The organism is Rugamonas aquatica (assembly GCF_009380215.1).
GTDB lineage: Bacteria > Pseudomonadota > Gammaproteobacteria > Burkholderiales > Burkholderiaceae_D > Rugamonas > Rugamonas aquatica_B.
Genome location: NZ_WHUG01000011.1, coordinates 55,668 through 166,476 on the forward strand (window position 1 = coordinate 55,668; position 110,809 = coordinate 166,476).

Here is a 110,809-nt window from a genome sequence, read left to right on the forward strand (position 1 = left end):
CAGCTGGCGCGGCGAAGTCCACGGCTTGGGCAGGAAGGCGCTGCCGGCCAGATGCTGCTCGGGATGGCGCGCCGAGTACAGCAGCACGCGCGCCTCGCCCTGGCGCTGGCGCACCAGCGACAGCAGGCTGCCGCCGTCGCCGTCCGGCAGGTCGGGGTCGATCACCACCAGCGCGAACTGCTGCAGATGCAGCAAGGCTTCGGCATCGGCCAGCGTGGCCACGTGCGTGACCTGGGTTTCCGGCACGAGCAGCGTGGACAGCACCAGCGCCGCGTCGGCGTCGCCGTCCACGTGCAGCACGCGCGGCGCCTCCGCGAAGATCGAAAAGCCGATGGAGCAGCCGCCTTCCTGGTCGCTGAAGGGGCGGTAGGTTTCCTGGGAAAAGTCGTTCGTCATAAGTGTCTCCGCACACAAAACAAATGGGGATGCGGTGCCGGCGGCAAAGGGTGAGAGCCAGGGCAACGCGGGGGTCGGCGGAGTTGGGCCGAGAAGTAATGACGGTCGCAGGGGAAAGGCGGCCGGAGACGCGGCAGGCGCAGGTTGGAGGCCCCCCGCCGCACATCGAAGCGGACGGGTGGAACCCGTCCGCTGACAAACACAGTCTACATCAAGAGTGCCACAAAGCAAGAGAATGCTGGCTGAAAGGCAGCCGGCGTTTACTTTTTCAGACGTTGGCTGAACGCTACGTGCAAACTGTTCAATGTTTCTTCCGCCGCCAGCAGCTGGTCGGCCACTTCGTTGACCTTGCGGCGGTTGGAGCGGGCGTGGTCGCGCAGCACCTCGAAGGCGGTGTTGCGGTCGGTCTGGAACTTGCACATCAGCAGGCCGACGGCCAGGCTGGTTTCGCGGCCGGCGGCCAGCGCGGCGTTCAGGTTCAGCTCGGTGCGGCGCAACTGGCGGATTTCGTCGGCGCGCGCCAGGCCGGCGGCAAACGCCGGCATCAGGTGCTTCTCGTCGACCGGCTTGACCAGGAAGCCGACCGCGCCGTAGGAGGCGGCCTGCTTGCCGGCGTCGGCGTCGCCGCGGCCGGACAGGAACATGAACGGCACCGAACTGGTGGCGTGCAGCTGCTTGGCCAGTTCCAGGCCGTTCATGCCGGGCATGTGGATGTCGAGCAGAGCCAGGTCCGGCTCGCGCTGGGCGATCAGCTGCAAGGCCTGTTCGGCCGACGGCGCCTTGAGGATATCGTAGCCGGCGTGGCCCAGGACCTCGCCGAGGAAATCAAGCAGCAGTTGATCGTCGTCGACGATGAGTATCAGACGCTTCGGGCTGGTAGGGACATTCATATGGCGGCAACCTTGGGCTTAAGCTAACGCCCCAATTATAAAGCGGAAATCCGCGCCCGCCTCAAGCGATTTGTACACCCGCCTTTTCCGCCGCATACAAGCGGGTAAAAGCCGCCACCGCAGCGGCCACATCGTCGGCCTGGTAGACGCTGCTGATGGCCGCAACCATGGAAGCGCCACGCTCAGCCAGCGGTGCGGCGTTTTCCGGCGTCATGCCGCCGATCACCACGGTCGGCACGCGGATGGCCTCGCGCGCCTGGTCGAGGATGTCCATCTTGGTAGTCACTGCGTATTTTTTCACCCGCGACGGGTAGAAACCGCCGAAGGCCACATAGCTGGCGCCGGCCGCCTGCGCCTCCAGCGCGCGCGGCAGATCGCCGTAGCAGGAGGCGCCGACGATCTTGTCCGGGCCCAGCCGGGCGCGCACCTGCGCCACGTCGGCATCGGTGCCGCCGACGTGGACGCCGTCGGCGCCGATCTGCTCGCACAGCTCGACATAGTCGTTGACGATGAAGGGCACGCCGTAGCGCCGGCACAACGCCAGCAGCGCGTTCGCCTGCTCCAGCCGCAGCGCCGGACCGGCTTCCTTGTGGCGGTATTGCAGCAGCGCGATGCCGGGGCGCGCGCGCTGGCCGGCGGCCAGCGCCTGTTCGCTCAGGTCCAGCAGGAGGCCGGTGTCGTCCCAGTTGGGCGTGACCAGATAAAGTCCTTGCATGATGTCCTCTCAGATGTGGGGTAGGCGCTGCGGAATGCGCTGGCCGGAGGCGACGGTGTAGGCGCCGCGCAGCGAACGGTAGCAATACTGCTGCGCCAGTTCCAGCGAGCGCTCCATCGGCATGCCCAGCGCCAGCTGGCCGGCGATGGCCGAGGCCAGCGTGCAGCCGCTGCCGTGGAAGGCGCCGCTCAAACGCGGCCAGTTCCAGTTGCGCGAATCTTCCTGCGGGCCGGGATCGGACAGCCGCTGCATCGGCGCCGCGCCCGGGCCGAACCAGCGGTTGATTACTTCATCGCCGCGGTCGATGCCAACATCGTGGCCGCCGGTGATCAGCACATGGCGGCAGCCGCGCGCGCGCAAGGCCTGCGCCTGCGCGGACGGGTCGGCGGCGCCGGTCAGCGCCAGCGCCTCCGGGCCGTTGGGCGTGAGCACCGTCACCAATGGCAGCAGCGGCGCCAGCGCCTGCACGGCGTCGTCGCGCGACAGCAGGTCGCCGTGGCCGCTGGCCAGCACCGGGTCCAGCACCACCGGCAGCTCCGGCTGGCGGACACGCAGGCGGGTGATGATGTCGGCGATCGCCAGCGCGTTGGCGGCGCTGCCGGGAATGCCGATCTTCACCGCCCGCACCGTCACCTTGTCGACCAGCGCCTGGGCCTGACGCAGCACCATGTCGCCGTCGACCGGCTGCACGCCGTAGACGCGGTCGTTGTCCTGCACCGTCAGCGCGGTGGCCACGGTGAGCGCGTGCGCGCCCTGCCCGGCCACCGATTGCAGGTCGGCCGCGATGCCGGCGCCGCCCGACGGATCGAGTCCGGCGAACACCAGCACGCACGGCCGCGCCACCAGTTGCGCCATCAGCTGCGCGGCCAGTTCGGCGGACAAGGGCACGCTCATGCCAGCCGGCCCGCCATCGGCGACGACGGCGAGGCTGCGAACTTGCGGGCGATGCGGCCGGCCAGGTAAGCCTCGCGGCCGGCCTGCACGCCCAGCTTCATGGCGCGCGCCATGCGTACCGGATCCTGCGCGCCGGCGATGGCGGTGTTCATCAGCACGCCGTCGCAGCCCAGCTCCATGGCGATGGCCGCGTCCGAGGCCGTGCCGACGCCGGCGTCGACCAGCACCGGCACCTTGGCCTGCTCGATAATCAGCGACAGGTTCCACGGATTGAGGATGCCCATGCCGGAGCCGATCAGCGAAGCCAGCGGCATCACCGCCACGCAGCCGATCTCCTCCAGGATCCTGGCCTGGATCGGATCGTCGCTGCAATACACCATGACGTCGAAGCCGTCCTTGACCAGCGCCTCGGCGGCCACCAGCGTTTCCGGCATGTGCGGGAACAGCGTCTTTTCGTCGCCCAGCACTTCCAGCTTGACCAGCTTGTGGCCGTTCAGCAGTTCACGCGCCATCTGCAGCGTGTAGACGGCGTCCTTGGCGGTGTAGCAGCCGGCCGTGTTGGGCAGGATGGTGTACTGCGACGGCGGCAGCACGTCCAGCAGGCTGGGCGCCTTCGGATCCTGGCCGATGTTGACGCGGCGGATGGCCACGGTGATGATTTCCGCTTCGGCGGCGTCGGTCGCCTCGCGGGTCTGTTGCAAGTCCTTGTACTTGCCGCTGCCGACCAGCAGCCGCGATGTGTAGCTCTTGCCTGCGATGGTGAGCAAGTCTTGATGGTTCATGATGATTCCTTGATGTGTTTAACCGCCGCCGATGGCGCGCACGATGTCGACCTTGTCCTGCGGCTGCAGCTCGCGCTGCGGCCACTGCTGGCGCGGCACCACCGCGCGGTTGACCGCCAGCGCCAGCGCCTGCCCGGTCAACGACAAAGCGTCGACCAGTTCATTGAGCGTCTGGCGTGGCGGCACCTGGTGCGGGGCGCCGTTCAATTCGATGTCGATCATGCCGGCCTCACAGCTTGCGATACAGTTCGGCGCCGTTCTTGATGAACTCCACCGCCTTGACCTGCATGCCCTGCTGCAGCGCCGCGCCGTCGCTCATGCCGTTGGCGGCGGCGAACTCGCGCACTTCCTGCGTGATCTTCATCGAGCAGAAATGCGGGCCGCACATCGAGCAGAAGTGCGCCACCTTGGCCGAATCCTTGGGCAGGGTTTCGTCATGGAACTCGCGCGCCTTGTCGGGGTCGAGGCCGATGTTGAACTGGTCGTCCCAGCGGAACTCGAAGCGCGCCTTGGATAGCGCGTTGTCGCGGATCTGCGCGCCCGGATGGCCCTTGGCCAGGTCGGCCGCGTGGGCGGCGATCTTGTAGGTGATGATGCCGTCCTTGACGTCGTTCTTGTCGGGCAGGCCCAGGTGCTCCTTCGGCGTGACATAGCACAGCATGGCCGTGCCGTACCAGCCGATCTGCGCGGCGCCGATGCCGGAGGTGATGTGGTCATAGCCGGGCGCGATATCGGTGGTCAACGGGCCGAGCGTGTAGAACGGCGCTTCGTGGCACTGTTCCAGTTGCAGGTCCATGTTTTCTTTGATGAGCTGCATCGGCACGTGGCCCGGGCCTTCGATCATCACCTGCACGTCGTGCTTCCAGGCGATCTGGGTCAGTTCGCCCAGGGTCTTCAGCTCGCCCAGCTGGGCTTCATCGTTGGCGTCGTAGATCGAGCCCGGGCGCAGGCCGTCGCCCAGCGAGAACGACACGTCGTAAGCCTTCATGATCTGGCAGATCTCTTCGAAGTGCGTGTACAGGAAGGATTCCTTGTGATGCGCCAGGCACCACTTGGCCATGATGGAGCCGCCGCGCGAGACGATGCCGGTCAGGCGCTTGGCCGTCATCGGCACGTAGCGCAGCAGCACGCCGGCGTGGATGGTGAAGTAGTCGACGCCCTGCTCGGCCTGCTCGATCAGCGTGTCGCGGAAGATTTCCCAGGTCAGGTCTTCGGCCTTGCCGTTGACTTTTTCCAGCGCCTGGTAGATCGGCACGGTGCCGATGGGGACCGGGCTGTTGCGGATGATCCACTCGCGCGTTTCGTGGATGTGCTTGCCGGTGGACAGGTCCATGACGTTGTCGCCGCCCCAGCGGATGGCCCAGGTCATTTTCTCGACTTCCTCGCCGATCGACGAGGTGACGGCGGAATTGCCGATGTTGGCGTTGATCTTCACGAGGAAATTGCGGCCGATAATCATCGGTTCGATTTCCGGGTGGTTGATGTTGGCCGGGATGATGGCGCGGCCGCGGGCGATTTCCTCGCGCACGAATTCCGGCGTGATGGTGGCCGGGATGCTGGCGCCGAAGGACTGGCCCGGATGCTGGCGGCCCATCAGGTCGGCCAGGCGCTGGCCCATCGGGCCGGAGTTCTTCAGGTTTTCCAGGTATTCCTGGCGGCGCAGGTTTTCGCGGATGGCGACGAACTCCATCTCCGGCGTGATGATGCCCTGGCGCGCGTAGTGCATCTGCGTGACGTTCTTGCCTTCACGGGCGCGGCGCGGCTTGCGGTGCAGGTTGAAGCGCAGCTCGGCCAGGGCCGGATCGGCGAGGCGGGCCTGGCCGTATTCGGAGGTCGGGCCGTCCAGTTCTTCGGTGTCATCGCGCTCCAGTATCCACGGCAGGCGCGGGGTCGCGGCCAGGCCGGAGCGGATGTCGATGGTGGCGTCCGGGTCGGTGTACGGGCCGGAGGTATCGTAGACGTAGATCGGCGGATTGGCTTCGAAACCGAACGAGGCCGGGGTGTCGGCCTGGGTGATTTCGCGCATCGGCACGCGGATGTCGGGACGGCTGCCTTCGACGTAGACTTTGCGGGAATTCGGTAAGGGCTTGATGGCTGCCTCGTCCACCGTGGCGGTGGCGGAGAGGAATTTAGGATTGGCGTTCATTTGGCTCCTTCGTTAGCTACAGGAGCCAGCAAAGGAGGTTGGACGGTGCCTCTCCACAGGGTGTGGCGGCGATGTCCTAAGCTTCCCTTCGCTGGCATTATCCAGATCAGGTTCGGAGGGTATTTCTCACCCGCGCATCGCAATGATGCGCAGGACCCCTAGCGTGTGCCGCCTTGCGGCAGCGGGACGATTATACCCCCGCCTTTCAACGTTGCGCAAAAAATACTGGTTAGCTTGCTATTTGTATGACTCGTCGCTAGCCTAGGTGTATGAAAAATAAAACAGAGACGGGCCAGCCGCGCAAACGGCTGAGGCTGGCAACGCTGGTGACGCTGGGCGTCTGCGCCACGGTGGCGCTGAGTACGGCGCTGCAACTGGCGCTGGTCGACCACTTCGCCACCAACTACGCCGGCAAGGAAGCCGAGCTGCGGCTGCAGCAGCTGTCCTGGCAGATGCGCGACTCGCTCAACCGCGTGGTCAGCAAGGCGGCCGGCGACGTCCAGCTGGTGACGGCGCTGGCCCAGGTGCGCGAAGCGCGCGACCCGGCCGCCGCGCGCGCCGTGCTCGACAGCCTGCAGGACAGCTTCCCCGACTACGCCTGGATCGGCATCGCCGGCCAGGACGGCAAGGTGTTCGCCTCCGCCCACGGCTTGCTGGAAAACGCCGACGTCAGCGCGCGCCCGTGGTTCAAGGCCGGCCAGGGCGGCTTGCGCACCATCGACTATCATCCCGCACTGCTGCTCGGCAAACTGCTGCCGCAGGCGGCCGACCCGTGGCGCTTCATCGACGTGGCGGCGCCGGTGCGGCGCGCCGACGGCCAGCCGTGGGGCGTGCTGGGCGTGCACATGAGCTGGAACTGGGCGCGCCGCCTGGCGCGCAATCTGCTCACACCGGCGCTGCGCGAATACGGCGCTGAAATCCTGGTGGTGCGCAACGACGCCACCGTCCTGCTGGGGCCGGTGGGCATGGAGGAAAAGAAACTCAACACCAACAGCCTGCAACTGGCGCAGGCCGGCCAGACCGGCGCCATCCGCGAGACCTGGCCGGACGGCAAGGTCTACCTGACCGGCTACAGCCAGACCGGGCAGAGCGGCGACACCGCCACCCTGCAATGGTCGGTGCTGGTGCGGCAGCCGGAGCAGGTGGCGATGGCCGCCTCGCGCCAGCTGGAGCAGTTGATATTGTGGCTGAGCGTGGCTGCGGGCGCGGCGATGGCGCTGGTCGCCGCCTTCCTGGCGCGCCGGCTGACGCGGCCGATGGACAGGCTGAGCCGCACCATCGAACAGCGCGCCAAGGCCGTCGAAGAGGGCCAGCCGCTGCCGGAAGTGCCGGCGATCGACGGCTTCCGCGAAGCGCAGGTATTGTCGCGGGCGATGCGGGACATGGTGCACAGCGAAGCGCGCCACGTGGACCTGCTGCAAACCATGAACGAACAACTGGAAAGCACGGTGGCCCGGCGCACCGCCGAGCTGGAGCAGCTGGTCATGCGCGACGTGCTGACCGGGCTGCCGAACCGGCGCGCGCTGATGCAGGCGCTGCCCGCGGCGATGGCGCGCGTGACCCGCATGCGCCAGCCGTGCGCGGTGCTGTTCCTCGACCTGGATGGATTCAAGAACGTCAACGACACCCACGGGCATGAGGAAGGCGACGAGCTGCTGCGCCAGTTCGGCCAGCGCATCGTCGGCGCCGTGCGGCGCACCGACACCGTGGCGCGGCTGGCCGGCGATGAGTTCGTCGCGATCCTGGAAAACCTCAGCGACGCGGCCGCGGCGGAAGAGATGGGCCGCAAGATAATGCCGCTACTGCGCGAGCCGTTCGTGCTGAAGACCGCCACCGTCAACCTGAGCGCCAGCATCGGCATCGCCATCCACCAGCCGGGCGACGCCGAAGACCTGGACGCGCTGCTGGCCCGCGCCGACCGCGCCATGTACGAAGCCAAGCGCGGCGGCAAGAACAATGTCGTCATGGCGGCTGCCGCCGCGCCGGTTTAGTCCTTGAACGTCGGCGGCCGCTTGCTCATGCCGGACATCATCGCTTCCTGCAGGTCGGCCGACATCAGCATGGCGGCGTTCCAGGTGGCGTTGTAGTTGAGGCCGTCTGCTACCGTGTGATCGCGGGCGTAGGTGATCATTTCCTTCACGCCGCGGATCGCCAGCGGCGCCTTGGCGGCGATCTCGGCGGCGATCGCGTGCACGCCCTCGCGCAGCGCTTCCGGCGTGTCGAACACGCGATTGACCAGGCGGATCTCTTTGGCCTCGGCAGCATCGACCTTGCGCGCCGTGTAGGCCAGTTCGCGCGCCATGCCGTCGCCGATCAGTTTGGGCAGGCGTTGCAAGGTGCCCACGTCGGCCGTCATGCCGATATCGATTTCCTTGATGGTGAACCAGGCGTCGGCCGAGCAGTAGCGCATGTCGGCACAGGTGATCAGGTCGATGCCGCCGCCGACACAGGCGCCGTGCACGGCCGCCAGCACCGGCTTGCGGCAGCGCTCCAGGCTGGTCAGGGTGTCCTGCAGGTCGAGGATCACGCGGCGCAGCTTCTCGCGCGTGCGGCCGTCGCAATCGTCGTGGATCTGCGCGCCCAGGCCCATCATCATTTGCAGGTCGATGCCGGATGTGAAGGCCTTGCCCTCCCCTTCCAGCACCGCCACGCGGATCTCCGGCGTGGCGTCGATGTACTGGAACACGCTGCGGATATCGTTCCACATCGCCAGGTTCATCGCGTTCAGTTTCTCCGGGCGGTTCAGACGCACGGTGGCGATATGGTTTTCAACGCTGAGGGTGACGGTTTCAAAGCTGGGCATCGGGGTCTCCTGTTATGGTTCGCTCAAGAATACCCCAGGTGGGGCGGCCGCAACAACAGGCCGGCCGCCCCGACGTGCGTTACTGCGGCGGATACGTCACGGTCAGCGTGTAGCTGGACGCGGTGTAGCCGTTCAGCAGTACATAGGCATTGCCGGCGGCCGTGTACGACACGCTGCAATTCTCGGTGCTGGTCGGGCCGTCGGACTTGCAGTCGTAGCTGGTGGTGGTCGGCGTGCCGGCCTTGCGCACGTACAGGTCGGTGTCGCCGCTGCCGCTGAGCGCGGCCTTGAAGCTGCCGTTGGCCGCCACCTTGTACGGACCGTAGGCACGGGTCTGGCCCTTGGTCAGCGTGCCGGTGAAGGTCTCGGTGTGGTCGCCCGGCGGCGTCACGCCGGCGCCGTCGCTGCCCAGCTCGACAGCGTAAGCCAGTGCCATGCGCGCGAACTTCAGCGCGTGGTCGGCCTGGTTGCCGGTGTTGGCGTAGGTGTCGTTGGCGGTGTGGATGTAGGGATCATCCTCGCCCATCGCCGCCTCGAACGGCATCGACGACCAGTAGCCGGCCGAGGTCCACGACGCATGGTCCGAGCAGGCGTAGCCGCATTTGTCGTAGCCGATTTTCAAGGTCGGCAGATAGGTCGTGATCAGATTGCCGACGAAGGTGTTCTGCGCATTATCGGTGTAGTCGGTGTACAGGTAGATGTCGTTGACCGAGCCCTTGTAGTTGGTCATGTCGAGCTGCATCACGCCGACCACGTTGACGTTGTTGGCCTTGTGGTTCTGGGCGATGTCCTGCGAGCCGCGCAGGCCCACTTCCTCGGCGGCGTAGCCGATCAGCTTGATGGTGCGGCGCGGCTTGTAGCCGCTGGCCACCATCACCCGCAACACCTCGGTCAGGCTGGCGATGCCGGAAGCGTCGTCGTCGGCGCCGGGCGCCTTGGTGGTCTCGCTGGTGCCGGACTGGTTGATCGAGTCGAGGTGGCCGCCCAGCACCACCACTTCGTTCGGATTGTCGGTGCCGGTGATGGTCAGGATCACCGATTTCTGCGGCCACGATGCGTGCGTGTATTGGGTCACGGCGATGTCGCTGCGGCCGGCGGCCATCGTGGTCCAGCGCTGCTTGAGCCAGTTGGACGCGTTGACGCCGTTGTTGGTGGTGTAGTAGCGGTTGGCGTAGGACGACATGTCGACGATGGTCTGGCCGATGTTACTGGCCTGCATCTGGCTCAGCATGGGATTGACCACGCTTTGCTGGTCGATCACGTACGACGGCCGGATGGCGGCCAGTTGCGCGCTGCGGGCCTGGTCCTTGGCCGGCGACAGCGCGGCCAGGCCGGCCGCCTCGCTGGCATGGAACATGAAGCCACCGCAGCGGCGCAGCTTCTGGTGCACGGCGGCCGACAGCGACAGCATCTGCTGCTCGTCGACCTCGACCAGGTGCAGCTTTTCCTGCCCCGCCGAAGCGGCAAACGTGGCGCGGCTCTCGCGCGCCTGCACCTGCGGCGCCACCTTTTGCAACTGGGCATAGGCGGCGTCGCCGACGCTGATCCAGATCTTGTTGGACTGGGCCAGCGCGGAAGCCGATGCACCGGCGAATAAACCAGCGATCAGCACAGCAATGATGCGTGTTGTCATTTCCGTCTCCTTGTCATTAAAACCATTATCGGGGCCGACAACGGTATGCCTTTGACGGAGACGAGTCAAAAAAATTCCAGAATTCGACATCCTGGCCGCAAATGTCCAGAGTTTAACAAGCCACCAAGCAGCCTCGAATCTGCGCATGGCTTGCCGCGTCATCTATAATGGCTGTTTTCCCAAATTTAATCAGCCAAATCATGGAATTAGCCAAGTCTTTCGAGCCTGCCGACATTGAACAATTCTGGCGTACCGAGTGGGAACAGCGCGGTTACTACACCGCCACCCTCGACGCCGGCAAACCTTCTTTCAGCATCCAGCTGCCGCCGCCGAACGTGACCGGCACCCTGCACATGGGCCATGCCTTCAACCAGACCATCATGGACGGCCTGACCCGCTACCATCGCATGCTGGGCCATAACACCGCCTGGATCCCGGGCACCGACCACGCCGGCATCGCCACCCAGATCGTGGTGGAGCGCCAGCTGGACGCACAGAAAATCTCGCGCCACGACCTCGGCCGCGAAGAGTTCGTCAAGAAAGTCTGGGAATGGAAAGAGAAATCCGGCTCCACCATCACCGGCCAGATGCGCCGCCTGGGCGCGTCGCCGGACTGGCAGCGCGAGTACTTCACGATGGACGAGCCGCGCTCGAAAGTCGTCACCGACGTCTTCGTCCGCCTGCACGAGCAAGGCCTGATCTACCGCGGCAAGCGCCTGGTCAACTGGGATCCGGTGCTGGGCACCGCCGTCTCGGACCTGGAAGTGGTGTCGGAAGAGGAAGATGGCTCGATGTGGTACATCAAGTACCCGCTGGCCGATGGCAGCGGCACGCTGACCGTCGCCACCACCCGTCCTGAAACCATGCTGGGCGACGTCGCCGTGGCGGTGGACCCGACCGACGAGCGCTACCTGCCGCTGGTCGGCAAGATGCTGAAGCTGCCGCTGACCGACCGCGAAATCCCTATCATCGCCGACGAATACGTCGACAAGGAATTCGGCACCGGCTGCGTCAAGATCACCCCTGCGCACGACCTGAACGACTACGCCGTGGGCCAGCGCCACAAGCTGCCGCTGCTGACCATCATGACGCTGGAAGCGAAGATCAACGATGAAGCGCCGCAAGCCTATCGCGGCATGGACCGCTTCGTGGCCCGCAAGCAGATCGTCGCCGACCTGGACGCGCAAGGCTTGCTGGAACAAGTCAAGCCGCACAAGCTGATGGTGCCGCGCGGCGACCGCACCGGCGTCATCATCGAGCCGATGCTGACCGACCAGTGGTTCGTCGCCATGAGCAAGCCGGCGCCGGAAGGCACTTTCTTCCCGGGCAAATCGATCGCCGAAACCGCGCTGGACAAGGTCGCCAACGGCGAGATCAAGTTCGTGCCGGAAAACTGGAGCACCACCTACAACCAGTGGCTCAACAACATCCAGGACTGGTGCATCTCGCGCCAGCTGTGGTGGGGCCACCAGATCCCGGCCTGGTACGACGACGCCGGCAACATCTTCGTCGCCAAGACCGAAGCCGAAGCGATCGCGCAAGCGGCCGCCAAGGGCGTGACCGGCCCGCTGCGCCGCGACAACGACGTGCTCGACACGTGGTTCTCGTCCGCGCTGGTGCCGTTCTCCACGCTGGGCTGGCCGGAAGAAACGCCTGATATCAAGGCCTTCCTGCCGTCGTCGGTGCTGGTCACGGGCTTCGACATCATCTTCTTCTGGGTGGCGCGCATGGTCATGATGACCGCGCACTTCACCGGCAAGGTGCCGTTCGAGACCGTGTACGTTCACGGCCTGGTGCGCGATTCGACCGGCCAGAAGATGTCCAAGTCCAAGGGCAATACGCTGGACCCGATCGACCTGATCGACGGCATCGGCATCGATGCGCTGGTGGAAAAACGCACCACCGGCCTGATGAACCCGAAAGCGGCCGAGAAGATCGCCAAGGCCACCCGCAAGGAATTCCCGGAAGGTATCGCCGCCTACGGTACGGACGCGGTGCGCTTCACGATGGCGTCGTACGCCTCGCTGGGCCGCAACATCAACTTCGACCTGGGCCGCGCCGAAGGCTATCGCAACTTCTGCAACAAGCTGTGGAACGCCACCCGCTTCGTGCTGATGAACACCGAAGGCAAGGATTGCAGCGCCAGCGTGGCAGATCTGTCGAACGCCGACAAGTGGATCATCTCGCTGCTGCAAAAAGCCGAGCTGGACGTGGCCAAGGGCTTCGAAGACTACCGCTTCGACAACATCGCCTCGACCATCTACAAGTTCGTCTGGGACGAGTACTGCGACTGGTATCTGGAAGTGGCCAAGGTCCAGGTACAGAGCGGCACCGAAGGCCAGCAACGCGCCACCCGCCACACGCTGCTGCGCGTGCTGGAGGTGGTGCTGCGCCTGGCGCATCCGGTCATCCCGTTCGTCACCGAAGCGCTGTGGCAGGCCGTCGCGCCGCTGGCAGGCAAGACCGGCGACTCGATCATGACCCAGCCTTACCCGATCGCCAACACCGCCGCCATCGATGAATCGGCCGAGGCGTGGATGCAGCAGCTGAAGGCGCTGACCGACGCGACCCGCAACCTGCGCGGCGAAATGCAGCTGGCGCCGTCGCTGCGCGTGCCGCTGATCGTCGAACCGACCAATGCGGCCGACAAGGCGGCGATGGAAGTGTTCGCACCGTACATCCAGTCGCTGGGCAAGCTGGCCGAAGTGCAGATCGTGGATGCGCTGCCGGAATCGCCGGCCGCCGTGTCCATCGTCGGCACGACCAAGCTGATGCTGAAGGTGGAGATCGATGTGAAGGCCGAGCGTGAGCGTCTGGCCAAGGAGATCGCCCGCGTTGAAGGCGAGATCAACAAGGCCAACGGCAAGCTGTCGAACGAAAGCTTCGTCGCCCGCGCACCGGCCGAGGTGGTGGCGCAGGAGAAGGAACGCGTTGCCAACTTCTCGGCCACGCTGGACAAGATGCGCGAGCAATTCGCCAAGCTGCCGGCTGCCTGATAAAGCCAACTGCCAAGCAAAAAGCCGCACGGTGCAAACCGCGCGGCTTTTTTTTATCAGCGGTCGATACGCGTGGTCATCATGATCGATGTCGTGGTGCGCTCCACGCCATCCAGCGCGCCGATGCGGTCCACCACGCCATCCAGCTCTTCCACCGATGCCGCCTCAACGCCGGCGATGAAGTCGTAAATGCCGTTCACCGAATGCAGCGTGCGCACCTGGGCGACGCGGCGCAAGGCCCGCTCAATGGCGGGCGTCAGCTTGGGCGTGGCCGTAATCATCACCAGCGCGCGCACCAGCCCCGCCTGATAGTCGGCGCTGGTGCGCACCGTGTAGCCGATCACCACGCCTGAGCGTTCCAGCCGCTCGATTCGGCTTTGCACCGTCGTGCGCGACATCCCCAGCTTGCGCGCCAGCTCGGTCGTGGTGGCGCGCGCGTTTTCGCGTAGCAGCGCCAGCAGTTGTTGGTCGATCTCGTCCATGCTTTCCTTTTGCTGAAATATTCGTCATTTTGACAATAATTTTCGCGCAATTCGTCGCCCTGCGCAATGCAATTTGCCGAAGCCGTCCGCACAATGGAGGTTCTGAGTTCAAGGAGTGATCTGATGCGCGACGTAGTGATTATCGGCGGCGGCCACAACGGCCTGGTGTGTGCCCACTATCTGGCCAAGGCCGGCTTGAAAGTCACGGTGCTGGAGCGGCGCTCCGTGGTCGGCGGCGCGGCCGTGACGGAGGAATTCCATCCGGGCTTCCGCAACTCCGTGGCCGCGTACACCGTGTCGCTGCTCAATCCCAAGGTGATCGCCGATCTGGAGCTGGCCAGGCACGGCTTGCGCATCGTCGAGCGCCCGCTGTCGAACTTCCTGCCGCTGGAAGACGGCCGCTACCTGAAAATAGGCGCCGGCCAGACCGAGGCCGAAGTGGCGAAGTTCTCCCCACGCGACGCCGGCCGCCTGCAAGCCTACGCCGAGCACCTGGAAACGGCCGCCGCCCTGCTGCGCGACACCGTGCTGCAAACGCCGCCCAACGTGGTCCAGGGCGGCTGGCTCAGCGCCCTGCCAGAGCTGTTCAAGGCCGGCAGCCTGGGCAACCGTCTGCGCAAACTGCCCATCGCCACCCAGCGCGAATTGCTCGACCTGTTCACCAAATCGGCCGGCGACTATCTGGACGGCTGGTTCGACAGCGCGCCGATCAAGGCCGCCTACGGCTTCGACAGCATCGTCGGCAACTACGCCAGTCCGTACACGCCCGGCTCGGCCTACGTGCTGCTGCATCATGTATTCGGCGAGGTGAACGGCAAGAAAGGCGCGTGGGGCCACGCCATTGGCGGCATGGGCGCGATCACGCAGGCGATGGCGCGCTCGGCCGAGGCCAGCGGCGTCGAGATCCGCACTGACTGTGGCGTGCGGGAAGTGCTGCTGGATAAGGGCCGCGCCGTGGGCGTCGTCACCGCGCGCGGTGAGCGGCTCGATGCGCGGGTGGTGGTGTCCAATCTCAATCCGCGCTTGCTGTACACCTCGCTGGTCGACGCGGCCGCCCTGCCCGCCGACTTCCTGCGCCGCATGGAAGGCTGGCGTTGCGGCTCCGGCACCTTCCGCATGAATGTGGCGCTGTCGGAACTGCCGGATTTCAGCTGCCTGCCCGGCAAGCAGATGGCGGAACACCATGGCAGCGGCATCATCATCGCCCCCAGCCTGGACTACATGGAGCGCGCCTATCACGACGCGCGCGCGCTCGGCTGGTCGCGCAAGCCGATTGTGGAGGTGCTGATCCCGTCGACGCTGGACCCGACGCTGGCGCCGCCCGGCCAGCATGTCGCCAGCCTGTTCTGCCAGCACGTGGCGCCGCAACTGCCCGACGGCGCCAGCTGGGACGATCACCGCGATACCGTGGCCGACCTGATGATAGACACCGTCAACAGCTACGCGCCCAACTTCAAGGCCTCGGTGCTGGGCCGGCAGATCATGAGTCCGCTCGACCTGGAGCGCACCTTCGGCCTGGTCGGCGGCGATATCTTCCACGGCGCGCTGGGGCTGGACCAGCTGTTCTCGGCGCGCCCCATGCTGGGCCATGCCGACTATCGCGGCCCGATCGCCGGGCTCTACACCTGCGGCGCGGGCACGCATCCGGGCGGCGGCGTGACCGGCGCGCCGGGCCACAACGCCGCACGCGAAGTGCTGCGCGATTTCAAGCTGAAGAAGTACGCCTGATTACGGCGCCAGCAAGGCGGCGTAGCGCTCGATATCGACATTGCCGCCGCTGATGATGACGCCCACGCGCTTGCCGCGCAGCTGCTCCTTCATGGCGCGCGCGGCGGCGAAGCCCAGGCAGCCGGTCGGCTCCACCACCATCTTCATGCGGGCGGCGAAGAAACGCATTTCGGCGCGCAGCTGTTCGTCGCTGACGGTCAGGATATCGTCGACATCGCGCTGGATGATGGGGAAGGTCAGATTGCCCAGATGCTGGGTCTGCGCGCCGTCGGCGATGGTCTTGGGCGTATCGATGTGCACGATGCTGCCGCTGCGGAAGGATTGCTGGCCGTCGTTGCCCGCTTCCGGTTCCACGCCGTAGATTTTGGTCGACGGCGAGATCGCGCGCGCCGACAGCGCCGAGCCGCTCAGCAGGCCGCCGCCGCCCAGGCAGACGAACAGCGCATCGAGATGCCCCACTTCCTCGAACAATTCCTTGGCCGCCGTACCCTGCCCTGCGATCACGTCGGGATGGTCGTAGGGCGGGATCAGCGTCAGGCCGTGCTTGCTTGCCAGGTCGCGGCCGATCTGTTCGCGGTCTTCGGTGTAGCGGTCATAGAGCACCACCTCAGCGCCGTAGCCGCGCGTGGCGGCGACCTTCGAAGCCGGCGCGTCGTGCGGCATGATGATGGTGGCGGGTATACCCATCAGCCGGGCCGACAGCGCGATCGCCTGCGCGTGATTGCCGGACGAGAAGGCCACCACGCCTGCGCGGCGCTGCACATCGTCGAAGCGCGCCAGCGCGTTGTAGCCGCCACGGAATTTGAACGCGCCCATGCGCTGCAAGTTCTCGCACTTGAAGAACACCTCGGCGCCCAGTTCCTCGTTGGCGGTGCGCGAGGTGGCCACCGGCGTGCGGTGCGCGTGGCCGGCGATGCGTTCCGAGGCGGCGACCACGTCGGCGTAGGTTGGAAGTTTCAGTTCGCTCATCATAGTCCTTGTCATTACCAGGGCCAGGCGATGTTCGTGCCTGTGCCAGTTGCCAAAGCGCGCTGCTGCAGCATGCGCGCCACCGAAAGATCCTGCAGGGCGATACCCGTCATGTCGAACAGCGTGACGGTGTCCGCCGCGATGCCGTGGCGCGCGCGCCCACCTGCGGCCAGCAGCGTGCCGAATTCCTGCGCCGGCGTTTGCGGCGCCCATTGCAGCTCGCCGATGGTGAGCGCCTGCGTCAAATCGTCGGCCCAGACGCGCGCCCGCGCCGGCAAGCCTTCCGGCAGCTCGCGCTTGCCGCGCGTGTCGCTGCCGACGCAGTTCAAATGGGTGCCGGGACGCACGGCCTGCGCCGCGAACAGCGGGCCGCGTCCGGGCGTGGCGGTGATGACGATGTCGCTGTCGGCCACCGCCGCGTCGGTGCTGGCGCCGGGGGCGATGTCGCAGCGCTGCGCGAAGCGCGCTTCAAACTGCGGATCGCGGCGGCCGTCGGAGGTCAGGTAGCGCACGCTGCGCAAGGCGGGCAGCACGCGCAGCGCGTAGTCCACATGCGCCGCAGCCTGCACGCCGGTACCGAACACGCACAGCGCCGTGCTGTCGCGCCGCGCCAATGCCAGCAGGCCCAGCGCGCCCGCCGCCGCGGTGCGGGTGGTGGTGACGGCGTTGCCGTCGATCAGGCATTGCGGCCGTCCGCTAGACGGATCGAACAACATGATGGTGGCCTGATGGCCGTCGGCGCCGTGCTGGCGGTTGCCGGGCCAGAAACCGGCGGCCTTCATGCCCAGCAGCTCCTGCTGCATCACGCCGCCGGATTTGATGCCGAACACGCCGGCCGGCAGGACTTCGCGCACCAGCGGGAAGATGCGGCCTTCGCCACTAGCGTGCAGCAGGAAGGCTTCGCGCACGGCGGCCAGCACCAGTTCCGGTTGCAATAGCGCGGCGGCCTGGTCGCGGTCCAGCAACAACAGTTGGGCGTTATCTGGCATCGTTGTACACCGTGGCGCGGGAGACGTTGAGGTAATTGGCGACGATGTCCATGGCGCGGCGCACGTCGCTCAGGCCGGACTCTTTCAGCTCGCGCATCAGCGCCTTGCGCTCGTCCGCTTTGAGCGCGCGCGGCGTGGTGGCCAGACGCGCGGCAAACTGGTCGATGCGGGCGCGCAGTGCATCCGCGCCGGCCGGCTCCAGCGTCTCGCGGATGGCGGAATCGTTGTCGACCGAACTGAACTGTGTCAGCAAGGTGTTCAGGCTGCGGAACACCGTCAGGTCGACATTCATGCACAGCGCGGCCACGTACTGCCCGGTGCTATCCTTGATGCCGATCGAGGTACTCTTGGCGCGGCGGCCGTCGGCAAAGGTGTTGGGATAGTTGGCGATGACCTGGGCGATATCGGGATCGGCGGCGCGCGCCAAGCCCAGCTCCGTCGCCGGCGCGCCGATGCTGCGGCCGGACAGGTTGTTATGGATCGCTAAAATGGCGTGCTCGGGATCGGTCAAATCGTGCAGCACCACTTCGCAGAACGGCGCCAGGGTCCTGCCCAGGCCGTCGGCGACTTGCTGCATCTGTTCGAGCAGGTTTTGCTGTTCGGGCGTTTTTTTCATTTACACATATTATCTTATTTTAGACAATGCGTGTAATTCACGTAAAAATAGTACGATCGGTCATTTATTTGCTAAACTCGTTGGACAAAAAATAACCTGGAGACTCACATGCGTACTTTGAAATTCCTCGGCCTGGCCATCGCGGCCTTCATGTCCATTGCCCCAGCCTTCGCCGACGATGCTTCGCCGATCGGCCTGTGGAAAAACATCGACGACAAGACCGGCAAGCCGAAAGCGCTGATCCGCGTGACCGAAACCAACGGCGTGCTGCAAGGCCAGATCGAAAAACTGTTCCGCGAGCCGAATGAAGACCAGAATCCGAGCTGCGAGAAGTGCAAGGATGCCCGCAAGGGCAAGCCGGTGATCGGCATGGTCATCATGACCAACCTGAAGAAGGACGGCGACGAATACAACGGCGGCCAGATCCTGGACCCGGACGATGGCGAGACCTACAAGTGCAAGCTGCACCTGACCGACGGCGGCAAGAAGCTGAGCATGCGCGGCTACATCGGCGTGCCGATGCTGGGCCGTTCGCAAGTGTGGGTGCGCCAGGAATAAAGCCGCACAACCTTCCCGGCGCTGCCCTGCTTTAGGCGTCGACGTTCTTGCGGCGACGCGCCACCACACCCAGCAAACCGAGGCCGGCGAACAGCATCGCATAGGTTTCCGGCTCAGGCACGGCCGTCACCGAGATATCGAGGCGGCCGAAAGACTGCTGGCTGTTGAAGTTCAGCGCGGTCCAGTCGAAATTGGCGGGCACGTAGTTGCCGCCGTCGACAAAGTCCGCATAGGGATTGCCGGTGACGACGTGCACCACGCCATGCTCGTCTATCCCCTGATTCGGCCCGCTCTGGCCGCCGCCGATGCCGTAGGCGCCGTTGGCCAGCGAGTAGGCGAAGTTGTTCTGCTCGGTACCGGCGTCATACACATGGCCGGCGCCGCCCAGCGCCAGCGACAGCTTGCCGCCACCCGCCAGCGACGACAAATCGATCGCCTTGGCATCATCATTCCCGATAAAGAAATCGTTGCTGAGCACGACCATCGCGGCGTAGCTCAGGTAGCGGTTGGCGCCGCTCAAATCGACGTTGTGCAGCGTGAAGCTGCTGCTGTCGCCGGGGAAGCGCGGCCCGTTCGGCAGCCTGGTCTGCAAGCCGCCCGCGACCTGGCTGGCGAAGTTGGAGGTCAGCACGTTGGCATTGCCGTCCTCGGCAGCGCGCTCTATCGCCACCGAGGCGGCAGCGCCGACGTTGAAGCTGTCGAAGCCGCCATCATGCAGCCCCAGCCACAAAGGCGCGACGCCGACGCCGCCGGCCGGCCCGGTGTTGGTGAACGTGAACGTAACGTCTGCCGCTTGGGCGGCGCAGGCGGACAGGCTGATGCAAGCGGCCAGTACGGCCTTGGCGAGAGGGTAAGGTTTCATCTGATGTCTTCCTTTGGAATGTGAACGAAATGCCACGCAAGCTGCGCAGCGCATCTTGGTCACATGACATCGCATCGTCCTTACAATGATTTCATTTTTATATTTTTTGTATCCACTGTAAGGCCAGGGGCGCTAGTCCGACTAAGCCCGCCCCAGTGGTACGATGCGCTTGATGAAAATATTCCTGAACCTGATAGGCTGCCTGGCCGTAGTGCTGGGCGTCCTCGGCATCTTCCTGCCGCTGCTGCCGACCACGCCGTTCATCCTGCTGGCGTCGGCCTGCTTCGCGCGCGGCTCGACGCGCATGCACCACTGGCTGCAAACCAACCGCGTCTTCGGCAAATACCTGCGCGACTACGAGAACGGCCGAGGCATCCCCTTGCGCGGCAAGGTTTGGGTGCTGATCTTCATGTGGTCGTCGCTGGGCTATTCGATATGGCGCGTGGGTAAGCTGCCGTTGCAGATCATGCTGATGGCCATCGGTGTTGGCGTGACCATCTACCTGACCCGCTTCGTGCCTACCCTGCGCATCCAAAAATAATCAAGACGCCTGGTTGGTCGGCATCACAACGACCTGCTGCAAGTTCACATGTTTGGGCTGCGTGGCCAGGAAACCGACCACTTCGGCCACATCTTCCGGCTTCAGGAAGGTGATGGTTTGCCTGGCGCCCTCCAGCCACGCGATCGCGCCGGGGAACTGGAAGTGGCCTTGCAGTTCCGTGTCGGTGCAGCCCGGCTCGATCACCGAGACGCGCACGTTCTTCGGTCCCAACTCCGCCCGCAGGTGGCGCGTCATGTGGCTGACGTAGGCCTTGGTGGCGCTGTACACGGCGAAGTACGGATAGATGTTTTGCGCGGCAATCGACGAGGTGTTGATCAGGTCGACCGTGGCGCCCGCCTCCGCCGACTTCAGCAGTTGCGGCACGAAGGCCGAGATCACGCGGGTCGCGCCGGTGACGTTGAGGTCGATCTGCTGTTCCCAGGGCGCGGTCTCGCGCGCTTCAATCGAAGCCGGCAGCATCACGCCGGCGTTGTTGAAAACCAGATTGGCCGGCCCCCAGTTTTGTTCGATGGTCGCCGCGGCATTGTCGATCGATGCCTGGTCGGTGACGTCGACCGTCAGCGCCATCGCGGTGCCGCCGGCCGCGCGGATCTCGGCGACCAGTTGTTCCAGCATGTCGCCACGGCGCGCCAGCACGGCGACCTTGGCGCCGCGCTCGGCCAGCAGCTTGGCGGTGGCGCGGCCGATGCCGCTGGAGGCGCCGGTGATGACGGCAACACGGTTCGATAATTGAGTCATGGTAGTTCTCCTGTTGGTTAAGCGCCGGAAGCGCCGGCGACAGGTGAACTATAGGCGCGCCACCCCAACCGGAGTAGTCGGAAAACTCCGTTAGAGTAACAACTTAAAGTTTATAAAGTGTGCTTATACAGCTCGGCGGCGGACAGGTAAAACTGCCCGCTGTCGCGCAGCCGCTCCACCGCGAAGTCGATGAAACGCCGCACGCGGCCCGGCATGTCGGCGCGCTGGGCGAAGTACAGATACAAGCCCATGCGCTCGCTGACATGCTCGACCAGCAGCGGCGTCAGGCGTCCGTCGCGGATGGCGGCGGCGCCGTTGATGCTGTCGATCTGGCCGACGCCCATGCCGGCCAGCACCATATGCATTTCCGTGTCGGGGTCATTGCTCAACAGGACGGTCTGCACGTGGTGGAACACGACGCCGCCATCGACCTCGAATTCCCACGCCATCGCGCGGCCGCTGCCCGGCTGGCGGTAGCCGGTGCAGCGATGCGCCTGCAAATCGTCCAGCGTGCGCGGCACGCCGTGGCGCTGCAAATACTCGGGCGTGGCGCAGACGATCTGCTGCACCGGGAACAGGCGGCGGCTGACCACCTGCGCGTCCGGCGCATTGCCGCCCCGGAAGCCGACATCGATGCGGTCGCCCACCAGGTCGGCGAAGCCGTCTTCCTGCAGCAGGTCGAACTGGATCAGCGGATAACGTTGTTGAAACTCGGCCAGCAACGGCGCCAGCATCTTGCGCGCCATCGAGCCCGAGGTGGCGATGCGTATCATGCCCTCGTCCTCGCGCGCCGCGCTGCGGGCGCGGTTGAGCGCGCCGACCACACCGTCCAGGCTGGGCTTGACCGACTCCAGCAGGCGCTGGCCTTCCTCGGTCAGCGAGCTGTTGCGGGTGGTGCGGTGGAACAGGCGCACGCCGAGGTGCTGTTCGAACTGGCGGATGGTCTTGCTGACGGCCTGCGGCGTGGTGCCCTGCGCTTCGGCGACCTTGTTGAAGCTGCCCAGTTCGGCGGCTTTGACAAAGGTCGAGATGGCGCGCAGTTCATCCACGGCCGGCGGACTCGCGCTGGATCTTGCTGATGTGCCGGTCCAGGCTGTTGGCGAAGTTCTGCCGGTCGCCCTGGCTGAAGGCGGCGGGGCCGCCGGTATCGACGCCGCTGCCGCGCAGCTCGTCCATGAAGGCGCGCATGGTCAGCATCTGCGCGATGTTGTCGTTGGTGTAGAACTCGCCGCGCGGGTTGAGCGCGTAGCCACCCTTTTTCAGCACATCCGAGGCCAGCGGGATGTCGCCGGTGACGACCAGGTCGCCCGGCGCCAGCAGACGCACGATTTCCTGGTCGGCGACATCGGCGCCGGACGGCACTTGCACCGAGCGGATGTGGCGCGACGGCGGCACCCGCAGCAGCTGGTTGGCCACCAGCGTGACCTGCAGCGGCACGCGGTCGGCCACGCGATAGAGGATTTCCTTGATGACCGCCGGGCAGGCGTCGGCGTCGACCCAGATCTGCATCACAGATCCCACAGTTCACCGTTGGGATTGGTGCGCGGCGGCGTCACGCCGAAGTGCTTGTAGGCGGCCGGCGTGGCGACGCGGCCGCGCGGCGTGCGTTGCAGGAAGCCTTGCTGGATAAGGTAGGGTTCCAGCACGTCTTCGATGGTGTCGGCCGCTTCGCCGATGGCCGCCGCCAGATTGCCGATGCCGACCGGGCCGCCGCCGAACTTGTACAGCACCGCTTCGAGCAGCTTGCGGTCCATGACGTCGAAGCCGACGGTGTCGACGTCGAGCATGACCAGCGCGGCGTCGGCCACGGTTTTGGTGATGTCGCCGTTGCCTTTGACTTCGGCGTAGTCGCGCACGCGGCGCAGCAGGCGGTTGGCGATACGCGGCGTGCCGCGTGCGCGGCGGGCGATCTCGACCGCGCCGTCAGGGGCAATATTGGCCTTCAGCAGCGCGGCGCTGCGGGTAACGATCTTGGTCAGTTCCTCGGTGTTGTAGAACTCCAGGCGGGCGACGATGCCGAAGCGGTCGCGCAGCGGATTGGTCAGCATGCCGGCGCGGGTGGTGGCGCCGACCAGCGTGAACGGTTGCAGGTCCAGCTTGACGGAACGGGCGGCCGGGCCTTCGCCGATCATGATGTCGATCTGGTAGTCTTCCAGCGCCGGGTACAGGATCTCCTCGACCACCGGCGACAGGCGGTGGATCTCGTCGATGAACAGGACGTCGTTGGCTTCCAGGTTGGTCAGGATGGCGGCCAGGTCGCCGGGGCGTTCCAGCACCGGGCCGGAAGTCTGGCGCAGGTTGACGCCCATCTCGCGGGCGATGATGTTGGCCAGCGTGGTCTTGCCCAGGCCGGGCGGGCCGAACAGCAGCGTGTGGTCGAGCGCTTCCTTGCGGTTGCGGGCGGCGGCGATGAAGATTTCCAGCTGGTCGCGAATCTTGGACTGGCCGACGTATTCATCGAGATGCTTGGGGCGCAAAGCGCGCTCGATCGCCTCTTCATTCGGCGACGATGGCGCCGCGTCGATGATGCGCTGTTCGGTGAAGCTGTCGGTCTGGATGCTCATGCAGTTGCTGGTTGCCTATTTAATCAAGTCTCTGGGTTGGTACGATGCGTTGCTGGTAATTGTTCAGTTCCATTTTGGTCGCTCGCAATTGCTGCTGCTCTTGCTCAGACAGCATGCGTGCGGCAACGCCCGCCAATTCGGGCGGAGAATCGATTTTCACCACCAGTGATTCTACCTTGCCTTCAGCGATCAACTGCTTCCAAGCCCTCAATGATTCTTTCAGTCGAGCGAGTTCGGCTAAGATATCGGGCTTCTGACGCGGTGAGGGATTCGAATCCGAAGCCGAACCGCTGTCGCCACCAATATTCGATGTGTCCATGCTGCCTCCGTAGTTCAGATAGTTTTTCCTCTGCGAGAGCCAACTCCGCTGAATAGTCCTTGCCGGTTAAAACTGTTGCGCCGATAACGCACCCTTTTTGCGCCAGTATATGACCCCGCAAATTGGCAAGCGTTCCACCTTGGCCAATAAAATCGTCTACCAGCAGATAGTTTAGGCCAATTACAATCGATCCACCGAAAACCGCCTGCCGTTGCAACCGCTCATAACCACTGGCACCAGTGTGGCTGACTTTGTTGGTTTGGATTATCCGGGGCTCTCGCGGCCATTTGAGAAAGGCCGAAATTACCCACGTCATCGCATCAGGTATGGCATTGACACCAGACGCCTCCTCGGCGTGCGCACTGACCAATATCGGAGCTTGGTCGTTAAATCGTTTCCAGAGCCGTTCCAAAATCTTGGGAGAAATTGCAGCGCTGGCGAGCTCCATCGCAGCAAGGCCGTCGCCGGCCTTGGCGGCGGAATAGGCCGGGTGCGTCTTAACGAAACTCTCCGATGCGTGAATAAAAACCGCAGGGAAATGGTTCCAGGGAAAGCGTATCGCTTGCTCCATGATCGGCGGCTCCGCTTGGCTCGATGGTCGAGCATAGGCGGGGCTGCCTGCGATTCGATTGAGGAGTATCAGCCTTTGGACAGCGCCTTCAGTGCCTGCTTGATGCCGTCCGACACGCCGCTGCCGGCGGGAACGGTCTTCAGTGCCAGCAAGGCTTCCTTGTCGGAATAGCCCAGCGCCAGCAGCGCGTTCAGGATATCGGATTGCGAGTCCGGCACGGCGTGCGCGCCGCCGGCGCCGAGCTCCGCGCCCAGCTTGCCCTTCAGTTCCAGCAGCAAACGCTCGGCCGTCTTCTTGCCTATGCCAGGCACCTTGACCAGGCGGCCCGATTCCTGCAACGTCACCGCCTGCGCCAGGTCGGCGATCGACATGCCCGACAAAATCGACAGCGCGGTGCGCGCGCCGACGCCGGTGATCTTGATCAGCTGGCGGAACACCGCCCGCTCCTCGGCATTGCCGAAGCCGAACAACAGATGCGCGTCCTCGCGGATCGCCTGGTGCGTGAACAGCACCACTTTCTCGCCCACGCCGGGCAGGTTGTAGAAAGTGCTCATCGATACATCGACTTCGTAGCCGACGCCGCCGCAGTCAACCAGCAGTTGCGGCGGATTTTTTTCAAGCAGAATACCGGAGAGACGACCGATCATCGTGTGATTGCCTTTAAAGAGGGAGGTTTAGCCGACCAGGCGGCCGTTTTTCATGCGCAGGCCGGCCAGCGGGCCGCGCGCGGCGGTAGTCGTGCCCTGGCCGGCGCCGGCGATCAGCGTCAGCGTTTCGCGGCTGTGGGCGTGGCAGATGGCGACGCCGAGCGCATCGGCGGCATCGGTGCCGGGCAGGCCGGGCAGCGACAGCAGCCGCGCCACCATGTCCTGCACCTGCGCCTTGACCGCGCGCCCCGTGCCCACCACCGCCTGCTTGACCTGCGTGGGCGAATACTCGGCCACGCTCAGCTCGGCCGACACCAGCGCGCAGATGGCCGCGCCGCGCGCCTGGCCCAGCAGCAAAGTCGATTGTGGATTGACGTTGACGAACACCTGCTCGATGGCGGCGTAGTCGGGTTGGTAGGTGCGGGCCACCTCGGCCACGCCGTCCAGGATCACCTTCAGCCGCACCGGCAGGCTGCCCTCGCCACTCTTGATAGTGCCGGAAGCGATGTAGCGCAGCTTGGCGCCCTGCTTGTGGATGACGCCAAAGCCGGTCGTGCGCAAGCCGGGGTCGATGCCGAGAATAATCATTCCCGGATTGTAACCGGGAACATTGAATGCTGTATATAAAAACAGTGCGGCGGATCCATAGATCCGCCGCACTGTGCAAGCTACTCAGATTTTAATGGCGGAAGTGACGGGTGCCGGTGTACAGCATGACGACGCCGCGCTCATCGGCCGCGTCGATCACTTCCTGGTCGCGCATCGAGCCGCCCGGATGGATCACGCAGGTCGCGCCCGCATCGACCACCACGTCCAGGCCGTCGCGGAACGGGAAGAAGGCGTCCGACGCCACGACCGAACCGGTCAGCGACAGGCCGGCGTTCTGCGCTTTGATCGAAGCGATGCGGGCCGAGTCGATACGGCTCATCTGGCCTGCGCCCACGCCCAAGGTCATGTTGTTACCGCAGAAGACGATGGCGTTGGACTTGACGTACTTGGCCACGCGCCAGGCGAACATCATGTCCTGCAGTTGCTGCGGCGTAGGCTGCAGCTTGCTGACCACTTTCAGGTCGGCGATCAGCACGTTCTTCGAATCGGCCGACTGCACCAGCAGGCCGCCGCCGACACGCTTGAAGTCCATGGCGTTGACGCCGTTACCCAGCGGGATTTCCAGCAGGCGTACGTTCTGCTTGGCCGACAGGATCTGCTTGGCTTCAGCGGTGAAGGTCGGCGCGATCAGCACTTCGACGAACAGCTTGGCCAGTTCGGTCGCGGCAGCGGCGTCCACTTCCACGTTGAAGGCGATGATGCCGCCGAAGGCCGAGGTCGGATCGGTCTGCAGCGCGCGCTTGTAGGCGTCGGCCGCGTTGGCGCCCAGCGCCACGCCGCACGGATTGGCGTGCTTGACGATCACGCAGGCGGCGCTCTGGTCGAAGCTGCCCATGCTCTTCACGCATTCCCATGCGGCGTCCGCATCGGCGATGTTGTTGAACGACAGTTCCTTGCCTTGCAGCTGGCGGTAGTTGGCCAGCGCGCCTTCGGTCGAGGTGACGTCGCGGTAGAACGCGGCCGACTGGTGCGGGTTTTCGCCGTAGCGCATGTCCTGCACTTTTTCAAACGCCACGTTCAGCGTCTTCGGATAGGTGTTGCGGCTGGCGTGGGCGCGGGTCGCGTCCAGGCTGGTCAGGTAGTTGGCGATGGCGCCGTCGTACTGCGCGGTGTGCGCGTAGACCTTGGTGGCCAGCGTGAAGCGGGTGTCGTAGCTGACGTAGCCCGGGGCGTTGTCGGAAGCCTTCATTTCAGCCAGCACCACGCCGTAGTCGGCCGGATCGCAGATGACGACCACGTCCTTGTGGTTCTTGGCGGACGAACGCAGCATGGCCGGGCCGCCGATGTCGATGTTCTCGATCGCGTCTTCCAGCGTGCAGGTATCCTTGGCCACGGTGGCCTGGAACGGGTACAGGTTGACCACCACCATGTCGATGGTCGGGATGTCGTGCTCTGCCAGCTTGGCCATGTGCTCCGGGAAATCGCGGCGGGCCAGGATGCCGCCGTGGACTTTCGGGTGCAGCGTCTTGACGCGGCCATCGAGCATCTCCGGGAAGCCGGTGTAGTCGGCCACTTCGGTCACGGCGACGCCGTTGTCGGCCAGCAGTTTGGCGGTGCCGCCGGTCGACAGGATGTTGACGCCCATGGCGGACAGCGCGCGGGCGAAGTCCAGCACACCGGTTTTGTCGGAGACGGAGATGAGAGCTTGTTTAATCATGGCTTGAGAGGGCTAGTGGTTGAATATGAGGTAAAACGTATTCGGTATTGCGGGTGCGGCATCAGCGGCCGTCCCCAGCCACTCATGCCGGAAAAACGCGCGCTGTTACAGCAGGCCGTGTTCTTGCAGTTTTTTGCGCAAGGTATTGCGGTTGATGCCCAGCATCTGCGCGGCATGCGACTGGTTGCCGTCGGCGCGCGTCATGACCACTTCCAGGATCGGTTTTTCCACGGTCAGCACGACCATGTCGTAGATGTTCGATGCCTGCTGCTCGCCCAGGTCGTTGAAGTAATCTTCAAGGCTCTTCTGGACTACTTCCTGGATACTTTCTTTGCTCATTTTATATCGTTCGCTGTTTTAATCTGTTGACGCTGGCAAATCGCTCCAAGGGCTTGTGGCCCGGGCGCTTACCCTTCTGATCCGACTTTTTTAGGCTCTCTACGCCGTCTTACGCCGCTTCCAATTCTTCGGGGAGGCGGTATTGTAACCGCTCGCCGTAACTCCACTGGGATTCGAAGAATTGATCGACGGCAATCAGTTGTTCCTCGGTGGACTCCAGCAGGTTCATTCTCTGGCGGAATTCCTCGCCGCCTTGCAGGTCGCGCACATACCAGCCGATGTGCTTGCGCGCGGTACGCACGCCCAGATAATCGCCGTAGAAAGCATAGTGGGCGCGCAGGTGTTCATCCATCAGGGCGCGCACTTCGTCCACATACGGCGCCGGCAGATGGGTGCCGGTGCGCAGGTAATGGTCGATCTCGCGGAAAATCCACGGACGGCCCTGGGCGGCGCGGCCCACCATGACAGCGTCGGCGCCGGTGTAGTCGAGCACGAACTTCGCCTTTTCGGGCGAGGTGATGTCGCCGTTGGCCACCACAGGGATGGCAACCGAGCGCTTGACCGCTGCGATGGTGTCGTATTCGGCGTCGCCGGTGTAGCCGTCGGCGCGGGTGCGGCCGTGCAGCGTCAGCATGGCGATGCCGGCGTCCTCGGCGATGCGCGCGATGTTCAGCGCGTTTTTATGGGCGCGGTTCCAGCCGGTGCGGAACTTGAGCGTGACGGGCACGTCGACCGCCCCCACCACGGCATCGAGGATCTGCTTGACCAGCACCTCGTCCTGCAACAGGGCCGAACCGCACCACGCGTTGCAGACTTTCTTGACCGGGCAACCCATGTTGATGTCGATGATCTGGGCGCCGCGCTCGACGTTGAAGCGGGCGCAATCGGCCAGATCCTGCGGATCGGCGCCGGCGATCTGCACCGCTTTCGGTTCCATCTCGCCGGTGTGGTCGGTACGGCGCGAGCTTTTTTCGGTCGCCCACAAGCGCGGATTCGAGGCCGCCATTTCCGACACCGCATAGCCGGCTCCGAGCTGTTTGCACAGCTGGCGGAAGGGGCGATCGGTGACGCCGGCCATGGGGGCGACGAAAACGTTGTTGCGCAGTAAATGAGGGCCGATTTGCACTGGCGATACCTGAACGTGAAGAAGGAACCCTCTATTTTAACCGAAGGGGTGCTCAAATAATAAGCACTATTTTTTATGAATTCGGCAAATGTGCAGCCTTGCCGTTATGAACGAACATTTCCATGCATAAATTTTAAGCACGGTCGTCAGATAATATCGTCCATGGCTGCCAGGCTCAGGTGGTCCACTTCGCCCCAGCTGGTGAGCACCAACTTGCCGTCGGCCCAGGTGAAACGGTTGATGCTGGCGTTCTTGACCTGGAAGTCGCGCGGGCTGTCGAGCGACATGCCGACCGCTTCCCGGTAGGCGCACTCCAGCACGCCGCCGTGGGCGACGATGGCGATGGTGCGGCCGGGATGGCGCTCCGCCCAGGCGGCGATGCCTTCGGTCGAGCGCTGGTAGAACTGGCGGAAGCTTTCCGCCTCGCGCACGCCGGACGGCATCACGGCGTCGATATCGCGCGCCTGCCACAGTGCGTACTCGGCCGGATACTGCTGTTCGATCTCGGCATACAGCATGCCTTCGAACACGCCGTAGCAGCGTTCGCGCAGCTGGTCGTCGGTGTGCACGGTCAGGCCGTCGTATTGGTCGGCCACGGCCTGCGCCGTTTGCATCGCCCGCTGCAGGTCGCTAGAGACCAGCACGTCGACCTGCTCGGCGGCCAGCGCCTGCGCCAGCGCGCCGGCCTGGCGGGCGCCCTCTTCATTCAACGGGATATCAGTGTGGCCCTGCAGGCGGCGCACGGCGTTCCAGGAAGTCTCGCCGTGGCGGATCAGCAAAATAGTGGTGTTCTTCATGCAATCTTTTTTCTGGACCGGCGTGGCTTGACGGCCAGGGCCGGGTTCAGGGTGTAGGTGCCTATCAATTGGGCTTCGTCGATGATGTGGCCGTACATGGCGTCGAGCACGTCGGCGCAGCCGAAGCGCGCCTTCAGCGTCAGGCGCGGAATGTCCAGCGCGTAGATGCGGAAAATGTAATGGTGCACGCGCTCATCGTTAAACGGCGGACAGGGGCCATCATACCCGTAATAGTCGCCGGCCATCGCCGGGTCGGCCGAAAACCAGACGCTGTAGTCGTTGACGCCCTGGCGCAGCGGCACGCCGTCCAGCAGCACCTCAGGGCCCGGCTTGCCGCGCGCGGTCACGCCGTCGGCCAGCGCGCCCTCGGCGATCGCCTGCAGGCCGGGCGGGATGTCGACCAGGCTCCAGTGGAAGAAATCGCCGCGCGGCAGGCTGGCCGGCAGCATGCGGCCGACGCGGTTGACGTCGGCCTCATCCTGCGGCGCGTCGCCGTCTATGCACAGCAGCACCAGCGACTCGGTGCCGGCCGGCACGTCGCGCCAGGCCAGCTGGGGATTGCGGTTGGCGGCCAGGCCGACCTGCCGTCCGGAGGCATCCAAGGCCGCGAAAGCATTTTGCGCCGGAATCGCGCCGCCGTCGCGGAAGCTGTCGCTTGAAAGTTTCATGCCCGTCTCCCGACCACGGTTTTACCTGGCGTTCGTTTGCAGCCAGAACGTCACCGGACCGTCGTTGGTCAGCGCAACCTTCATGTCCGCGCCAAACTGGCCGGTTTGCACCACTTTATGCTTCAGCCGCGCCCGCTCGACAAAATAGTTGAACAAGCGCAGGCCGTCGGCCGGCGCTGCGGCCGGCGTGAACGATGGCCGCGTGCCGGACTTGGTGTCGGCCGCCAGCGTGAACTGCGGCACCAGCAGCAGGCCGCCCTCCACGTCGGTGACGCTGCGGTTCATCTTGCCGGCCTCGTCCGCGAAGACGCGGTAGCCCAGCAATTTGGTCAGCAGCGCATCGGCTTCCTTCTCGGTGTCGTTGCGTTCGGCGCACACCAGCACCATCAAGCCGGCGTCGATGGCGCCGATGGTGGCGCCGTCGACCACCACGCTGGCGCTGCTGACGCGTTGCAGCAGCCCGATCATGCCGTCAGCGTGACGCGCGCGAACTTGCGCTTGCCCACTTGCAGCACGAAGGTGCCGGCCTCGATCTTGACGGCCTTGTCGCTGATCACCGTGCCGTCGATGCGCACGCCGCCCTGGTCGATCATGCGGCCGGCTTCGGACACCGAGGCGCACAGGTTGGCCGACTTCAGCAGTTGCTGGATGCCGGCCGGCGCGCCCGGCAGCGTGATTTCCGCCACGTCGTCCGGGATGCCGCCCTTGGAGCGGTTGACGAAGTCGTTCAGCGCCTCTTCCGCCGCGGCCTGCGAGTGGAAACGGGCAACGATTTCCTGCGCCAGCGCCACTTTGGCGTCGCGCGGATTGGCCCCGCCGTCGACGGTGGCCTTCAGCGCGGCCAGGTCGGCCAGCGAGCGGAACGACAACAGTTCGTAATATTTCCACATCATCACGTCGGAAATACTCATGATCTTGGCGAACATGGTGTTGGACGGTTCGGTGATGCCGATGTAGTTGTTCTTCGACTTGGACATCTTGTCGACGCCGTCCAGGCCTTCCAGCAGCGGCATGGTCAGGATGCACTGCGGTTCCTGGTCGTAATCCTTCTGCAGTTCGCGGCCGACCAGCAGGTTGAACTTCTGGTCGGTGCCGCCCAGCTCAAGGTCGGCCTTCAAAGCGACCGAATCGTAGCCCTGCATCAAAGGATAAAGGAACTCATGGACCGCAATCGGAGTCCCACTCTTGAAGCGTTTGCTGAAATCGTCGCGCTCCATCATGCGGGCGACCGTGTAGTGCGAGGCCAGCTTGATCAGGCCGCGCGCGCCCAGCGGGTCGCACCATTCGGAGTTGTAGCGGATTTCGGTCTTGGCCGGGTCCAGCACCAGCGAGGCCTGCTTGAAATAGGTCATGGCGTTCTGCTCGACCTGCTCGCGCGTCAGCGGCGGACGGGTGGCGTTGCGGCCGGACGGATCGCCGATCATGGAAGTGAAGTCGCCGATCAGGAAGATCACCTGGTGGCCCAGGTCTTGCAGCTGGCGCATCTTGTTCAGCACAACGGTGTGGCCAAGGTGCAGGTCGGGTGCGGTAGGATCCAGGCCCAGCTTGATACGCAGCGGCACGCCGCTTTGTTCGGAGCGCGCCAGCTTTTGGGCGAACTCGCTTTCGATCAGCAGCTCGTCGACACCGCGTTTGGTGATCGCGAGCGCCTCCAGGACGCTGTCGGTCAACGGCAGTACTTTAGAGGGGGCTGGCGGTGTCGAAGAAGTGGTAGTCATAAATTTTTTGCGGTATTTTTCAGAAAAAGAGGGGCAGCTTCAGGAGTTTGATATAATCCTCGATCCATCAATCTTGCCGTACGAAAACGAACTTTAATAACAATTAGAAGAAATAAAACGTTCCTGAATAGTTCAAGCGGCAAATTTTAACTGATTGCATGAACCAAATACATAAATTCACGAGCTCACGCTTGTTCAGTCTGCTAGGTTCTACGCGCAAGGCGCGCATCATCAGCGCGTCTGCATTGTTTCTTGCAGTATGTGCTTTTGGTGCCGCCGGCGTAGCTCCGCTCGCCCCTGACGCGTCCGATCTGCCGGTCAAATCGGTGCAGGAATCGGTAGCACTGCCGGACCTCAGCTCCCAGATCTCCGCGCTTGAACAGCAATCCTCCACCGAACACTTCGTCCACGAAGAAAAAATCCGCGCCGGCGATACGCTGGCCGCGCTGTTGACCCGTCTCGGCGTCGACGACGACGCGGCCGAGAACTTTATCAAAAAAGACAAAGTGGCGAAAGGCGTCATGCAGCTCAAGACCGGCAAGCGCGTACAGGCGCAGACGGACGACGAGGGCAATCTGCAATGGCTGCGCGCGGTGGTGGTGGACGGCAAAGATATTCCGGTCAAGAACATCAAGATCACCCGCAAGGGCGAGGGTTTTGTCGCGGAAGAGGAAGCGGCCAAGCTGGAACGCCGCGTGGAAATGCATGCGCGCACCATCAGCTCGACGCTGTATGCGGCCACCGATTCGAGCGAAGACGGCGCCAAGCTGCCGGACACCATCGTCAAGCAGATCGTCGAGATGTTCTCGACCAGCATCGACTTCCGCGGCGACCTGAAGCGCGGCGACCATTTCAACGTGGTCTATGAAACCTTCTGGCAGGATGGCGAGTTTGTGCGAGCGGGCCGCATTCTGGCGGGCGAGTTCACCAACAAGGGCACGACGTATCAATCGGTCTGGTTCGAAGACCCGCAAAGCAAGCAGGGCGGCGGCTACTACAGCTTCGACGGCAAAGCCCTCAAGAAAGCCTTCCTCAAATCCCCGGTTGAATTCTCCCGTATCTCTTCTGGCTTCGCGATGCGCGTGCATCCGATTTCCGGCCAGTGGAAAGCCCACAAAGGCATCGACTTCCCTGCTCCGACCGGCACGCCTATCCGCGCATCGGGCGATGGCGTGATCGATTTCGCCGGCACGCAAAACGGCTACGGCAATTTCGTCATGATCAAGCACTGGGCCAACTACACCACGGCCTACGCCCACATGAGCCGCTTCGCGCCTGGCATCAAAAAAGGCAGCAAGGTCAGCCAGGGTGACGTGATCGGCTACGTCGGCACCACCGGCTGGTCGACCGGCGCGCACTTGCACTACGAATTCCGCGTTGGCGGCGAAGCCAAGGATCCAAGCACGATGAACGTGCAAGCCCAGGCGCCGCTGACCGCCGCCGAGATGTCCCGCTTCAAGGCCTACGCTTCCGACATGTCGCACCGCTTCGCGCTGCTGCAGCCGGGCGGCTCCGGCGGCACCCGCGTCGCGGCGAAATAAGCCACATCAAAACAGGTCGCCTCGGCGGCCTGTTTTTTTTATCATCATGCACCGATGGGGCCGCCTCTTCCGTGCGACAGCACACGCATACTCAGGCAAAATACGCTTTTCAGTTTCGGGGTGCGGCAATGTCTTTGTATATCGGTTTGATGTCCGGCACCAGCCTGGACGGCGTGGACGGCGCGCTGGCGCGCTTCAGCGATGACGCCATCGACACGCTGGCGGCCGCCTACGTACCCTTCCCGCCCGCGCTGCGCGCCGACCTGATGGCCTTGCAGGCCGCCGGCCACAACGAGATCGAACGCGAGGCGCTGGCCGCCAATCAGCTGGCGCGGTACTACGCCGAATGCGTGCAGGCGCTGCTGGCCGACGCCTCGCTGCAGGCGCAGGATATCCGCGCGGTGGCGGTGCACGGCCAGACCATACGCCACCGCCCCGAACTGGGCTTCACGCGCCAGACCAACAACCCCGCCCTGCTGGCCGAGCTGTGCGGCATCGACGTCATCGCCGATTTCCGCAGCCGCGACATCGCCGCCGGCGGCCAGGGCGCGCCGCTGGTGCCGGCCTTCCACCAGGCGCTGTTCGGCAAGGCCGGGCAGACGCGGGTGGTGGCCAATATCGGCGGCATCTCGAACATCAGCGTGCTGGCAGACGGTGCCGTCACCGGTTTCGATACCGGCCCCGGCAATGTACTGATGGATGCGTGGATCGCGCGCCACCAGGGCAAGGAGTTCGACGAGGACGGAGCCTGGGCGGCCAGCGGCCAGGTCATCCCCGGCCTGCTGGCGGCCATGCTGGCCGAACCGTACTTCGCGCTGCCGGCGCCCAAGAGCACGGGCCGCGACCTGTTCCACATCAACTGGCTGGACCGGCACCTGGCGGCCTTCCCCGGCGCGGCGCCGGCCGACGTGCAGCGCACGCTGACGCGGCTGACGGCGCTGACGCTGGCGCAGGCGATACAGACCCACGGCGCGGGCGCGCAGGCGGTCTACGTGTGCGGAGGCGGCGCCTGCAACGGCGTGCTGATGGATGAGCTGGGGGCGGCGCTGGGCCGGCAGGTGGCGCTGGCGTCGACGCAGGCGCTGGGCGTGGCGCCGAACCGGGTCGAGGCGATGGCCTTCGCCTGGCTGGGCTACCGCTTCACCGAGCGCACGGCGGGCAATCTGCCGTCGGTGACGGGCGCCAAGGGCGATCGCGTGCTGGGTGCGCTCTACCCGCGCTGACCCTATAACGCTATATAATGCGCAACAATGCATAAAATGAATTCATCAAGCGAAAGCAACGACTTAGCCTTCCTGGAGCACAATGCTGCCAGCATTCGAAGCGCCAAGCTCCATCTCCCCCATCTCGACCAGTCCGTCAATCTGCTCAACTATATGCGGATTGCCGACAGTGTGGCGACCCTAGTGCCGCAGCGGGCCGCGCGCATCCTGGATTGGGGTTGCGGCTACGGGCAAATGACCTGGCTGCTTCGCCGCCGCGGCTTCGACGTGACCTCATTCGACATCGGCACCGACGAGACGCGCCTGCCCGCCATCCCTTTATGCGACGGGTTGAAAGTCACCTACACGACGCACCCGACGCAGCTGCCGTTTCAGGAGCAGGTCTTCGATGCGGTGCTGAGTTGCGGGGTACTGGAGCATGTCGACGAGTGCAGCGGCGTTGTGGGCAACGAGCTCAAGTCGCTGGCCGAGATCGCCCGTGTGCTGCGCCCGGAAGGCAAACTGCTGATTTACCAACTGCCGCAACGAGCATCGTGGCAGGAGGCGCTGGTGCGTCGTTTTAAACTGGGCTACACGCATCCGCGACGCTACAGCGCCGCGGAGATCATCGGGATACTCGAAGATAAAGGCTTCCGCGTGACCAGCCTGCGCCGCGCCAATCTGATACCAAAGAACCTGACCGGCATGCCGGCGGGCTTGCGCCGCGTCTACAGCCGCTTCAGCCGCCCACTGATCGTGCTTGATCGCTATCTGTGCCGCATTCCATTACTGAACCGCGTGGCGGGGGCAATGGAAATTGTCGCCGTCAAACAACCGGCCGGCATATAAGCAAAAACGGCGGCACAACCGGAGTTGTCCGCCGCTTATCGCAGCCGGCCCAGGGCCGGCTGTGCGCAACTTATACCGAGAACGACGAGCCGCAGCCGCAGGTCGAGGTCGCGGTCGGATTCTTGATCACGAATTGCGCGCCTTCCAGGTCGTCCTTGTAGTCGATTTCCGCGCCGACCAGGTACTGGTAGCTCATCGAATCGATCAACAGCTGGACGCCGTTCTTGACCATGGTGGTGTCGTCTTCGTTGACGATTTCGTCAAACGTGAAGCCGTACTGGAAGCCGGAGCAGCCGCCACCCTGCACGAATACGCGCAGTTTCAGATCGGGATTGCCCTCTTCCTCGATCAGTTGGGCGACCTTCTCCGCCGCGCTGTCGGTGAAGATAATAGGCGACGGGATTACATCGAGCGATTCGGCGACAGCATTCATTTCAGACTCCTACGTGAAAACATTTGATCCATTATAGACCGTTGGCGTAAATTATGCTCCGGAGACCGCCAAAAACGGCTCCGCGCCGGAGCTGTCGCGATGGGTCAAGGTACCCAACACCTGCGCGCCGCCGTGCATTTCAAGAACTTTGTAGCTCACATCCCCAATAATACGGGCACTGGGCTGGATTTCAAGCAGGTCGGCACTGAAAACACAACCTTGGACCTCGCCGTTCACCACCAGGTGGTCACAGCGTATCTCGCCTTCCACACGGGCATGCTCGGCAATGACCAGATAGCTGGGATGTCCTGCCTCCCCGACAACATTGCCGATGACCTCGCCGTCGATACGCATGCCGCCCCGGAACAACACATTGCCTTGCACGCGGGTGGCGGCGCCGATCAGGCTGTCCATATCGATCATCTGCGGCTTTCTGCTGGCGAGGTGGGCGGGAATCTTCAATCTACTATCCCCGCCCTGCCGCACTTTGATTTACGGCAGCAGCGCGATCTGGGTCAGGCCGGTGGTTTCTTCCAGGCCGAACATCAAATTCATGCACTGCACCGCCTGGCCGGATGCGCCCTTGACCAGGTTGTCCTGCACCACCAGCACGATCACGGTGTTGCCGTTGTCCGGGCGATGCAGCGCCAGGCGCAGCATGTTGGAGCCGCGGGTGGAACGGGTTTCAGGATGCGAACCGAACGGCATCACGTCGACGAACGGCGAGTCCTTGTACTGCGCTTCGAACAGCGCCTGCAACTCTTCGTTGCTGACGTCCTTGGTCAGGCGGCCGTACAGCGTCGAGTGCATGCCGCGTATCATCGGCACCAGGTGCGGCGTGAACACCAGGCCGACCTTGTCGGCGGTGAACTTCTGCAGCTGCGCCGAGGTTTCCGGCGTGTGGCGGTGGCCGGCCACGCCGTAGGCCTTGAAGTTGTCGCTGGATTCGGAGAACAGCGTAGCGATCTCAGCCTTGCGGCCGGCGCCGGACACGCCCGACTTGCAGTCGGCGATCAGCGAACCGGCGTCGATCAGGCCGGCCTTCAGCAGCGGGTAGTAGCCCAGCTGCATGGTGGTCGGGTAGCAGCCCGGATTGGCGACCAGGCGCGCGCCCTTGATGGCGTCGCGGTTCAGTTCAGCCAGGCCGTAGGCGGCCTCTTCCAGCAGTTCGGGGCAGGTGTGGTCGATCTTGTACCATTTTTCAAAGACAGCCTTATCCTTGATGCGGAAGTCCGCCGCCAGGTCGATCACCTTGACGCCGGCCGCCAGCAGCGCGGGCGCCTGCGCCATCGCGACGCCGTGCGGGGTGGCGAAGAACACCACGTCGCACTTGCTCAGGTCGGCCTTGTCCGGCGACGAGAAGGCGATGTTCACGCGGCCGCGCAGCGAAGGGAACATATCGGCAACCGGCAAACCATCTTCCTTGCGCGACGTGATAGCCGTCAGCTGCACATCAGGGTGGACTGCCAACAGTCGCAGCAATTCCACTCCGGTGTATCCGGTGCCGCCGACGATGCCAACTTTGATCATGTTCTTTCCTTGAATGAGGTAATGCGTGGAGGGGACTGCCATTTTATCAGGCATATGCGACAGACGTGTTACGCTGCAAACCGCGCCTGCCAGATAGCAAAAAAGCCGCCCGACACAGGGCCGGCGGCTTTTTTGAGGATGCGCCGCAAGCAGCGCACCACAGCGTAAAAATTAACGCTTCGAGAATTGTTTTGCGCGACGTGCTTTGCGCAGACCAACTTTTTTACGTTCAACTTCACGTGCATCGCGGGTAACGAAGCCGGCGCGTGCCAGATCGCCCTTCAGAGCTGCATCGTAGTCGATCAGAGCGCGGGTGATGCCGTGACGCACAGCACCTGCCTGGCCGGACTCGCCGCCGCCGTGAACGTTGACTTTGATGTCAAAACGCTCAACGTTGCCGGTCAGTTCCAGTGGTTGACGAATAACCATCAGGCCGGTTTCGCGGGAGAAGTACTCAGCCGCTGGCTTGCCGTTAACGATGATTTGGCCAGTGCCAACTTTGATAAACACACGAGCTACTGCACTCTTGCGACGGCCGGTGCCGTAATTGTAGTTACCGATCATGTCAGTTCCTTAGATTTCGAGTGCTTTAGGTTGCTGAGCAGCGTGCGGGTGCGAACCTTCAGCGTACACTTTCAGCTTCTTGATCATTGCGTAGCCCAGTGGGCCCTTCGGCAGCATACCTTTAACGGCTTTTTCCAGAGCACGGCCTGGGAAACGCTGTTGCATTTTCAGGAAGTTGGTCTCATAGATGCCACCTGGGTAGCCCGAGTGACGGTAGTAGGTCTTCTCGGTTGCTTTGGTGCCGGTCACGCGCAGTTTGCCTGCATTGACGATGACGATGAAATCGCCGGTATCGACGTGAGGAGTAAATTCTGGCTTGTGTTTGCCGCGCAGTCGGAGTGCCACTTCGCTGGCAACACGTCCGAGGACTTTGTCCGTCGCGTCAATCACGAACCAATCACGCTGGACTTCATGGCCCTTAGCGGAAAAAGTTTTCATGTTGACTTCCTAAATAATAAAACACGCTCAAATGGTGGTTCCGCCATTGCTTCAGCGGACTCGGCCTTCTTATTTACTTTCCTGAGCGAACGGAAAGCCGACAAGTATAAGCGGGAAACGCTTGCCGCGTCAAGCCGCAATGCTGGCGGAATCAGGCTCCGCGGCCCCATAGCGGAAAACATTGACCACATTGAAAGTCGTGTCGGGCACGTAAAGGCGGCCGCGGTCGGCGTAGATGAAGTACGGCATCCAGACGCCGCCCGCATCCGGGTATTTCTTGAACACGGAAATGCCGGCCTCGTAATGCAGCGTGTGCTCGCCGATGCGGAACACTTTCAGCGCGCGGTTGACCAGGTCGTTGACGATCAGGCGCTCGCCGTCGATGCAGACGCTGGCCGGCAGCATGAACTTTTCATAGTCAACATTGACATCATCGCAATAGCCGAGATAACCGTAGCTCCACAGGCTGTTGCCGGCGCGGTCGAACACGCGCAGGCAGTTGTTGAACTGGTCGCAGACGAACAAGCGGTCCTGGGCGTCGATGGCGATGTCGCAGGGCGTGAAGTCTTCGTCCGATTGCCAGCGGAAGTTCTTGCGGAACGCCACGTAGCCGGTCGGCTGCAACTGCCACATCGAAATCCGGTTGTTGAGCGAATCGGCGATATAGATCTCGCCCTGGCCGTTGATGGCGATGCCCTGCGGCGCCTTCAGCGTGCCGTCGCCGCCTATGCCCTCGCGGCCGAACGGCATGCCGTAGTTGATCAGGTAGCCGGCCGGATTGAACTGGTACATCGTCACCGTGCACAGATTGAAGTTGGTGACGAACACGATCGGCGTGCCGGGACAGATCTGCCCCAGCGGCGGCGTGTGCGGATAATAGACGTCCATCGCCAGGTCGCCCGGCACGAAGAAGCCGCGCATCATGTCCTGCAACTGGTGGTAGGGGTCGCTCTCGGTGTTGAAGGTCTTCATGCACCAGTTGCCGGAATCGATGTTCAGCGATGCGTTCGCCATGCGCGCCAGCGGATCGATGCCCATGTGGGTGCGGAACTGGTCGTACCAGTACTTGTAGATGCTGGTCGTGGCCTGGGCCCACTGGTCGATCCAGTTGCCGCCGGCCTGGGGCTCGCGCGGCACGGTACGGCGTTCGCGATTGAAGCCGATCACCGAGGTCATGCAATTGAACTGCGAGCTGTCGCGCAGCCGGCTCTGGTCGTCGCGCCGGTGGCCGACCGACTCGATCAGCAGCGCATCCTCGTCGCCCTGCACGCGCGGGATGCGCACCTTGATCACACTGGAGGCAAAGGGCTCGCTGATGAAATACACGTCCGGCTCACCTTCCGCCGCGCAGACCTGGTAGGGGCCGACGAACACCACATCCTCCAGCGCGCCGTAGACGAAATCGGACAGGTTGTGCACCGGCTCCGGCGTGTGGTTCCACAAGGGCAGCAGGCCTTTGACCTCGCTGACCTCCTTGCCGTCCAGGTCATACACGGTGATGGCGTTCTCGACATGCCCCGGCACGAACACGCGGTCGCAGATCACGCATACCGAGCGCATCACGTTGAACTTGCCGATGCCGGTGGGCTTGCCGTGCTGGTGCAGCATCACCGTGTCATGCGGCGCCTGCACGCATTCGTTCACGATAGGCCAGTCGGTGCTGATCTTCAGCACTTCGTAGTGGCCGGTGTTGGCGAGATAGAGGTTGCCCTGCGCATCGCTGGCCAGGCCTTGCGGCCACAGTAGTTCGTGGCGGACGCCGGGGCCGCCGACGTGGCGGAACTGGCCGACGAATTCGCCCTCCAGCGTGAACTTGACGCAGCGGCTGGCCAGGTCGTCTGCGGTGTGAAAGAACTCGTCGCATACATACAGGTAGTCGACGCCGTCGCGCTCGCGCACCACGGTGATGCCGTTCGGATCGGACAGCGGCAGGTAGTGGCCGTCGCCTTCGCCGAAGGCATAGCTGAACCACACTTCGTCCTCGTCGTAGGCGAACACGACCACGCGGCCGTGGCCCATGTCGGTGCAGTACATCAGCTGGTGGGTGGGATGGGGACAGAGATGAAACGGCATCAGCAGGCGCGGCGCGTCGGGCGTGTCCTCGCCCGGGCCTTCGATCACGTGCAGCAGCGTGGACAGTTCGGCGTCGAAGATCAGCACGCGGCTGTTGCCGGTATCGCACACCCACAGCCTGCCGTAACTATCGGCATGCACGCCGACCGGGGAATTGAGCGTGAAATCGTCGGCCAGCGGACCTGGCTGCGTGCTGCCCGGCGCGGTCAAATCGCCATAGGAACAAAGGTACTTGATAGCATGAGTCATCAGAGCCTCCTTGATCTAAGTCATAAAGTATGCGATTCGTTCGGAGTAACAGCAAGCAATAAAACCTCATGCAAGCCAGTCCGGCCGGACTCCTTTACAATATGCGCAACGCTTTTTAACGGAGAGAATGATGGAATGCAAAGTCAGCTGGAATGGCCCGTCGGGCATGAGTTTCTTGGCCACGACCGGCTCCGGCCACATGGTCAACATGGATGGCGCGCCCGAGGGCGGCGGTCACAACCTGGCGCCACGGCCGATGGAGATGGTGTTGCTGGGCACCGGCGGCTGCACGGCGTATGACGTGGTGCTGATTTTGAAGAAGGGCCGCGCCGACATCCGCGGCTGCGAATGCACGCTGACGGCCGAGCGCGCGGACACCGAGCCGAAAGTGTTCACCAAGATTAACTTCCACTTCACCGTGACCGGCAAGGATCTGAAACCGGAGGCTGTCGAACGGGCGATCACGCTGTCGCACGACAAGTACTGCTCGGCGTCCATCATGCTCGGCAAGACTGCCGAGATCACCCACTCGTTTGAAATTATCGAAGCTTAAATGTAATACGCGGTGCTGGTCATGACCTTGCCCATCACCGCCATCACCGCCTGCACCGGAGCCGGCGTCTGCGAGGCGCCCAGTGCCTGCGCGGCGGCGCCGTGTTCGATTTCATCCAGGCGCATCTGCTCGACAATGGCGCGCGACTTGGCGTCCTGCGGCGGCAGCTTATCCAGATGGCTGGCCAGATGCGCCTCCACCTGCCGCTCCGTTTCCACCACAAAGCCCAGGCTGCGCGCATCGCCCAGCACCGCGGCCACCGTGCCCAGCGCATACGCGCCCGCATAGAACAAGGGATTGAGCACGCTGATGTGCGAATTCAGTTCGCCCAGCCGCTGCGCGGTCCAGGCCAGATGGTCTTCCTCTTCCCTGCCCGCCTGCTCGAACTGCGCGCGCATCTGCTCGGTCTTGGCGAAGCGGCTCTGCGAGTTGTACAGCGCCTGCGCGCAGACCTCGCCCACATGATTCACCCGCATCAAGCCGGCGCTGTGACGGGTTTCCGCTTCGCTCATCATGGCGTCGGCCGCGTGCAGTGCCGGCGTTGGGCGCGATGCGGAGGCGACGCCGGTAATCACGCGCAGCGCCTTGTCGGCGCCGGCAATCAAACGGTCCAGCGGGGTGTGGTGATGTGCGGCCATGTGCAGACTCGAATTCGGACGAAAGCAATATTATAGGCGCGGACGCCTTAATTTGCCTCGGCCGCCTCGCGCAACTGGCGCTGGCGTTCGATGTAGTCGGCCACCGGCCCGCGCACGTCCATCTTGGAAATATCCTTCGCCACGCTCAGGTTCAGGCCGAGCAGGAAGGGGATGTTCTCCACCGGCACTTCGGTGCAGTGCAGTGCGAACGCCCGCAGGAAGCGCTTGGACTCCACCACCGGCACCACTTTCTCCCCGCTCATGTATTGCAGGATGCTAGTGATGCTGTGGCCCTTGCCGATGCTGTGGTAGATGAAGCGGTTGAAGTCGCGGTCCAGCTGCTTGAAGTCCAGCGTTTCCTTGGTCATCAGGCCCGACAGGTAATACAGCCCCAAGGCCACGCGGAAGAAGCCGGTGGACTCGTTACGGTCGACGCCGCAATGTGTCACGGCCAGTATTTTTTCCTGCAATTGAGGATTCATTTTTTATTCTTCTCCCATATCCGACTATAGCAAGACATTTGTACAGCTAGTAGCTTGCGTGTGAGAATTTTTACATGCTACTCTTGAAATCTTTTTAACAAGGACACTGCAATGATCGAGGTCAGGGGTCTCGCCAAGCGTTTTCGGCTGCCTTCGCGCGGCGGCAAGTCCGCGCAGGCGGCGCGCGATCCGCGCGACCACGACGGCTGGTTCCATGCAGTGCGCGATGTCAGTTTCCGCTGCGCGCCCGGTGAAGTGCTGGGCCTGCTCGGACCCAACGGCGCCGGCAAGACCACCACGCTGCGCCTGCTGTCCACCGCCTTGAAACCCGATGCCGGCAGCATACACGCCAACGGCGTCGACCTGCTGCACGATCCGGTCGCGGCCCGCCAGCACATCGGTTTCCTGTCCGGCACCACCGGCCTGTACGGCCGCCTGACCGCGCGCGAAAACGTCGAGTACTTCGGCCGCCTGCACGGCATGAGCCCGCCCTACCTGAAGCGCCGCTGCGATGAACTATTCGAGCTGCTGCAAATGACCGAGTACGGCAACAAGCGCGCCGACCAGCTGTCCACCGGCATGAAGCAGAAATGCTCGATCGCCCGCACCGTCGTGCACGAGCCGCAGATCGTCATCCTCGACGAACCCACCACCGGCCTGGACGTGATGTCGGCCAAGATCCTGCTGGACTTCATCGCCAGCTACAAGGCGCTGCGTGTGCCGCTGATCTTTTCCACCCACCACCTGCACGAGGTGGAGAAGCTGTGCGACCGCGTCTGCATCATCAACCACGGCAAGACCGCCTTCCACGGCACGGTCGAAGAGCTGCGCCACCTGGGCGGCAGCGCCGATCTGTACGACGCTTTCGTCGGTGTCATCAACCAGGGGGGCTGAGCCATGTGGATCATCTATCTGAAGGAATTGCTGGAGCTGGCGCGCGACCGCCGCACCTTTTTCTTCACCGTCTTCATCCCCGTGTTCGCGATGCCGCTGATCTTCACCGGCTTCGGCTACGTGTCCCAGAGCCTGTTCAAGCAGGCCAGCCAGGCCGAAATGACCTACTCCATCTTCGGCAAGGACCACGCGCCGCATCTGGCCGAGCGCTTCGCGAAAGAGAAGGGCTTCCGCGAAGTGGTGCTGGCCAGCCCGGCCGACATCAAGACCGCCATCGGCGACGACCGCATCAAGTTCGCGCTGGTGATCCCCGCCGGCTTCGAACAGAGCCTGGCCCAGCAGCAGCAAGGCGTGATCGCGCTGCACTACAACAGCGCCGTCACCGTCGACCTGACGCGCAAGCGCGTGATGTCGGTGATCGGCGGCCAGAACCGCGTGCTGCGCGAACAGGCGCTGTCCGCGCTCAACCTCAACAAGGAGCAGCTGCGCTTCGCGCTCGACCCGATCACGCTGGAAGACCATTCCACCGCCGACAAGCGCGAGCAGATGGGCGCGGTGGTCGGCGGCATGCTGCCCTACATCCTGCTGATGGTATGCGTGATGGCGGCGATGTATCCGGCAATCGACACCGGCGCCGGCGAGAAGGAGCGCGGCACGCTGGAAACCCTGCTGCTGGCGCCGGTCTCGCGCACCGCGCTGGTGATGGCCAAGTTCCTGATGCTGTTCACCGTCGGCCTGACCTCGGCGCTGCTGATGATAGGCAGCATGGGCATGCTGCTGTACTTCTTCGGCCCGCTGATCGGCGGCGACCTGGTGCAGATGGTGCGCGCCATCGGCCTGCTGGACCTGGCCATGGTGGCGCTGATGCTGGTGCCGACCGCCGCCATCTTCGCCGCCATCCTGTTGTCGATCTCGGTCTACGCCAAGAGCTACAAGGAGGCGGCCGGCCTGATCTCGCCGCTGATCATCGTCACCATCCTGCCGACGCTGGTGGCGCTGCTGCCCGGCGTGGAGCTGAACTGGAAGTGGGCGATGGTGCCGCTGACCAATGTGTCGCTGGCGATGAAGGAGCTGGTCAAGGGCACCATGGACTACAGCATGTTCTCGGTGATCCTGCTGTCGACCACGCTGACCGCCGGCGCCCTGCTGGCCCTGTGCCGCTGGTGGTTCAACCGCGAGCAGGTTTTGTTTAGAAATTGAACAAGTTGTCTATTCAACTAGCCCGAAATGTCCCCGCCTCAGGCCGCCGTCTGGTCGGCCTTTTTTGCACTCTGGCGCGCGGTTTGCGCCGCCCGTCGCAATGGGGCCCCATGTATAGGGCAAACCCAATACAATGCCATCATGTGAAAAGTGTATGGCCGTGCAGAAACGCGGAGCAGACACCGGCAGAATCATTCAGGAGTTAGCATGGAATTACGCATCAGCAACTTGTCTAAAACCTACGGCAATGGCGTCGTAGCGCTGGACAATATTTCGCTCACCATCCCGACCGGGATGTTCGGTTTGCTCGGGCCTAACGGCGCCGGCAAGTCGACGCTGATGCGCACGCTGGCCACCCTGCAGGAATGCGATTCCGGTTCCGTCTTCCTGGACGACATTGACGTGCTGGATGAAAAAGACGAAGTGCGCCGCCTGCTGGGCTATCTGCCGCAGGACTTCGGCGTGTATCCGAAAGTGACCGCCTACGAACTGCTCGACCATTTTGCCGTGCTCAAGGGCCTGTCCAACCGCAACCGCCGGCGCGAGGTGGTCGACGGCCTGCTGCAACAAACCAATCTGTTCGACGTGCGCAACCAGCGCCTCGGCGGTTTTTCCGGCGGCATGCGCCAGCGCTTCGGCATCGCCCAGGCGCTGCTGGGCGATCCCAAGCTGATCATCGTCGACGAGCCGACCGCCGGCCTCGACCCGCAGGAGCGCGTGCGCTTCCACAACCTGCTGTCCGACATCGGCGAAGACAAGACCGTGATCCTGTCGACCCACATCGTCAGCGACGTCGCCGACCTGTGCGCCAACATGGCCATCATCAACAAGGGCCATCTGCTGCTGTGCGGCCCGACCCAGGAATTGATCCACGAAGTGAGCGACAAGATCTGGGCCCGCTTCATCGACAAGCGCGACCTGCCGTCGTTCCAGCTGCGCCATCCGGTGATCTCGTCGCGCCTGCTGTCGGGCCGCACCCTCATCCACGTCTACAGCGAGAACGATCCCGGCGACGGCTTCGAGGAAGCCATCGGCGACTTGGAAGATGTCTACTTCGCCACCATCGCCGGCCGCCACAGCGCTGCGGCCACCTGCGATTAAGGCGGCCCCATGTTTTCCATCGCCTATTTTGAAGCGCGCCAGCGCCTCAAACTGCTGTCCACCTGGGTGTATTTCCTCGGTTTCCTCGCGCTGTCGCTGCTGTGGATGGCCGCCGCCGGCGGCGTCTTCAAGGGCGCATCCGTCACCTTCGGCAGCCAGCTGATCGACTCACCCCGCTCGCTGATGTTCACCACCAGCCTGCTCGGCTCGCTGGGCGTGGTGGTGATGGCGGCCATGATGGGCCGCTCGGTGCAGCAGGATTTCGAATACGACATGCAGCACTTCTTCTTCAGCGCTCCGATCAGGAAGCACCAGTACATGTTCGGCCGCTTCCTCGGCGCCTACCTGACGCTGGCCATCATCTTCACCAGCATCGTGCTGGGCACCTGGCTGGGCAGCTACATCCCCGGCATCGACCCCGAGCGGCTGGGCCAGCCCGGCGTGCTGGGCTATGTGATCCCTTATCTGATCGTCATCCTGCCCAACATCTTCATCTTCGGCGCCGTATTCTTCATCCTGGCCGCGCTGACGCGGCGCATGCTGCCGGTCTACATTTCCAGCGTGGTCATGTTGATCGGCTACATCGTCGCCCCCGGCCTGGCGCGCGACCTCGACTTCAAAACGCTGGCCGCGCTGATCGATCCCTTCGGCACCACCGCCGTGATCCGCCTGACCGAATACTGGCCCATCGCCGAGCGCAACACCCGCATGTTCCTGCCGGAAGGCGTGTACCTGCTGAACCGCGTGCTGTGGAGCTCGTTCGCGCTGGCCGGCCTGCTGCTGGGCTACTGGCGCTTCCACTTCATCGCCACCATCGACAGCGGCGCCGGCAGCACCAGCCGCGGCGAAGGCGAAACGCCGCGCCAGCTGTCGGCGCAATCGACCAGCACCCAGGAAAAGCCCGACTTCGCGTCGCGCAGCCTGGCCGCGCTGCTGTTCAAGATGAGCTGGCTGAACCTGCGCGAAACCACCAAGAACATCTACTTCCTGGTGATCGTGCTGGCCGGCGTGCTGATGATGTTCGCCAGCGCGCTGGACATGGGCTCGATGTTCGGCACCACCACCTACCCGGTCACCTACCTGGTGCTGGAAGCCGTGTCGGAAACCTTCGCGCTGTTCATGTTCGTCATCACCACCTTCTACGCGGGCGAGCTGGTGTGGCGCGAACGCGAGGCGCGCATGGGACAGATGCTGGACGCGCTGCCCATCCCGAGCTGGCTGCCGATGCTGGCCAAGCTGTTCGCGCTGATCGGCCTGCAGGCGATGCTGATGGGCGTGGTGATGGTGTGCGGCATGGCGATCCAGATCGTCAAAGGCTATTTCATCCTCGAACCCGGCCTCTACCTCTACCAGTTGTTCCTGATCCAGCTGCCGGGCTATGCGCTGTCGGCGGTGCTGGCGATCGCGCTGCAGGTGCTGATTAACCAGAAATACCTGGCCTACTTCGCGATGATCGTCTACTACCTGGCCAGCCTGACGCTGGGCACGATCGGCGTCGACGACCCCATGCTCATCTACGGCAACGTGCCGAGCTTCATCTATTCCGCGATGAACGGCTACGGCCACTTCCTGCCGCGCGAACGCTGGTTCGAAGCCTACTGGGGCGGCGCCGCGCTGCTGCTGACGGTGCTGTCGCTACTGTTCTGGGCGCGCGGCACCAACGACGGCTGGCGCCAGCGCCTGCAACTGGCGCGCCACGCGCTGACCGTGCCGGTGCTGACCACGGTGGCCGCTGGCCTGCTGATCTTCATCGGCGCCGGCAGCGTGCTGTTCTATAACACCCACATCGTCCAGTGCTATAAAACGCAGTACCAGAAGGATGGCGAGCGCGCCGACTACGAGCGCAAGTACAAGAAGTTCGCCGTGGTGCCGCAGCCGCGCATCATCGACGTCAAGCTCGATGTCGCCATCGTGCCGGAGCGGCGCAGCCTGGTCGTCAAGGGCCGCTACCTGCTGGAGAACAAGACCGCGCAGCCGATCAGCGACGTGCTGATCTACCAGGACAACACCAGCACCCAGTACAAGGTGCGCTTCAGCCAGGACGCGCGGCCGGGCTTCCAGGATGAAGAGCTGGGCTTCTACAGCTACAAGCTGGCCAAGCCGCTGGCGCCGGGCGCGCAGATGACGATGGATTTCGACGTCGCCTACATCCCCACCGGCATCCTGGGCATGGGCCAGGACACGCCGGTGATCGGCAACGGCACTTTCTTCGACAACAGCGTGCTGCCGCACATCGGCTATCAGCAGATGATGGAACTGAGCGACGCGCGCGACCGCAAGAAGCACAAGCTGCCGGCGCGCGAGCGCATGCTGCCGCGCGACGATCCGGCCGGCCTGGCCAACAACTTCGCCAGCAGCGACGCCGACTGGCTGACCTTCGACGCCACCGTCAGCACCAGCGCAGACCAAATCGCCATCGCGCCTGGCACGCTGGTCAAGGAGTGGAGCAAGCAAGGGCGGCACTACTACCACTACAAGATGGACCAGCCCATCCTCAACTTCTACGCCTTCCAGTCGGCGCGCTACCTGGTCAAGCGCGACTGGTGGCAGGATGTCGGCATCGAGCTGTACTACCATCCCGGCCACGAGTACAACCTGGACCGCATGGACAAGGGCATCAAGGAATCGCTGGACTACTACACGCGCAACTTCGGCCCTTACCAGCACAAGCTGGTGCGCATCGTCGAGTTCCCGCGCTACGCCACGTTCGCGCAATCGTTCCCGACCACGATACCGTATGCGGAATCGATCGGTTTCATCGCCAAGGTCAACGACAAGAATCCGAAGGACATCGACTATCCGTTCTACATCACCGCGCATGAAGTGGCGCACCAGTGGTGGGGCCACCAGCTGGTCGGCGGCAACACGCGCGGCGGCACGGTGCTGAGCGAAACGCTGGCCGAGTACTCGGCGCTGATGGTGATGAAGAAGAATTTCGGCGCGGACAAGATGCGCCGCTTCCTGCACTACGACCTGGACCAGTATCTGGTGGGCCGCGCGCTGGAACGCAAGAAGGAATTGCCGCTGGCGGAGAATGAAAACCAGAACTACATCCAGTACCGCAAGGGCAGCCTGGCGATGTACCAGTTGCAGGATATCGTCGGCGAGGCCAAGGTCAATGGCGCGCTGAAGGAAATGCTGGCGCAGTATGGCCGCAAGAGCGGGCCCTACCCGAGCGTGACGGTGCTGGTCGACGCGCTGCGCAAGATCACGCCGCCGGAGCAGGCTTACCTGATCGACGACCTGTTCAACCACATCGTGCTGTACGAAAACCATGCGGTGTCGGCCACGGCGCGCAGGCTGGCGGACGGCAAGTATGAAGTGACCTTCGCGGTCAGCGCGGCCAAGGTGCGGGCTGACGACCAGGGGGCGGAGAAGGATACGCCGCTGAAGGATTGGATCGACATCGGCATCGACGACAAGGATGGCAACAGCCTGTACCGCGAGCGCATGCTGGTCGAGCGCAAGGACAATCTGTACACCGTGGTCATCAACGGCCGCCCGGCCCGCGCCGGCATCGACCCTGACAACAAGCTCATCGACCGCAAGCCCGACGACAACATGATTCCCGTCGAGCTGCAAGCGCAATAACACAGCGGGGGTCAAGTCTGACATTTGGACACGAACTGAACTGTAGCCCGCGCTACGGTTCAGCTCGTGTCCGAATGTCAGACTTGACCCCCGGTTTTTTTTTAAGCCGCCAGCTTGAAGACGGCGACCACTTCGGTCAGTGCATCGGCCTGGTCGTGCAGGGCGGCGGCCGCGGCGGCCGCTTCTTCCACCAGCGCGGCGTTCTGCTGCGTGACCTGATCCATCTGGCCTATCGCCTGGTTGATCTGCTCGATACCCGAGCTCTGCTCCATGCTGGCCGTGGTGATCTCGCCCATGATGTCGGTCACGCGCTGGATGCTCTCCACCACTTCGCTCATCGTGTTGCCGGCCTGCGTGACCAGCATGCTGCCGGCGTCCACTTTTTCCAGCGAATCATCGATCAGCGTCTTGATTTCCTTGGCCGCCGTCGCGCTGCGCTGCGCCAGGCTGCGCACCTCGGTCGCCACCACCGCGAAACCACGTCCCTGCTCGCCCGCGCGCGCCGCTTCCACCGCCGCGTTCAAGGCCAGGATGTTGGTCTGGAACGCAATGCCATCGATCACGCTGATGATGTCGACAATCTTGCGCGCCGAACCATTGATCGCATCCATGGTCTGCACCACGTCCGACACCACGCCGCCGCCCCGCTGCGCCACTTCCGACGCCTTCACCGCCAGCTGATTGGCCTGGCGTGCATTGTCCGCATTCTGCTTCACGGTCGAGGTCAACTCTTCCATCGACGACGCGGTTTCTTCCAGGCTAGAAGCCTGCTCTTCGGTACGCGAAGACAGGTCCAGGTTGCCGGCCGCAATCTGGCTCGACGCGCTGGAGATGCTCTCGGTACCGCTGCGTACTTCGGTGACGATGCCGATCAAGCCATCGTTCATGGTGCGCAACGCTTCCAGCAAGCGGCCGGTTTCATCCTTGCTGCTGACCACGATACGGGTGGTCAAATCCTTGTTGGCCACGGCGACGGCGATATCCACCGCCTGGCTCAGCGGCACGGTGATGCCGCGCGTCAAACGCCACGCGCAGACGATGCCCAGCGCCAGCACCGCCAGCCCGAACACGATCATGAACTGACGGCTGCGCTCGTACAGCGCTTCGATCGCCGCCGCGTTATCGTCGATGCTCTTGCGCTGCAGTTCCAGCAAACCGCGCAGCGATTCCAGATAAGCCTTGCCGTCCGGCGTGAAATGCTGGTCCAGCATGGCGGCGGCTTCGTCCAGCTTGCCTTCCTTCTTCAGCGCGACGATAGCGTCGCGCGACGCCAGGTAGCGCTTGCGGTTGGCCTTCATATCGTCGAACAGCGCTTTTTCCTTGTCGCTCTCCAGCAGCGGCTCGACCTTCTTTTGCAGGCCGTTGACTTCGGCGGTCGACGCGGCGGTCTCTTCGGAGAAGAACGGTCCCAGCGACGGATCGCTGCTCTTCGAAATCGCCGACGTCCGGCGCACGCTGGTGTGGATCAGGCGATACCAGTCGCTGATCATGCGCTCCTTGGCCAGCGGCTGCTGCATCATGTCGCGGGTGGCTTCGGCCACGGTTTGCATATGGCTGATGCCGATCGCGGTCATCAGCGTCATCAACGCCAATACCAAGCCAAAGCCCGCGGCAAGGCGCGTGCCGATTTTCAAATTTTTCATGATATGTGTGCCCGTTAAGGCAATATTGGAAATAAAGCAGCGTTGCCGCTCAGTGCTACTACTGTTGGAACTGCGAATCGGGCAGAAGGATGAAAGTTGCCCTAAAGAATCGATAGTGTACCACGGCAATTTATTTATTGCTGAAGGGTCGCTAAGCCGTGACCTGCAGCGAGCTGACCAGGCCGGCGTTGTAGGAGTCGGCGATGACGGTGCCGGCCAGGCCGGGATTGATCTTCAGCAGGTCGGCCCAGTTGGACGAAGCCTGCGCGGACAGGCCGCTGACCGTGCCGGCGCCGGTGTACACGCCGGACGCCGACGGCGCCGCTGCCAGGCTGTCCAGCAGGCCCTGGTCCTGCGCATTCTGCGCGGTGGACGAGGTGTCGGTGTTGCTGCCGTCCTTGGGCACGCTGAGTGGCTCGGCCACCGTGCCCGCCTGCTGCAGCGTATCGAGCAAGCCGGACGGAGTGTAGACCGCCGCGCCGGTCGATCCGCCCAGCGAGGCCACCACCGCCGATGCCGCCGACAGGCTCACCGCCTCCGACGACAAGGCTTCCGCCGCCGTGCTGGAAACGACGGGAACATACGGCTGGTAGGCCGGGCTTGCGCTGACGGTGTTGAGGGCGACGGTCATGATGATTTCAATATAGGTGCTCGCGCAGGCCAGCGCAAGCGCAAAAAAGCCGGGCGGTTTGGAGGCGCCCGGCTTTCTGGAAACTTCAGCGGTCAGATCTTGGCAGCGTCGTGGTCGCGCTTGACCTTGTCCGCATGACGCTCCACTTTCGCTTCGTGACGCGCCACCTGTTCCACATGCTTGTCGGCAGTACGGTGGGCGATCACTTTTTCGTCATGCTTGATGGCCTGCTTTTCCACCTTGATGTTTTGCTGCTCGGCGCGACGCGCCTGGTCCAGCTGCTGGGCGCCGGCCAGGTCGCCCTTCTTCACATCGGCGTGCTCGGCGCGGGCCAGCGCATTGCGTTCACCGCGTTCCGCTTGCAGTTGCTGCTGGCCTGCTGCCACCTGGCTCTGCTTGGCGGCGATCACCGCGTTGTCGCGCTGGATCTGGCGGGTGTCCTGGTGTACTTGTTTGACGTCCTGGCGGATCTGAGCATTGTCCTGATGGACTTGTGCCACTGGATTGGTCTGCGCGAAAGCTGCGGCGCTAATCATGGAAAGCACGCCGGCGATCATCAGGGATTTGGTTTTCATGATGGTGTGTCCTTTTCTAGTGGTTGGCAGATCGCTGTTCATCAGCGTCTTGAGCAATTAACGCGGCCCCTCCAAGGGCAGACGACCACAGTTCCGTAAGAAAAGTTACGAGTTGTATCCGGCCAGCGCGGCCGCCAGCTCGCGCTGCCAGGCGCTGGCCTTGACGTGGTTCCACACCAGCGCCACCTGTTCCACGCATTCGAACGCGCAATCGGTGACGTGGATGCGGCGCAGCTCGGGATCGGCCAGCGCGAAGTCCGGCAGATAGGCCAGCGCCTCGCCCGACTTGACCAGCGACAGCAGCAGCTGCAAGTCATCGGTCCAGTAGCGTATCTTGCGCGGCAGCTGGTCGTCGCGCCAGCCGTCGGAGCGGGCGCCGCGCTGCACGCCGCAGAACAGCGAGCGCGACGGACAGGCGAAGTCATGCGCCAGCACCTGCGCCGTGTCCGCCTCCAGCAGCGGCGCCGGCGGCAACGACCGCACCAGCGGATGCCGCTGCCCCGCCACCAGATGCAAGGTCACGCTGCCCAGCGGCGTCACCTGCCATTCGTCCGACCAATGCTCGCCCCGTCCTTCGATGACATCGCCAGTGACGATGGCGGCGTTGATATCGCCGCGCAGCAGCGCCGCCAGCGCCTCATCCTCGAACATGGCCTGCATGCGCAGGCTGGCTTCGGGATAGGCGCGCAATGCCTGCGACAGCATCTGCCCATGCCGCCACAGCAAAATCGCCGGACCGGCGATGCGGCTGTCGACGGCGGCGCGCTCGCCCATCAGATCGGCCTTGGCCTGGTCGGCCAGCGCCAGCAGGGTCTGGGCGCGCGCCAGCAGCAACTGGCCGCTTTCGTTCAGCACCAGCTGCTTGGCGCTGCGGTCGAACAGCGGCTTGCCCAGGCTGTCCTCCAGCCGCTTGAGCGACTTGGACACCGCCGACGGCGTCAAATGCAGCTCCAGCGCGGCCGCGCCCAGCGAGGGACGGCGGGCGGCGCTGACAAATACGCGCAGGTCGGAAAGGTTCATGATGTCCCAACAGGATACGAATAGTGAATTTAAGTTGCTTTACCGGATACGAAGAGCATCTTACCATCTGCCTATGACTACACTGACCCAACAACAATGGATCTACCGCCGCCAGCCGGTCGGGCAGATCACGGCCGAGCACTACGAGCTCGTCGAACAACAACTGTCGACCGCGCTCGGCGATGGCGAGGTATTGATCGAAGCGCGCTGGTTCAGCGTCGATCCCTACATGCGCATCGGCCAGTCGACCAAGCCGACCTACGACACCGATCCGCATCCGCTGAACACCGTGCAGCAAGGCGCCGTGGTGGCGCAGGTGCTGGCCTCGAACGCGCCCGGCTACGCGGTGGGCGACTGGGTGCAGAGCTACACCGGCTGGCAGACGCATGCGCGCGTCCACGCCAGCGGCCTGAAGCGCATCGACCCGGCGCTGGCGCCGGTGACGACCGCGCTCGGCGTGCTCGGCATGCCGGGCCGCACCGCCTGGTTCGGCCTGACGGAATCGGGCAAGCCGCATGCGGGCGAAGTGGTGGTGGTGTCCGGCGCGGCCGGCGCGGTGGGCTCGCTGGTGGTGCAGTTCGCCAAGCGCCACGGCGCGCGCGTGCTCGGCATCGCTGGCGGCCCGGCCAAGTGCGACTGGCTGCGCAACACGCTGGACGCCGACTGGGCCATCGACTACAAGGCTTACTCCGATGCCGACACGCTGGGCGCCGAGATCAAGCGCCTGACCGGCGGCGTCGACGTGTATTTCGATAACGTCGGCGGCATGGCGACCGACGCCATCATCCCCATCATCAACCGCCGCGCGCGCATCGTCATCTGCGGCCAGATCAGCCAGTACAGCGGCGGCCTGGAGATGCCGGAACTGGGACCGCGCCTGCTGCACCACATGCTGTACCAGCGCGCCACGATCCAGGGCATGCTGGCGCGTGACTACCTGCACCGCATGGACGAGATGATACGCATCGTCGCACCGTGGGTGAAGGCGGGCGAGATCGTGTTCGAGGAAACCGTGATCGACGGTTTCGCGCAACTGCCGGCCGCGCTGAACTCGCTGTTCACCGGCGAGCATCGCGGCAAGCTTCTGGTGAAGGCATGAAGTCCGCGCTGCTGCTGAGCCTGGCCTTGGTCGCGGGCGGCGCCAATGCGGCCGACGCCACGTATGGCGAACACGGCATGGCGCTGTTCGGCGGCCAGCAAGGGCTGTATGCATCGCACTTGCCGATGTTCCATGCGCCGCATGACTACCAGGTGATCCTGCAAGTGCACGTGGCCGATCCCGCCACCGACGCGGCGCTGCGCCGCCGTCTCGACGGCAAGACCGCGCTGTGGACCATCGCGCCGGAGAAGTTCGAGCTGTCGCGCCTGGCGCCAGCGAGCGCGGCGCCGCTGCGGCAGTTCAAGGCCGATGTGGTGCAGGGCCATTTCGAGCAAGGCGGCAAGACGCAGTTCGCCGCCGCCACCATCGTGGTCGACAAGGTGCTGATGTTCCGCCAGCTGTCGCCTACGCAGAAGACCAGCAACGACGCCAGCTACGTGCAGATCGGCAGCGGCAGCCAGCGCTATCTGGTGAAGCAGATCGACAGCCGTCCGGATTTCGATCACATCGTTTCCTACGCGGCGGCCGGTGGCGCGCCGACTGCCGCCATCACGCTGAACAAGCAGGCGCTGCAGCAGCCGCAGGCAGCGGCGCTGGCCGCAGCGCTGCATGTGCCCGCCAGTGCGATTCGTGGTACGGTCTACTTTTACACCGACGATTTGAAGTGACATGGTTCCAGCGGAATACGAAGGCTTGTGGCGCCGCAGCGGCATCTGGCGCAGCAACGGCAGCAGCGATCTGACCACGCAGGTGTGGTGGTTCCAGGCGGCGCGCTATCACATCGACCTGCGCGTCCCCGTCGACCGCATCGGCATCAACGGCTTCGCCGGCGAGACCGTCGTGGAAGGCACGCGCTGCACCTGGCATCCCGCCATCGCCTACCCCGCCCTCAGCAGCGAGCTCGACGCCGGCTGGATGCGCTTCGACGATGCCGACCACGTCCACGAAACCGGCCTTGATAACAGCTACGACGAAGACTGGTACCGCGAACCCAGCGGCCCCATGCACGGCGTGCGGCTGGCCGCAGCGCACGGCGATCAGCTCGCCTATCTGCTGATCAGCGATGAGTGGATGGCCTGGGCCTGCGGCAGCCCAAGCGGCGCTTGCGACATCACCGTCTATCGCCGCGAGCAGCAGCAATGGGTCGCCATCGCCAGCAACCTGCCTGCGCCAGCGCACGCGGTCATGCTCGGCAAGGAACAAGTGCTGCAATGGCAGGCCGGTGATCTGATCGAGGTGCCGATGACGCCAGGCATGAACTACCAGGTCGCCGGCAACACCGAGCCGCACCGCTCCTGGCCCCCGTAAGGCTCGATCCGCATCAGTTCTGGACGTGACGGCAAATCGGATGGCAGGGTGAAGTCCCAGGCCAATCCCGTGCAGCGCATCATGCACAGCACCCACCAGCCTGGATCCCACTCGCCGGCGTGCAGACCCAGGCGCGCAGAGCCGGGGAAAGCGTGATGATTGTTGTGCCAGCATTCGCCCATCGTCAGTAGCGAGGTCAAACGGATGTTGTGGCCTTGCACTGCGGCGCCCTGCACTTCGTAATGCATCTCACCGTGGTTGTGCGCGAAGTAGCCTATCAGCCAATGGCCAAACACCCCGGCGGTCACCCGGGCGCACGTACCGAAAAATACGAACGACCAGCCACCCCAGCAAAACAGCAGCACAGCGACCGGCAGTTGCTGAAGCATCCAGGTGCGCTCAAGAAATCGATAGAAGCGGTCGTCGGCAATGCGCGCTTCGATGTGGATGTTCGGCTCATCGGCCAGGTGCAGTTCGCAGTTGAGCTGCCACCAGGCATCCACCCACGCCGAGCGGCCGTGCCGCAGATACTCATGGCAATCCGGCAGACGCTGCGCGTAGTCGCGCAACTCGTGCTGGCGCAGCAGCCCCAGCGGGCCTGCCAGTCCAACTTGCACACCGAGATAGACCAGCAGGTACTCCAGCCATTTGGGACACTGGTAGCTATTGTGAATCAACTTGCGATGGCTGCCCAGCGAGTGGCCGAACAATAGAACGACCGCTGTAGAAACCAGGAACAGCGCCAGGCCGGCCAGTGAAAATGTCGCGTAGCCGCCGATCAGCGCGGCGGCAGCCATGCCTAGTAACCACAGCGACTTCAGCGGCGCGTATCGCACTTCGCCGATCACTACGCTGCTGGCCGCAGCGGCGCGGACACGATGTTGCTCTATGTTGAAAAACGAATGAGACATGGCGTAACTCCCTACGGTAGTGTACAGATCACGTGGTTTTCTTTTTCTTGCTCAGTGCGCGCGACTCGCGCTTCAACTTCCCGCCGACCGGACAGACTTCCAGCGCGTAACCGGTCAAGGTACTGGCCAGACTTTCCGCATTCAGCTTGTAGAGCACGAATTGCCCCTTACGCTCACTGGTGACGAGGCCGGCGTTTTCCAGTATCGACAGATGACGTGAGATCGCGGGCGTGCTCATTTCGAAGCGCGTTGCCAGTTCCGAGGTCGACAATTCGAGTTCAGACAGATACGCCAGGATTTGCCTGCGAGGCTTGGAGGCCAAAGCCTCGAATACGCGATCCAGTTCCATGAATTAACCTATTAACGAATAAGTTAATATTTAAATCCAATTTCGCCTTGATGTCCACTACTTTGAGCAATAAAAAACGGGACCATCAAGGTCCCGTTTTTGTTGGTGCTGCCGAAGATTACTCAGCGGTCGCGGCGGCCTTTTTAGGGGCTGCTTTTTTGGCTGGCGCTTTCTTGGCCGCAGGCTTTTTGGCTACCGCCGCCTTGGCCGGAGCCTTGGCTGCTGCGGCTTTCTTGGCCGGCGCTTTCTTGGCTGGCGCCGCGCCTTCCGCAGCTTCCGCGCCCTCGTCCGCTACGGCGGCTGCCTTGCCCTTGGCGCCCGACTTGTCAGTCGGGCCCTTGGCCTTGCGTTCCTCGAACTCGAAGCTGATCTTGCCGTCCTTGCCCTTGGTCAGGAAAGCCTTGAACGGACGACGCGTGCGCTGCGAAACAAAGCCCGGCAGCAGATCGGTCTTGCCGTCGTTGAGCAGCTTGGCCATCTGCTCAGGCAAAATCTCCTGCTGCAGAATGATGCGGCCGCTGCGGAAGTCGCAAGTCTTCGGCTTGGCGACGCTGTTTTCGCAAACATAGGCCAGGCCCATCTCGTACACGCCACCGGCACACTTGGGGCAAGGCCCCAGAGCGGTCTGGCCGGTGAAGTCGACCGGTTCCGCATCTTCCGAGTCATCGTTCTGACCGAAGTCGAACTCCAGCTTGAAGTTTTTGATCTCTTCGTCGCGCACGATGCGCAGGATGGCGGCGAACGGGCGGCCCATCTTCGAACGGAAACCTTGCAGCGGGCCGATGGTGCGATCCTTCAGCAACTGCTCGACTTCCTCGATTTCAAACTGGCGGCTGCCCGGCGTTTTGCTCATCGAGAATTCGCACTTGGTGCAGGCGAAGCGGCGATAGTTTTCCTTGACCACGCTGCCGCAGTTCGGGCACGGCGTGTGCAGCGTGTGGTAATCACCCGGGATCGTATCGTTGTCGTATTCCTTGGCGCGCTTGACGATGACCTGCGTCATCTGGGCGATCTCACGCATGAATTCGTCACGCGAGATCTTGCCCTTCTCCATTTGCGACAGCTTGTATTCCCACTCGCCGGTCAGTTCCGGCGCGGTCAGTTCGTTCACGCCCAGGCCGCGCAGCAACGTCATCAGCTGGAACGCTTTCGCGGTCGGCATCAGTTCGCGGCCTTCGCGCAGCAGGTAGCGCTCGGTCAGCAGACCCTCGATGGTGGCGGCGCGCGTCGCCGGCGTGCCCAGGCCCTTGCCAGCCATCGCATCGCGCAGCTCGTCGTCCTCGACCAGCTTGCCCGCGCCTTCCATGGCCGACAGCAGCGTCGCCTCGGTGTAGCGTGCAGGCGGCTTGGTCACCAGGCCGTTGGCGTTGACCGTGTCGGTCAGCACCTTCTCGCCCTTGGCGACCGGCACCAGGTTGCCGTTGGCGTTGCCTTCCTTGTCGTCGTCCGACGAGGCTTCCTTGCCGTAGATCGCCAGCCAGCCCGGGTTGGTCATGACCTTGCCTTCAGTCTTGAACTGATGGCCGGCCACTTCGGTGTAACGGGTCGTGACCTGGAATTCCGCAGGCGGGAAGAACACGGCCATGAAGCGGCGCGTGACCAGGTCGTACAGCTTTTGCTCAGGCTCGGACAGGTTCTTCGGCGCGATGGTGGTCGGAATGATCGCGAAGTGATCCGAGATCTTGGTGTTGTCGAAGATGCGCTTGTTCGGCTTGACCCACTTCTTGTCCAGGATCTGCTTGGCGAACTGGTGGTAGTTAGGATTTTCCTTGACCACTTCCAGCGCCTGCATCACGGTCGGAATGTAATCTTCCGGCAGGTGGCGCGAATCGGTACGCGGGTAGGTCAGCACCTTGTGCTTTTCGTACAGCGCCTGGGCCAGGCCCAGCGTGTTCTTGGCCGAGAAACCGAAGCGCGAGTTGGCTTCGCGCTGCAAGCTGGTCAGGTCGAACAGCGCGGGCGCCATCGACGTGGTCGGCTTGGCTTCCTCGGTGACGGCGCCCTGCTTGCCGCGCACGGCCAGCGCGATGGAGTCGGCCGCGGCCTTGCTCCACAGGCGCTCGGCGCGTTTTTCCGGATCGGTCTCGTCCTTCTTGAACTTGGTGTCCAGCCAGCGGCCTTCGTAGACGCCGGCGGCGCACACGAACTCGGCGCGCACTTCCCAGAAGTCGCGCGAGACGAATTTCTTGATCTTCTCTTCGCGCTCGACCACGATCGACAGGGTCGGCGTCTGCACGCGGCCCACGGTGGTCAGGTAGAAGCCGCCCTCTTTCGAGTTGAACGCGGTCATCGCGCGGGTGCCGTTGATGCCGATCAGCCAGTCGGCTTCCGAACGGCAGCGGGCGGCGTCGGCCAGCGGCATCATGTCTTCGTCGGTGCGCAGCTGGGTGAAGCCTTCGCGAATCGCGCCCGGCGTCATCGATTGCAGCCACAGGCGCTTGACCGGTTGCTTGGCCTTGGCGTTCTGCGCGATCAAACGGAAAATCAGTTCCCCTTCGCGGCCCGCGTCACATGCGTTGATGAGGGTGGTGACGTCTTTACGCTTGATCAGCTTGTTGAGCACCTTGAGGCGGGCCTCGGTCTTGGCGATCGGGTTCAGCGCGAAGTACGGCGGAATCATCGGCAGGTGGGCAAAGCTCCACTTGCCGCGTTTGACGTCGTGTTCTTCCGGTACGGCGATTTCCAGCAGGTGACCGACGGCGGAGGACAGCACGTACTCGTCGGATTCAAAGTACTCATCGTGCTTGGTAAAGCCGCCAAGCGTCTTCGCGATGTCGTTCGCGACAGAAGGCTTCTCGGCGATGATGAGGGTTTTGGTCATATTTTGTATCTCGTTTTTTAACACTTTGGATGGGTGCAGCAAGCGCATCATACATGGATCGCGCCGCAGTCTGCACTTTTGCGATGCGGATGGCAAGGCCGAGGCGTCACAGTCTTGTCAAAGCGCCAATGATAAGCGCGTTGCCGACCAGACTGCAAGCAAACAGCACAATACAGCGTATCACGCCGTCGAATGTTGCTTAAATTAATTACTCGAAGGGAAAATACAGGCCGCTGCGGCGTGTATATATTAGTGCAGCAGGCGTGGCGCCTGGTCTTCGTCCGAGCCGAACAGGTCGTCGAACATCAGCGCGTCCGGCTCCTTGCCTTGGCTCCAGAGCAACATCAGGACGATGACCTTGAGCTTGCCCAGCGATACCGGCGCTTCTTCCAGCGCCAGCGCGCGCTCGATGACGATTTCGCGCTGCAACGGCGACAGCACCTTGGCCGACTCCAGGAACTGGATGAAACCGATCGCGCCCGGCCCCAGCACGTCCTGCTCTTCTTCGACGTAGAAACGCGTGCCGGTCGAGGACGCGGTCAGCGTATGTTCCACCCCGGCCATGGCGGTCAGGTCGGTCAACCACACCAGGGCTTCGGAAATCTCGACATCGTCAAAACCGACGGCCGACAGTTTCTTGGCCAAGGCCGCCGGTTCAGGGCAGGCATCGGGACGGTAGTAAGTCTCGTAGAGGTAAACAAGGATGTCGAACATGGCTCTACTCTATCAGTTAAAACAGATCGGGCACAAGTGCCGCACAGATCGCCTGTTTTTCAGGCAATTTCATACCGATCAGGCCCGCAAACGCTGGAACATGCCACCAGGCAAACGCTCGACCAGGCCGGCCAGTTCCAGCGCCAGCAGCTGGCCTTGCAGGTCGGCTGCGGACTGCTGCAGCCGCAACGCCAGCAGGTCGGCCCCGGCCGGATCCTCGCCCAGCGCCTCCAGCACGCGGTCGACAAAGCTGTCGTCCGGCGACGGCCGGCCGCCGGGTGCGTCGGGCGACAACAGTTGCAGGTCGGTCAGGATGTCGGCGGCGGTTTCCACCAGCTTGGCGCCTTCGCGGATCAGCGTGTGGCAGCCCTTGGCCAGCGTGGCGTGGATGGAGCCGGGCACCGCGTACAACTCCCTGCCCTGCGCCGCCGCCAGCCGCGCCGTGATCAGCGAGCCTGACTTGGCGGCCGCCTCCACCACCAGCACGCCGCGCGCCAGGCCGCTGATGACGCGATTGCGGCACGGGAAGTTGTCGCGCAGCGGCGGCGTCCCCAGCGCATACTCGCTGACGATGCAGCCTTCCTCGGCGATGCGCCTGGCCAGCAGCTTGTTGCGGGCCGGGTAGATCCGGTCCGGCCCGGTGCCGATGACGGCGATGGTGCTGCCCGGCCCGTTCAAGCCGCCCGCGTGCGCCGCCGCGTCGATGCCCAGCGCCAGGCCGGACACGATGGTCAGCCCCGCCTCCGACAGCGCCTGCGCCATGCGGTCGGCGTTCAGCATGCCTTGCGCGCTGGCGTTGCGCGAGCCCACCACGGCCAGCGACGACCGCTCCAGCAGCTCGGTCCTGCCCTTGAGGTAGAGCAGCAAGGGCGCGGCGGCGATATTGCGCAGCGCTTCGGGATAGCCGGGATCGTCGTAGCTCAGCAGGAAATTGCCAGGCTGCTGCTGCCAGGCCAGCGTGGCGTCGACCAGGGCCGCCAGCGCATCCGGCGGCGGCTGCAACAGAGCATCGGCCTGGCCGGGCTTGACCTCGCGCAGCAGCGCCGCGCGGTCGGCGTCGAACACCGCCTCGGGCGTGCCTAAACGCTGCAACAACCGGTGCGCCGTCATCAGGCCGACGCCGTCGGTCATCTGCAAGCGCAGCCAGCCGGCCAGCGCGGCGGCGCTGACTGGCTGGAATGGAACGTTGGGGGTATCCGTGGCTTGCACGGCGCGGGTCACTCCGGCGACTTGGCGACGTCGCCCACTTCCACCGGCGCCGACACCTGCATGATCAAGCCGTAGGAAATATGCTTAAACACGCGGAAGATAAACAAGCTGCCCACTTCCTCGTCCGGCAGCTTGACCTGCTGTTCGCGCATGCCCAGCCAGCTCTTCGCCGCCGTGCCGTCGCTGACAGTCTTCCCCGCATGGTACAACTGGAGCACGGAGCCGATGTCGAGTCCATCAAGCTTTCCGCGATTAATGCTGACAACCTGGTTCTGCCCGGCGTGCGTGACGCCGCCGTAAATCGCCACCACCCGCGCGCCCACCTTCTGCTCGGGCGGATGCGGCACATAGTTCTGCATCGGCATCGGCGGTATCGCGCGCAGCTGATCGCCCTTGCCCATCTCTTCCTTGGCGCTGGCCACCACGAAGGTGTGGACATCGCTGCCGCTGCCGGGCTGAGCCTCGGCCTGCAATTTCAGCGTACCCAGATAAAACGCCTCGAAGCCGATGACGGCCTTGGTGACGGGATCTTTCAGCGGGCTGCCGGGACGGAACACCTGGAACGAGCTGCCTCCCTTGAGGTCGCCGCGCACATAGGCCTTGTCGTCCTTGCCGAGGAACACATGGCCATCCTGCGTGGCCACCACGCGCGGGGCGCCGGCCAGCTCATCGTTTTCGATAATCAGCGGCTGGGTCAGAAAGGGTTCAATCACGCCGGCCGGGATCGACATCACGGCGTCCTTGCCCAGGCCTTCGGTGCGCAGCTGCGGCTTCAGGCGCAGGTTGCCGGCGCTGCCTTCGCCGCTGGCCTCGATCTTGTTGCCCAGGCGCAGACGGCCTGCGGCGCGGTCGAACCAGATGATCTGGCCCGGATAAATCCAGTGTGGATTGGCGATTTCCTCGCGGTTCATGCCCCAGACGGTGGGCCAGCACCACGGGCGCTCAAGGAATTTACCGGAGATATCCCACAGCGTATCGCCCTTGACCACCAGATGCTGGTCGGGCGCATCGGCACGGAATTCACATTTCAGCGGAGCCGCGGAGGCCGCCGTCCAGCCCGAAAAAAGAGCCGCCAATACTAAGCGGGTGCCGACTGTGCTAAAATTTTTCATTAGTAGATCCAGTAATTGCGCCGTAAATTGCGCAGGCACACCATAGCAAGAGGCGCCCTATCAATGGAAAAGGCTTGCTAAATTGAATCAAATTCTGCCCATAAAACCCTGAACTAGCAAGCGAAACCGCGCAACGGAAGCCCGCGCGGTTGTTGCATTTTTGATCGGGAAAATGACGGCGGCGGCGTAGTCTGCGCGGCCGCGTTATCAAGGCATTCACTTAGTTATCAACACAGTTACAGCATATGGCCATCTTAAATATTTTGCGTTACCCCGATCCGCGTCTGCACAAAGTCGCCACGCCAGTCACCGTCTTCGACGCCAAGCTGGAAAAGCTGGTTGCCGACATGGCCGAGACCATGTACGACGCGCCGGGCATCGGCCTGGCCGCGTCGCAGGTCGACGTGCACGAGCAGCTGGTCGTGATCGACATCTCCGAAACCAAGGACGCGCTGGTCGCCTACATCAATCCGGAAATCATCTGGGCCAGCGAAGAGAAGCAGGTCTACGATGAAGGCTGCCTGTCGGTGCCTGGCATCTACGACGGCGTCGAACGCCACGCGCAGATCAAGGTGCGCGCACTGGACGTCAAGGGCCAGCCTTTCGAAGTGGAAGCCGACGGCCTGCTGGCAGTCTGCATCCAGCACGAAATGGATCACCTGCTGGGCAAGGTCTTCGTCGAATACCTGTCGCCGCTGAAGCGCAACCGCATCAAGGCCAAACTGGTCAAGGAAGAACGCGGCATGGCCCGTGAAGCCCAGCTGCGCGCCGCCGGCCGCCGCTTCTAAGCCGCACAGGGAACCCGCATGAAAGTGATCTTCGCCGGCACGCCGGAATTTGCCGCAGTGGCGCTGCAAGCCTTGCACGAGGCGGGCTTTGAGATTCCGCTGGTGCTGACCCAGCCGGACCGTCCGGCCGGACGCGGCATGCATCTGCAACCGTCGGCCGTCAAGCAGTACGCGCTGGCGCAGGGCATAGAGGTGCTGCAGCCGCTGTCGCTGCGCACCGACAGCAAAGACCCGGTGCGCGCCGAGCAGGCGAAGGAAGCGCATGCGCGTTTGCTGTCCACGCCATATGACGTGATGGTGGTGGCGGCCTATGGCCTGATCCTGCCGCGCGCCACGCTGGACATCAAGCCCTGCCTGAACATCCACGGTTCGCTGCTGCCGCGCTGGCGCGGCGCCGCGCCGATTCATCGCGCCATCGAGGCCGGCGATACTGAGACCGGCATCACTATCATGGAGATGGAAGAAGGCCTGGACACCGGCCCGATGCTGCTGATCGAACGCATCGCCATCGGCGAGCAGGATACCACCGGCATCGTGCACGACAAGCTGGCCGCGCTGGGCGGCAAGATGATCGTCGAAGCGCTGCGCAAGATGCAGCACGGCCAGCTGGAAGCCGTGGTGCAGCCGGAAGCGGGCGTCAACTACGCCGCCAAGATCAGCAAGGAGGAAGCGGCGCTGGACTTCACGCAATCGGCGGTGGAGATCGGCCGCAAGATCCGCGCCTTCAATCCCTTCCCCGGCGCGCATGCGGCGGTCAACGGCGTCAACGTCAAACTGTGGGGCGCCGAAGTGCTGGAAGCCGACAGCAAGGGACCGGCAGGCCGTGTACTGGCGGCCGATGCGCAGCATGGCATCGTGGTCGCCTGCGGCAGCGGTTCGCTGCGTTTGACGGAACTGCAAAAGCCGGGCGGCAAGCGCCTGCCGGCTGCGGAATTCATCAAGGGCTTCCCGCTCGAAGGCCAGAGCTTCGCCTGATCCTTAGCCCGCCGCCGCGCGCGCCTTGCGCCGCGTGGCACGGCGGGCATCCGGCGCACCGCCGCTGTGCGCCGCTTCTTCACATATCCAATCGCGAACGACGGCCGCATCGGCGCTAAGCGCTTCGCAGGTGAGCAGCCAGTACGCATAGTCGCTGGCCGTCGCCGGCAGCGCGCTGGCCAGCGCCAGCCGGCCCTGCTCCAGCAAGGGCCGCACCAGTTCCAGCCGGCCCAACGCCACGCCCTGCCCCGCCAGCGCCGCCTGTACCACCTGATCGTATTGATTAAAACTCAGCACGCCCTTCGGCTTTGCGCGCCCGGCACCAGCGCTGCGCAACCACGCCGGCCATTGCAGCCACGGGCGCGACACGTCGTCGAACTCCAGCAGCACCTGATGCTTGCGCTGCGCCGGATCTTCTATCGCATCCACCGCCAATGAAGGATGGGCCACCGGCACCAGCGCCTCGCCGAACAAGCGCAGCGCACCTTCGGGCGCATCCTGCGGGCGGCAGTAGCGCAGCGACAGATCCACCTGCTCGCGCTCCAGATCGACGAAGCGGTTGCTGGCCGCCACGCGCACATCGATCTTTGGTGCAGCCTGCAGGAAGGCGTTCAGGCGCGGCAGAATCCACAAGGCCGTCACGCCGATACTGGCGCTGATCGTTACCGCCTGACGCGCATGGCCGCGCTCTGGCCGCAGACTGGCGACCACTTCGCCGAGCTGCTCCAGCATCGCATCGGCATGGCGGAACAGCCGCCGCCCTTCCGGTGTGAACTCGATGGAGCGGTGCCCGCGCACCAGCACGCGATAGCCGAGCGCCGCCTCCAGCGCCTGCACCTGGCGGCTGAGGGCCGATTGCGTCACGCACATGTCCTGCGCGGCGAGCGTGATACTCATGCGCCTGCCGACTGCGACCAGGCTGCGCAGCAAGTCCAGCGGAGGAAGATCCAGAAGTCGATTAGCCATGGCGTCAATGTATCACGCATGCGGATTGGGAATGTGAAACCGCCGGAGATATCGTTTGAACGCGCCATGGCGATCGGGTTCAATGGAGCTTTCAGGGAGGATGCGATGACACACAACACCACCGCCGCACTGGAGTATCTGCGCCCGACGCAGGAGCGGCCCCACACCTATATGTACCCGCCGCCCGACGACCAGCCTTGGGAGAACGCCAGCTACCATCGCGTGCCAGTGACGATACGCGACGCCCGCGCCGACACGGCCCTGTCGCTGGACCGCGAAGGCTATCTGCTGCGCCACGCTCCCAGCACCGTGCGCGACTTCAGCGACAAGGAAGAAGTCATCCGCCGCTACTACCCCCAAGTGGCAGAACTGGCCCTGGCGCTGACCGGCGCCAGCGAAGCCTTCGTGTTCGACCACCTGCTGCGCAAGCGCATACCAGGAACACCGCAAGCCTTCGGCCGCATCGAAGGCCAGCGCCCCGGCGCAGCAGGTCGCGTGCACTGCGACTTCACGCCCGCATCGGCACGACGGCGGCTGGAGCTGGAACTTCGCGGCGACACCGAATACGTACAACGCTACAGCATCATCAACCTGTGGCGCTCGATCCGCCACCCGGTGCTCGACGCGCCGCTGGCCGTGTGCGACGCCCGCAGCGCCACGCCCGCCGATCTGGTGGCCAGCGATATTTTTTACCCGGAGCGGAACGGCGAAATCTACCAGGCAGTGCACAATAGCGAGCATGCATGGTCATACTTCCCGGCGATGACGCGCGATGAGGTACTGGTGTTCAAGCAGTTCGATTCCGCGCCGGGACCGGTGGCCCGCTACACGCCGCACGCCGCCTTTGAACATCCCGACGCACCGGCCGACGCACCGCCGAGGGAAAGCATCGAAATCCGCTGCCTGTTGATTTACAAGGGGAGATGAAAATGAAATTGGAATTCTGGTTCGACTTCGCCAGCAACTACAGCTATCTGAGCGTGATGCGCCTGCGCCAGCTGGGACAAACGGACGTTGTGTGGCGCCCCTTCCTGCTCGGCCCCATCTTCAAGGACGCCGGCTGGAACAACTCGCCGTTCGTGCTGCAGAAGGACAAAGGCGCCTACGTGTGGCAGGACATGCCGCGCCAGTGCGCCAAGTACGGCCTGCCGTGGCGGCAGCCGTCCACCTTCCCGCGCAACTCGCTGCTGGCCGCGCGCATCGGCATCCTGTGCGAAGAACAGCCGTGGATGCTGGACTTCTGCGAACGCACCATGCTGGCCAACTTCGCCGACGACCGCGACATCAGCAACGAACAATGCATGTCGGAGATCTTGTCCGCGCTGGGCCAGGATGCGGAAGCCATCCTGCGCGCCGCACTAGCGGACGACAACAAGGCCAGACTGCGCGCACGCACCGAGCAAGCCAAGGCCCATCGCATCTTCGGCGCGCCCACCTTCCTGGTCGGCGACGCCATGTTCTGGGGGAACGACCGGCTCGACGACGCGCTGGCGATGGCGCTCAGTTCACCGCAAGGTCTGCGCAAAACGGCCGGCTGACATTCTCGTCGCGCAGTATCGCGCTCAGCGCCAGCAACTCACGGTGCTGGCGCGCCAGCGCCTCCTGCTGCTCTTCGACTTCACGCAGACGGGTTTCGGTACGCTCCAATATCTCCGTTTTCAGGCACTGGCCATTTTCGCCAAACATGCCCTTGATGACATCGAGCGAAAATCCCAGCCGTTTCGACACCTGGATCACATGCAGCCGCTCCATCGCATAGTTGGAGTACTCGCGATAACCAGCAGCCGTGCGCGAAATCGGCGCCAGCAGGCCCTGCTCCTCATAAAACCGTATTGCCGATGGGGTCAACCCCGATTTCCGGGCGAGTTCACCTATTTTCATTTTCTGCCTTGACTCTCAAGTTGACTTGAAACTTATTATAGAGCGGTACCCTGGCGCTTGCTGACCGGGGGCGCATAACGATTTCTCACTGGAGCTCACCCATGACCGAAGTAATTGACAAACTCAACTGGCGCTACGCCACCAAGAAATTCGACGCCGCCAAGAAGGTGGACGACGCCAAACTGGAACACATCCTCGAAGCGATCCGCCTGGCGCCGACCTCCAGCGGCCTGCAACCGTTCGAAGTCTTCGTCGTCAACAATCCCGAGCTGCGCGCCAAGATCCAGGCCGTCGGCTGGAACCAGGCGCAGATCACGGAAAGCTCGCACCTGCTGGTGTTCGCAGCGTGGGACAACATCACCGAAGCGCGCGTCAACATGATGTTCGACCTGACCAACGAACAGCGCGGCTTCATCAACGAAGGCTGGGAAGCCTATCGCAAGCAGCTGCTGGGCATCGTGGCCGCGCGCGGCGAAAAGGCCAACTTCGACTCCGCCGCACGCCAGGCCTATATCGCGCTGGGCGTGGCGATGGTGGCCGCAGCCTTCGAGGGCGTCGACGCCACGCCGATGGAAGGCTTCGACCCGGCCGCCGTCGACGAAATCCTGTCGCTGAAAGAGCGCAATCTGCGCAGCGTGGTGATACTGCCGATCGGCTATCGCCAGCCTGAAGGCGACTGGCTGGTCAACCTGAAGAAGGTGCGCCGCTCGCGCGAGAACCTGATCACCGAAATCGCTTAATCGCGCAGCGACACCACACGGTCGCCCTCGCCCGGCTTGCAGCCAGCGGCGATGGGCGTCCAGCCGCGATGGATGACGATACGCTCATCGTCGTGGCACATCTCCACGCGTGTACTGGCCGGATAGCGCTGGTGCACAAACGCCTCCACCGTTGACGGAAGACTGATACGCAGCTGCATGGCCGAACGGTCCTCGTCAGGATGGTCGTCCAGATGCAGCAGCGGTACAAAGTGCGAGGCCAGCATCAGCCAGCGCGAGCCTACATGCACCGGTTGCGGCGTGTAGTGTGCGTCGCGCAGCCAGGCCTGGGCGCGGGCGCGCAGATCGTCGCCGTCGGGCAGATCGCCCCAGCCGGCGGCCAGCATCTCCATCACCCACTGGTTGCAATTCTGGTAGCGCACGCTGAACGCGTAAGCGCTGGCGCTGTATTGGGATGCCAGCAGATGCTGCACGCGCGGCCCGTCGAGCAGCGCAGGACGCAGCGCGGCGATCGCCTCCGCCGGCAAGCGCACCACCGAGACATACCCCAAAGCCGGATCGTCGGTGCCGAGCGCGAAACCGGCCAGGCCCTGGTCGAAGATGCGGGGCCGGCTTTCATCGCAGGCATAGTACAGCTGGCGCGCGGACCATGCCCCGGCCTCCGAACGCCAGGCCAGCGCCGCATGCGAATAGCGGATATCGAAGCGCGACAAGTCCAGGCCCGAGCGGCTGACCAGCGCCACGCCGTCGTCGACATCGGCCAGCTCCTCGCGCAGCACGGCGGCGAAGCGCAGCAGACGATCCTGTTCGGCGGCGGTCAGCGGCTGGCCGCGGTCGCAGAAGCGCGAGGCGCCGGAGGAACCAGCCACGCTGCCCGCCAGCGCCGCCCCCGAAGAGGCCAGCGCCGCGCAGGTCAGCGCGGCCAGCGCCAGCGCGCGGTGTGGCGTCAAAGGCTGACTGGGCGCGACGCCAGCTCGCCGTACCACTCGTCGGCCAGCACCAGATAGAACGGCTGATGCTTGTCGCTGCGGCCGAACTCAATGCCGTAGGCGCGGTTCTGCGCATACATCGCATCGCCGACGACGAGCTGCTGCTTGTCGAAGGTGATCTGCGGCAGATCGAGCACGATACGCTGCTGCGGATCGTTGGCCTGCATGGTGATGCGGGTGCGGTCGCTGCGATCCGGCGTGGCGGCGATCTGGATGATGCGGTACTCGCCGTCGGCGACCTTGCGCTTGTCGCCGTGCGAGCTGTTGCTCGAACCGTTCAGCGAATCGGAAATGCTGCCGCTGGATGCGGAACCGGCGCTCGACGCCGACGAGACGAAACTGTCGGCATTAGCCTGCACGGCCAGGCCCAGTGCGCCGGCGGCGGCGATGAGGCGGATTGGTAGGGAAATGGGCATCGGATGTCCTCGGTTTTTCAAACGGCCAGTATAGAGGTTTCAATTGAACGCGGCCAGCAACTCGTCCGCGCCTTTCTCTATGCCGGCTTTAGACGCGTCCATCGGCCCCAGGCTGGCCGAGATATTCATCGGGCTTGGATACTGCTTGGCGACATAAGCGCTCACCAGCAGGTTGGTGTTGGCGTCGTACAGTTCCACCGCATAGCTTACCGATCCGGTGAACGTGCCCTCCTTGCCGCGTATGCTCTGCACGATGTTGTACGGGCCGCCCACCAGGTCGAAGCGCGTCACCGTGCTGAGGAAGCGCGTGCTCGACTTGGCGCCGGTCAGTGTCAGCTTCAGGCGCAGCGTTTTCCAGCCAGCGTCCCGGCTGATCCGCAGGCGGTGGCGCAGCCTGGACTCGAACTCGTCCTGCATGTAGGCGGCCAGCATATCCTTCTGCTCATCGCTCACCTCCTCGAACTGGCTGTCCTGGCCGCGATAGACCAGCACCGGATCGATGATGATGCTTGAATAGTCGCGCAGCGTGACCGTGGTCGAATAGCTGTAGGGAACGCGCCCGGACTTGTCATCGGCATTCGGCCGCAGCTGGGCCGCCGACGCCAGGCCGCCATAGGCGACCGGCTGGGTGCTGGCACAACCGGCGATCGCGCCGCATAGGGCTAGCAGGATGGGGAACTGCAATTTGAGTGAGGAGTACATGGCATGGCCTTATTTGTGAGGGGAAGAAACACGCGCTGGAGAATTCCATAACTGAACACACCAGTACAGTATTGATTGATTAACCACCACTGTCAAGCGAGTTTGCGCATAAAATGTACGGCAGGGTTCAGATATGGAGTAGCAATGAAGGTACGTACCGAGGCGCGCCGCCAGGCCATCGTCGAAGCAGCCGATGCGCTGTTTCAGGAAACCGGCTATGAGGGCGCGTCCATGAGTGAGGTGGCGAAGCGCTGGGGGGGATCGAAAGTCACGCTGTACGGCTACTTCCCGTCCAAGGAGGCGCTGTTCAGCGCGGTGGTGCAGTCCTGCGCCACCGGCCATCTGGCCGATGCGACACGGGATTTATCGACCGCGCCGACGGACCGCGCCGGGCTGGAGTCGGCGCTGGAGCATTTTGGCGTGCGGATGCTGGGCGTGCTGGCCAACGACAAGAGCGCGCTGGCGGTCTATCGCATGGTGGTGGCCGAGTCGGGCCGCTCCGATGTCGGCCAGCTGTTTTACGATGCGGGTCCGAGCACTTCGGTGGAGACGCTGGCGGCGCTGCTGTCGGGCGCCATGGAGCGCGGCGAGATCCGCCAGGCCGATCCCAAGGTCACTGCGCAGCAGTTCCTGGCGCTGCTGACGGCTGAAGTGGACGTGCGCCTGTACCAGCGCGATCCGCCGCCGCTGTCGCCGCAAGAAATCCGGCAACTGGTAAAGCGCGCCAACGACATGTTCTTTGCCGGCGCCGCGCCTAGGCCCGCGCCGCCAGGTTGAAAACCGTCTCGTCGCAAATCCGCGACTCGCGCGGCAGCACCAGGCGGCCGTGGCGCACCTGGCGGTTCCAGTCGTGGTTGGCGCGCTCCTTGTCGGCGCAGTAGTAGCTGCGGCCGTGGTCCAGGTGCAGGCTGACCAACGTATGCCGCGCCCGCACGCCGCGCACGCCGATGTGGTTCAGCCGCAGCCCCATATTCAGATCCCCGCCACCGTAAGCCATCTGCTCATCGAAGCCGCCCACCGCCAGCACATCGTCGCGCCACGCGCAGCTGTTGGAGCCGCTGAAGGCGTTGCGCTGCGTGAGCACGTCCAGCGCGCGCGCCAGCCAGCGCTTGCGCGTGAGCCGGTTGGCGCTCTTGCAAAAGCCCGGGATCGCACTCAGGTAGCCATAGTCGAACAAACTCTGATCGCGCACCGCCTCCAGCAAATCGTGCCGCAGGTGATACGCCTCGGGGATGCTGACATGGCTGCCGCCCGACAGAAAAATCCCCCGCCGCATCAGCCGCACATAGTTGGCCACGTAGTCGTCGCGTGGAATGCAGTCGCCGTCGGTGAACAACAGCAGGTCGCCGCTGGCCGCCAGCACGGCGCGGTTGAGCGCGCGGTATTTGCCGAAGCCGCGCTGCTCCTGGTTCTGGTATAGCAGCGGGATGCTCCAGCCGCGCCGCCGCACCGCCTCCAGCGCGGCGCCGATCGCGGGATCGCGCCCGTCCTGCGCAACGATGATCTGATCGGGCTTGCGGGTCTGCATGGCGTAGCCGGTCAGCACGCATTCGAGCTCGCGGCCCTTGCGGTGCGCCGAAATGATGACGGTGATTTTCATTGTGGCGCCTGGAGAATAAAGAAAGCTTATTCTCTCGACACCATGTTGCAGGCGGATTGCGCACTGTAGCGCCTGCGTATCGCTATGTGTCGCAAAGCTGCGCGATGTAAATACAAGCAAATTTGGCAGATTGTTGCTGCGTCGCAGCAGTCTTCTGAAGCAAATTCCGTGATGCCGTATAATTTTAGACCGTCGGCAACTCCCGTCGCGCTCGTCCACGACCAAAGAAAGTAATAAATGAATAACAACGTGTCCCGCCCCGTCATGTCCAAGACCGATGCCCAACTGCGTGAGATCCTCGCACGCCGCATCATGATTCTCGACGGCGCGATGGGCACCATCATCCAGCAGTACAAACTGGATGAAACCGCATACCGCGGCGGCCCCAACGGCCGCTTCATCGACTTTGCCGCTCCCGCAGACTCCGGCGCGCGCGAACTGTTCGTCAAAGGGAACAACGAGCTGCTGACGCTGACCCAGCCGCATGTGATCCAGGAGATCCACGAGCGCTATCTGGCCGGCGGCGCCGACCTGATCGAAACCAACACCTTCGGCGCCACCACCATCGCGCAGGACGACTATCACATGGGCCACCTGGCCTACGAGATGAACGTGCAAGCGGCCAAGCTGGCGCGCGCCGCCTGCGACAAGTACAGCAGCGCCGACAAGCCGCGCTTCGTGGCCGGTGCGCTCGGGCCGACGCCCAAGACCGCGTCGATCTCGCCGGACGTGAACGACCCCGCCGCCCGCAACATCACCTTCGACCAGTTGGTCGACGCCTACCACCAGCAAACCAAGGGCCTGATCGAAGGCGGCGTCGACGTGCTGCTGGTCGAGACCATCTTCGACACGCTGAACTGCAAAGCCGCGCTGTTCGCCATCGACAAATTCTACGAAGAGAACCCGGACCAACCGCGCCTGCCGCTGATGATCTCCGGCACCGTGACCGACGCCTCCGGCCGCATCCTGTCCGGCCAGACCGTGCCGGCCTTCTGGAACTCGGTGCGCCACGCCAAGCCGCTGACCATCGGCCTCAATTGCGCGCTGGGCGCGGCGCTGATGCGCCCCTACGCCGAAGAGCTGTCGCAGATCGCCGATACCTTTGTCTGCATCTACCCCAACGCCGGCCTGCCCAACCCGATGAGCGACACCGGCTTCGACGAGCTGCCGGCCGACACCTCGGCGCTGCTGAAGGAGTTCGCCGAAGCGGGCTTCATCAACATCGCCGGCGGCTGCTGCGGCACCACACCCGACCACATCCAGGCCATCGGCGAGATCCTCGCCAAGGTCACGCCGCGCAGCGTGCCGAAAGTGCATGTGGCGCAGCGCCTGTCCGGCCTGGAGCCGTTCACCATCGACGACGATTCGCTGTTCGTCAACGTCGGCGAGCGCACCAACGTCACCGGCTCCAAGGCCTTCGCGCGCATGATCCTGAACGAGCAGTACGACGAGGCGCTCAGCGTGGCCCGCCAGCAGGTGGAAAACGGCGCCCAGGTCATCGACATCAACATGGACGAGGCGATGCTCGATTCGCTGGCGGCCATGACGCGCTTCCTGAACCTGATCGCCTCGGAACCGGACATCTCGCGCGTACCCATCATGATCGACTCGTCGAAATGGTCGGTGATCGAAGCGGGCCTGAAGTGCGTGCAGGGCAAGTCCATCGTCAACTCGATCTCGATGAAGGAAGGCGAGGAAGAATTCATCCGCCAGGCCAAGCTGTGCCGCAGCTACGGCGCCGCCGTCATCGTCATGGCCTTCGACGAAAAGGGCCAGGCCGACACCTTCGAGCGCAAGATCGAAATCTGCGAGCGCGCCTACAAGCTGCTGGTGAACACCGTCGGCTTCCCGCCGGAAGACATCATCTTCGACCCGAACATCTTCGCCATCGCCACCGGCATCGAAGAGCACAACAACTACGCGGTGGACTTCATCAACGCCACCCGCTGGATCAAGGACAACCTGCCGCACGCGAAGATTTCGGGCGGCGTGTCCAACGTATCGTTCTCCTTCCGCGGCAACGACCCGGCGCGTGAAGCGATCCACACCGTGTTCCTGTACCACGCCATCAAGGCCGGCATGACCATGGGTATCGTCAACGCCGGCATGGTCGGCGTGTACGACGACCTGCCGGCCGAGCTGCGCGAGCGCGTCGAGGACGTGGTGCTGAACCGCCGCGACGACGCCACCGAACGCATGATCGACATCGCCGGCACCTTGAAGGCCGGCGCCGGCAAGCAGGATGCGCAGAACCTGGAGTGGCGCAACGCGCCGGTCGAGAAGCGCCTGGCGCACGCGCTGGTGCACGGCATTACCCAGTTCATCACCGACGACACCGAAGAGATGCGCCAGCAGGTATTGGCCGCCAACGGCCGTCCTATCCACGTGATCGAAGGCCCGCTGATGGATGGCATGAACATCGTCGGCGACCTGTTCGGACAGGGCAAGATGTTCCTGCCGCAGGTGGTCAAATCGGCGCGCGTGATGAAGCAGGCCGTGGCCCATCTGATTCCCTACATCGAGGAAGAGAAGAAGGCCGAGGAAGCGCGCACCGGCATCGTCGCCAAACCGAAGGGCAAGATCGTCATCGCCACCGTCAAGGGCGACGTGCACGACATCGGCAAGAACATCGTCTCGGTGGTCCTGCAGTGTAATAACTTCGAAGTGGTGAACATGGGCGTGATGGTGCCCTGCTCCGAGATCCTGGCGCGCGCCAAGCTGGAAAACGCCGACATCATCGGCCTGTCCGGCCTGATCACGCCGTCGCTGGAAGAGATGGCCCACGTGGCCAAGGAAATGCAGCGCGACGAACACTTCCGCATGATGAAGATCCCGCTGCTGATCGGCGGCGCCACCACCAGCCGCGCCCACACGGCCGTCAAGATCGCCCACAACTACGAGGGTCCGGTGGTGTATGTGCCGGATGCGTCGCGTTCCGTATCGGTGGCGCAGTCGCTGCTGACGCCGGAGAGCCGCCAGCAGTACATCGACGAGATCGAGCAGGATTATGTGCGCATCCGCGAGCAGCACGCCAACAAGAAGGCGCTGCCGATGCTGTCGCTGAAGGATGCGCGCGCCAACAAGATGGTGGTGCCGTTCACCGGCGCGGCCGCGCCGGTCAAGCCGAAGTTCATCGGCCGCCGCGAATTCAAAAATGTCGACCTGGCCACCATCGCCAAGTACATCGACTGGGGCCCGTTCTTCCAGACCTGGGATCTGGCCGGTCCCTTCCCCGCCATCCTGACCGATGAAGTGGTCGGCGAAGCGGCGACCAAGGTGTACGCCGAAGGCCAGGCGCTGCTGAAGAAACTGATCGACGGCCGCTGGCTGACCGCCAACGGCGTGATCTCGCTGCTGCCGGCCAACAGCGTCAACGACGACGACATCGAGGTCTACACCGACGACACGCGCGGCACCGTCGACTTCACCTACTACGGCCTGCGTCAGCAGGGCGTGAAGCCGGTGGTGGACGGCGTGCAGCGGCCCAACCAGTGTCTGGCCGACTTCATCGCGCCGAAGGAATCGGGCATCAGGGATTACATCGGCATGTTCGCCGTGACGGCGGGCCTGGGCATCGAGAAGTACGAAAAGCGCTTCGAAGACGCGCACGACGACTACTCGTCGATCATGCTCAAGTCGCTGGCCGACCGCCTGGCAGAAGCCTTCGCCGAGTACCTGCATGAACGCGTGCGTACCGACCTGTGGGGCTATGCTCCGGGCGAGGCGCTGAGCAACGACGACATGATCGCTGAAAAGTATGTGGGCATTCGTCCGGCGCCGGGCTATCCGGCCTGCCCGGAGCACACCGTCAAGCGCGAGATGTTCAACACCATGCAGGCCGAGGACATCGGCATGGTGCTGACCGAATCGTTCGCCATGTATCCGGGTGCGGCGGTGTCGGGCTTCTACTTCGCCCACCCTGAGTCGAAGTACTTCGTGGTCGGGAAAATCGGCGAGGATCAGTTGAACGACATGGCTGCGCGCCGCCAGGTGGACAAGGCCGACATGGAGCGCTGGCTGGCGCCTAACCTGTCCTGATGTTTTACAGCGCGGTCATCGTCTCGGTGGCCGCCGCGTCCACGCCGGGCGCGGCCTGCGTCAGCAGCCTGCTGTCCGGCGGCAGGCTGGCCTGGAACAGCTTGTAGGCCTCGGCCGTCAGTGCCACAAAGGCATTCTGATGCGCCAGCAACTGGCCCGTCATCCATTCCCAGCCTTCGTCGGTTTCGTGCAGCCAGACCATGCCATCCGGGAAGGAGTTCGGGATCGCATCGATCGGCGCCTGCAGGGCGATCTGGCTTTGCGGCCCCCACAGGAAGTCCGGCGGCAGTTCGCGCCGCCAGCCGTGGCCGTTCTTTTCAGCGTAGATGTGATTGTGTCGGAAAGTCAGGTCCACCACTTCGCGCTCGGTCATCACGTCGTCGGCCGATTCGATCCAGCAGTGGTAGGCGCCGCCGATGGGGTTGGAGAAGGCATCGTTGTCCATCATCCGCATCAACTCGCCGCCACCGCAATCGACTGCGGCCAGGCCCGCCACCGGCCGGAACACCCGCCCCAGCACGATGCTGATCAGGTTGGAACCAACGATGGCGTAGACATGGCACAACGAACAGTATTGTTCGGGATAGTACTGGCGAACCACCTGGTTCACGCAGTGCGCGATCAGGGCCCGGACGGATTGAGGCATTCAAAAGCTCACGAAAACGATTTGTATCCTTATGTATCGGATTGATTTACGGAAACTTTAGGTTAAAGTTCTGCTCGGTTTGATTTGAATGAAGGGGGGTTGCAATGGAAGTAGTAATGCGGAAAGAGATAGCCCAGGAAGTGCTGTCCATGCTTGAGGCACAGTCAAAAGAACTGAATAATTCGCTCATCCGGGTGCGGGAAACCTGCAGCGAAGAGGAGTTCGACGCTTACCGGGAAGAGATAGGAAAAATCATCGGGGCGATGTATCTCGACATCATGAAGCCCATACACAGGAAGTATCCAGAGCTCGAACCCGTCGCGTTGCGCTTATCCACGTCAGAATAATCGATTCCTCAGGACTTCAGGCGCTTTAGGGTCACGGGACAGGTGGCAGGATCGATTCCTGCAGCGCCGCCTGGCGTACCGGATTGAAGGTCAGCGTTTGCTGCCGAATACCGTCGCTTAATGGTCTTGGTGCGACAGCCATTTGAATTCTGCCGCCCGCTGCAACAACCGATGCAAAACGAGGTGCTTGCGGAACGCCGTTCTCCGGGTAATTCACGAGCACGCTGGACAGCTCGACAACATGGCCGTTGAGCGACGGGGGATCAAAGGTGATGGTCACGGTCGGGATCACGGAGTCCGATCCGTAAACTTCAACAAATGATCCAAGCTGGGGGGCAAGCATGGCGTCGTCACCGTCCATCCGCAGCAATCCCGCCGTGCATACGCTCTTACCACGGGCGTCCTGTACGGTGGCGGCAAGCCAGCTCTGGCCGCCCTTTACTTCGCGCTTGACGGCGTACACATAGCGGCCGGCGTGCCAACGACAAGCAGAGCGGACGCTCACGAAATTTCCCTCATAGGAACCGGCCTCGAAATGCGTTCCCGGCGGTCCCTTGGCATAGTCCAGATCAATCACCTTACCGGTGGCCCAGCGGGAAAACAAGGTTCCGCGTCCGAGCGGAACCAAAGTACGCTCGGCGGCACTTGGCCAGCCGGCCACGCGGGTCTGAACACCGCCGTAAAAATTCGCGCCGCCAACCGTCATCAGGCCGAGTGGCGCGATGTATAGATCGACGTCGTCCGGAACGTCGTTTGAGATGTCGAACGCGATGCTCAGCGTATCGAGCCGTTGGTGTGAAGGCAAGGTCCACCAGATATCCGCCAAATGCCATGGATAGGCTGGCGGCGCGTCGGCAGCGCTGGCCCGCAGCGACAGTGAGGAGGTCGCCAGGATCAGTGCGCGCAGCGTTGTTGAGTATCGTTGTCGCGATACGCGCATCGTCAGCCCTCGCTTGTTCTTCATGCGATCTGCACCGCCTGGCAATTTCGAGGCGTCGCATTTTCATGATAGAGGTCGGCCAGATACTCGCACAGTTCATGCTCGGCGATGTCGCCTGGGACGATGAAGTCCGCAGGCCGGCGCTTGCCGTCAGCGCCAAGGTAGTAGGCGCGCCAGGCCCCGGCTGTGCCGGTGATCGCAATGAACTTTCCGAAAATATTAAACCTGAACTCCTTCATGCTTACCCCCGCTCGCGGCGGCGCGTCCATTCATCCGCCACGTCGCCCATATTCTTCGCGGCGCCGCCACGCACCCAGGCCATCAGCTCGCGGTCGAACTTGAAATCCGGCCCGCACTGGCCGGTAAGAAAACGCCGCACGTTTTGCGTGTTCCGATAGTCGGCATCGATTTCAGTTGCCCGCGAAATTTCTGCACCATGCCAGTCGAATTTCGTCATTTCTGATCCCGCAAAAATTTCCAGCCCGCGATACCGCCGAACACCACGGCAAACGCCAGCTGCACCGCGATCGGTTGCAGCACGCCATCCAGCCCCAGGCCGCGCCAGGTGACGGCGTCGAAACCATCGACCGCCCAACGCGTCGGCACCACCAGCGTGGCCTGCTGCACCCAGGCCGGGAACACGAAGGACGGCACCCAGGCCCCGCCCAGCATCACCATGATCAGCGTGGCGAAAGTGGCGATGCCGCGCGCCGCTTCCGGCGTCTTGCCGAAGGCGGCGATCAGCAGGCCGAAGGCCGCCGTCATCAGCGAGAAGCTGGCGGCCATGCCAAGGAAGCCCGGCACGCTGCTGATCTGCACCTTGAAGATCAGCATGGCGCAGACGAACATCGCGCACATCAGCCCCATGGCAATGATGGCGCCCGACACGGCGCGGCCGCTCAGCACCGTGGCCAGCGACACCGGCGCCGCCAGCAGGCGGTTCCAGACACCGGTGCGGCGCGCCAGCAAGATGCCGACGCCCATGTCGATGCCCATGAATAGGATGAACTGCACGCCCATGCCGGCAAACGAATGCGCATAGCCGTTGTACTTGGGACCGCTGCTGAGCGCCTGGTCCTGCGTGGTGTAGGGCATGGTCATGCCGACCGGCGCATCGGCAGGCGCCGGCTTGCCCTCGGCCTTGGCGGTGGCTTCCTTGCCGGCCTCGTCGGCGGCGCGCTGGTCCTGGAATTTCTTCAGGCTGGTGAGGAACTCGCTCAGCGGGGCCTTGGCGGGATCGCCTGCGGCTTCGGCGCGCAGTTCGGCCAGCTGTTTTTCCGTGGTCAGGTTGCCCTTGGGGCCCATGGCGGCGGCGCTGGTCACCTGCATCACCTGCTGCGTCAGCAAGCCCTTCACCATGGCCAGCATGGTCGATTGCGAAGGATCGTAGTAGACCGGCAGCTCGGGCTTGTTGCGGCCGCTGAACAGCGCACCGGCGGCGGCATCGCCGAAGCCGGCCGGTATCACCACCGCCACCGACAGCTTGCCATGCCGCACCCGGTCCTGGGCTTCGGTGTCGCTCAGGTCGATGATGGTCAGGGCGCTGTCGGCTTTCAGGCCGGCGGCGATTTTCTTGCCGCTGTCGGACTGGTCCAGCTGCACCAGGCCGACTTCGATCTTGCTGGTCTTGGCTTCGGAACCGCCGCCGAACAGCGAGCCGAAGAAGGCCGCCAGGATGACCGGCATCAGCAGATGCAGCATCAGCGCGCGCTTGTCGTTGATATAGAGGATCAGATCCTTGCGGACCAGGGCGATCAATGCAGTCATGGTGTTCCTATCAGTCGCGCAGGCTGCGGCCGGTCAGGTTGAGGAAGATGTTTTCCAGCGAAGTCTTGGCGGTGGCGAAGTGCAGCAGCGGCGTGCCCTGCTGCGCCAGCCAGGCCAGCACGGCCGGCGCGTGGGCGGCGTCGGCCAGGCCGATGTCGAGCGCGTTGCCCTCGCCCTGCACGCCGGTCACGCCGGGCTGGGCCTGCACGCCGGACAACAGCGCGGCCGATGGTGCGGCGGCCAGCTCGGCGCGCAGCGCGGCCTGGGCCGGCAGGCGGCGGTACAGCGCGGCCGGAGTTTCGTCGGCCAGCACTTTGCCGTGGTCGATGATGACGATGTGGTCGGCCAGGCGCTCCACTTCCTCCATGTAGTGGCTGGTGTAGATCAGCGAGCGGCCCTGCGTCTTCAGCGTTTCCAGCGTGTCGAAGATGGCGTTGCGGCTTTGCGGATCGACGCCCACGGTGGGTTCGTCGAGGATCAGCAATTGCGGGTCGTGCAGCAGCGCGGCGGCGATATTGAGGCGGCGCTTCATGCCGCCCGAGAAGGTGGCGGGCTTGTCCTGCGCGCGGTCGGTCAGGTTGACCAGCGCCAGCGCCTGATCGCAGCGCTGCTTCAACAGTGCTCCCTTCAGGCCGTAGAGCGCGCCGAACAGCTTGAGGTTTTCCAGCGACGACAGGTCTTCGTACAGCGCCAGGTCTTGCGGCACGAAGCCGATCTTGCGCTTGGCTTGGCTGGGACCCTGGCTGATGGTTACGCCATCCATGACGATGCTGCCGCTGTCGCTGCGCAGCAGGCCGCAGATCATGCTGACGGTGGTCGACTTGCCGGCGCCGTTGGGGCCGATCAGGCCGACGGTCTGGCCCTGTTGCACCTGGAAGGACACGCCGTCCACCGCCTTGCGCGCGCCGTAGGATTTGGAGACCTGATTCACGCTGAGTAATACCGAAGCCATAGCCGTCCTGTTGAGTATTCGATAAGCGGCAAGCATAGCGTCGCGATACCTAAATGGCAAGTTGCCAATCCCGGCTGTGAACTTTTACGTTGTTGCGGGGCCTAAGAATGAACGCCGCCATCCGGGCGGCCTGACTAGGGAGGCGCATATGGCAACCAATCCGTCCATCAAACGCTGGCAGGATCAGCTGATCTTGCTGCTGGGGCTGTGGTTCTTTATTTCACCGTGGGTGTTTGCGTATCCGATACCGTCGATACAGGCGTGGACCGCGTTCATTTCCGGCGCAGTCGTGGCGCTGCTGGCCGCGTTCGATCTGTACAAGACCTACTTCTGGGCCGTGGTGCTCAATCTGCTGGTGGGGATATGGGTGGCGATTTCACCGTGGGTGCTGAAAATCGCCGACAACCGCGAGCTGATGTGGAACTCGGTCGTGGTGGGCATTGCGGTGGCGGTGCTGGCGTTGTGGGAAATGCAGACCGATCCGGAGCTGCACAAGCACTGGCCGGGCGCGGGCCACGCTACATAGCCCGGCCCGCCGTGGTGCGTTACAGCGCGTAGCGCACCACGTTGTCGCTCCATTCGAAGGCGGCCATTTCCAGTTCCACCAGTTCGTCGGTGGACATGGCGAGGTCGCGCAGCGTCGGCACGATGTGGTCGTCCATTTCTTCGATGCGCTCTATGCACTCGGCCAGCTTGAGCAGGTCGCCGAAGAAGCCGCCGCGATACAGCAGCGCTTCCGACACTTCCTCGTTGACCGGGATCTGCGCCAGGATTTCGGACATCGGTATGCCGAACAGCGTGTCCATCAGCGACATGATGCCGACCGTGAACGCGATGTCGGCCGAGTTGCGCTGGCTAGGGCGCAGCTTGCCGGCCAACAGCTCCAGCAGGCGGCCGCGCGTGGTGGCCAGCATCAGCAGCGGCGTCATGCTGTGGCCGCGCTTGCTCGGCTCGGCATACAGCATGATTTGCAGCCAGCGTTGCAGCTGGCGGCGGCCCAGTATCGTCACCGCCTGGCTCAGCGAATCGATGCGCTGGCGCGCGCCGACGGCCGGCGTGTTCACCAGGCGCAGCAGGTTCAGCGCCAGCGACACGTCGCGCTTGATGGCGCGTTCGATTTCCTGGTTGTCCGCCTCGGACGTCACCAGCGTCATCAGCTCCATCACCGCCAGCTGCGACGGCGACAGCTTCTTGCCGCTCATGATGACGGGTTTGGAGAAGTAATAGCCCTGGAAGTAGTCGAAGCCCAGGTCCAGGCAATTTTTGAATTCTTCGCGGGTCTCGACCTTTTCCGCCACCAGCTTCTTCTGCTCCTGGCGGAAGCGCGGAGCCAGCTTCATCAGCGTGGACAGCGGCAGGTTGCGCATGTCCATCTTGATGTAGTCGACCAGCGGCAGCAGCGCCGCCACATTGGCCGTATCGCCGGTGACGTCGTCCAGCGCGAAGCGGAAGCCGTGGCCCACCAGTTCCGTCATGCGCGCCAGCAGCGCCGGCGTCAGCGGCAGGGTTTCGGCGATCTCCAGCACCACTTTTTCGCGTGGCAGGAAGGGGAAGATGTCGGTCATGATGACATCGGCATCAACATTGACGAAGCCCAGGGCGTCGCCTATGGTCTTTTCCATGCCCAGCTGCGAGGCATGGGCGATCACCGCCGCCGTCGCCGCCAGCTCGTTGGTGACGTTGGCCGGGCCCACCGGAGCGTTGCGGAAAAGCAACTCGTAACCGAACAGGGTCTGGTTACGGTCCAGGATGGGCTGGCGCCCCAGATAGAATTCGCGCACGCGCAGATTCCGGGGACCGGTATCGTGTAGGGAGAGATCGATCATTGCTTCTATCAGTACAAAACATGGGGCTGATATTTCGCCGTACTAATATTTTGACAGCAATATCTGGCCCTGTCTTGATAATTTGGCTCAGTCCCCGGCCTGCGGGACGCCGTCGATGAACAGTTTCAGCTCGCCGGGGGCGAAGGCCGTCCATTGCTCGTTGGTCGTCAGCGGCTGGGTGACGATGATGGCGACGCGGTCGTTGGGGGTGGTCACTTGCGAAAAATCGACGCTGACATCCTCGTCCGACAGCACCGCCTTGTCGAAGGGATGCTGGCGCACCAGGTAGAACAGATTGGTCGAGCAATGGGCGAACAGCTCGCCGCCGGACGACAGCAGCATGTTGAACGTGCCATAAGCGGCGATCTCGCGCGCCATGTCGGCCAGCGCGGCGCGCAGCTCGGCCAGCGGCGGGCGCTGCTCGCCGAAGCGGGCGCGCAAGTGCTGCAAAATGTAGCAAAACGCCCGTTCGCTGTCGGTATTGCCGACCGGGCGATAGGCGCCGTTGAGTACCGGCGCGAATTCCTTCAGGTCGCCGTTATGGGCGAACACCCAGTACTGTCCCCACAGCTCGCGCACGAAGGGATGGCAATTCTCCAGCGCCACCTGGCCCTGCGTGGCCTTGCGGATATGGGCAATGACATTGGTGGACTTGATCGGATAGCGCTTGATCAGCTCGGCGATCGGCGAGGCGATGGCCGCCTGGTGATCGACGAAGTGGCGCACGCCGGCGCCTTCGAAAAAGGCGATGCCCCAGCCGTCATGGTGGGTATCGGTCTGGCCGCCGCGCATGGCGAAGCCGGTAAAGCTGAACACAATGTCGGTCGGGACATTGCAGTTCATTCCTAGGAGTTGGCACATGGTCTGGTTCTCTGTTGTTACAGGCGAACCATACCATGCGCCGCGTGCTTTTTTTAGTGCAGCAGCACCGGATGGCTCATCAGCTCATCATAACTGCCCAAAAACTCGTCGATTTCCGCCATCGTCGGCTCGCCCGCGATCAGCTCGTTGACGTCGCGGCGGAAATTCTGCGCCAGGATGCCGTTGATGAAGATTTCGCGCTTGCCGCCTTTGTCGACGATTTCATAACCGCCGAAACGCAACGCATCCAGGGTACGGTCCGCGCCGAATTCGACAACACTGTATTGCTCGCTGTTATAGATGAGGTTCATGTTGCTTCCTTTCACAAGGGGCGTAACACTACTCGGTTGCGCCTTCAGTACCGAAATGGGGCTGAAAGCGGACGATTCAAGGCCAAAACAGGCCGATCAGCGGGCGGGGGCTAGGCCGCGATGTCGGGTTGCAACTCCAGCAACGCGCCGTAGGGCGCCTCGGACAACCAGGAACGCAGCAGTTCAAGGTGCTCGGCGGAAGCCAGACTGATGTAGAGCCGCTCCGGAGGACGGCGCAGCACGCGATTCAATGTTACTCGCAAAATGAGATTGCCGCTGCAATGGAGACAGCCTGGGGCAATACGCAACACTTGCGGTACGGGATCGAAGGGGATGGGGCCATCGGCGGGGTCGAAGGCCAGTGCCGGACAACCGTCCGACAGGCCTTCCAGGATGACGACGCTGGACACGCCTGTTTCCAGGCGTGCAGCAATGGCGGTTTCGCGCTCGCGGGCGCGGGAGCCAATGACCAGCCAGGTCGGCACCGGCGCCCGTGATGGGGCTGCGCCGGCGGACTTGGGTCCGGTCACGGGCTCAGACGCCCTTTTTTGCGAGTTTGCCCGGCTCCACGCCCAATTGCTTGAGCTTGCGGTACAAGTGGGTGCGTTCCAGGCCGGTTTTCTCGGCCACGCGCGTCATGCTGCCGCCTTCGCGGCCCAGGTGGTGTTCGAAATACATGCGCTCGAAGGCGTCGCGCGCCTCGCGCAGCGGCAGGTCGAACGACAGATTGAACATGTGGTTGTCGGCGCCGGCAATGGTGGCGCCGCCGCGCACGGCAATCGCCGCAGCCGGGTTGGGCTGGTTGAAGCCGGCGTTGGGCGCCTCCTCGGGTTGGGCCGCCGCAACCGGACGCGGCGCCAGCGCCGGCGCGCGCACCGTTTCCTGCGCGCGGGTCAGGCCTTGCTGGACCGCCTTCAGCAGTTTTTGCAGGGCGATCGGTTTTTCCAGGAAATTGAGCGCACCGATGCGGGTCGCCTCGACCGCCGTATCGATGGTCGCATGACCGGACATCATAATCACCGGCATGGTCAACAGACCGTCGCGCTGCCACTCCTTGAGCAGCGTGACGCCGTCGGTATCCGGCATCCAGATATCGAGCAGCACCAGGTCGGGCGCACCGCCGGCCCGCGCCTCACGCGCCTGCTGGGCGTTTTCCGCCAGTTGTATCGCATGTCCTTCGTCGCTCAAGATTTCCGAGAGCAACTCACGGATACCCATTTCATCGTCCACTACCAGAATGTTTGCCATCTTCCCTTGCCTTCCTCATTTCGCCAGCTCATGGCCGGCAATGATTTTTCTAATCCGTGCTACTCAGGTAATTTGCGTCGCCGGTGCTAACTTTAACAGCAAAATCACTACCGACGCGCCACTTCTATCGACATGGTTCTGGATATCGATCCTGCCCCCATGTTCATCGATAATTTTTTTCACCATCGCCAGCCCCAGGCCTGTGCCTTTGGCCTTCGAGGTGACATACGGTTCGAACGCCCGCGCCAGGATTTTCGGCGCGAATCCGGGGCCGTTGTCGGAGATCGCCAGCCGCACCGCCGTGCGTGTGCTGCCGTCCGCGCCCTGATAATGAATGGCTTCGCTGATCACGTCAATGTGCGGCTGCGGTGCGCCCGCCGGCAGCTCGGCCATCGCGTCCTGGGAATTCTGCAGCAGATTATGGATGACCTGGCGCAGCTGGGTCGCATCGCCCATCACCAGCGGCAGGCCGGAGGCCAGTTGCGGATGGATGATGTCGTCGCCCTCGCCGCGCAGGTACAGGTGCAGGATCTCCTCCACCAGCGCGTTCAGGTCCAGCGGTTCCAGCATGGCCGGCGGGGTCTTGGCGTAGTCGCGGAAATCGTCGACCATGCGCTTCATCGCCGCCACCTGGTTGACGATGGTGGCCGTGCCCTTGTTGAGCAGCTCGTTGTCGGCCGGCGCCAGCTTGCCCTCCAGCTTCATCTGCAGCCGTTCGGCCGACAGCTGGATCGGCGTCAGCGGATTCTTGATCTCGTGCGCCAGGCGGCGCGCCACCTCGCCCCAGGCGATCGAGCGCTGCGCCGAAATCACGTCGGAAATATCGTCGAACACCACCAGGTAGCCGCTGCCGCCGCCCTCGATCGGCAGGCGCGAGCCGCGCGTGAGCAGGGTCTGGTCGTTGTCGTCCAGCGCGGCGCTGCGGCGCGGCACCTCGATCTGGCGCTGCCAGTGCAGGCGCTGCAGGTTGCGCCCGGCCGCCGACTGCGCGCTCTGCGCCGCGAACGCCGCCACGATGGCGCCGCCGAATTCCTGCAAGCCTTCGATCTCGTCGAGCTTCTGGCCTATCATCGTCACGCCGGCCTGCTGCAGGATGCGCTCGACCGAGTCGTTGCAGCTGATCAGGTGGAACTCATGGTCCAGCACCATCACCCCGGCCGACATATTGGCCAGCACCGATTCCAGGTGGGTCTTGGCGTTTTGCAGCGCGGCGCGGTTGCGTTCGACCGCGCTGCGGGCGTCCGACAGCTGGCGCGTCATGGTGTTGAACGATTGCGTCAGCGTGCCCAGCTCGTCCGACGTGGCGACGATGGGGCGCGGCGACAAGTCGCCCTCGGCCACCGCGCGCGTGCCCTCGGCCAGCAGCAGCAGCGGCTGGGCCAGGTCGCTGGCGATCAGGAAGGCGCTGGCGATGGCGCCGAACACCGCCAGCAGCAGCGTCAGCGTCAGCGTCACGATGTACATCTTGCGCAGGCCGACGCGGGCCACGAAGCGTTCCTTGTAGTCCGAATAGGCGCTGCGGATGGTCTCGCCGTCGGCCGCCAGCTGCGCCGGCGCCAGCTGGATCAATTGCAGATAGCGCGGCGCCAGGTGGGTGCCGTTGGCCTGCACGAAGTCGGGAATGGCCAGCACCACCCGCAGCCGCAGCTGGCTGGCGCTGTCCTGGGCGTTGACGGGGGCGTTGATCAGGTTGCTGCGCAGCTCGCTGCCGCCCTCGGGCGCGCCGTAGCCGCCATCCTTGGCCTTGGCCATCATTTCGCGGGTCGGCAGGTCGGCGCTGAGGTTGCCGCTGCGATTGGCGCGGGCGCTGATAATCAGGCCACCGTCGGCGTCGACGATGATGGCATTCTGCATGCCGCTGTATTCCTTGACCAGGCCGGCCAGCGCGGCGCGCTCGGTGCCGTAGGGCCGTTCGGCCAGCTGCTGCGCGGTCCGGCTGGCGGTGGCGTTCAAGTCCTTGAGCGCCGTGTCCAGGCCGGCGCGGCTGAGGTTGATGCCGGACTCCAGCGCCTCCTCGACCGGCACGTTGAACCACGATTCAATCGAATGGGAAACGAACTGCACCGACACCAAAAAGATCACCAGCCCCGGCAGCACGCCGATGGCGGCGAACAGCAGCACCAGCCGCGTCATCAGCTTGGAGCCGAACTTGCCGCTCTTGTAGCGGGCGTACAGACGGAACAGGGAAATGGCCACCAGCAGCAGCAGCGCGCCGGCCACCGCCGCGTTCAGGCCCAGCAGCCAGGCGTAGTAGCGGTCGAAGAAGCCGGAATTGTCGGAGGCGGAAGCCAGCAGGAACAGCAGGATACTGATGAGAGCGCCGCCGACGACGGAAAAGTACCGCAAGGCCGTGCTCACTTACTCCGCCTTGTACTGGAAGATTTTCTTGTCGGACGCCAGGCGCCATTCGCTGCTGTTCAGGGCCGTGACCTTGAGCGGCTTGGACACATAGTTCGGGTCCAGTCCCATGCTCAGCTTGACGTTATAAGTCTTGCCGACCTCCAGCGCGCCGCGCGGCGCCACCACCCAGCGGTTCGGGCTGCGGATACGGAGCAGCGCATCGTCCAGCGACGAGAAGGTCTGGCGCACATTGCCGTCGACCGTCACGTGGTACTGGCGGGTCAGCACATTGTAGGACAGGCTGATGGTCTGGCGCTTGACGATGGCTTTTTCGTCGAACCAGTACCAGCGCGGACGGGTGAATTCGATTTCGGTGGTGAAGTACAGGGTCACGCCGTAGCCCAGCGTGTCCTCCATATCGTGCGGCAGCTCGAAGCTGTATTTGGCGTTCAGGCGGTAGCCGTCGTCGCTGGCCTCGATCAGCCAGCGCTGGATTTCCACGCCGTCGGCGGCGTTCGCGGCCTGCGGCAGCACGCAAGCCAGCACCAGCAGCAGTTGTCCGATCAGGAGGCGAAAAAATCGTGATGTCACGTGGGGGCCGGTGCTCAAAAGGTCCGTCGGTAGCAAATGGGCAGCTAAGCTGCTAACTAAGCAGGCAAAACGGTTACGCATTTTTCTGGAACAGCGCGTAGAACAAACCATCGTGATCCTGACCTGCGCCACCGGCGGGGAGCAATTGGCCTGGCGCGTCGAGCCGCACAGCCTGGTTTCGCACTGCAAACGCGGCTGCCTGCGCCTCCGATTCCTGCGGCCACAAGGAACATGTCACGAATAGCAATTTACCACCCGGTGCGAGCATCTGCCAAAGGTTGTCGAGGATTTTGGACGAAAGTGTTGCAAGTTGGAGCGTGTCGCCCTTGCGGCGCAGCCAGCGGATATCCGGGTGGCGGCGCACGATGCCCGAGGCGGTGCACGGCACGTCGGCCAGGATGCGGTCGAACGGTTTGCCGTCCCACCAGCCGGCGCTCTGGGCGTCGGCGGTGCGCAGCGTGGCCTGCTGGCCGAGCCGCTCCAGGTTCTCGCCGACCCGGGTCAGGCGCTTGGCGTCGGCGTCCAGCGCCGTCACGCTGGCGTCGGCCAGTTCGAGGATGTGGCAGGTCTTGCCGCCGGGGGCGGCGCAGGCGTCCAGCACGCGCATGCCGTCCTGCACGTCCAGCAGCGGCGCGGCCAGCTGGGCGCCGGCGTCCTGCACCGACACCAGGCCGTCGCTGAAGCCGGGAATCAGCGTCACGCCGACCGGCTTGGCCAGCCGTACCGCATACGGCCCGATCTGGGTCGCCGCCATGCCGGCACCTTCCAGAGTGGCCAGATATTCGGTCATCGAGGTCTTGCGGGCGTTGATGCGCAAAGTGAGCGGCGGCGCGCTGTTGCCAGTGGTGAGCACGCCCTGCCAGTCCTGTGGCCAGGCGGCCTTGGCGGCGTCGATCCACCATTGCGGGTAGTTCCACTTGGCCAGCGGCTGCAGCAGCGCGGTCTCCAGCAGCGCCTTGCGCTCACGCAGGAAGCGGCGCAGCACGGCGTTGACCATGCCCTTGGCGCGCGCGGTGTCCGGATGGGCGTCGGCCGCCGTCACGGTCTGGTCGACCACGGTGAATTCTTCGTACGGCGAGACTTCGTCCGGCGCCGTCATCAGCGCCAGCGCGCAGGCCAGCAGGGCCGCCACCAGCGGTTCCGGGGCTTTCGGCGCCATCAGGCCGATCAGGGTTTCGCTCTGACCCAGCTGGCGCATGCAGCGGTAGGCGATGTCCTGCATCGCGCCGCGCGCCTGCGGAGTGGCCTCGCCCCTGGCCCAGACCTGGGCCAGCGCCTGCGGCAGATTGGTGCCGGTGCGGACCTGGGCCACCGCCTGGGCGGCGCCAATCAGGCTGTAGGCCAGCGAATCGGGCTTGAGGCCGGTCTGGAAGCTGGTTTGCGGCGCCGGCTTGAACTCTCGTGCATGGCTGGCGCGCAGCTTGGGCGCAGCCGCCTTGGCGGGGGACTTTAAGGAGAGCGTCGGACGCTTGTTCATATGCTAATTCCAGGTATTGCCGGCGGGCGTGATCGCGCAGTATACAGCAGTGCATATGACAAGGCGATGAAGACGATTGTAACGCTTGTAACCTTCGCGTCCCGCTGCGATGACCCGGCAGCGGCAAACCAGTATAATTACCGCTGTTTGGCCGGTGCCAGCGCGCCGTCCGTTTTCGCTTCTGGATGTACTTACACACGCGGTTCAGCCGCCTTTTTGCTCATGCTCGCCCAACAAAAACAAGATATCACCGCCCTGTTCCAGGCCGCCCTCGCTCCCATCCTGGCCGGCACCGAAGTCGCCGCCAACGTCGTGCTGGAGCGACCGCGCGACCCGTCCCATGGCGACGTGGCCTGCAATATCGCCATGCAACTGGCCAAGCAGCTGAATATGAACCCGCGTGAACTGGCCACCAAAGTGGTCGACGCGCTGCTGGCCAACCCCGCCGGCAAAGGCCTGGTCGAGTCGGCGGACATCGCCGGCCCGGGCTTCATCAACCTGCGCGTGAGCGCCGCCGCCAAACAGGCCGTGGTCAAGGCCGTGCTGGCGCAAGGCGCCGCTTTCGGCACTGCCGAAGCCGGCAAGGGCAAGAGCGTCATCATCGAATTCGTCTCGGCCAACCCGACCGGCCCGCTGCACGTGGGCCACGGCCGCCAGGCGGCGCTGGGCGACGCGCTGTCGTCGCTGTTCGGCTCCCAAGGCTACGCCGTCACCCGCGAGTTCTACTACAACGACGCCGGCGTGCAGATCCAGACCCTGGCCAATTCGGTGCAAGCCCGCCTGCGCGGCCACAAACCGGGCGACGCCGCCTGGCCTGAATCGGCCTACAACGGCGACTACATCGCCGACATCGCCGCCGACTTCCTGCTGAAGAAAACCGTATCGGCCTCGGACGGCTCGCCGGCCACCGCCTCGGGCGACATCGAAGACATCGAATCGATCCGCCACTTCGCCGTCACCTACCTGCGCAACGAGCAGGACATCGACCTGCAAGCCTTCGGCGTCAAGTTCGACAACTACTACCTCGAATCGTCGCTGTACGCCGACGGCAAGGTGGACGCCGCCGTCGACATGCTCAACAAGTCGGGCAAGACCTACGAAGAAGAAGGCGCGCTGTGGCTGCGCACCGAAGACTACGGCGACGACAAGAACCGCGTGATGCGCAAGAAGGACGGCACCTACACCTACTTCGTGCCGGACGTGGCCTACCACATCGTCAAGTTCCAGCGCGGCTTTACCCAGGCGATCAACGTCCAGGGTTCGGACCACCACGGCACCATCGCCCGCGTGCGCGCCGGCCTGCAGGCGGTCAACGTCGGCATCCCGCAGGGCTATCCCGACTACGTGCTGCACAAGATGGTCACCGTGATGAAGGGCGGCGAAGAGGTCAAGATCTCCAAGCGCGCCGGCTCCTACGTGACCGTGCGCGACCTGATCGAATGGTCGGGCGGCGGCGACATCGAAAAAGGCCGCGACGCGGTGCGCTTCTTCCTCATCTCCCGCAAGGCCGACACCGAGTTCGTATTCGATGTCGACGTCGCGCTGAAAACCTCGGACGAGAATCCGGTGTATTACGTGCAGTACGCCCACGCGCGCATCTGCCGCATGCTGGAACAGTGGACCGGCGCCGAAGCCGACCTGGCCAGCGTCGACCTGTCGCCGCTGACCGCGCCGACCGAAGCGACGCTGCTGGCCACGCTGGCCGCCTACCCGGAAACGCTGGCGCGCGCGCAAGCGGAACTGGGCCCGCACCAGATCGCGTTCTACCTGCGCGACCTGGCCGCCAACCTGCACAGCTTCTACTTCGCCGAACGCGTGCTGGTCGACGACGAGGCATTGAAGGCGGCACGTATCGCGCTGATGGTCGCCACCCGCCAGGTGCTGCGCAACGGCCTGGCGCTGATCGGCGTCTCCGCTCCCAACAAAATGTAATTGCGAAGGACATCCCGCACAATGAATTTCCGCTCCAGCCTTACCCCACGCACCCGTCAGAACGGCAACACCATCATCGGCATCGTCATCGGCCTGGTCATCGGCCTGGCGATCGCCGTGGTCGTGGCCCTGGTAATCAACAAGGGCTCGACGCCGTTCACCGACAAGGGACGTACCAGCAAGGCCGCGGAACCGACTGCGGGACAAGCCGCCGATCCGAACAAGCCGATGTACGGCAACAAGGAAGCTGCACGCGAGGCGGCCAAGGACTTCGCCAAGGAGCCGCCTAAGGCGCCGCCTCCGGCCGATCCGCTGCAAGCGGTGGTCGACAAGATCCAGGGCGCGGCCGCACCTGCGGCTCCAGCGCCGGCGCCGGCTCCTGCCGAAAAGCCGAAAGCTGCACCGGCCACGCCGGCCGCCGCCAACGTCGCGCCGGTACCGGCCAAGGCAGCACCTGCCGCCGCTGCCGACAACGGCGACGACAAATTCATCTACTACCTGCAAGCGGGCGCCTTCCGCGAGATCGCCGACGCCGAAAGCGCGCGCGCCAAGCTGGCCCTGTTGGGCTTCGAGGCCAACGTCTCCGACCGCGCCACCGACACCGGCGTGCTGCACCGCGTGCGACTGGGTCCGTTCAACCAGGTCGAAACGATGAACAAGGTTCGTAGCAAGTTGTCCGAAAACGGCATCGATGTCGCCGTCGTCCGCAATCAAAAATAAGCCAGGAGTATCCAGATGCGATTCATGAAATTCGTTGTTGGTGTGTTGATGCTGAGCGTTGCAGCCCTGTCGCAGGCCTCCCCTGCCGATCCGAAAAACGGCGTCGAATACAAGACACTGCCGGCGGCGCAGCCTACCGACAGCGGCAAGAAGGTCGAAGTCATCGAGTTCTTCGACTACGCCTGCCCGCACTGCTTCGCGTTCGATCCATCGCTGTCCGCCTGGATCAAGAAACAGGGCGACGCCATCGTCTTCAAGCGCGTGCACATTTCGCGCAGCGGCACCGACCTGCCGCAGCAGAAGATGTTCTACACGCTGAGCGCCATGGGCCTGCTGAACGACGCCATGCACACCAAGATCTTCACCGAGATGCACGTCAACCGCAACCGCATGAACCGTGACGAATCGGCGTTCGACTTCGTCGCCAAGCAGGGCGTGGATCGCCAGAAGTTCATCGAGATCTATCGCGGCCTGGGCGTCAGCGGCAGCGTGCGCCGTTCGGGTTCGATGATGGACGCTTACGGCGTCGATTCCTGGCCGATGATCGCCATCGACGGCAAGTACGTCACCTCGCCGACCATGGCCAATGAAGGCTCCAAGTCCGCCACCACCGAAGCCGAACTGCACACCCAGGCCGTGCAGGTGATGGACATCCTGGTCGCCAAGGCGAAAGCGGAAAAGAAATAAAGATGAACAACCAGGGCGCAGGGCCGGAGCGGGTCTTCATCACCGGCGCCTCAAGCGGCCTCGGTGCGGCCCTCGCCGCGCAGTATGCGGCGCAGGGCGCCACACTGGGCCTGCTGGCCCGCCGCAGCGAGATGCTGGACCAGCTGATCGCCTCCCTCCCCAACTCCGAACGCCACCGCGCCTACGCGGTCGATGTGCGCGACCACGCCGCCATCGCCACCGCGGCTCAAGCCTTCATGGCCCATGCCGGCGGCATCGACGTGGTGATCGCCAACGCCGGCATCTCGGTCGGCACGCTGACCGAGTTCGCCGAAGACATTCCCGTATTCGAAGCCGTCATCGCCACCAACGTGGTGGCCACTGCCGCCACCTTCGCGCCCTTCATCCCGGCGATGAAAGCCCAGATGAAAACGCAAAACCGACCGGCGCGGCTGGTGGGCATAGGCAGCGTGGCCGGCATACGCGGCCTGCCGGGCGCCGAGGCGTACAGCGCCTCCAAGGCCGCCGTCATCAGCTACTGCGAATCGCTGCGGCTGGAGATGAAACCCTACGGCATCCGCGTCGTCACCATCTGCCCCGGCTACATCGACACGCCGATGACGCAGGTGAACCCGTACCCGATGCCCTTCCTGATGGCGCCCGAAAAATTCGCCGCCAAGGCCGCGCGCACCATCGCCGCCGGCAGCAGCTACAAGGTGATCCCGTGGCAGATGGGCGTCGTCGCCAAAGTGCTGCGCTTGCTGCCGAATTCACTGTACGACCTGGCCTTCGCCAAGGCGCCACACAAACCACGCAAGGCCGCATCATGAACACTCTCGACGCCGACGTCATCCGCGCCAGCTGCGCCACCAGCGCCTCGCACGTGGCGATAGAAACCGTCGCCGAAACCGGCTCCACCAACGCCGACCTGCTGGCCCGCATCGACACGCTGGCCGGCCCCGTGCTGCGCATCGCCGGCAACCAGACGGCGGGTCGCGGCCGCGCCGGCCGCAGCTGGCTGTCCGCGCCGGGCGCCGCGCTGATGTTCTCGCTGGCCTGGCGCTTCAAGGGACCGCTGCACAGCATGTCCGGCCTGCCGATGGCGGTCGGCGTCGCGCTGGCCGAAACCATCGCCTCGCTCGGCGTGCCGGTGCGGATCAAGTGGCCCAACGACCTGCTGCGCGACGGTAAAAAACTGGCCGGCATCCTGGTCGAAACGCAAGCCGCCCGCAAGGACGGCGACGGCGCCATCTGGGCCGTGATCGGCGTCGGCATCAACCTGCTCATGCCGGACGAGCTGGAAGCGCAGATCGGCCGCGAAGTGGCCGCCGCGCCATGGCTGGCCAAGATGAACCGCAACCAGTTGATGGCCGCCCTGCTCAGCCGCCTGGCCGCCGTGCTGGCCGAATTCGACGACACCGGCTTCGCGCCCTTCGCCGAACGCTGGAACCTGCTGCATGCGTGGCAGGGCCAGGAAGTCGTCATCCTCGACAACGGCAAGGTGCTGCAACAGGGCCGCGCCGCCGGCGTCGACGCCATCGGCCGCCTGATGCTGGACACGGAACAGGGCCGCGCCGAGGTGCTGTCCGGCGACGTCTCGCTACGCCTGTCGTCAACCATCGCTTCTTCTATCGGACCAACATGATTTTACTGATCGATGCCGGCAACACCCGCGTCAAATGGGCGCTGGCCGAAACGGGTACTGAACTGGGCGCATGGATCGCCCACGGCGCCGTCATGCACGCCGACCTGCAACAGCTGGAACTGCACCTGAGCGAGGCCGTGGCCGACCGCGGCGTCGACCGCATCCTGATCGCCAACGTGGCCGGCGGCGCGCTGCGCGTGCAGCTGGAGTACGTGCTGCAACGGACCTTCCCGGCCATGATCCTGCCGGAGCAGGCGATCGAATGGTTTGCCTCGCTGCCGGCGCTGGCCGGCGTCACCAACGGCTACCGCAATCCCGGACAGCTGGGCTGCGACCGTTTCGCCGCCGCCATCGCCGGCCACGCGCTGGCGGCCGGGCGCGAAGTCATCGTCGCCAACTGCGGCACCGCCACCACCATCGACGCCATCACGGCCGACGGCATGTTCCTGGGCGGGATGATCCTGCCTGGCCTGGGCCTGATGGCCAGTTCGCTGGCGCGCAACACGGCGCAGTTGCCGCAAATTGCGCAAGACGGTAAGCTGCCGGACGGATTCGCCGACAACACCGACGACGCCATCCTGAGCGGCTGCCTGGCTGCGCAGAGCGGCGCCATCGAGCATGCGTTCGCATGGCACAAGGCCAGCGAGTGCATCATCTCCGGCGGCGCGGCGCCCTACATCGCGCCGATGCTGAAGGTGCCGTACCGTATCGTCGAGAATATCGTGTTAATCGGTTTGCATGCTGCCGCCGGCAGCGCCGACTAAGGTTGCAAGGGAAGCTCCGTGCTGAAATTTATTTTCTGGTCGCTGGTCGCCGTCAATGCCGCGCTGTTCGCGTACGGCAAAGGATATCTCGGCCATTTCAGCGGCAACGAGCGCGAGCCGGAGCGCCTGCTCAATCAACTCAACGCCAGCAAGCTGGCCATCATCTCCGCCGAAAAGGCCAATGAGGCATCGGCGGCGACGGCTGCAACGGCCAGCGCCGCCGCCAGCGCCAAGCCGGCGCCGGAAGTGCTGGCCTGCGTGGAAATCGGCAGCTTCGTGCTGGCCGACGCGCGCCGCTTCGAAACCCAGCTCGCGCCGCTCAAACTGGGCGACCGCCAGTCGCGCCACAACCTGCCGGGCAGCGAAGTATCGAGCTATATCGTTTATATGCCGCCGCAGGGCAGCAAGGAAGGCGCCGACAAGAAAGCCGGCGAACTGCGCGCGCTGGGCGTGACCAACTACTTCATCATGAACGACAATTCGCCGCTGCGCTGGGGGATTTCGCTGGGCGTGTTCAAGACCGAAGGCGCGGCGCAAAACCAGCTGGCCGCATTGATGAAGCAAGGCGTGCGCACCGCGCGCGTCGCGCCGCGCATGAGCGGCAGCAAACTGCTGGCCTTCCAGTTCCGCGATGTGGATGCGGAGCTGAAGGCCAAGCTGGAACAGTTCCGCGCCGGTTATCCCGACGCGGAAAGCCACGCCTGCAAATAACCCAGGCTTAGGCGCTGAAGCCGCCGTCTATCGTCAGGCTGGCGCCGGTGATGTAGCCCGCTTCCGGGCCCGCCAGATACGACACGAAACCTGCGATCTCCTCCACCTTGCCGTAACGCGGCAGTGCCATCATGGCTTTCAGCGCGCCGGCGAAGTCGCCGCTGTCCGGGTTCATATCGGTATCGACAGGGCCGGGCTGCACGTTGTTGACGGTGATGCCGCGCGCGCCCAGGTCGCGCGCCATGCCCTTGGTCAGGCCGACCAACGCCGATTTGCTCATCGCGTAAGCGGCGCCGCCGCCGAACGGCATGCGTTCCGCATTGGTGCTGCCGATGGTGATAACGCGGCCGCCCTGCCCCATATGGCGCGCCGCTTCCTGCGTCGCCACGAACACGCTGCGCACATTGATGGCCAGCGTGCGGTCGAAGTCTTCCAGCGTAAAGTCTTCCAGCGGCGCGATCGCCAGCACGCCCGCGTTGTTGACCAGGATGTCGATACGGCCGTGGGCTTCGGCGGCGTTGCGGATGGCGGCTTTCAATGCCGATGCGTCGGCGCTGTCGGCTTTGACGGCTTGCGCCTTGCCGCCGGCGGCTTCGATCTCCGCCACCAGTTGCGCGGCCTTGTCGGCCGAACTGGAATACGTCAGCACGACGGTGGCGCCGTCCGCTGCCAGCCGTTTTGCGATAGCCGCGCCGATGCCGCGCGAGCCGCCCTGTACGAATGCGATTTTACCGTCGATCATTTGAAGCTCCTGGTGAGTGATTTGGAGCCTTCAGTATCCGCTTCTAATTATGTCGCGACTAGACCATAGTTACTATCTTCAGTTAATCCCATTGGTTTAAAATGAAAACCATGGAAACCATGATTAGTATTGAGTGCTTCGTGCGCAGCGCCGAAGCGGGCAGCTTTTCGGAGGCGGCCCGCAGGCTGGGATTGACGCCTGCCGCCGTCGGCAAGAACATCTCGCGGCTGGAGGCGCGGCTGGGCGTGCGCCTGTTCCAGCGCAGCACCCGCAGCCTGTCGCTGACGGAGGCCGGACAACAGTTCCTCGATGAAGTGGGCGGCAGCCTGTCGACGATACAGAACGCGGTCGCCAACCTGGCCAGCGCCGGCGGCCAGCCGGCCGGCACGCTGCGGGTCAGCATGCCGACCAACTTCGGCCGCAAGTACATCGTGCCGATGCTGGGCGAGTTTTTGCCGCGCTATCCCGCCATCTCGCCCGACTGGGCTTTCGACAATCGTCCGGTGGACCTGATCGCCCAGGGCTACGATGCGGCGGTGGGCGGCGGCATAGACCTGTCTCCCGGCGTGGTCGCGCGCCGCTTGTGCCCCGCGCATCGGATACTGGTGGCGTCGCCGGCGTATCTGGACGAACATCCCGCGCCAAAGTCGCCCGCCGACCTGCACGAGCATGACGGCATTCTGATACGCTCGCCGCAGACTGGCAGGATACGTCCGTGGGCGCTGGTCAATCGCAGCAAGCAGCAGGCGCCCATCACGCTGCGCGTACGCATGACGATGAGCGATCCCGGCGCGGCCTGCGACGCGGCGGCGCTGGGCCTGGGCATCGCCCTGATCAACTACTCGGAATCGCTGACGCATCTGGAAGCAGGCACGCTGGTGCGGGTGCTGCCAGGCTGGCATGTGGATGGCGGCGCCGTGTCGATCTACTATCCGGCGCAGAAGCTGCTGCCGGCGAAGACGCGGGCCTTCGTGGAATTTGTCGTCGAGCGCTTCCGCGCGGAGCGGTTGGCGCAATTGCTGTCGGCGGTCTAGCGCAGGACGACGAGCGGCTTAACGGGTGGCGATGATGATGATGTCGGCGTCGCAGTTACGGTAGTGGATGACGATGACGATGATGCGTCGCAGCCGGGCGGCAGCGGCAACGCCCAGGTCCATGGGAGCGCGGTCGGCGCGGTTCTTCATCGTCAGGTCCACGCGCGATTCGGCGCTGACGGGGATATTCATCGCCTTCAGCGCCGCCTTGGGATTGGCCATCAGCGTCAGCGCCGCATCGGGGTCCAGCTCGGCCCTGTGGACCGACTCGACCTCGCCCGCATCTGGATTCATGTCCGCAAACAGCTTGCGCAGCACCTCGGTATCGTCCTGGATTTCCATGATTACCTCCATTGATAGTGGAGGTTCAGTCTAGCCAGCGAACCCTTGTGAACCGTTGATGTAGCGCATGGATTAGCGCTGGACGACGATAGGCTTCAGGTTCAACGATGAAGGCAAGCCTTGCGCCGCCTGGAGCGCTTCCTGGCGGGTGGCGAACGGGCCGGTGAACAGACGGTGCACGGAGCCGCCCTGCACCACTTCCAGTCCGTTCAAGCCTTTACCGGACAGCTTGTTGCGCACCACTTCCGCATTCTCTGCGCGCGAGTAGGCGCCCAGTTGCAGATAGAAGCCGCCTTTGGCGGTGCTGGCGGCCAGCGTTTCGGTGCTGGCCGGCGCGCGATCGGTCAGCATCAGCGCTTCCGCGTCGGAAGACGGCGCACTTGGCATGGCCTTGGGCGCCAGTACCAGCGGCTCGCTCAGCGTGGTCGATGGCGTCAGCAGCAGCGGGCTGTCACCCAAGGCGCCCGACGATGTCCGCCTGGGCGACGACTGCGTCTGCAAGCGCGGCGACACCGAGTTCGACACGCCGCCACGCACCGCCAGCATGCGGTCTACCTCATCGGGCAGGATGCGCTCGATCTGCAGTTCGTGGCTGCCCTTGCCCAGCAAGCCCAGTTTCAGCGCCGCCGTGTACGACACGTCGATCGCGCGATTCGCATGGAACGGCCCACGGTCGTTGATACGCACGATGACCACCGCACCGCTCACCAGATTGGTCAGGCGCGCATAGGATGGAATCGGCAGCGTCGGATGCGCGGCCGTCATCTTGTACATGTCGTAGATCTCGCCGGACGAGGTGCGCTGGCCATGGAATTTCTTGCCGTACCAGCTGCCGACGCCGATCTGCGAGTACGGCTGGTTGTTGGTGATCGGCGTGTAGGTCTTGCCGAAGACGACGTAGGGACGGTTGGAGTACGGCAGCAGCGGATCGTTGCGCACATCGGCGTCCGGCACGTCGGCCAGGTTGGCGGGCGGCGCGTCGCCGGGACCATCGTCCTGGTAGTAGCCGCCACGGCCCGAATTCGCAGGCGGCAGCACCGGCAGGCCGGCGTCCGGTTTGCCGGTGGACGGCGCCTTGATTACCGGGCCTGAAGTACGGGGCGGCTTGGGCGTCGGCGCGGTATCGCTCACTGTCGGCGCAGTACCGCAGCCGACCAGCGCCAGCAAGACCAGCCCGGTACAGACATTCAAAATACGGCTACGGTTCATACGCATCACATCTTCCTTACGGTTTTTTCCGCACCGGCGGTACCGGGGCGACAGGGGCGGCTACCGCAGGCTGCGATGGCTGCTGCTGCGGCGCCGGCTGCGATGGCGCACGCCGTTCGAATTCGGCCAGCGCGGCCTGCTCTTCCAGCGTCTGCCCTTCCACCGGCAGCACGATCTCCGCGTCTTCCTTCGGCACCTTGGTGCTGTCCTTCTCGGCCGGACGCTTGCCCAGCAGGTAGTAGTCCAAGGCCTTGCGGGCGATAGGCGCCGCTTCCGCGCCGCCCTTGCCCGCGTTCTCCACCACCAGCGCCAGCACGATGCGCGGCTTGTCCGCCGGCGCAAAAGCCGTGAACAGTGCATTGTCGCGCAGGCGTTCGGCCAGCCGCGCGGCGTTGTACTTCTCGCCCGAGCGGATGGTAATCACCTGCGCGGTGCCGGTCTTGCCGCCCACCGTGTAGCCTGCGCCGGCGAACGCGCGCACGCCCGTGCCGCCCGCCTCGGTGGTCACGCCGACCATGGCGCTCTTGATGGTGTCGATATTCTCCTGCTTGAGCGGAATCCGGTAACTCTCCTTGGGCACCGTCAGCTTGCGGGCGCGGGTTGCGCCATCTTCCACGATCTTGACCAGGTGCGGCTTCATCACCACGCCGTTGTTGGCCAGGTTGGCCACCGCATGCGCGATCTGCAAAGGGGTGTAGGCGTTGTAGCCCGAGCCATTGCTGACCGAGATGGTATCACCACCGACCCACCGCCCCGCCGCACCCTTGAAACGCTTGCGCTTCCACTCCTGCGACGGCAGCACGCCGGTCTTTTCGTTTTCCAGGTCGATACCGGTCTGCTGGCCGAAGCCGAAGGGCTTCATGAACCCGGAGATGGCGTCGATGCCCATGTCGTGGCCCAGCGCGTAGTAGTAGGTATTGCAGGACACGACGATGGACTTGTGCATATCGACCGAGCCGTGGCCGCCGACCACGTCGTCGTTGAATTTGTGCCCGCCGAGGTAGTAGTAGCCAGGGTCGTAAGTGGTGTCGCTCGGCCGGCGCTTGCCCAGCTCCAGCGCGGCCAGCGCCATGAAGGGCTTGAAGGTGGAACCCGGCGCATAGGTGCCGGACAGCGGACGGTTGACCATAGGCCGGTCCAGCGAGGTATTGAGTTCGTTCCAGCTTTGCGCGTCGATACCGTCGACAAACAGGTTGGGGTCATAGCCGGGGCGCGATACGTAAGCCAGGATGTCGCCGGTCGACGGTTCGATGGCGACCAGCGCGCCGCGCCGCTCGCCGAAAGCGTCTTCCACCACTTTCTGCAGCTCGATGTCGATCGACAGTATCAGGTTGCTGCCCGCCACCGCAGGTGTACGCGACAGGGTGCGGATAGCGCGGCCGCCGGCCGAGACCTCCACTTCCTCGTAGCCGGTAGTGCCGTGCAGCTGCTTCTCGTAGCTCTTCTCCAGGCCTTCCTTGCCGATATGGTCGGTGCCCTTGTAGTTGGCGGCATCGTCGGTGTCCTCGATGCCCTTGGCCTCGGCGCGGCTGATGCGGCCGATGTAGCCGATCACGTGCGACGCCGTCTCGCCCAGCGGATACTGTCGGAACAGGCGCGCCTGCACTTCCACGCCGGGGAAGCGGAAGCGCTGCGCCGAAAAGCGCGCCACTTCCTCGTCGCTCAAACGGGTGCGCAGCGGCACGCTCTCGAAGCCCTTGGATTCCTCCAGCAGCTTCTTGAAGCGCTTGCGGTCCTTGACTTCGATCTCCACCAGCTTGGACAGCTCGTCGATGGTTTCATCCAGCGTCATGCTCAACTTCGACGGCGTGATCTCCAGCGTGAAGGCCGAGTAGTTACGCGCCAGGACCACGCCGTTGCGGTCCAAAATCAGGCCGCGATTGGGCACGATGGGCACGATGGCGATGCGGTTCTCCTCCGCCTTGACGGCGAAGTCCTTGTACTTGACCACCTGCAGCCAGATGAAGCGCGCCAGCAGCAGACCGAAACAGATGAACACCATCGCGCCCAGCACCGTGATGCGGGTGCGGAATTGCTGGAGCTCGCGCTCCGTGTCCTTAATCTCCGTCATGCCGCGGCTCCCCACGCCCGCGCGGCGGCGCCGCCGCGCACGCTGCGGCTATGGTGCTGGATGCTCATCAGGATGCCGCCGCCCAGGCCCAGCGTCATCAAGGCGGTGCCGCCGTAGCTCATGAACGGCAGCGGCACGCCGACCACCGGCACAATGCCGCTGACCATGCCCATGTTGACGAAAGCGTAGGTGAAGTAAATCATCGTGATGGAGCCCGCCAGCAGGCGGGTAAAGAAGGTGGAAGCATTGACGGCGATATTCAGGCCGCGCACGATCAGCAGCAGGTACAACACCAGCAGCACCATATTGCCGGTCAGGCCGAACTCCTCGGAGAACACTGCGAAGATAAAGTCGGTGGTGCGTTCGGGGATGAACTCAAGGTGGGCCTGCGTGCCGTGGGTCCAGCCCTTGCCACCGAATCCACCCGAACCGATGGCGATCATCGACTGGATGATGTGGAAGCCTTTGCCCAGCGGGTCGTGATACGGGTCGATCAGCGTCAGCACGCGGTCGCGCTGGTAGTCGTGCATCACGGACCACAGCACAGGCAAGGCCGCGCAAGCCGCCGCACCCATCGCCGCCACAGCCTTCCACGACAGGCCACCGAGGAAGATCACATACGCACCGGCCGCCACCACCAGCATCGCCGTGCCCAGGTCGGGCTGGCGCGCGATCAGGCCTACGGGTATCGCCAACAGCAGCGCCGCGATCAGATAGGAATGCCAGCGCAGCTGCCCCTGCTGCCGTTGAAAGAACCACGCCATCATCAACGGCATGGCGATCTTCATGTATTCGGAAGGCTGCACCTGTATGCCGAAAGTCAGCCAGCGGCGCGAGCCGCCCTTGATGGTGCCGACCAGCGCCACCGCCACCAGCAGCGCCACGCCCAGCGCATAGGCCGGCACGGCGATACGCATCATCACCTGCGGCGGCGTGTTCGCCGCGATCCACGTCACCAGGAAAGCCATGCAGATATTGCGCATCTGGCCCGTCATCTGGCCCGGAATCGCGATGCCGGCCGAGTACAGCGTGACCAGGCCCACCGACAGCAGCATCAGCATGATGACGGCCAGCTGCGGATCGAACACCGCAAAGTAAGGCCGTACCCGCTGCCACAGCGGGCGCCCGTCATGCACGCGCATCAGGTCTGCACCAGTTTGCGGTGCCGCTGTATGCTCATCAGGATGCCCGCGCCCAGGCCCAGCGTCAGCAGCGCCGTGCCGCCGTAACTCATGAACGGCAGCGGCACGCCGACCACCGGCAGGATGCCGCTGACCATGCCCATGTTGACGAAGGCGTAGGTGAAGTAAATCATCGTGACCGCGCCGGCCAGCAGGCGGGTGAAGAAGTTGGGCGCGTTCCCGGCGATCATCAGGCCACGGCCGATCAGCAGCAGGTACAGGAACATCAGCACCAGGTTGCCGGTCAGGCCGAACTCCTCAGAGAACACGGCGAAGATAAAGTCGGTGGTGCGCTCGGGGATGAACTCAAGGTGGGCCTGCGTGCCGTGGGTCCAGCCCTTGCCGGTGATGCCGCCCGAGCCCACCGCGATGGTCGACTGAATGATGTGGAAGCCCTTGCCCAGCGGGTCGGAAGTCGGGTCGATCAGCGTCATCACGCGTTCGCGCTGGTAGTCGTGCAGCACCGACCAGATCACCGGCAGGCTGGCCGCGCCGGCCACGAACAAGGCGATCAGCGCCTTCCACGCCAGGCCCGCCAGGAAGATCACGCAGAAGCCTGCGGCCACCACCAGCAAGGCGGTGCCCAGGTCGGGCTGCTTGACGATCAGGCCGACGGGTATCGCCAGCAGCACGGCGGCGATGCCGTAGTCCTGCCAGCGCAGATGGCCGGCGCGCTGCTGGAAGAACCACGCCAGCATCAGCGGCATGGCGATCTTCATGAATTCTGACGGCTGGATATCGACGCCCAGATGCAGCCAGCGCCGCGCACCCAGCTTGATGGTGCCGAACAGCGCCACGCCGATCAGCAGGGCCACCGCGACCACATAGGCCGGCACGGCGATCCGCATCATCATCTGCGGCGACACATTGGCCACGAACCACATCACGATGAAGGCCAGGAAGATGTTACGCAGCTGGTCTTCCACCTTGCCGGGAATGCCGATGCCTGCCGAGTACAGCGTGACCAGGCCGACCGACAGCAGCGCGCAGATAATCAGCGCCAGCGGAATGTCGAAAACGGTGAAGTACGGGCGAAGGCGGCGCCACAGGGAACGCCTTTCGTTGATGCGCATGCTGGTCCTTTATTCCTTGTTGCCGGGTGTTTCAGCGCCGGGTTTCTTCTCGTCGCTGACGCCCTGTTCGGCCTGGACATCCTGCACGGAGCGCAGCTCGGCGTCTTCCTTCGGCACGCGGGTGGTTTCTTTTTCGTTCGGGCGTTTGCCCAGCAGGTAGTAGTCGAGTGCCTTGCGCACGATGGGCGCGGCCACGCCGGCGCCGAAGCCGCCGTTTTCCACCACCACCGCGATGGCGATGCGCGGCTTGTCTGCCGGGGCGAAGGCGGTGTAGAGCGCGTTGTCGCGCAGGCGTTCGGCGATCAGGTTGGCGTTGTACTTCTCGTTCTTCTTGATCGCCACCAGCTGCGCGGTACCGGTCTTGCCGCCCGAGGTGTAGCCGGCGCCCGCGAACGCGCGCGCCGCCGTGCCGCCGATGGTCACGCCGACCATGGCGTTCTTGATGATGTCGATATTTTCCTGCTTGAGCGGGATGCGGTAGCTTTCCTTGGGCACCGTCAGCTTGCGGGTGCGCGCGACGCCGTCTTCGACGATCTTCACCAGGTGCGGCTTCATGACGATGCCGTTGTTGGCCAGGTTCGATACCGCGTGCGCCATCTGCAGCGGCGTGTAGTTGTTAAAGCCGTTGCCGATGGCGATGGAGATGGTGTCGCCGCCCACCCACTTCTGCGCCGCCACGTTCTTCTTGAAGCGGTTGCGCTTCCATTCCTTCGACGGCAGCACGCCCTGCTTCTCGTGTTCCAGGTCGATGCCGGTCAGCTGGCCGAAGCCGAACGGCTTCATGAAATCGCTGATGGCGTCGATGCCCAACTCGTTACCGAGGATGTAGTAATAGGTGTCGCAGGATTCGACGATGGACTTGTACATATCCACCGTGCCGTGGCCGCCCGGCTTATCGTCGCGGAATTTGTGGCCGCCCAGCGTGAACGAGCCCGGATCGAAGATGGTCTGGCCCGGCGTGCGCTTGCCCAGTTCCAGCGCGGCCAGCGCCATGAAGGGCTTGAAGGTGGAACCGGGCGGATAGGTGCCGGACAGCGGACGGTTCACCATCGGCTTGTCCAGCGAGGTATTGAGTTCGTTCCAGCTCTGCGAGTCGATGCCGTCGACGAACAGGTTGGGATCGTAGCCGGGCCGCGATACATAGGCCAGGATGTCGCCCGTCTCCGGCTCGATGGCGACCAGCGCGCCGCGCCATTCGCCGAAGGCTTCCTCGATCACTTTTTGCAGCTCGATATCGATCGACAGTATCAGGTTGCTGCCCGGCGTGGCGGGCGTGCGCGACAAGGTGCGGATGGCGCGGCCGCCGGCCGACTTCTCCACTTCCTCGTAGCCGGTGATGCCGTGCAGCTGCTTCTCGTAGCTTTTCTCCAGGCCTTCCTTGCCGATATGGTCGGTGCCGTTGTAGTTGGCGGCGTCCTCGGTGTCGGCGATGGCCTTGGCTTCGGTGGTGTTGATGCGGCCGATGTAGCCGATCACGTGGGACGCGATCTCGCCCAGCGGGTACTGGCGGAACAGGCGCGCCTGCACTTCCACTCCGGGGAAGCGGAAACGCTGCGCGGAAAAGCGCGCCACTTCCTCATCGCTCAAACGGGTGCGCAGCGGCACGCTCTCGAAGCCCTTGGATTCCTCCAGCAGCTTCTTGAAGCGCTTGCGGTCCTTGGTCTCCACCGTAATCAGCTTGGACAGCTCGTCGATGGTTTCGTCCAGCGTGGCGCTCAACTTCGACGGCGTGATCTCCAGCGTGAAGGCCGAGTAGTTGCGCGCCAGGACCACGCCGTTGCGGTCCAAAATCAGGCCGCGATTCGGTTCGATGGGGACGATGGCGATGCGGTTCTCTTCGGCCTGCGCGACGTAGTCGCTATGCTTGTAGACCTGCAGCCAGATGAAGCGCGCAAGCAGCGACGCAAAGCAGAAGAACACCAGCGCGCCCAGCACCGTCAGGCGCAGGCGGAACTGGTGCAGCTCGCGTTGGTTGTCCTTGAGTTCAGTCATGGTGCTCAGTCACGGTGCTCAGTCACTTCTCGGCCGGGCGTCAGATCGGGCGGGTGTGGTCGCGGTCCACCGCGCGGCGCTGCGGCGCCAGCAGCAGCCAGGTCGCCAGCGGCCACAGGGCCACGGCGATGACGCTTTCGACGAAGTAGAACCAGCCGGGGAATTTGCCGGAGACGAAGAAGCGCACGATCAGCTGCACCGACTGCGCCATCAGCAGCAGCGGGAACACGTGCATCGCCTGCGTCAGCAGCGGGAACCACAGCACCCGGCGGTGCAGCATGATGGCGAAGTAGGACAGCAGCGTGTAGGCCAGCGCATTCTCGCCCAGCAGCGTGGAGTCATGCACGTCCATCAGCAGGCCGAGGAAGAAGGCGGTGCCGATGCCGACCTTGCGCGGCTGGTGCACGCCCCAGAACACCAGCACCAGCGCCACGAAGTCCGGCACGCCGATGAAGTTCCCCCAGGGGAGCAGGTTCAGTAGGAAGGCGCAGAACAGGCTGAAGGCGATGAACAGCGGGCTGACCGGCAGCAGAATATAGTGGGGACGATTCATCGTGCCGGCTCCTTCGGTTTGGCGACAGCGGGTGCGGGCTGGCCGTTCGCGGCGGCGGCGGCAGGTGCTGCTGCAGTTGTAGCAGGTGCGGCGACCGGCGCGGCTGCGGCAGGCGTACCAGCACCGGTGCCAGCACCAGCAGCCGGCGCAGGCGCCGGTTTGGGCGCAGGCGGCGGCATCACCGGCATCAGGCCGGGCGGCGCGTTGTTGGCCGGCGCGGCGGCCGCAGGCGCCGCAGGTTCGACGCCCTCTTTCGGCGCCTCCTTGATCGGCGCCATCTTGTTGTTGTGCTTCTTGAGCGCGCGCGTCTCTTCATCCGGCGGACGCGGAGGCATCTCCGGCGTCGACATCAAGATCAGCAGCTGCGTATTGTTGGAGATGCCGCCCAACGGCTGGCACACCACGCCGCCGAACGATCCGGCCGCGCTGTTTTCCACCTGGCTCACGCGCGCCACCGCCAGACCGGCCGGGTAGACGCCGTCCAGGCCCGAGGTAACGACGATGTCGCCGACCTGGATATCCGCATTCGGCGCAGTGAAGCGCAGCTCCAGCGCGCCGGACTTGCCGCGTCCATAGGCCACGCTGCGCAAGCCGTTGCGCAGCAGTTGCACAGGGATGGCCTGCTCCTTATCGGTCAGCAGCGTCACTTCGGAGGTAAAGGGGAACACCCGCGTGACCTGGCCGACCACGCCCTGGTTGTCGATCACGGGCAGGCCGAGCGCCACACCCTGCTGGGTGCCGCGGTCGAGGATCACCTTGCGGCTGTTGACATCGCGCGCGTCGTACAGGATCTCGGCCAGCATGGACTTCACCGGCAGATGCTCGCGCGCGGCCATCAGGCGGCGCAGCTGGTTGTTCTCAGCGGTCTGGAGCTGGGCCTGTTGCAGCACCAGCGCGCCGGCGATCTGCTGGCGTTTGAGCTCGCGCACCTGCTTTTCCAGCGACGACAGAGTGGAGAAATAATCGCCGACGCCGTAGATGGCGTCGCGCGGCAGCAAGGCTGCCATTTGCAGCGGATACAGCACCGTGGCTGCCGCCTTGCGCACGGTGGTCAAAGTGCGCATGCGCGCATCGACCAGCAGCAGTGCAATCGAAATGCACGCAAACACCGTCATCTTGACGCGGGCGGAGGCGCCTTGCTTGAAAAGTGGCGGAGGACTGTATTCCATGACTTCCAATAATCCGGCGCTCGCGCGCCAACGAGACTGTCAACTCATCCCAATGCATCGGGGCCGCTGTTTCGCGGCCCCGTCTTGTCAGATCATTCGTAGGAGAAGATCGAGCCCAGCTGGTCCATCCGCTCCAGCGCCATGCCCGAGCCGCGCACCACGCAGGTCAGCGGATCTTCCGCCACCAGCACCGGCAGGCCGGTTTCTTCCATCAGCAGACGGTCCAGATCGCGCAGCAGCGCGCCGCCGCCCGTCAGCATCATGCCTTTTTCCGCAATGTCGGCGCCCAGTTCCGGCGGCGTCTGTTCCAGCGCGTTCTTCACGGCCGAAACGATGTTGTTCAGTGGGTCGGTCAGCGCTTCCAGGATCTCGTTGGACGAAATCGTGAACGAGCGCGGGATGCCTTCGGACAGATTGCGGCCCTTGACTTCCATTTCCTTCACTTCCGAACCAGGGAAGGCCGAACCGATGGCCTTCTTGATCGCTTCAGCGGTCTGTTCGCCGATCAGCATGCCGTAGTTGCGGCGGATGTAGTTGACGATGGCTTCATCGAATTTGTCGCCGCCCACGCGCACCGAGCCTTTGTACACCATGCCGCCCAGCGAGATGATGCCCACTTCGGTGGTGCCGCCGCCGATGTCGACCACCATCGAGCCGGTTGCATCCGACACCGGCAGGCCGGCGCCGATCGCCGCAGCCATCGGCTCTTCGATCAGGTAGACTTGCGAAGCGCCAGCGCCCAGCGCCGATTCGCGGATCGCGCGGCGCTCAACCTGGGTCGAGCCGCACGGTACGCAGATGATGATGCGCGGCGAAGGACGGAAGAATTTGGAGTCGTGCACCATGCGGATGAACTGCTTCAGCATTTGTTCGGTGACGGTGAAGTCGGCGATCACGCCGTCTTTCATCGGGCGGATCGCCTCGATATTGCCAGGCACTTTGCCCAGCATCTGTTTTGCTTCCTTACCAACTGCCTGGATAGTCTTCTTGCCGTTAGGGCCGCCCTCTTGGCGGATCGCGACGACCGACGGTTCATCCAGGACGATGCCCTGGCCGCGAACGTAGATCAGAGTGTTGGCCGTGCCCAAGTCGATGGCCAGATCGGTGGAAATATACCTGCGTAAAAAACCAAACATGTGTGTCCTGTGGCGCTACTGGTGTGCGCGTAAGCCGTTAGAAAGAAATCCTGTGGTGACGCGGCGGCTGCAATGATTCAGCGCCGGCAACGCATCAACCCGCCATTCTACCTTATAATTTGAATGCGATTTGCCGAAAATCCCGCCAAAAGTGTATCGGCTGAGTCCGCGAGTTAAGCGGTATTCGTTCTCTTTTGCCAGCGAAAAGGCAGAATTTCCAGTTTTTTATCAATATTACAATTAAACCTAGCGCGGCCCGCCCGCGCCATTCGCCATGTCCCTGACCATATCCGACGTAACACGCATTGCAAAACTGGCACAACTTGAGATGAGCGAGCAGCAGACCGCTACCGCGCTGGACCAGTTGAACGGCATTTTTGCGCTGGCCGAACAGATGCAGGCGGTCGACACCGACGGCGTCGCCCCGCTGAGCCACCCGCTGGCGGCGCACATGAATAACATCGCCCTGCGCCTGCGCGAAGACGTGGCCACCGAGGCCAATCGCCGCGACGACTACCAGGCCGTCGCGCCCAAGACCCAGGACGGGCTGTACCTGGTGCCGAAGGTGATCGAGTAACACCGTCATTCCCGCGCAGGCGGGAATCCATGCTGAGCCGATTAGGCCAGCGTTCTATGGGTCCCCGCTTGCGCGAGGACGACGCCGCAACGAATCTGAATTGAAACGCCATGCACACCAAAACCATTAAAGAGCTGTCCGCGCTGCTGCAAAGCAAAGCCATCACCGCCACCGAACTGGCGGCGCACTTCCTCGACCGTATCGAAAAAAGCGACTTGAACGCCTTCCTGCACGTGGACCGCGCGCTGACCCTGGCGCAAGCGGCCGAAGCGGACGCCCGCATCGCCGCCGGCACCGCCACCCCGCTGACCGGCGTGCCGATCGCCCACAAGGACATCTTCGTCACCCGCGACTGGCGCTCGACCGCCGGTTCGAAAATGCTGGCCAACTACGTCAGCCCGTTCGACGCCACCGTGGTGGAAAAATTCCGCGCGGCCGGCATGGTCACGCTGGGCAAATTGAACTGCGACGAATTCGCCATGGGCTCGGCCAATGAAAACTCGGCCTTCGGCGCGGTGAAAAATCCGTGGGATAAAAACGCCGTACCTGGCGGCTCCTCCGGCGGTTCCGCCGCCGCCGTGGCCGCGCGCCTGGCGCCGGCCGTCACCGGTACCGACACCGGCGGCTCGATCCGCCAGCCGGCCGCGTTTTGCGGCATCACCGGCATCAAACCCACCTACGGCCGCGTATCGCGCTTCGGCATGATCGCCTTCGCCTCGTCGCTGGACCAGGGCGGCCCGATGGCGCAAACCGCCGAAGACTGCGCGCTGCTGCTCAACGCCATGGCCGGTTTCGACGAACGCGATTCGACCTCGCTGACGCCTGAAATGGGCGGCATCGACGAAGACTACACCCGCGAACTGGGCCAGCCGCTGGCAGGCCTGCGCATCGGCGTGCCGAAGGAATACTTCGGCGAAGGCCTGGCCAAGGACGTGGAAGACGCCGTGCGCGCAGCGCTGGCCAAGTACGTCGAAATGGGCGCGACCCTGGTCGACATCTCGCTGCCGAACACCGCGCTGTCGATCCCGGCCTACTACATGATCGCGCCGGCCGAAGCCTCGTCCAACCTGTCGCGTTTCGACGGTGTGCGCTACGGCCACCGCGCTTCCGAATACAAAGACCTGTCGGACATGTACCGCAAGACCCGCGCCGAAGGCTTCGGCGCAGAGGTCAAACGCCGCATCATGGTCGGCACCTATGTGCTGTGCCACGGCTACTACGACGCCTACTACCTGAAGGCGCAAAAAATCCGCCGCCTGATCGCGCAGGATTTCGAAGCGGTGCTGAACGGCCCTAACGCCGTCTGCGACGTCATCATGGGACCGGTCGCGCCGACCGTGGCATGGGACCTGGGCGACAAGTCCGACGACCCGGTCGCCGCCTACCTGGCCGACATCTACACGCTGTCCACCAGCCTGGCCGGCTTGCCTGGCATGTCGATCCCGGTCGGCTTCGGCGCCAAGAACCGCCCTGTGGGCCTGCAGATCATCGGCAAGCATTTCGGCGAAGCGAAACTGCTGAACGTCGCCCACCAGTACCAGCTGGCGACCGACTGGCACACCCGCGCACCCGCCGGCATCTAAGATCAACGTCATTCCCGCGAAGGCGGGAATCCATGCTGAGTATGGATTCCCGCTTTCGCGGGAACGACAAGCAAACATAAGCGAGAACAATATGGAATGGGAAGTCGTCATCGGTCTTGAGAACCACGTGCAGCTCACGACCGAATCTAAAATTTTCAGCGGATCGCCGATCAAGTTCGGCGCCGACGCCAACACGCAAGCCAGCCCTGTGGACCTGGCGCTGCCAGGCGTGCTGCCGGTGATGAACAAGCAGGCGGTGGACCGCGCGATTCGCTTCGGCCTGGCGGTCGGCGCGAAGATCGCTCCGGCGTCCATCTTCGCCCGCAAGAACTACTTCTATCCCGACCTGCCTAAGGGCTATCAGATCAGCCAGTTCGAAGACCCAGTCGTCATCGGCGGCGCGCTGACCTTCGGCTACGAGAAGGATGGCGAATTCGTCACCAAGACCGTCAACCTGACCCGCGCCCACCTGGAAGAAGACGCCGGCAAATCGCTGCACGAAGACTACGCCGGCATGAGCGGCATCGACTTGAACCGCGCCGGCACGCCGCTGCTGGAAATCGTCTCCGAGCCTGAAATCCGCAGCGCTGCAGAAGCCGTGGCCTACGCCAAGGCCCTGCACTCGCTGGTGATGTGGCTGGGCGTCTGCGACGGCAATATGCAGGAAGGCTCGTTCCGCTGCGACGTCAACGTCTCCGTGCGTCCGAAAGGCCAGAAGGAATTCGGCACCCGTTGCGAGATCAAGAACTTGAACTCGTTCCGCTTCATCGAGGAAGCGGTGCACGTCGAAGTGCGCCGCCAGATCGAGTTGATCGAAGACGGCGG

The 110,809-nt window shown here is 63.9% G+C and carries 113 protein-coding genes and 1 riboswitch (2 of these 114 only partly in view); of the genes, 36 read left to right on the forward strand and 77 right to left on the reverse strand.

Features of this window, described 5'->3' with window-relative positions; genetic code table 11:
• The 7 genes from GEV02_RS23165 to thiC form a co-directional block, all read right to left on the reverse strand.
• Window positions 1–396: the 5' portion of a DNA-binding transcriptional response regulator gene (locus tag GEV02_RS23165; RefSeq protein ID WP_152840327.1), read on the reverse strand. 60 nt of this gene lie to the left of the window's left edge; only the first 396 of its 456 coding nucleotides appear in the window; its start codon is at window positions 394–396; its stop codon lies off the left edge, out of view.
• 260 nt (window positions 397–656) lie between these two features.
• Window positions 657–1,286 (reverse strand): ANTAR domain-containing response regulator, encoded by a 630-nt coding sequence (locus tag GEV02_RS23170; protein ID WP_152840328.1) that lies wholly within the window; start codon window positions 1,284–1,286, stop codon window positions 657–659.
• 61 nt (window positions 1,287–1,347) lie between these two features.
• On the reverse strand, window positions 1,348–2,001 hold the full coding sequence (gene thiE, locus GEV02_RS23175; RefSeq protein WP_152840329.1) for a thiamine phosphate synthase: 654 nt from the start codon (window positions 1,999–2,001) through the stop codon (window positions 1,348–1,350).
• Between the two features lie 9 nt (window positions 2,002–2,010).
• The gene (thiD, locus tag GEV02_RS23180) at window positions 2,011–2,895 is read right to left on the reverse strand and encodes a bifunctional hydroxymethylpyrimidine kinase/phosphomethylpyrimidine kinase (RefSeq protein ID WP_152840330.1); all 885 of its coding nucleotides are present in this window, start codon (window positions 2,893–2,895) and stop codon (window positions 2,011–2,013) included.
• Entirely contained in the window at window positions 2,892–3,677 is a 786-nt protein-coding gene (locus tag GEV02_RS23185; protein ID WP_152840331.1) for a thiazole synthase, read from the reverse strand. Before GEV02_RS23185 ends, thiD begins: the two co-directional genes overlap by 4 nt.
• Window positions 3,678–3,695: 18 nt before the next feature.
• Window positions 3,696–3,899 (reverse strand): sulfur carrier protein ThiS, encoded by a 204-nt coding sequence (gene thiS / locus GEV02_RS23190; protein WP_152840332.1) that lies wholly within the window; start codon window positions 3,897–3,899, stop codon window positions 3,696–3,698.
• Window positions 3,900–3,906: 7 nt separating this feature from the next.
• The gene (thiC, locus tag GEV02_RS23195; RefSeq protein ID WP_152840333.1) at window positions 3,907–5,823 is read right to left on the reverse strand and encodes a phosphomethylpyrimidine synthase ThiC; all 1,917 of its coding nucleotides are present in this window, start codon (window positions 5,821–5,823) and stop codon (window positions 3,907–3,909) included.
• Between the two features lie 66 nt (window positions 5,824–5,889).
• A riboswitch (TPP riboswitch) is annotated at window positions 5,890–5,993 on the reverse strand.
• Window positions 5,994–6,092: 99 nt separating this feature from the next.
• On the opposite strand from thiC, the gene GEV02_RS23200 reads away from it, so the two are divergent.
• Window positions 6,093–7,814, forward strand: a complete 1,722-nt coding sequence (locus tag GEV02_RS23200; protein WP_152840334.1) for a sensor domain-containing diguanylate cyclase — start codon at window positions 6,093–6,095, stop codon at window positions 7,812–7,814.
• Here the strand turns inward: GEV02_RS23200 and GEV02_RS23205 are convergent.
• Together GEV02_RS23205 and GEV02_RS23210 are read right to left on the reverse strand one after the other, a co-directional pair.
• Entirely contained in the window at window positions 7,811–8,626 is an 816-nt protein-coding gene (locus GEV02_RS23205) for a crotonase/enoyl-CoA hydratase family protein (RefSeq protein WP_152840335.1), read from the reverse strand. The genes GEV02_RS23200 and GEV02_RS23205 overlap by 4 nt on opposite strands.
• Window positions 8,627–8,705: 79 nt before the next feature.
• A complete protein-coding gene (locus tag GEV02_RS23210; RefSeq protein WP_152840336.1) occupies window positions 8,706–10,259 on the reverse strand; it encodes a M20/M25/M40 family metallo-hydrolase in 1,554 nt (517 codons plus the stop codon).
• A 200-nt stretch (window positions 10,260–10,459) separates the two neighbouring features.
• On the opposite strand from GEV02_RS23210, the gene GEV02_RS23215 reads away from it, so the two are divergent.
• A complete protein-coding gene (locus GEV02_RS23215; RefSeq protein ID WP_152840337.1) occupies window positions 10,460–13,255 on the forward strand; it encodes a valine--tRNA ligase in 2,796 nt (931 codons plus the stop codon).
• A gap of 56 nt (window positions 13,256–13,311) precedes the next feature.
• Here the strand turns inward: GEV02_RS23215 and GEV02_RS23220 are convergent, their stop codons facing one another.
• Window positions 13,312–13,737 carry an Lrp/AsnC family transcriptional regulator gene (locus GEV02_RS23220; protein ID WP_070271115.1) on the reverse strand — a complete coding sequence of 142 codons (426 nt, stop codon included), beginning with the start codon at window positions 13,735–13,737 and terminating at the stop codon, window positions 13,312–13,314.
• Between the two features lie 123 nt (window positions 13,738–13,860).
• Between GEV02_RS23220 and GEV02_RS23225 the strand changes: the two genes are divergently transcribed.
• Window positions 13,861–15,465 (forward strand): phytoene desaturase family protein, encoded by a 1,605-nt coding sequence (locus GEV02_RS23225; RefSeq protein WP_152840338.1) that lies wholly within the window; start codon window positions 13,861–13,863, stop codon window positions 15,463–15,465.
• Here the strand turns inward: GEV02_RS23225 and GEV02_RS23230 are convergent, their stop codons facing one another.
• Genes GEV02_RS23230 through GEV02_RS23240 form a run of 3 tightly spaced genes read right to left on the reverse strand, consistent with a single transcriptional unit; the run spans window position 15,466 to window position 18,039 of the window.
• Complete coding sequence (locus GEV02_RS23230; protein ID WP_152840339.1) at window positions 15,466–16,434, reverse strand: threo-3-hydroxy-L-aspartate ammonia-lyase; 969 nt, start codon at window positions 16,432–16,434, stop codon at window positions 15,466–15,468. It lies immediately after the preceding gene.
• A gap of 14 nt (window positions 16,435–16,448) precedes the next feature.
• Window positions 16,449–17,423, reverse strand: a complete 975-nt coding sequence (locus tag GEV02_RS23235; RefSeq protein WP_152840341.1) for an ornithine cyclodeaminase family protein — start codon at window positions 17,421–17,423, stop codon at window positions 16,449–16,451.
• On the reverse strand, window positions 17,413–18,039 hold the full coding sequence (locus GEV02_RS23240; protein ID WP_152840342.1) for a helix-turn-helix transcriptional regulator: 627 nt from the start codon (window positions 18,037–18,039) through the stop codon (window positions 17,413–17,415). Before GEV02_RS23240 ends, GEV02_RS23235 begins: the two co-directional genes overlap by 11 nt.
• Before the next feature lie 108 nt (window positions 18,040–18,147).
• On the opposite strand from GEV02_RS23240, the gene GEV02_RS23245 reads away from it, so the two are divergent.
• Window positions 18,148–18,597 (forward strand): DUF2147 domain-containing protein, encoded by a 450-nt coding sequence (locus GEV02_RS23245; RefSeq protein ID WP_235922899.1) that lies wholly within the window; start codon window positions 18,148–18,150, stop codon window positions 18,595–18,597.
• A gap of 31 nt (window positions 18,598–18,628) precedes the next feature.
• Here GEV02_RS23245 and GEV02_RS23250 read toward each other — a convergent pair whose 3' ends face one another.
• The gene (locus GEV02_RS23250) at window positions 18,629–19,459 is read right to left on the reverse strand and encodes an FxDxF family PEP-CTERM protein (RefSeq protein ID WP_152840344.1); all 831 of its coding nucleotides are present in this window, start codon (window positions 19,457–19,459) and stop codon (window positions 18,629–18,631) included.
• A gap of 172 nt (window positions 19,460–19,631) precedes the next feature.
• Here GEV02_RS23250 and GEV02_RS23255 point away from each other — a divergent pair, with 172 nt between their 5' ends.
• A complete protein-coding gene (locus GEV02_RS23255) occupies window positions 19,632–20,000 on the forward strand; it encodes a YbaN family protein (RefSeq protein ID WP_152840346.1) in 369 nt (122 codons plus the stop codon).
• Here GEV02_RS23255 and GEV02_RS23260 read toward each other — a convergent pair whose 3' ends face one another.
• From GEV02_RS23260 to tyrS, 15 genes are all read right to left on the reverse strand, one after another.
• Window positions 20,001–20,759: an SDR family oxidoreductase gene (locus GEV02_RS23260; protein WP_152840348.1), complete on the reverse strand. Its 759-nt coding sequence runs from the start codon at window positions 20,757–20,759 to the stop codon at window positions 20,001–20,003.
• 110 nt (window positions 20,760–20,869) lie between these two features.
• A complete protein-coding gene (locus tag GEV02_RS23265) occupies window positions 20,870–21,808 on the reverse strand; it encodes a LysR family transcriptional regulator (RefSeq protein WP_328595897.1) in 939 nt (312 codons plus the stop codon).
• Window positions 21,801–22,268, reverse strand: a complete 468-nt coding sequence (locus tag GEV02_RS23270; protein ID WP_152840350.1) for a YaiI/YqxD family protein — start codon at window positions 22,266–22,268, stop codon at window positions 21,801–21,803. Before GEV02_RS23270 ends, GEV02_RS23265 begins: the two co-directional genes overlap by 8 nt.
• Window positions 22,268–23,323 carry a Holliday junction branch migration DNA helicase RuvB gene (ruvB, locus tag GEV02_RS23275; protein ID WP_008445167.1) on the reverse strand — a complete coding sequence of 352 codons (1,056 nt, stop codon included), beginning with the start codon at window positions 23,321–23,323 and terminating at the stop codon, window positions 22,268–22,270. Before ruvB ends, GEV02_RS23270 begins: the two co-directional genes overlap by 1 nt.
• Window positions 23,324–23,342: 19 nt before the next feature.
• Window positions 23,343–23,516: a hypothetical protein gene (locus tag GEV02_RS33020; RefSeq protein ID WP_174999312.1), complete on the reverse strand. Its 174-nt coding sequence runs from the start codon at window positions 23,514–23,516 to the stop codon at window positions 23,343–23,345.
• A complete protein-coding gene (locus tag GEV02_RS23280; RefSeq protein ID WP_152840352.1) occupies window positions 23,506–24,213 on the reverse strand; it encodes a phosphoribosyltransferase in 708 nt (235 codons plus the stop codon). Before GEV02_RS23280 ends, GEV02_RS33020 begins: the two co-directional genes overlap by 11 nt.
• A gap of 68 nt (window positions 24,214–24,281) precedes the next feature.
• Window positions 24,282–24,860 (reverse strand): Holliday junction branch migration protein RuvA, encoded by a 579-nt coding sequence (gene ruvA / locus GEV02_RS23285; RefSeq protein ID WP_152840355.1) that lies wholly within the window; start codon window positions 24,858–24,860, stop codon window positions 24,282–24,284.
• Window positions 24,861–24,887: 27 nt separating this feature from the next.
• Window positions 24,888–25,448, reverse strand: coding sequence for a crossover junction endodeoxyribonuclease RuvC (ruvC, locus tag GEV02_RS23290; RefSeq protein ID WP_152840357.1), 561 nt, complete (start codon window positions 25,446–25,448; stop codon window positions 24,888–24,890).
• A gap of 91 nt (window positions 25,449–25,539) precedes the next feature.
• Window positions 25,540–27,126, reverse strand: a complete 1,587-nt coding sequence (gene purH, locus GEV02_RS23295; RefSeq protein WP_152840358.1) for a bifunctional phosphoribosylaminoimidazolecarboxamide formyltransferase/IMP cyclohydrolase — start codon at window positions 27,124–27,126, stop codon at window positions 25,540–25,542.
• 105 nt (window positions 27,127–27,231) lie between these two features.
• Complete coding sequence (locus tag GEV02_RS23300; protein WP_008445162.1) at window positions 27,232–27,465, reverse strand: helix-turn-helix domain-containing protein; 234 nt, start codon at window positions 27,463–27,465, stop codon at window positions 27,232–27,234.
• Between the two features lie 109 nt (window positions 27,466–27,574).
• Complete coding sequence (dusB, locus tag GEV02_RS23305; protein ID WP_328595898.1) at window positions 27,575–28,591, reverse strand: tRNA dihydrouridine synthase DusB; 1,017 nt, start codon at window positions 28,589–28,591, stop codon at window positions 27,575–27,577.
• Window positions 28,592–28,737: 146 nt separating this feature from the next.
• Window positions 28,738–29,388: a histidine phosphatase family protein gene (locus tag GEV02_RS23310; protein ID WP_152840360.1), complete on the reverse strand. Its 651-nt coding sequence runs from the start codon at window positions 29,386–29,388 to the stop codon at window positions 28,738–28,740.
• Entirely contained in the window at window positions 29,385–30,056 is a 672-nt protein-coding gene (locus GEV02_RS23315) for a YbhB/YbcL family Raf kinase inhibitor-like protein (RefSeq protein WP_152840362.1), read from the reverse strand. Before GEV02_RS23315 ends, GEV02_RS23310 begins: the two co-directional genes overlap by 4 nt.
• A gap of 21 nt (window positions 30,057–30,077) precedes the next feature.
• Entirely contained in the window at window positions 30,078–30,524 is a 447-nt protein-coding gene (dtd, locus tag GEV02_RS23320) for a D-aminoacyl-tRNA deacylase (protein WP_152840363.1), read from the reverse strand.
• Complete coding sequence (tyrS, locus tag GEV02_RS23325) at window positions 30,521–31,774, reverse strand: tyrosine--tRNA ligase (protein ID WP_152840365.1); 1,254 nt, start codon at window positions 31,772–31,774, stop codon at window positions 30,521–30,523. Before tyrS ends, dtd begins: the two co-directional genes overlap by 4 nt.
• Window positions 31,775–31,932: 158 nt before the next feature.
• Between tyrS and GEV02_RS23330 the strand changes: the two genes are divergently transcribed.
• The 3 genes from GEV02_RS23330 to GEV02_RS23340 all read left to right on the forward strand — a co-directional run bounded on the left by GEV02_RS23330 (window position 31,933) and on the right by GEV02_RS23340 (window position 35,366).
• A complete protein-coding gene (locus GEV02_RS23330) occupies window positions 31,933–33,315 on the forward strand; it encodes a M23 family metallopeptidase (RefSeq protein ID WP_152840368.1) in 1,383 nt (460 codons plus the stop codon).
• A gap of 128 nt (window positions 33,316–33,443) precedes the next feature.
• On the forward strand, window positions 33,444–34,538 hold the full coding sequence (locus GEV02_RS23335) for an anhydro-N-acetylmuramic acid kinase (RefSeq protein ID WP_152840370.1): 1,095 nt from the start codon (window positions 33,444–33,446) through the stop codon (window positions 34,536–34,538).
• 27 nt (window positions 34,539–34,565) lie between these two features.
• Window positions 34,566–35,366: a class I SAM-dependent methyltransferase gene (locus GEV02_RS23340; RefSeq protein WP_152840372.1), complete on the forward strand. Its 801-nt coding sequence runs from the start codon at window positions 34,566–34,568 to the stop codon at window positions 35,364–35,366.
• A 70-nt stretch (window positions 35,367–35,436) separates the two neighbouring features.
• Here GEV02_RS23340 and erpA read toward each other — a convergent pair whose 3' ends face one another.
• The 6 genes from erpA to GEV02_RS23370 all read right to left on the reverse strand — a co-directional run bounded on the left by erpA (window position 35,437) and on the right by GEV02_RS23370 (window position 40,653).
• Window positions 35,437–35,799, reverse strand: coding sequence for an iron-sulfur cluster insertion protein ErpA (erpA, locus tag GEV02_RS23345; protein WP_008445143.1), 363 nt, complete (start codon window positions 35,797–35,799; stop codon window positions 35,437–35,439).
• Window positions 35,800–35,850: 51 nt separating this feature from the next.
• Complete coding sequence (locus GEV02_RS23350; RefSeq protein ID WP_152840467.1) at window positions 35,851–36,222, reverse strand: bactofilin family protein; 372 nt, start codon at window positions 36,220–36,222, stop codon at window positions 35,851–35,853.
• 69 nt (window positions 36,223–36,291) lie between these two features.
• Entirely contained in the window at window positions 36,292–37,329 is a 1,038-nt protein-coding gene (gene argC / locus GEV02_RS23355; RefSeq protein WP_152840374.1) for an N-acetyl-gamma-glutamyl-phosphate reductase, read from the reverse strand.
• A 171-nt stretch (window positions 37,330–37,500) separates the two neighbouring features.
• A complete protein-coding gene (rpsI, locus tag GEV02_RS23360) occupies window positions 37,501–37,893 on the reverse strand; it encodes a 30S ribosomal protein S9 (RefSeq protein WP_008445137.1) in 393 nt (130 codons plus the stop codon).
• Window positions 37,894–37,902: 9 nt separating this feature from the next.
• Window positions 37,903–38,331, reverse strand: coding sequence for a 50S ribosomal protein L13 (gene rplM / locus GEV02_RS23365; protein ID WP_008445136.1), 429 nt, complete (start codon window positions 38,329–38,331; stop codon window positions 37,903–37,905).
• Window positions 38,332–38,460: 129 nt separating this feature from the next.
• A complete protein-coding gene (locus GEV02_RS23370; RefSeq protein WP_152840376.1) occupies window positions 38,461–40,653 on the reverse strand; it encodes an NHL repeat-containing protein in 2,193 nt (730 codons plus the stop codon).
• Between the two features lie 130 nt (window positions 40,654–40,783).
• Here GEV02_RS23370 and GEV02_RS23375 point away from each other — a divergent pair, with 130 nt between their 5' ends.
• Window positions 40,784–41,206: an OsmC family protein gene (locus tag GEV02_RS23375; RefSeq protein ID WP_152840468.1), complete on the forward strand. Its 423-nt coding sequence runs from the start codon at window positions 40,784–40,786 to the stop codon at window positions 41,204–41,206.
• Here the strand turns inward: GEV02_RS23375 and coq7 are convergent.
• On the reverse strand, window positions 41,203–41,844 hold the full coding sequence (coq7, locus tag GEV02_RS23380) for a 2-polyprenyl-3-methyl-6-methoxy-1,4-benzoquinone monooxygenase (RefSeq protein ID WP_152840377.1): 642 nt from the start codon (window positions 41,842–41,844) through the stop codon (window positions 41,203–41,205). The genes GEV02_RS23375 and coq7 overlap by 4 nt on opposite strands.
• Before the next feature lie 47 nt (window positions 41,845–41,891).
• Entirely contained in the window at window positions 41,892–42,326 is a 435-nt protein-coding gene (locus GEV02_RS23385) for a hypothetical protein (protein WP_152805365.1), read from the reverse strand.
• 111 nt (window positions 42,327–42,437) lie between these two features.
• Between GEV02_RS23385 and GEV02_RS23390 the strand changes: the two genes are divergently transcribed.
• The 4 genes from GEV02_RS23390 (at window position 42,438) to GEV02_RS23405 (ending at window position 49,112) form a co-directional block, all read left to right on the forward strand.
• Entirely contained in the window at window positions 42,438–43,220 is a 783-nt protein-coding gene (locus GEV02_RS23390) for an ABC transporter ATP-binding protein (RefSeq protein WP_152840378.1), read from the forward strand.
• 3 nt (window positions 43,221–43,223) lie between these two features.
• Window positions 43,224–44,420 (forward strand): ABC transporter permease, encoded by a 1,197-nt coding sequence (locus GEV02_RS23395; RefSeq protein WP_152840379.1) that lies wholly within the window; start codon window positions 43,224–43,226, stop codon window positions 44,418–44,420.
• A 207-nt stretch (window positions 44,421–44,627) separates the two neighbouring features.
• Window positions 44,628–45,521 carry an ABC transporter ATP-binding protein gene (locus tag GEV02_RS23400; RefSeq protein ID WP_152840380.1) on the forward strand — a complete coding sequence of 298 codons (894 nt, stop codon included), beginning with the start codon at window positions 44,628–44,630 and terminating at the stop codon, window positions 45,519–45,521.
• Window positions 45,522–45,530: 9 nt separating this feature from the next.
• Window positions 45,531–49,112: an ABC transporter permease/M1 family aminopeptidase gene (locus GEV02_RS23405; RefSeq protein ID WP_152840381.1), complete on the forward strand. Its 3,582-nt coding sequence runs from the start codon at window positions 45,531–45,533 to the stop codon at window positions 49,110–49,112.
• A gap of 101 nt (window positions 49,113–49,213) precedes the next feature.
• On the opposite strand, the gene GEV02_RS23410 is transcribed toward GEV02_RS23405, so the two are convergent.
• The 4 genes from GEV02_RS23410 to GEV02_RS23425 form a co-directional block, all read right to left on the reverse strand.
• The gene (locus tag GEV02_RS23410) at window positions 49,214–50,755 is read right to left on the reverse strand and encodes a methyl-accepting chemotaxis protein (RefSeq protein WP_152840382.1); all 1,542 of its coding nucleotides are present in this window, start codon (window positions 50,753–50,755) and stop codon (window positions 49,214–49,216) included.
• A 151-nt stretch (window positions 50,756–50,906) separates the two neighbouring features.
• A complete protein-coding gene (locus tag GEV02_RS23415) occupies window positions 50,907–51,386 on the reverse strand; it encodes a hypothetical protein (RefSeq protein WP_152840383.1) in 480 nt (159 codons plus the stop codon).
• A gap of 92 nt (window positions 51,387–51,478) precedes the next feature.
• Entirely contained in the window at window positions 51,479–51,961 is a 483-nt protein-coding gene (locus tag GEV02_RS23420) for a hypothetical protein (RefSeq protein ID WP_152840384.1), read from the reverse strand.
• A 105-nt stretch (window positions 51,962–52,066) separates the two neighbouring features.
• On the reverse strand, window positions 52,067–52,981 hold the full coding sequence (locus GEV02_RS23425; protein ID WP_152840385.1) for a LysR family transcriptional regulator: 915 nt from the start codon (window positions 52,979–52,981) through the stop codon (window positions 52,067–52,069).
• Between the two features lie 73 nt (window positions 52,982–53,054).
• On the opposite strand from GEV02_RS23425, the gene GEV02_RS23430 reads away from it, so the two are divergent.
• Genes GEV02_RS23430 through GEV02_RS23440 form a run of 3 tightly spaced genes read left to right on the forward strand, consistent with a single transcriptional unit; the run spans window position 53,055 to window position 55,388 of the window.
• Window positions 53,055–54,080 (forward strand): NADP-dependent oxidoreductase, encoded by a 1,026-nt coding sequence (locus GEV02_RS23430; RefSeq protein WP_152840386.1) that lies wholly within the window; start codon window positions 53,055–53,057, stop codon window positions 54,078–54,080.
• Window positions 54,077–54,748 carry a hypothetical protein gene (locus GEV02_RS23435; RefSeq protein WP_152840387.1) on the forward strand — a complete coding sequence of 224 codons (672 nt, stop codon included), beginning with the start codon at window positions 54,077–54,079 and terminating at the stop codon, window positions 54,746–54,748. Before GEV02_RS23430 ends, GEV02_RS23435 begins: the two co-directional genes overlap by 4 nt.
• A 1-nt stretch (window position 54,749) precedes the next feature.
• Window positions 54,750–55,388 carry a hypothetical protein gene (locus tag GEV02_RS23440; RefSeq protein WP_152840388.1) on the forward strand — a complete coding sequence of 213 codons (639 nt, stop codon included), beginning with the start codon at window positions 54,750–54,752 and terminating at the stop codon, window positions 55,386–55,388.
• Here the strand turns inward: GEV02_RS23440 and GEV02_RS23445 are convergent.
• The 6 genes from GEV02_RS23445 to GEV02_RS23470 form a co-directional block, all read right to left on the reverse strand.
• Window positions 55,340–56,299 (reverse strand): acyl-CoA desaturase, encoded by a 960-nt coding sequence (locus tag GEV02_RS23445; protein WP_152840389.1) that lies wholly within the window; start codon window positions 56,297–56,299, stop codon window positions 55,340–55,342. The two genes, GEV02_RS23440 and GEV02_RS23445, sit on opposite strands and share 49 nt — an antisense overlap.
• Before the next feature lie 28 nt (window positions 56,300–56,327).
• Window positions 56,328–56,648: a metalloregulator ArsR/SmtB family transcription factor gene (locus GEV02_RS23450; protein WP_070358108.1), complete on the reverse strand. Its 321-nt coding sequence runs from the start codon at window positions 56,646–56,648 to the stop codon at window positions 56,328–56,330.
• A gap of 118 nt (window positions 56,649–56,766) precedes the next feature.
• A complete protein-coding gene (locus tag GEV02_RS23455) occupies window positions 56,767–59,469 on the reverse strand; it encodes a DNA topoisomerase III (protein ID WP_152840390.1) in 2,703 nt (900 codons plus the stop codon).
• Between the two features lie 249 nt (window positions 59,470–59,718).
• On the reverse strand, window positions 59,719–60,183 hold the full coding sequence (locus GEV02_RS23460; protein WP_008445092.1) for a DUF494 family protein: 465 nt from the start codon (window positions 60,181–60,183) through the stop codon (window positions 59,719–59,721).
• A 78-nt stretch (window positions 60,184–60,261) separates the two neighbouring features.
• A complete protein-coding gene (dprA, locus tag GEV02_RS23465) occupies window positions 60,262–61,404 on the reverse strand; it encodes a DNA-processing protein DprA (protein WP_328595899.1) in 1,143 nt (380 codons plus the stop codon).
• On the reverse strand, window positions 61,401–62,504 hold the full coding sequence (locus tag GEV02_RS23470; RefSeq protein WP_152840391.1) for a LysM peptidoglycan-binding domain-containing protein: 1,104 nt from the start codon (window positions 62,502–62,504) through the stop codon (window positions 61,401–61,403). Before GEV02_RS23470 ends, dprA begins: the two co-directional genes overlap by 4 nt.
• Before the next feature lie 245 nt (window positions 62,505–62,749).
• On the opposite strand from GEV02_RS23470, the gene def reads away from it, so the two are divergent.
• Both def and fmt read left to right on the forward strand, forming a co-directional pair.
• Window positions 62,750–63,292 carry a peptide deformylase gene (gene def / locus GEV02_RS23475; RefSeq protein WP_008445085.1) on the forward strand — a complete coding sequence of 181 codons (543 nt, stop codon included), beginning with the start codon at window positions 62,750–62,752 and terminating at the stop codon, window positions 63,290–63,292.
• An 18-nt stretch (window positions 63,293–63,310) separates the two neighbouring features.
• Complete coding sequence (fmt, locus tag GEV02_RS23480; RefSeq protein WP_152840392.1) at window positions 63,311–64,267, forward strand: methionyl-tRNA formyltransferase; 957 nt, start codon at window positions 63,311–63,313, stop codon at window positions 64,265–64,267.
• 3 nt (window positions 64,268–64,270) lie between these two features.
• On the opposite strand, the gene GEV02_RS23485 is transcribed toward fmt, so the two are convergent.
• A complete protein-coding gene (locus GEV02_RS23485) occupies window positions 64,271–65,233 on the reverse strand; it encodes a LysR substrate-binding domain-containing protein (RefSeq protein ID WP_152840393.1) in 963 nt (320 codons plus the stop codon).
• Window positions 65,234–65,338: 105 nt separating this feature from the next.
• Here GEV02_RS23485 and GEV02_RS23490 point away from each other — a divergent pair, with 105 nt between their 5' ends.
• Window positions 65,339–66,160: a CmcJ/NvfI family oxidoreductase gene (locus GEV02_RS23490; RefSeq protein WP_152840394.1), complete on the forward strand. Its 822-nt coding sequence runs from the start codon at window positions 65,339–65,341 to the stop codon at window positions 66,158–66,160.
• A gap of 2 nt (window positions 66,161–66,162) precedes the next feature.
• Complete coding sequence (locus GEV02_RS23495) at window positions 66,163–66,771, forward strand: 2-hydroxychromene-2-carboxylate isomerase (protein WP_152840395.1); 609 nt, start codon at window positions 66,163–66,165, stop codon at window positions 66,769–66,771.
• Here GEV02_RS23495 and GEV02_RS23500 read toward each other — a convergent pair.
• The gene (locus tag GEV02_RS23500) at window positions 66,734–67,114 is read right to left on the reverse strand and encodes a MerR family transcriptional regulator (RefSeq protein ID WP_152840396.1); all 381 of its coding nucleotides are present in this window, start codon (window positions 67,112–67,114) and stop codon (window positions 66,734–66,736) included. The two genes, GEV02_RS23495 and GEV02_RS23500, sit on opposite strands and share 38 nt — an antisense overlap.
• A gap of 101 nt (window positions 67,115–67,215) precedes the next feature.
• Here GEV02_RS23500 and GEV02_RS23505 point away from each other — a divergent pair, with 101 nt between their 5' ends.
• Window positions 67,216–67,854 carry an NAD(P)H-dependent oxidoreductase gene (locus tag GEV02_RS23505; protein ID WP_152840397.1) on the forward strand — a complete coding sequence of 213 codons (639 nt, stop codon included), beginning with the start codon at window positions 67,216–67,218 and terminating at the stop codon, window positions 67,852–67,854.
• On the opposite strand, the gene GEV02_RS23510 is transcribed toward GEV02_RS23505, so the two are convergent.
• From GEV02_RS23510 to GEV02_RS23520, 3 genes are read right to left on the reverse strand one after another with little or no spacing between them, the layout of a single operon-like run.
• On the reverse strand, window positions 67,851–68,783 hold the full coding sequence (locus GEV02_RS23510) for a DUF2145 domain-containing protein (RefSeq protein ID WP_152840398.1): 933 nt from the start codon (window positions 68,781–68,783) through the stop codon (window positions 67,851–67,853). The genes GEV02_RS23505 and GEV02_RS23510 overlap by 4 nt on opposite strands.
• Window positions 68,780–69,238, reverse strand: a complete 459-nt coding sequence (locus GEV02_RS23515; RefSeq protein WP_152840399.1) for a hypothetical protein — start codon at window positions 69,236–69,238, stop codon at window positions 68,780–68,782. Before GEV02_RS23515 ends, GEV02_RS23510 begins: the two co-directional genes overlap by 4 nt.
• Window positions 69,239–69,277: 39 nt before the next feature.
• Window positions 69,278–69,940, reverse strand: coding sequence for a DUF3313 domain-containing protein (locus GEV02_RS23520; RefSeq protein WP_152840400.1), 663 nt, complete (start codon window positions 69,938–69,940; stop codon window positions 69,278–69,280).
• Between the two features lie 144 nt (window positions 69,941–70,084).
• On the opposite strand from GEV02_RS23520, the gene GEV02_RS23525 reads away from it, so the two are divergent.
• A complete protein-coding gene (locus GEV02_RS23525) occupies window positions 70,085–70,717 on the forward strand; it encodes a TetR/AcrR family transcriptional regulator (RefSeq protein WP_152840401.1) in 633 nt (210 codons plus the stop codon).
• Here GEV02_RS23525 and GEV02_RS23530 read toward each other — a convergent pair.
• A complete protein-coding gene (locus GEV02_RS23530) occupies window positions 70,695–71,540 on the reverse strand; it encodes a glycosyltransferase (protein ID WP_152840402.1) in 846 nt (281 codons plus the stop codon). The two genes, GEV02_RS23525 and GEV02_RS23530, sit on opposite strands and share 23 nt — an antisense overlap.
• A gap of 264 nt (window positions 71,541–71,804) precedes the next feature.
• Here GEV02_RS23530 and metH point away from each other — a divergent pair, with 264 nt between their 5' ends.
• A complete protein-coding gene (gene metH / locus GEV02_RS23535; protein WP_152840470.1) occupies window positions 71,805–75,578 on the forward strand; it encodes a methionine synthase in 3,774 nt (1,257 codons plus the stop codon).
• A gap of 4 nt (window positions 75,579–75,582) precedes the next feature.
• Here the strand turns inward: metH and GEV02_RS23540 are convergent, their stop codons facing one another.
• Window positions 75,583–76,224: a hypothetical protein gene (locus tag GEV02_RS23540; RefSeq protein ID WP_152840403.1), complete on the reverse strand. Its 642-nt coding sequence runs from the start codon at window positions 76,222–76,224 to the stop codon at window positions 75,583–75,585.
• 104 nt (window positions 76,225–76,328) lie between these two features.
• On the opposite strand from GEV02_RS23540, the gene GEV02_RS23545 reads away from it, so the two are divergent.
• A complete protein-coding gene (locus GEV02_RS23545; RefSeq protein ID WP_217433160.1) occupies window positions 76,329–76,571 on the forward strand; it encodes a hypothetical protein in 243 nt (80 codons plus the stop codon).
• A 31-nt stretch (window positions 76,572–76,602) separates the two neighbouring features.
• Here the strand turns inward: GEV02_RS23545 and GEV02_RS23550 are convergent, their stop codons facing one another.
• From GEV02_RS23550 to GEV02_RS23570, 5 genes are read right to left on the reverse strand one after another with little or no spacing between them, the layout of a single operon-like run.
• Complete coding sequence (locus tag GEV02_RS23550) at window positions 76,603–77,535, reverse strand: hypothetical protein (RefSeq protein WP_152840404.1); 933 nt, start codon at window positions 77,533–77,535, stop codon at window positions 76,603–76,605.
• Window positions 77,532–77,750 carry a DUF7661 family protein gene (locus tag GEV02_RS23555; RefSeq protein WP_152840405.1) on the reverse strand — a complete coding sequence of 73 codons (219 nt, stop codon included), beginning with the start codon at window positions 77,748–77,750 and terminating at the stop codon, window positions 77,532–77,534. Before GEV02_RS23555 ends, GEV02_RS23550 begins: the two co-directional genes overlap by 4 nt.
• Before the next feature lie 2 nt (window positions 77,751–77,752).
• A complete protein-coding gene (locus tag GEV02_RS23560; RefSeq protein ID WP_152840406.1) occupies window positions 77,753–77,968 on the reverse strand; it encodes a DUF6434 domain-containing protein in 216 nt (71 codons plus the stop codon).
• The gene (locus tag GEV02_RS23565) at window positions 77,965–79,278 is read right to left on the reverse strand and encodes an ABC transporter permease (protein WP_152840407.1); all 1,314 of its coding nucleotides are present in this window, start codon (window positions 79,276–79,278) and stop codon (window positions 77,965–77,967) included. Before GEV02_RS23565 ends, GEV02_RS23560 begins: the two co-directional genes overlap by 4 nt.
• A gap of 10 nt (window positions 79,279–79,288) precedes the next feature.
• A complete protein-coding gene (locus tag GEV02_RS23570; RefSeq protein ID WP_152840408.1) occupies window positions 79,289–80,230 on the reverse strand; it encodes an ABC transporter ATP-binding protein in 942 nt (313 codons plus the stop codon).
• A 148-nt stretch (window positions 80,231–80,378) separates the two neighbouring features.
• Between GEV02_RS23570 and GEV02_RS23575 the strand changes: the two genes are divergently transcribed.
• Window positions 80,379–80,756 (forward strand): SPW repeat protein, encoded by a 378-nt coding sequence (locus GEV02_RS23575; protein ID WP_152840409.1) that lies wholly within the window; start codon window positions 80,379–80,381, stop codon window positions 80,754–80,756.
• 19 nt (window positions 80,757–80,775) lie between these two features.
• On the opposite strand, the gene GEV02_RS23580 is transcribed toward GEV02_RS23575, so the two are convergent.
• The 8 genes from GEV02_RS23580 to rsmB form a co-directional block, all read right to left on the reverse strand.
• Window positions 80,776–82,056 carry an EAL and HDOD domain-containing protein gene (locus tag GEV02_RS23580; protein WP_152840410.1) on the reverse strand — a complete coding sequence of 427 codons (1,281 nt, stop codon included), beginning with the start codon at window positions 82,054–82,056 and terminating at the stop codon, window positions 80,776–80,778.
• Between the two features lie 87 nt (window positions 82,057–82,143).
• The gene (locus GEV02_RS23585; protein ID WP_152840411.1) at window positions 82,144–82,917 is read right to left on the reverse strand and encodes a class II glutamine amidotransferase; all 774 of its coding nucleotides are present in this window, start codon (window positions 82,915–82,917) and stop codon (window positions 82,144–82,146) included.
• A 53-nt stretch (window positions 82,918–82,970) separates the two neighbouring features.
• Complete coding sequence (locus GEV02_RS23590; protein ID WP_020704859.1) at window positions 82,971–83,228, reverse strand: BTH_I0359 family protein; 258 nt, start codon at window positions 83,226–83,228, stop codon at window positions 82,971–82,973.
• Window positions 83,229–83,338: 110 nt separating this feature from the next.
• Window positions 83,339–83,758, reverse strand: a complete 420-nt coding sequence (locus GEV02_RS23595; protein ID WP_328595900.1) for a GTPase — start codon at window positions 83,756–83,758, stop codon at window positions 83,339–83,341.
• A gap of 4 nt (window positions 83,759–83,762) precedes the next feature.
• Window positions 83,763–84,476 carry a response regulator gene (locus tag GEV02_RS23600; protein WP_008445040.1) on the reverse strand — a complete coding sequence of 238 codons (714 nt, stop codon included), beginning with the start codon at window positions 84,474–84,476 and terminating at the stop codon, window positions 83,763–83,765.
• 63 nt (window positions 84,477–84,539) lie between these two features.
• A complete protein-coding gene (locus GEV02_RS23605) occupies window positions 84,540–86,834 on the reverse strand; it encodes a sensor histidine kinase (RefSeq protein WP_328595901.1) in 2,295 nt (764 codons plus the stop codon).
• Window positions 86,835–87,488 carry a DUF4390 domain-containing protein gene (locus tag GEV02_RS23610; protein WP_152840413.1) on the reverse strand — a complete coding sequence of 218 codons (654 nt, stop codon included), beginning with the start codon at window positions 87,486–87,488 and terminating at the stop codon, window positions 86,835–86,837.
• Window positions 87,481–88,884, reverse strand: a complete 1,404-nt coding sequence (gene rsmB, locus GEV02_RS23615; protein ID WP_152840414.1) for a 16S rRNA (cytosine(967)-C(5))-methyltransferase RsmB — start codon at window positions 88,882–88,884, stop codon at window positions 87,481–87,483. Before rsmB ends, GEV02_RS23610 begins: the two co-directional genes overlap by 8 nt.
• A gap of 222 nt (window positions 88,885–89,106) precedes the next feature.
• Between rsmB and argS the strand changes: the two genes are divergently transcribed.
• The 7 genes from argS to GEV02_RS23650 are packed head-to-tail and all read left to right on the forward strand — an operon-like array spanning window position 89,107 to window position 95,322.
• Window positions 89,107–90,816 (forward strand): arginine--tRNA ligase, encoded by a 1,710-nt coding sequence (gene argS / locus GEV02_RS23620; protein WP_152840415.1) that lies wholly within the window; start codon window positions 89,107–89,109, stop codon window positions 90,814–90,816.
• 21 nt (window positions 90,817–90,837) lie between these two features.
• The gene (locus GEV02_RS23625; RefSeq protein ID WP_152840416.1) at window positions 90,838–91,536 is read left to right on the forward strand and encodes an SPOR domain-containing protein; all 699 of its coding nucleotides are present in this window, start codon (window positions 90,838–90,840) and stop codon (window positions 91,534–91,536) included.
• 15 nt (window positions 91,537–91,551) lie between these two features.
• Complete coding sequence (locus GEV02_RS23630) at window positions 91,552–92,223, forward strand: thiol:disulfide interchange protein DsbA/DsbL (RefSeq protein WP_152840417.1); 672 nt, start codon at window positions 91,552–91,554, stop codon at window positions 92,221–92,223.
• A 2-nt stretch (window positions 92,224–92,225) separates the two neighbouring features.
• On the forward strand, window positions 92,226–93,032 hold the full coding sequence (locus GEV02_RS23635) for an SDR family oxidoreductase (protein ID WP_152840418.1): 807 nt from the start codon (window positions 92,226–92,228) through the stop codon (window positions 93,030–93,032).
• Window positions 93,029–93,847, forward strand: a complete 819-nt coding sequence (locus GEV02_RS23640; RefSeq protein WP_152840419.1) for a biotin--[acetyl-CoA-carboxylase] ligase — start codon at window positions 93,029–93,031, stop codon at window positions 93,845–93,847. Before GEV02_RS23635 ends, GEV02_RS23640 begins: the two co-directional genes overlap by 4 nt.
• Entirely contained in the window at window positions 93,844–94,611 is a 768-nt protein-coding gene (locus GEV02_RS23645; protein WP_152840420.1) for a type III pantothenate kinase, read from the forward strand. Before GEV02_RS23640 ends, GEV02_RS23645 begins: the two co-directional genes overlap by 4 nt.
• Window positions 94,612–94,629: 18 nt before the next feature.
• Window positions 94,630–95,322 carry an SPOR domain-containing protein gene (locus GEV02_RS23650; protein WP_328595902.1) on the forward strand — a complete coding sequence of 231 codons (693 nt, stop codon included), beginning with the start codon at window positions 94,630–94,632 and terminating at the stop codon, window positions 95,320–95,322.
• A 7-nt stretch (window positions 95,323–95,329) separates the two neighbouring features.
• Here the strand turns inward: GEV02_RS23650 and GEV02_RS23655 are convergent, their stop codons facing one another.
• Window positions 95,330–96,064: a 3-oxoacyl-ACP reductase family protein gene (locus GEV02_RS23655; RefSeq protein ID WP_008445023.1), complete on the reverse strand. Its 735-nt coding sequence runs from the start codon at window positions 96,062–96,064 to the stop codon at window positions 95,330–95,332.
• Window positions 96,065–96,174: 110 nt separating this feature from the next.
• Here GEV02_RS23655 and GEV02_RS23660 point away from each other — a divergent pair, with 110 nt between their 5' ends.
• Window positions 96,175–97,098 carry a LysR family transcriptional regulator gene (locus GEV02_RS23660; RefSeq protein WP_152840421.1) on the forward strand — a complete coding sequence of 308 codons (924 nt, stop codon included), beginning with the start codon at window positions 96,175–96,177 and terminating at the stop codon, window positions 97,096–97,098.
• Between the two features lie 18 nt (window positions 97,099–97,116).
• Here GEV02_RS23660 and GEV02_RS23665 read toward each other — a convergent pair whose 3' ends face one another.
• The 9 genes from GEV02_RS23665 to GEV02_RS23705 form a co-directional block, all read right to left on the reverse strand.
• On the reverse strand, window positions 97,117–97,440 hold the full coding sequence (locus GEV02_RS23665) for a hypothetical protein (protein ID WP_152840422.1): 324 nt from the start codon (window positions 97,438–97,440) through the stop codon (window positions 97,117–97,119).
• 72 nt (window positions 97,441–97,512) lie between these two features.
• Window positions 97,513–98,655 carry a septal ring lytic transglycosylase RlpA family protein gene (locus GEV02_RS23670; RefSeq protein WP_152840423.1) on the reverse strand — a complete coding sequence of 381 codons (1,143 nt, stop codon included), beginning with the start codon at window positions 98,653–98,655 and terminating at the stop codon, window positions 97,513–97,515.
• 10 nt (window positions 98,656–98,665) lie between these two features.
• Window positions 98,666–100,720: a penicillin-binding protein 2 gene (gene mrdA, locus GEV02_RS23675; protein WP_152840424.1), complete on the reverse strand. Its 2,055-nt coding sequence runs from the start codon at window positions 100,718–100,720 to the stop codon at window positions 98,666–98,668.
• Window positions 100,717–101,862, reverse strand: a complete 1,146-nt coding sequence (gene rodA / locus GEV02_RS23680) for a rod shape-determining protein RodA (RefSeq protein WP_152840425.1) — start codon at window positions 101,860–101,862, stop codon at window positions 100,717–100,719. Before rodA (GEV02_RS23680) ends, mrdA (GEV02_RS23675) begins: the two co-directional genes overlap by 4 nt.
• Window positions 101,862–102,974 carry a rod shape-determining protein RodA gene (gene rodA / locus GEV02_RS23685; protein WP_152805466.1) on the reverse strand — a complete coding sequence of 371 codons (1,113 nt, stop codon included), beginning with the start codon at window positions 102,972–102,974 and terminating at the stop codon, window positions 101,862–101,864. Before rodA (GEV02_RS23685) ends, rodA (GEV02_RS23680) begins: the two co-directional genes overlap by 1 nt.
• Window positions 102,975–102,983: 9 nt before the next feature.
• Window positions 102,984–104,966: a penicillin-binding protein 2 gene (mrdA, locus tag GEV02_RS23690; protein WP_152840426.1), complete on the reverse strand. Its 1,983-nt coding sequence runs from the start codon at window positions 104,964–104,966 to the stop codon at window positions 102,984–102,986.
• Window positions 104,967–105,006: 40 nt separating this feature from the next.
• Window positions 105,007–105,519 carry a rod shape-determining protein MreD gene (gene mreD, locus GEV02_RS23695; RefSeq protein ID WP_008445012.1) on the reverse strand — a complete coding sequence of 171 codons (513 nt, stop codon included), beginning with the start codon at window positions 105,517–105,519 and terminating at the stop codon, window positions 105,007–105,009.
• Entirely contained in the window at window positions 105,516–106,688 is a 1,173-nt protein-coding gene (gene mreC, locus GEV02_RS23700; protein WP_152840427.1) for a rod shape-determining protein MreC, read from the reverse strand. The genes mreD and mreC overlap by 4 nt, the downstream gene beginning before the upstream one ends.
• Window positions 106,689–106,780: 92 nt before the next feature.
• On the reverse strand, window positions 106,781–107,824 hold the full coding sequence (locus GEV02_RS23705) for a rod shape-determining protein (protein ID WP_008445008.1): 1,044 nt from the start codon (window positions 107,822–107,824) through the stop codon (window positions 106,781–106,783).
• A gap of 274 nt (window positions 107,825–108,098) precedes the next feature.
• Here GEV02_RS23705 and gatC point away from each other — a divergent pair, with 274 nt between their 5' ends.
• From gatC to gatB, 3 genes are all read left to right on the forward strand, one after another.
• Window positions 108,099–108,401, forward strand: a complete 303-nt coding sequence (gene gatC / locus GEV02_RS23710) for an Asp-tRNA(Asn)/Glu-tRNA(Gln) amidotransferase subunit GatC (RefSeq protein WP_152840428.1) — start codon at window positions 108,099–108,101, stop codon at window positions 108,399–108,401.
• Between the two features lie 110 nt (window positions 108,402–108,511).
• A complete protein-coding gene (gene gatA, locus GEV02_RS23715; RefSeq protein WP_152840429.1) occupies window positions 108,512–109,984 on the forward strand; it encodes an Asp-tRNA(Asn)/Glu-tRNA(Gln) amidotransferase subunit GatA in 1,473 nt (490 codons plus the stop codon).
• 76 nt (window positions 109,985–110,060) lie between these two features.
• A protein-coding gene (gene gatB / locus GEV02_RS23720) for an Asp-tRNA(Asn)/Glu-tRNA(Gln) amidotransferase subunit GatB (RefSeq protein WP_328595905.1) crosses the window boundary here: on the forward strand, window positions 110,061–110,809 show its 5' portion. It continues 727 nt past the right edge of the window; the window shows 749 of its 1,476 coding nt (coding positions 1–749); its start codon is at window positions 110,061–110,063; its stop codon lies off the right edge, out of view.

Excerpts from the sequence above, each read along its gene's own strand:
- GEV02_RS23170 (WP_152840328.1), bottom strand. The coding sequence starts at position 1,286 with ATGAATGTCCCTACCAGCCCGAAGCGTCTGATACTCATCGTCGACGAC.
- thiE (WP_152840329.1), bottom strand. The coding sequence starts at position 2,001 with ATGCAAGGACTTTATCTGGTCACGCCCAACTGGGACGACACCGGCCTC.
- thiD (WP_152840330.1), bottom strand. The coding sequence starts at position 2,895 with ATGAGCGTGCCCTTGTCCGCCGAACTGGCCGCGCAGCTGATGGCGCAA.
- GEV02_RS23185 (WP_152840331.1), bottom strand. The coding sequence starts at position 3,677 with ATGAACCATCAAGACTTGCTCACCATCGCAGGCAAGAGCTACACATCG.
- thiS (WP_152840332.1), bottom strand. The coding sequence starts at position 3,899 with ATGATCGACATCGAATTGAACGGCGCCCCGCACCAGGTGCCGCCACGC.
- thiC (WP_152840333.1), bottom strand. The coding sequence starts at position 5,823 with ATGAACGCCAATCCTAAATTCCTCTCCGCCACCGCCACGGTGGACGAG.
- GEV02_RS23200 (WP_152840334.1), top strand. The coding sequence starts at position 6,093 with ATGAAAAATAAAACAGAGACGGGCCAGCCGCGCAAACGGCTGAGGCTG.
- GEV02_RS23205 (WP_152840335.1), bottom strand. The coding sequence starts at position 8,626 with ATGCCCAGCTTTGAAACCGTCACCCTCAGCGTTGAAAACCATATCGCC.
- GEV02_RS23210 (WP_152840336.1), bottom strand. The coding sequence starts at position 10,259 with ATGACAACACGCATCATTGCTGTGCTGATCGCTGGTTTATTCGCCGGT.
- GEV02_RS23215 (WP_152840337.1), top strand. The coding sequence starts at position 10,460 with ATGGAATTAGCCAAGTCTTTCGAGCCTGCCGACATTGAACAATTCTGG.
- GEV02_RS23220 (WP_070271115.1), bottom strand. The coding sequence starts at position 13,737 with ATGGACGAGATCGACCAACAACTGCTGGCGCTGCTACGCGAAAACGCG.
- GEV02_RS23225 (WP_152840338.1), top strand. The coding sequence starts at position 13,861 with ATGCGCGACGTAGTGATTATCGGCGGCGGCCACAACGGCCTGGTGTGT.
- GEV02_RS23230 (WP_152840339.1), bottom strand. The coding sequence starts at position 16,434 with ATGAGCGAACTGAAACTTCCAACCTACGCCGACGTGGTCGCCGCCTCG.
- GEV02_RS23235 (WP_152840341.1), bottom strand. The coding sequence starts at position 17,423 with ATGCCAGATAACGCCCAACTGTTGTTGCTGGACCGCGACCAGGCCGCC.
- GEV02_RS23240 (WP_152840342.1), bottom strand. The coding sequence starts at position 18,039 with ATGAAAAAAACGCCCGAACAGCAAAACCTGCTCGAACAGATGCAGCAA.
- GEV02_RS23245 (WP_235922899.1), top strand. The coding sequence starts at position 18,148 with ATGCGTACTTTGAAATTCCTCGGCCTGGCCATCGCGGCCTTCATGTCC.
- GEV02_RS23250 (WP_152840344.1), bottom strand. The coding sequence starts at position 19,459 with ATGAAACCTTACCCTCTCGCCAAGGCCGTACTGGCCGCTTGCATCAGC.
- GEV02_RS23255 (WP_152840346.1), top strand. The coding sequence starts at position 19,632 with ATGAAAATATTCCTGAACCTGATAGGCTGCCTGGCCGTAGTGCTGGGC.
- GEV02_RS23260 (WP_152840348.1), bottom strand. The coding sequence starts at position 20,759 with ATGACTCAATTATCGAACCGTGTTGCCGTCATCACCGGCGCCTCCAGC.
- GEV02_RS23270 (WP_152840350.1), bottom strand. The coding sequence starts at position 22,268 with ATGCAGATCTGGGTCGACGCCGACGCCTGCCCGGCGGTCATCAAGGAA.
- ruvB (WP_008445167.1), bottom strand. The coding sequence starts at position 23,323 with ATGAGCATCCAGACCGACAGCTTCACCGAACAGCGCATCATCGACGCG.
- GEV02_RS23280 (WP_152840352.1), bottom strand. The coding sequence starts at position 24,213 with ATGGAGCAAGCGATACGCTTTCCCTGGAACCATTTCCCTGCGGTTTTT.
- ruvA (WP_152840355.1), bottom strand. The coding sequence starts at position 24,860 with ATGATCGGTCGTCTCTCCGGTATTCTGCTTGAAAAAAATCCGCCGCAA.
- ruvC (WP_152840357.1), bottom strand. The coding sequence starts at position 25,448 with ATGATTATTCTCGGCATCGACCCCGGCTTGCGCACGACCGGCTTTGGC.
- purH (WP_152840358.1), bottom strand. The coding sequence starts at position 27,126 with ATGATTAAACAAGCTCTCATCTCCGTCTCCGACAAAACCGGTGTGCTG.
- GEV02_RS23300 (WP_008445162.1), bottom strand. The coding sequence starts at position 27,465 with ATGAGCAAAGAAAGTATCCAGGAAGTAGTCCAGAAGAGCCTTGAAGAT.
- GEV02_RS23310 (WP_152840360.1), bottom strand. The coding sequence starts at position 29,388 with ATGAAGAACACCACTATTTTGCTGATCCGCCACGGCGAGACTTCCTGG.
- GEV02_RS23315 (WP_152840362.1), bottom strand. The coding sequence starts at position 30,056 with ATGAAACTTTCAAGCGACAGCTTCCGCGACGGCGGCGCGATTCCGGCG.
- dtd (WP_152840363.1), bottom strand. The coding sequence starts at position 30,524 with ATGATCGGGCTGCTGCAACGCGTCAGCAGCGCCAGCGTGGTGGTCGAC.
- tyrS (WP_152840365.1), bottom strand. The coding sequence starts at position 31,774 with ATGACTACCACTTCTTCGACACCGCCAGCCCCCTCTAAAGTACTGCCG.
- GEV02_RS23330 (WP_152840368.1), top strand. The coding sequence starts at position 31,933 with ATGAACCAAATACATAAATTCACGAGCTCACGCTTGTTCAGTCTGCTA.
- GEV02_RS23335 (WP_152840370.1), top strand. The coding sequence starts at position 33,444 with ATGTCTTTGTATATCGGTTTGATGTCCGGCACCAGCCTGGACGGCGTG.
- GEV02_RS23340 (WP_152840372.1), top strand. The coding sequence starts at position 34,566 with ATGCATAAAATGAATTCATCAAGCGAAAGCAACGACTTAGCCTTCCTG.
- erpA (WP_008445143.1), bottom strand. The coding sequence starts at position 35,799 with ATGAATGCTGTCGCCGAATCGCTCGATGTAATCCCGTCGCCTATTATC.
- GEV02_RS23350 (WP_152840467.1), bottom strand. The coding sequence starts at position 36,222 with ATGATCGATATGGACAGCCTGATCGGCGCCGCCACCCGCGTGCAAGGC.
- argC (WP_152840374.1), bottom strand. The coding sequence starts at position 37,329 with ATGATCAAAGTTGGCATCGTCGGCGGCACCGGATACACCGGAGTGGAA.
- rpsI (WP_008445137.1), bottom strand. The coding sequence starts at position 37,893 with ATGATCGGTAACTACAATTACGGCACCGGCCGTCGCAAGAGTGCAGTA.
- rplM (WP_008445136.1), bottom strand. The coding sequence starts at position 38,331 with ATGAAAACTTTTTCCGCTAAGGGCCATGAAGTCCAGCGTGATTGGTTC.
- GEV02_RS23370 (WP_152840376.1), bottom strand. The coding sequence starts at position 40,653 with ATGACTCATGCTATCAAGTACCTTTGTTCCTATGGCGATTTGACCGCG.
- GEV02_RS23375 (WP_152840468.1), top strand. The coding sequence starts at position 40,784 with ATGGAATGCAAAGTCAGCTGGAATGGCCCGTCGGGCATGAGTTTCTTG.
- coq7 (WP_152840377.1), bottom strand. The coding sequence starts at position 41,844 with ATGGCCGCACATCACCACACCCCGCTGGACCGTTTGATTGCCGGCGCC.
- GEV02_RS23385 (WP_152805365.1), bottom strand. The coding sequence starts at position 42,326 with ATGAATCCTCAATTGCAGGAAAAAATACTGGCCGTGACACATTGCGGC.
- GEV02_RS23390 (WP_152840378.1), top strand. The coding sequence starts at position 42,438 with ATGATCGAGGTCAGGGGTCTCGCCAAGCGTTTTCGGCTGCCTTCGCGC.
- GEV02_RS23395 (WP_152840379.1), top strand. The coding sequence starts at position 43,224 with ATGTGGATCATCTATCTGAAGGAATTGCTGGAGCTGGCGCGCGACCGC.
- GEV02_RS23400 (WP_152840380.1), top strand. The coding sequence starts at position 44,628 with ATGGAATTACGCATCAGCAACTTGTCTAAAACCTACGGCAATGGCGTC.
- GEV02_RS23405 (WP_152840381.1), top strand. The coding sequence starts at position 45,531 with ATGTTTTCCATCGCCTATTTTGAAGCGCGCCAGCGCCTCAAACTGCTG.
- GEV02_RS23410 (WP_152840382.1), bottom strand. The coding sequence starts at position 50,755 with ATGAAAAATTTGAAAATCGGCACGCGCCTTGCCGCGGGCTTTGGCTTG.
- GEV02_RS23415 (WP_152840383.1), bottom strand. The coding sequence starts at position 51,386 with ATGACCGTCGCCCTCAACACCGTCAGCGCAAGCCCGGCCTACCAGCCG.
- GEV02_RS23420 (WP_152840384.1), bottom strand. The coding sequence starts at position 51,961 with ATGAAAACCAAATCCCTGATGATCGCCGGCGTGCTTTCCATGATTAGC.
- GEV02_RS23425 (WP_152840385.1), bottom strand. The coding sequence starts at position 52,981 with ATGAACCTTTCCGACCTGCGCGTATTTGTCAGCGCCGCCCGCCGTCCC.
- GEV02_RS23430 (WP_152840386.1), top strand. The coding sequence starts at position 53,055 with ATGACTACACTGACCCAACAACAATGGATCTACCGCCGCCAGCCGGTC.
- GEV02_RS23435 (WP_152840387.1), top strand. The coding sequence starts at position 54,077 with ATGAAGTCCGCGCTGCTGCTGAGCCTGGCCTTGGTCGCGGGCGGCGCC.
- GEV02_RS23440 (WP_152840388.1), top strand. The coding sequence starts at position 54,750 with ATGGTTCCAGCGGAATACGAAGGCTTGTGGCGCCGCAGCGGCATCTGG.
- GEV02_RS23445 (WP_152840389.1), bottom strand. The coding sequence starts at position 56,299 with ATGTCTCATTCGTTTTTCAACATAGAGCAACATCGTGTCCGCGCCGCT.
- GEV02_RS23450 (WP_070358108.1), bottom strand. The coding sequence starts at position 56,648 with ATGGAACTGGATCGCGTATTCGAGGCTTTGGCCTCCAAGCCTCGCAGG.
- GEV02_RS23455 (WP_152840390.1), bottom strand. The coding sequence starts at position 59,469 with ATGACCAAAACCCTCATCATCGCCGAGAAGCCTTCTGTCGCGAACGAC.
- GEV02_RS23460 (WP_008445092.1), bottom strand. The coding sequence starts at position 60,183 with ATGTTCGACATCCTTGTTTACCTCTACGAGACTTACTACCGTCCCGAT.
- GEV02_RS23470 (WP_152840391.1), bottom strand. The coding sequence starts at position 62,504 with ATGAAAAATTTTAGCACAGTCGGCACCCGCTTAGTATTGGCGGCTCTT.
- def (WP_008445085.1), top strand. The coding sequence starts at position 62,750 with ATGGCCATCTTAAATATTTTGCGTTACCCCGATCCGCGTCTGCACAAA.
- fmt (WP_152840392.1), top strand. The coding sequence starts at position 63,311 with ATGAAAGTGATCTTCGCCGGCACGCCGGAATTTGCCGCAGTGGCGCTG.
- GEV02_RS23485 (WP_152840393.1), bottom strand. The coding sequence starts at position 65,233 with ATGGCTAATCGACTTCTGGATCTTCCTCCGCTGGACTTGCTGCGCAGC.
- GEV02_RS23490 (WP_152840394.1), top strand. The coding sequence starts at position 65,339 with ATGACACACAACACCACCGCCGCACTGGAGTATCTGCGCCCGACGCAG.
- GEV02_RS23495 (WP_152840395.1), top strand. The coding sequence starts at position 66,163 with ATGAAATTGGAATTCTGGTTCGACTTCGCCAGCAACTACAGCTATCTG.
- GEV02_RS23500 (WP_152840396.1), bottom strand. The coding sequence starts at position 67,114 with ATGAAAATAGGTGAACTCGCCCGGAAATCGGGGTTGACCCCATCGGCA.
- GEV02_RS23505 (WP_152840397.1), top strand. The coding sequence starts at position 67,216 with ATGACCGAAGTAATTGACAAACTCAACTGGCGCTACGCCACCAAGAAA.
- GEV02_RS23515 (WP_152840399.1), bottom strand. The coding sequence starts at position 69,238 with ATGCCCATTTCCCTACCAATCCGCCTCATCGCCGCCGCCGGCGCACTG.
- GEV02_RS23520 (WP_152840400.1), bottom strand. The coding sequence starts at position 69,940 with ATGTACTCCTCACTCAAATTGCAGTTCCCCATCCTGCTAGCCCTATGC.
- GEV02_RS23525 (WP_152840401.1), top strand. The coding sequence starts at position 70,085 with ATGAAGGTACGTACCGAGGCGCGCCGCCAGGCCATCGTCGAAGCAGCC.
- GEV02_RS23530 (WP_152840402.1), bottom strand. The coding sequence starts at position 71,540 with ATGAAAATCACCGTCATCATTTCGGCGCACCGCAAGGGCCGCGAGCTC.
- metH (WP_152840470.1), top strand. The coding sequence starts at position 71,805 with ATGTCCAAGACCGATGCCCAACTGCGTGAGATCCTCGCACGCCGCATC.
- GEV02_RS23540 (WP_152840403.1), bottom strand. The coding sequence starts at position 76,224 with ATGCCTCAATCCGTCCGGGCCCTGATCGCGCACTGCGTGAACCAGGTG.
- GEV02_RS23545 (WP_217433160.1), top strand. The coding sequence starts at position 76,329 with ATGGAAGTAGTAATGCGGAAAGAGATAGCCCAGGAAGTGCTGTCCATG.
- GEV02_RS23550 (WP_152840404.1), bottom strand. The coding sequence starts at position 77,535 with ATGAAGAACAAGCGAGGGCTGACGATGCGCGTATCGCGACAACGATAC.
- GEV02_RS23555 (WP_152840405.1), bottom strand. The coding sequence starts at position 77,750 with ATGAAGGAGTTCAGGTTTAATATTTTCGGAAAGTTCATTGCGATCACC.
- GEV02_RS23560 (WP_152840406.1), bottom strand. The coding sequence starts at position 77,968 with ATGACGAAATTCGACTGGCATGGTGCAGAAATTTCGCGGGCAACTGAA.
- GEV02_RS23565 (WP_152840407.1), bottom strand. The coding sequence starts at position 79,278 with ATGACTGCATTGATCGCCCTGGTCCGCAAGGATCTGATCCTCTATATC.
- GEV02_RS23570 (WP_152840408.1), bottom strand. The coding sequence starts at position 80,230 with ATGGCTTCGGTATTACTCAGCGTGAATCAGGTCTCCAAATCCTACGGC.
- GEV02_RS23575 (WP_152840409.1), top strand. The coding sequence starts at position 80,379 with ATGGCAACCAATCCGTCCATCAAACGCTGGCAGGATCAGCTGATCTTG.
- GEV02_RS23580 (WP_152840410.1), bottom strand. The coding sequence starts at position 82,056 with ATGATCGATCTCTCCCTACACGATACCGGTCCCCGGAATCTGCGCGTG.
- GEV02_RS23585 (WP_152840411.1), bottom strand. The coding sequence starts at position 82,917 with ATGTGCCAACTCCTAGGAATGAACTGCAATGTCCCGACCGACATTGTG.
- GEV02_RS23590 (WP_020704859.1), bottom strand. The coding sequence starts at position 83,228 with ATGAACCTCATCTATAACAGCGAGCAATACAGTGTTGTCGAATTCGGC.
- GEV02_RS23600 (WP_008445040.1), bottom strand. The coding sequence starts at position 84,476 with ATGGCAAACATTCTGGTAGTGGACGATGAAATGGGTATCCGTGAGTTG.
- GEV02_RS23610 (WP_152840413.1), bottom strand. The coding sequence starts at position 87,488 with ATGCGTAACCGTTTTGCCTGCTTAGTTAGCAGCTTAGCTGCCCATTTG.
- rsmB (WP_152840414.1), bottom strand. The coding sequence starts at position 88,884 with ATGAACAAGCGTCCGACGCTCTCCTTAAAGTCCCCCGCCAAGGCGGCT.
- argS (WP_152840415.1), top strand. The coding sequence starts at position 89,107 with ATGCTCGCCCAACAAAAACAAGATATCACCGCCCTGTTCCAGGCCGCC.
- GEV02_RS23625 (WP_152840416.1), top strand. The coding sequence starts at position 90,838 with ATGAATTTCCGCTCCAGCCTTACCCCACGCACCCGTCAGAACGGCAAC.
- GEV02_RS23630 (WP_152840417.1), top strand. The coding sequence starts at position 91,552 with ATGCGATTCATGAAATTCGTTGTTGGTGTGTTGATGCTGAGCGTTGCA.
- GEV02_RS23635 (WP_152840418.1), top strand. The coding sequence starts at position 92,226 with ATGAACAACCAGGGCGCAGGGCCGGAGCGGGTCTTCATCACCGGCGCC.
- GEV02_RS23640 (WP_152840419.1), top strand. The coding sequence starts at position 93,029 with ATGAACACTCTCGACGCCGACGTCATCCGCGCCAGCTGCGCCACCAGC.
- GEV02_RS23645 (WP_152840420.1), top strand. The coding sequence starts at position 93,844 with ATGATTTTACTGATCGATGCCGGCAACACCCGCGTCAAATGGGCGCTG.
- GEV02_RS23655 (WP_008445023.1), bottom strand. The coding sequence starts at position 96,064 with ATGATCGACGGTAAAATCGCATTCGTACAGGGCGGCTCGCGCGGCATC.
- GEV02_RS23660 (WP_152840421.1), top strand. The coding sequence starts at position 96,175 with ATGGAAACCATGATTAGTATTGAGTGCTTCGTGCGCAGCGCCGAAGCG.
- GEV02_RS23665 (WP_152840422.1), bottom strand. The coding sequence starts at position 97,440 with ATGGAAATCCAGGACGATACCGAGGTGCTGCGCAAGCTGTTTGCGGAC.
- GEV02_RS23670 (WP_152840423.1), bottom strand. The coding sequence starts at position 98,655 with ATGCGTATGAACCGTAGCCGTATTTTGAATGTCTGTACCGGGCTGGTC.
- mrdA (WP_152840424.1), bottom strand. The coding sequence starts at position 100,720 with ATGACGGAGATTAAGGACACGGAGCGCGAGCTCCAGCAATTCCGCACC.
- rodA (WP_152840425.1), bottom strand. The coding sequence starts at position 101,862 with ATGCGCGTGCATGACGGGCGCCCGCTGTGGCAGCGGGTACGGCCTTAC.
- rodA (WP_152805466.1), bottom strand. The coding sequence starts at position 102,974 with ATGCGCATCAACGAAAGGCGTTCCCTGTGGCGCCGCCTTCGCCCGTAC.
- mrdA (WP_152840426.1), bottom strand. The coding sequence starts at position 104,966 with ATGACTGAACTCAAGGACAACCAACGCGAGCTGCACCAGTTCCGCCTG.
- mreD (WP_008445012.1), bottom strand. The coding sequence starts at position 105,519 with ATGAATCGTCCCCACTATATTCTGCTGCCGGTCAGCCCGCTGTTCATC.
- mreC (WP_152840427.1), bottom strand. The coding sequence starts at position 106,688 with ATGGAATACAGTCCTCCGCCACTTTTCAAGCAAGGCGCCTCCGCCCGC.
- GEV02_RS23705 (WP_008445008.1), bottom strand. The coding sequence starts at position 107,824 with ATGTTTGGTTTTTTACGCAGGTATATTTCCACCGATCTGGCCATCGAC.
- gatC (WP_152840428.1), top strand. The coding sequence starts at position 108,099 with ATGTCCCTGACCATATCCGACGTAACACGCATTGCAAAACTGGCACAA.
- gatA (WP_152840429.1), top strand. The coding sequence starts at position 108,512 with ATGCACACCAAAACCATTAAAGAGCTGTCCGCGCTGCTGCAAAGCAAA.